The organism is Microbacterium sp. NPDC090007 (genome assembly GCF_044748345.1).
In the GTDB taxonomy this organism is placed as follows: Bacteria; Actinomycetota; Actinomycetes; order Actinomycetales; family Microbacteriaceae; genus Microbacterium.
This window is the reverse complement of sequence record NZ_JBIVFV010000001.1, coordinates 857,707-967,151: the sequence shown is the minus strand read 5'-3', so window position 1 is coordinate 967,151 and position 109,445 is coordinate 857,707. Positions and strand designations below refer to the sequence as shown.

The 109,445-nt window shown below is 71.1% G+C and carries 95 protein-coding genes, 4 tRNA genes and 1 pseudogene (1 of these 100 running past the window's edge); 43 read left to right on the top strand and 57 right to left on the bottom strand.

Translation table 11 applies throughout. The features are described from left to right. Positions 1-399: 399 nt before the first annotated feature. The 3 genes from ACIPVB_RS04500 to ACIPVB_RS04490 all read right to left on the bottom strand — a co-directional run bounded on the left by ACIPVB_RS04500 (position 400) and on the right by ACIPVB_RS04490 (position 4,150). Positions 400-1,359 carry an ABC transporter permease gene (locus tag ACIPVB_RS04500; RefSeq protein ID WP_400367342.1) on the bottom strand — a complete coding sequence of 320 codons (960 nt, stop codon included), beginning with the start codon at positions 1,357-1,359 and terminating at the stop codon, positions 400-402. Further along, positions 1,356-2,360, bottom strand: a complete 1,005-nt coding sequence (locus ACIPVB_RS04495) for an ABC transporter permease (protein WP_400367341.1) — start codon at positions 2,358-2,360, stop codon at positions 1,356-1,358. The genes ACIPVB_RS04500 and ACIPVB_RS04495 overlap by 4 nt, the downstream gene beginning before the upstream one ends. Positions 2,361-2,479: 119 nt before the next feature. Continuing rightward, positions 2,480-4,150: an ABC transporter substrate-binding protein gene (locus ACIPVB_RS04490; RefSeq protein ID WP_400367340.1), complete on the bottom strand. Its 1,671-nt coding sequence runs from the start codon at positions 4,148-4,150 to the stop codon at positions 2,480-2,482. A 366-nt stretch (positions 4,151-4,516) separates the two neighbouring features. Here ACIPVB_RS04490 and ACIPVB_RS04485 point away from each other — a divergent pair, with 366 nt between their 5' ends. The 3 genes from ACIPVB_RS04485 to ACIPVB_RS04475 all read left to right on the top strand — a co-directional run bounded on the left by ACIPVB_RS04485 (position 4,517) and on the right by ACIPVB_RS04475 (position 6,524). Then, positions 4,517-5,383, top strand: a complete 867-nt coding sequence (locus tag ACIPVB_RS04485) for a spermidine synthase (protein WP_400367339.1) — start codon at positions 4,517-4,519, stop codon at positions 5,381-5,383. Positions 5,384-5,477: 94 nt separating this feature from the next. Next, entirely contained in the window at positions 5,478-6,005 is a 528-nt protein-coding gene (locus tag ACIPVB_RS04480; protein ID WP_400367338.1) for a hypothetical protein, read from the top strand. Positions 6,006-6,035: 30 nt separating this feature from the next. Then, positions 6,036-6,524 (top strand): SprT-like domain-containing protein, encoded by a 489-nt coding sequence (locus ACIPVB_RS04475; protein ID WP_400367337.1) that lies wholly within the window; start codon positions 6,036-6,038, stop codon positions 6,522-6,524. An 18-nt stretch (positions 6,525-6,542) separates the two neighbouring features. On the opposite strand, the gene ACIPVB_RS04470 is transcribed toward ACIPVB_RS04475, so the two are convergent. Continuing rightward, the gene (locus ACIPVB_RS04470) at positions 6,543-7,166 is read right to left on the bottom strand and encodes a 2-phosphosulfolactate phosphatase (RefSeq protein ID WP_400367336.1); all 624 of its coding nucleotides are present in this window, start codon (positions 7,164-7,166) and stop codon (positions 6,543-6,545) included. Positions 7,167-7,252: 86 nt separating this feature from the next. On the opposite strand from ACIPVB_RS04470, the gene ACIPVB_RS04465 reads away from it, so the two are divergent. Next, positions 7,253-7,753, top strand: coding sequence for a hypothetical protein (locus ACIPVB_RS04465; RefSeq protein WP_400367335.1), 501 nt, complete (start codon positions 7,253-7,255; stop codon positions 7,751-7,753). A 16-nt stretch (positions 7,754-7,769) separates the two neighbouring features. On the opposite strand, the gene ACIPVB_RS04460 is transcribed toward ACIPVB_RS04465, so the two are convergent. Continuing rightward, a complete protein-coding gene (locus ACIPVB_RS04460; RefSeq protein WP_400367334.1) occupies positions 7,770-8,258 on the bottom strand; it encodes an Lrp/AsnC family transcriptional regulator in 489 nt (162 codons plus the stop codon). 108 nt (positions 8,259-8,366) lie between these two features. On the opposite strand from ACIPVB_RS04460, the gene ACIPVB_RS04455 reads away from it, so the two are divergent. Further along, a complete protein-coding gene (locus ACIPVB_RS04455) occupies positions 8,367-9,764 on the top strand; it encodes a DUF6421 family protein (RefSeq protein ID WP_400367333.1) in 1,398 nt (465 codons plus the stop codon). 144 nt (positions 9,765-9,908) lie between these two features. Beyond that, positions 9,909-10,607 carry an SDR family oxidoreductase gene (locus ACIPVB_RS04450; protein WP_400367332.1) on the top strand — a complete coding sequence of 233 codons (699 nt, stop codon included), beginning with the start codon at positions 9,909-9,911 and terminating at the stop codon, positions 10,605-10,607. Here the strand turns inward: ACIPVB_RS04450 and ACIPVB_RS04445 are convergent. After that, positions 10,602-12,092, bottom strand: a complete 1,491-nt coding sequence (locus ACIPVB_RS04445) for an MFS transporter (protein WP_400367331.1) — start codon at positions 12,090-12,092, stop codon at positions 10,602-10,604. The two genes, ACIPVB_RS04450 and ACIPVB_RS04445, sit on opposite strands and share 6 nt — an antisense overlap. A 73-nt stretch (positions 12,093-12,165) precedes the next feature. Next, on the bottom strand, positions 12,166-15,351 hold the full coding sequence (locus tag ACIPVB_RS04440; protein WP_400367329.1) for a DEAD/DEAH box helicase: 3,186 nt from the start codon (positions 15,349-15,351) through the stop codon (positions 12,166-12,168). A 119-nt stretch (positions 15,352-15,470) separates the two neighbouring features. On the opposite strand from ACIPVB_RS04440, the gene ACIPVB_RS04435 reads away from it, so the two are divergent. Then, the gene (locus ACIPVB_RS04435) at positions 15,471-16,538 is read left to right on the top strand and encodes a threonine aldolase family protein (RefSeq protein WP_400367328.1); all 1,068 of its coding nucleotides are present in this window, start codon (positions 15,471-15,473) and stop codon (positions 16,536-16,538) included. An 84-nt stretch (positions 16,539-16,622) separates the two neighbouring features. On the opposite strand, the gene ACIPVB_RS04430 is transcribed toward ACIPVB_RS04435, so the two are convergent. Both ACIPVB_RS04430 and ACIPVB_RS04425 read right to left on the bottom strand, forming a co-directional pair. Then, the gene (locus ACIPVB_RS04430; RefSeq protein WP_400367326.1) at positions 16,623-18,545 is read right to left on the bottom strand and encodes a M3 family metallopeptidase; all 1,923 of its coding nucleotides are present in this window, start codon (positions 18,543-18,545) and stop codon (positions 16,623-16,625) included. Positions 18,546-18,627: 82 nt separating this feature from the next. Beyond that, on the bottom strand, positions 18,628-19,242 hold the full coding sequence (locus ACIPVB_RS04425; RefSeq protein ID WP_400367324.1) for an NUDIX hydrolase family protein: 615 nt from the start codon (positions 19,240-19,242) through the stop codon (positions 18,628-18,630). A gap of 130 nt (positions 19,243-19,372) precedes the next feature. Here ACIPVB_RS04425 and ACIPVB_RS04420 point away from each other — a divergent pair, with 130 nt between their 5' ends. From ACIPVB_RS04420 to ACIPVB_RS04405, 4 genes are all read left to right on the top strand, one after another. Further along, entirely contained in the window at positions 19,373-20,038 is a 666-nt protein-coding gene (locus ACIPVB_RS04420; RefSeq protein ID WP_400367322.1) for an alpha/beta hydrolase, read from the top strand. Positions 20,039-20,098: 60 nt separating this feature from the next. Next, positions 20,099-24,793 carry an ATP-dependent helicase gene (locus ACIPVB_RS04415; protein WP_400367320.1) on the top strand — a complete coding sequence of 1,565 codons (4,695 nt, stop codon included), beginning with the start codon at positions 20,099-20,101 and terminating at the stop codon, positions 24,791-24,793. Positions 24,794-24,825: 32 nt separating this feature from the next. After that, positions 24,826-25,602 carry a DNA-formamidopyrimidine glycosylase family protein gene (locus ACIPVB_RS04410; protein ID WP_400367319.1) on the top strand — a complete coding sequence of 259 codons (777 nt, stop codon included), beginning with the start codon at positions 24,826-24,828 and terminating at the stop codon, positions 25,600-25,602. Positions 25,603-25,889: 287 nt separating this feature from the next. Next, positions 25,890-26,297, top strand: a complete 408-nt coding sequence (locus ACIPVB_RS04405; protein WP_076673580.1) for a transferase — start codon at positions 25,890-25,892, stop codon at positions 26,295-26,297. A gap of 274 nt (positions 26,298-26,571) precedes the next feature. Here ACIPVB_RS04405 and ACIPVB_RS04400 read toward each other — a convergent pair whose 3' ends face one another. Continuing rightward, complete coding sequence (locus ACIPVB_RS04400) at positions 26,572-26,961, bottom strand: DUF1304 domain-containing protein (RefSeq protein ID WP_400367317.1); 390 nt, start codon at positions 26,959-26,961, stop codon at positions 26,572-26,574. A 187-nt stretch (positions 26,962-27,148) separates the two neighbouring features. Between ACIPVB_RS04400 and ACIPVB_RS04395 the strand changes: the two genes are divergently transcribed. The 4 genes from ACIPVB_RS04395 to ACIPVB_RS04380 all read left to right on the top strand — a co-directional run bounded on the left by ACIPVB_RS04395 (position 27,149) and on the right by ACIPVB_RS04380 (position 30,880). After that, positions 27,149-27,724, top strand: a complete 576-nt coding sequence (locus tag ACIPVB_RS04395; protein WP_400367315.1) for a LysR substrate-binding domain-containing protein — start codon at positions 27,149-27,151, stop codon at positions 27,722-27,724. A gap of 246 nt (positions 27,725-27,970) precedes the next feature. After that, positions 27,971-28,702 carry a GMP synthase gene (locus ACIPVB_RS04390; protein WP_400367313.1) on the top strand — a complete coding sequence of 244 codons (732 nt, stop codon included), beginning with the start codon at positions 27,971-27,973 and terminating at the stop codon, positions 28,700-28,702. A gap of 242 nt (positions 28,703-28,944) precedes the next feature. Further along, on the top strand, positions 28,945-29,760 hold the full coding sequence (locus ACIPVB_RS04385; protein ID WP_400367312.1) for a tryptophan-rich sensory protein: 816 nt from the start codon (positions 28,945-28,947) through the stop codon (positions 29,758-29,760). Positions 29,761-29,830: 70 nt separating this feature from the next. Continuing rightward, positions 29,831-30,880 carry a sodium:calcium antiporter gene (locus ACIPVB_RS04380; protein ID WP_400367310.1) on the top strand — a complete coding sequence of 350 codons (1,050 nt, stop codon included), beginning with the start codon at positions 29,831-29,833 and terminating at the stop codon, positions 30,878-30,880. A 34-nt stretch (positions 30,881-30,914) separates the two neighbouring features. On the opposite strand, the gene ACIPVB_RS04375 is transcribed toward ACIPVB_RS04380, so the two are convergent. Next, positions 30,915-33,071: an alpha-galactosidase gene (locus ACIPVB_RS04375; RefSeq protein ID WP_400367308.1), complete on the bottom strand. Its 2,157-nt coding sequence runs from the start codon at positions 33,069-33,071 to the stop codon at positions 30,915-30,917. Between the two features lie 52 nt (positions 33,072-33,123). Here ACIPVB_RS04375 and ACIPVB_RS04370 point away from each other — a divergent pair, with 52 nt between their 5' ends. Further along, positions 33,124-34,242, top strand: a complete 1,119-nt coding sequence (locus ACIPVB_RS04370; protein WP_400367306.1) for an ROK family protein — start codon at positions 33,124-33,126, stop codon at positions 34,240-34,242. 40 nt (positions 34,243-34,282) lie between these two features. On the opposite strand, the gene treZ is transcribed toward ACIPVB_RS04370, so the two are convergent. From treZ to ACIPVB_RS04335, 7 genes are all read right to left on the bottom strand, one after another. Then, a complete protein-coding gene (gene treZ, locus ACIPVB_RS04365) occupies positions 34,283-36,034 on the bottom strand; it encodes a malto-oligosyltrehalose trehalohydrolase (protein ID WP_400367304.1) in 1,752 nt (583 codons plus the stop codon). A 98-nt stretch (positions 36,035-36,132) separates the two neighbouring features. Continuing rightward, positions 36,133-38,538: a malto-oligosyltrehalose synthase gene (treY, locus tag ACIPVB_RS04360; RefSeq protein ID WP_400367302.1), complete on the bottom strand. Its 2,406-nt coding sequence runs from the start codon at positions 38,536-38,538 to the stop codon at positions 36,133-36,135. A gap of 5 nt (positions 38,539-38,543) precedes the next feature. Then, on the bottom strand, positions 38,544-40,757 hold the full coding sequence (gene glgX / locus ACIPVB_RS04355) for a glycogen debranching protein GlgX (RefSeq protein ID WP_400367300.1): 2,214 nt from the start codon (positions 40,755-40,757) through the stop codon (positions 38,544-38,546). A gap of 112 nt (positions 40,758-40,869) precedes the next feature. Beyond that, the gene (locus tag ACIPVB_RS04350) at positions 40,870-41,355 is read right to left on the bottom strand and encodes a glutaminase (RefSeq protein ID WP_400367299.1); all 486 of its coding nucleotides are present in this window, start codon (positions 41,353-41,355) and stop codon (positions 40,870-40,872) included. After that, the gene (locus ACIPVB_RS04345) at positions 41,352-42,206 is read right to left on the bottom strand and encodes a transposase (protein WP_400367298.1); all 855 of its coding nucleotides are present in this window, start codon (positions 42,204-42,206) and stop codon (positions 41,352-41,354) included. Before ACIPVB_RS04345 ends, ACIPVB_RS04350 begins: the two co-directional genes overlap by 4 nt. A gap of 4 nt (positions 42,207-42,210) precedes the next feature. After that, on the bottom strand, positions 42,211-42,906 hold the full coding sequence (locus ACIPVB_RS04340) for a GTP pyrophosphokinase family protein (RefSeq protein WP_400367296.1): 696 nt from the start codon (positions 42,904-42,906) through the stop codon (positions 42,211-42,213). 41 nt (positions 42,907-42,947) lie between these two features. Beyond that, positions 42,948-43,088 (bottom strand): hypothetical protein, encoded by a 141-nt coding sequence (locus ACIPVB_RS04335; RefSeq protein ID WP_400367294.1) that lies wholly within the window; start codon positions 43,086-43,088, stop codon positions 42,948-42,950. 116 nt (positions 43,089-43,204) lie between these two features. Here ACIPVB_RS04335 and ACIPVB_RS04330 point away from each other — a divergent pair, with 116 nt between their 5' ends. Continuing rightward, complete coding sequence (locus tag ACIPVB_RS04330; protein ID WP_400367292.1) at positions 43,205-43,549, top strand: hypothetical protein; 345 nt, start codon at positions 43,205-43,207, stop codon at positions 43,547-43,549. Between the two features lie 3 nt (positions 43,550-43,552). On the opposite strand, the gene ACIPVB_RS04325 is transcribed toward ACIPVB_RS04330, so the two are convergent. Beyond that, positions 43,553-43,870 (bottom strand): hypothetical protein, encoded by a 318-nt coding sequence (locus ACIPVB_RS04325; protein WP_055959437.1) that lies wholly within the window; start codon positions 43,868-43,870, stop codon positions 43,553-43,555. A 110-nt stretch (positions 43,871-43,980) separates the two neighbouring features. Between ACIPVB_RS04325 and ACIPVB_RS04320 the strand changes: the two genes are divergently transcribed. Beyond that, positions 43,981-44,292 (top strand): hypothetical protein, encoded by a 312-nt coding sequence (locus tag ACIPVB_RS04320; RefSeq protein ID WP_400367290.1) that lies wholly within the window; start codon positions 43,981-43,983, stop codon positions 44,290-44,292. A 1-nt stretch (position 44,293) separates the two neighbouring features. Here the strand turns inward: ACIPVB_RS04320 and ACIPVB_RS04315 are convergent, their stop codons facing one another. Further along, positions 44,294-44,548 (bottom strand): hypothetical protein, encoded by a 255-nt coding sequence (locus tag ACIPVB_RS04315; protein WP_400367288.1) that lies wholly within the window; start codon positions 44,546-44,548, stop codon positions 44,294-44,296. Positions 44,549-44,639: 91 nt separating this feature from the next. Next, complete coding sequence (locus ACIPVB_RS04310) at positions 44,640-45,167, bottom strand: MarR family winged helix-turn-helix transcriptional regulator (RefSeq protein WP_400367286.1); 528 nt, start codon at positions 45,165-45,167, stop codon at positions 44,640-44,642. 138 nt (positions 45,168-45,305) lie between these two features. On the opposite strand from ACIPVB_RS04310, the gene ACIPVB_RS04305 reads away from it, so the two are divergent. Then, positions 45,306-45,794, top strand: a complete 489-nt coding sequence (locus ACIPVB_RS04305) for a MarR family transcriptional regulator (protein ID WP_400367284.1) — start codon at positions 45,306-45,308, stop codon at positions 45,792-45,794. Between the two features lie 59 nt (positions 45,795-45,853). Here ACIPVB_RS04305 and ACIPVB_RS04300 read toward each other — a convergent pair whose 3' ends face one another. Beyond that, positions 45,854-46,093, bottom strand: a complete 240-nt coding sequence (locus ACIPVB_RS04300; RefSeq protein WP_400367282.1) for a DUF3072 domain-containing protein — start codon at positions 46,091-46,093, stop codon at positions 45,854-45,856. Between the two features lie 79 nt (positions 46,094-46,172). On the opposite strand from ACIPVB_RS04300, the gene ACIPVB_RS04295 reads away from it, so the two are divergent. Continuing rightward, positions 46,173-47,138, top strand: coding sequence for an alpha/beta fold hydrolase (locus tag ACIPVB_RS04295; RefSeq protein WP_400367281.1), 966 nt, complete (start codon positions 46,173-46,175; stop codon positions 47,136-47,138). A 97-nt stretch (positions 47,139-47,235) separates the two neighbouring features. After that, on the top strand, positions 47,236-48,339 hold the full coding sequence (locus tag ACIPVB_RS04290; RefSeq protein ID WP_400367279.1) for an FUSC family protein: 1,104 nt from the start codon (positions 47,236-47,238) through the stop codon (positions 48,337-48,339). A 37-nt stretch (positions 48,340-48,376) separates the two neighbouring features. Here the strand turns inward: ACIPVB_RS04290 and ACIPVB_RS04285 are convergent, their stop codons facing one another. The 5 genes from ACIPVB_RS04285 to ACIPVB_RS04265 form a co-directional block, all read right to left on the bottom strand. Continuing rightward, the gene (locus ACIPVB_RS04285) at positions 48,377-49,630 is read right to left on the bottom strand and encodes an ADP-dependent glucokinase/phosphofructokinase (protein ID WP_400367277.1); all 1,254 of its coding nucleotides are present in this window, start codon (positions 49,628-49,630) and stop codon (positions 48,377-48,379) included. A 6-nt stretch (positions 49,631-49,636) separates the two neighbouring features. Beyond that, on the bottom strand, positions 49,637-50,500 hold the full coding sequence (locus ACIPVB_RS04280) for a ketose-bisphosphate aldolase (RefSeq protein WP_400367275.1): 864 nt from the start codon (positions 50,498-50,500) through the stop codon (positions 49,637-49,639). Between the two features lie 33 nt (positions 50,501-50,533). After that, complete coding sequence (locus tag ACIPVB_RS04275) at positions 50,534-51,433, bottom strand: carbohydrate ABC transporter permease (protein WP_400367272.1); 900 nt, start codon at positions 51,431-51,433, stop codon at positions 50,534-50,536. A 1-nt stretch (position 51,434) separates the two neighbouring features. Next, positions 51,435-52,364 carry a carbohydrate ABC transporter permease gene (locus ACIPVB_RS04270; protein WP_400367270.1) on the bottom strand — a complete coding sequence of 310 codons (930 nt, stop codon included), beginning with the start codon at positions 52,362-52,364 and terminating at the stop codon, positions 51,435-51,437. 72 nt (positions 52,365-52,436) lie between these two features. Then, positions 52,437-53,729, bottom strand: a complete 1,293-nt coding sequence (locus ACIPVB_RS04265; RefSeq protein ID WP_400367268.1) for an ABC transporter substrate-binding protein — start codon at positions 53,727-53,729, stop codon at positions 52,437-52,439. Positions 53,730-53,952: 223 nt separating this feature from the next. On the opposite strand from ACIPVB_RS04265, the gene ACIPVB_RS04260 reads away from it, so the two are divergent. After that, on the top strand, positions 53,953-54,759 hold the full coding sequence (locus tag ACIPVB_RS04260) for a DeoR/GlpR family DNA-binding transcription regulator (protein ID WP_400367266.1): 807 nt from the start codon (positions 53,953-53,955) through the stop codon (positions 54,757-54,759). Positions 54,760-54,765: 6 nt separating this feature from the next. Here the strand turns inward: ACIPVB_RS04260 and ACIPVB_RS04255 are convergent, their stop codons facing one another. The 4 genes from ACIPVB_RS04255 to ACIPVB_RS04240 form a co-directional block, all read right to left on the bottom strand. Continuing rightward, positions 54,766-55,875, bottom strand: coding sequence for a PQQ-dependent sugar dehydrogenase (locus ACIPVB_RS04255; protein ID WP_400367264.1), 1,110 nt, complete (start codon positions 55,873-55,875; stop codon positions 54,766-54,768). Between the two features lie 137 nt (positions 55,876-56,012). After that, a complete protein-coding gene (locus ACIPVB_RS04250) occupies positions 56,013-56,828 on the bottom strand; it encodes a DUF1206 domain-containing protein (RefSeq protein WP_400367262.1) in 816 nt (271 codons plus the stop codon). 16 nt (positions 56,829-56,844) lie between these two features. Beyond that, complete coding sequence (locus ACIPVB_RS04245; RefSeq protein ID WP_400367261.1) at positions 56,845-57,525, bottom strand: phosphatase PAP2 family protein; 681 nt, start codon at positions 57,523-57,525, stop codon at positions 56,845-56,847. Between the two features lie 126 nt (positions 57,526-57,651). Further along, positions 57,652-58,251, bottom strand: a complete 600-nt coding sequence (locus ACIPVB_RS04240) for a TetR/AcrR family transcriptional regulator C-terminal domain-containing protein (protein ID WP_400367259.1) — start codon at positions 58,249-58,251, stop codon at positions 57,652-57,654. Between the two features lie 113 nt (positions 58,252-58,364). Here ACIPVB_RS04240 and ACIPVB_RS04235 point away from each other — a divergent pair. The 6 genes and pseudogenes from ACIPVB_RS04235 to panB all read left to right on the top strand — a co-directional run. After that, positions 58,365-60,038 (top strand): annotated as a pseudogene (locus tag ACIPVB_RS04235) (amidase); the annotation flags it as partial. A gap of 365 nt (positions 60,039-60,403) precedes the next feature. After that, a complete protein-coding gene (locus ACIPVB_RS04230) occupies positions 60,404-63,277 on the top strand; it encodes an aminotransferase (RefSeq protein ID WP_400367257.1) in 2,874 nt (957 codons plus the stop codon). A 70-nt stretch (positions 63,278-63,347) separates the two neighbouring features. Continuing rightward, positions 63,348-64,376 (top strand): agmatine/peptidylarginine deiminase, encoded by a 1,029-nt coding sequence (locus tag ACIPVB_RS04225; RefSeq protein WP_400367255.1) that lies wholly within the window; start codon positions 63,348-63,350, stop codon positions 64,374-64,376. Positions 64,377-64,462: 86 nt separating this feature from the next. Then, a complete protein-coding gene (locus ACIPVB_RS04220) occupies positions 64,463-65,311 on the top strand; it encodes a DUF2520 domain-containing protein (protein WP_400367253.1) in 849 nt (282 codons plus the stop codon). Further along, positions 65,308-66,195, top strand: a complete 888-nt coding sequence (panC, locus tag ACIPVB_RS04215; protein ID WP_400367251.1) for a pantoate--beta-alanine ligase — start codon at positions 65,308-65,310, stop codon at positions 66,193-66,195. Before ACIPVB_RS04220 ends, panC begins: the two co-directional genes overlap by 4 nt. Continuing rightward, a complete protein-coding gene (gene panB / locus ACIPVB_RS04210) occupies positions 66,192-67,046 on the top strand; it encodes a 3-methyl-2-oxobutanoate hydroxymethyltransferase (protein ID WP_400367249.1) in 855 nt (284 codons plus the stop codon). The genes panC and panB overlap by 4 nt, the downstream gene beginning before the upstream one ends. Before the next feature lie 247 nt (positions 67,047-67,293). On the opposite strand, the gene ACIPVB_RS04205 is transcribed toward panB, so the two are convergent. The 3 genes from ACIPVB_RS04205 to ACIPVB_RS04195 form a co-directional block, all read right to left on the bottom strand. Further along, a complete protein-coding gene (locus tag ACIPVB_RS04205; RefSeq protein ID WP_400367247.1) occupies positions 67,294-69,813 on the bottom strand; it encodes a polynucleotide kinase-phosphatase in 2,520 nt (839 codons plus the stop codon). Next, positions 69,810-71,174 carry a 3' terminal RNA ribose 2'-O-methyltransferase Hen1 gene (locus ACIPVB_RS04200; protein ID WP_400367245.1) on the bottom strand — a complete coding sequence of 455 codons (1,365 nt, stop codon included), beginning with the start codon at positions 71,172-71,174 and terminating at the stop codon, positions 69,810-69,812. The genes ACIPVB_RS04205 and ACIPVB_RS04200 overlap by 4 nt, the downstream gene beginning before the upstream one ends. Positions 71,175-71,291: 117 nt before the next feature. Next, a tRNA-Ser gene (locus tag ACIPVB_RS04195) sits at positions 71,292-71,381 on the bottom strand. A gap of 331 nt (positions 71,382-71,712) precedes the next feature. Between ACIPVB_RS04195 and ACIPVB_RS04190 the strand changes: the two genes are divergently transcribed. Beyond that, positions 71,713-72,666 (top strand): L-lactate dehydrogenase, encoded by a 954-nt coding sequence (locus ACIPVB_RS04190; protein WP_400367243.1) that lies wholly within the window; start codon positions 71,713-71,715, stop codon positions 72,664-72,666. Between the two features lie 91 nt (positions 72,667-72,757). Next, entirely contained in the window at positions 72,758-74,125 is a 1,368-nt protein-coding gene (radA, locus tag ACIPVB_RS04185; RefSeq protein WP_400367241.1) for a DNA repair protein RadA, read from the top strand. A gap of 669 nt (positions 74,126-74,794) precedes the next feature. On the opposite strand, the gene ACIPVB_RS04180 is transcribed toward radA, so the two are convergent. From ACIPVB_RS04180 to ACIPVB_RS04165, 4 genes are all read right to left on the bottom strand, one after another. Continuing rightward, entirely contained in the window at positions 74,795-75,205 is a 411-nt protein-coding gene (locus ACIPVB_RS04180; RefSeq protein ID WP_400367239.1) for a dehydrogenase, read from the bottom strand. A 134-nt stretch (positions 75,206-75,339) separates the two neighbouring features. Further along, a complete protein-coding gene (locus tag ACIPVB_RS04175; protein ID WP_400367237.1) occupies positions 75,340-75,999 on the bottom strand; it encodes a hypothetical protein in 660 nt (219 codons plus the stop codon). Between the two features lie 116 nt (positions 76,000-76,115). Further along, complete coding sequence (locus tag ACIPVB_RS04170; RefSeq protein WP_400367235.1) at positions 76,116-76,625, bottom strand: amino-acid N-acetyltransferase; 510 nt, start codon at positions 76,623-76,625, stop codon at positions 76,116-76,118. Between the two features lie 70 nt (positions 76,626-76,695). Further along, positions 76,696-79,221 (bottom strand): ATP-dependent Clp protease ATP-binding subunit, encoded by a 2,526-nt coding sequence (locus tag ACIPVB_RS04165; RefSeq protein ID WP_400367233.1) that lies wholly within the window; start codon positions 79,219-79,221, stop codon positions 76,696-76,698. Positions 79,222-79,410: 189 nt separating this feature from the next. Between ACIPVB_RS04165 and ACIPVB_RS04160 the strand changes: the two genes are divergently transcribed. Both ACIPVB_RS04160 and ACIPVB_RS04155 read left to right on the top strand, forming a co-directional pair. Further along, a complete protein-coding gene (locus tag ACIPVB_RS04160) occupies positions 79,411-80,037 on the top strand; it encodes a hypothetical protein (RefSeq protein ID WP_400367231.1) in 627 nt (208 codons plus the stop codon). Then, the gene (locus ACIPVB_RS04155; protein ID WP_400367229.1) at positions 80,034-80,267 is read left to right on the top strand and encodes a helix-turn-helix domain-containing protein; all 234 of its coding nucleotides are present in this window, start codon (positions 80,034-80,036) and stop codon (positions 80,265-80,267) included. The genes ACIPVB_RS04160 and ACIPVB_RS04155 overlap by 4 nt, the downstream gene beginning before the upstream one ends. A 256-nt stretch (positions 80,268-80,523) precedes the next feature. Here ACIPVB_RS04155 and ACIPVB_RS04150 read toward each other — a convergent pair whose 3' ends face one another. The 4 genes from ACIPVB_RS04150 to ACIPVB_RS04135 all read right to left on the bottom strand — a co-directional run bounded on the left by ACIPVB_RS04150 (position 80,524) and on the right by ACIPVB_RS04135 (position 84,068). After that, on the bottom strand, positions 80,524-81,462 hold the full coding sequence (locus ACIPVB_RS04150) for an endonuclease domain-containing protein (RefSeq protein ID WP_400367228.1): 939 nt from the start codon (positions 81,460-81,462) through the stop codon (positions 80,524-80,526). 82 nt (positions 81,463-81,544) lie between these two features. Then, positions 81,545-82,297 (bottom strand): hypothetical protein, encoded by a 753-nt coding sequence (locus ACIPVB_RS04145; protein WP_400367226.1) that lies wholly within the window; start codon positions 82,295-82,297, stop codon positions 81,545-81,547. 44 nt (positions 82,298-82,341) lie between these two features. Next, positions 82,342-83,808: a cardiolipin synthase gene (gene cls, locus ACIPVB_RS04140; RefSeq protein ID WP_400367225.1), complete on the bottom strand. Its 1,467-nt coding sequence runs from the start codon at positions 83,806-83,808 to the stop codon at positions 82,342-82,344. 62 nt (positions 83,809-83,870) lie between these two features. After that, positions 83,871-84,068: a hypothetical protein gene (locus tag ACIPVB_RS04135; RefSeq protein WP_400367223.1), complete on the bottom strand. Its 198-nt coding sequence runs from the start codon at positions 84,066-84,068 to the stop codon at positions 83,871-83,873. A gap of 132 nt (positions 84,069-84,200) precedes the next feature. Here ACIPVB_RS04135 and ACIPVB_RS04130 point away from each other — a divergent pair, with 132 nt between their 5' ends. Further along, positions 84,201-85,349: a DUF4192 family protein gene (locus ACIPVB_RS04130; RefSeq protein WP_400367222.1), complete on the top strand. Its 1,149-nt coding sequence runs from the start codon at positions 84,201-84,203 to the stop codon at positions 85,347-85,349. On the opposite strand, the gene lysS is transcribed toward ACIPVB_RS04130, so the two are convergent. The 12 genes from lysS to hpt all read right to left on the bottom strand — a co-directional run bounded on the left by lysS (position 85,300) and on the right by hpt (position 96,208). Next, the gene (gene lysS, locus ACIPVB_RS04125; RefSeq protein ID WP_400367220.1) at positions 85,300-86,820 is read right to left on the bottom strand and encodes a lysine--tRNA ligase; all 1,521 of its coding nucleotides are present in this window, start codon (positions 86,818-86,820) and stop codon (positions 85,300-85,302) included. The two genes, ACIPVB_RS04130 and lysS, sit on opposite strands and share 50 nt — an antisense overlap. Positions 86,821-86,894: 74 nt before the next feature. Further along, a complete protein-coding gene (locus ACIPVB_RS04120; protein ID WP_400367218.1) occupies positions 86,895-87,749 on the bottom strand; it encodes a 4-phosphopantoate--beta-alanine ligase in 855 nt (284 codons plus the stop codon). After that, the gene (locus ACIPVB_RS04115) at positions 87,746-88,465 is read right to left on the bottom strand and encodes a DUF2520 domain-containing protein (RefSeq protein ID WP_400367217.1); all 720 of its coding nucleotides are present in this window, start codon (positions 88,463-88,465) and stop codon (positions 87,746-87,748) included. The genes ACIPVB_RS04120 and ACIPVB_RS04115 overlap by 4 nt, the downstream gene beginning before the upstream one ends. Continuing rightward, on the bottom strand, positions 88,462-90,186 hold the full coding sequence (locus ACIPVB_RS04110; RefSeq protein WP_400367215.1) for a PH domain-containing protein: 1,725 nt from the start codon (positions 90,184-90,186) through the stop codon (positions 88,462-88,464). Before ACIPVB_RS04110 ends, ACIPVB_RS04115 begins: the two co-directional genes overlap by 4 nt. Positions 90,187-90,212: 26 nt before the next feature. Continuing rightward, on the bottom strand, positions 90,213-90,818 hold the full coding sequence (locus ACIPVB_RS04105; RefSeq protein ID WP_400367213.1) for a PH domain-containing protein: 606 nt from the start codon (positions 90,816-90,818) through the stop codon (positions 90,213-90,215). Then, the gene (locus tag ACIPVB_RS04100) at positions 90,772-91,257 is read right to left on the bottom strand and encodes a DUF3180 domain-containing protein (protein ID WP_400367211.1); all 486 of its coding nucleotides are present in this window, start codon (positions 91,255-91,257) and stop codon (positions 90,772-90,774) included. Before ACIPVB_RS04100 ends, ACIPVB_RS04105 begins: the two co-directional genes overlap by 47 nt. Beyond that, positions 91,254-91,772: a 2-amino-4-hydroxy-6-hydroxymethyldihydropteridine diphosphokinase gene (folK, locus tag ACIPVB_RS04095; protein WP_400367210.1), complete on the bottom strand. Its 519-nt coding sequence runs from the start codon at positions 91,770-91,772 to the stop codon at positions 91,254-91,256. Before folK ends, ACIPVB_RS04100 begins: the two co-directional genes overlap by 4 nt. Then, on the bottom strand, positions 91,769-92,137 hold the full coding sequence (folB, locus tag ACIPVB_RS04090) for a dihydroneopterin aldolase (protein WP_400367207.1): 369 nt from the start codon (positions 92,135-92,137) through the stop codon (positions 91,769-91,771). The genes folK and folB overlap by 4 nt, the downstream gene beginning before the upstream one ends. After that, positions 92,137-92,928 carry a dihydropteroate synthase gene (folP, locus tag ACIPVB_RS04085; protein WP_400367205.1) on the bottom strand — a complete coding sequence of 264 codons (792 nt, stop codon included), beginning with the start codon at positions 92,926-92,928 and terminating at the stop codon, positions 92,137-92,139. The genes folB and folP overlap by 1 nt, the downstream gene beginning before the upstream one ends. Beyond that, positions 92,925-93,512, bottom strand: coding sequence for a GTP cyclohydrolase I (gene folE / locus ACIPVB_RS04080; RefSeq protein ID WP_400367203.1), 588 nt, complete (start codon positions 93,510-93,512; stop codon positions 92,925-92,927). The genes folP and folE overlap by 4 nt, the downstream gene beginning before the upstream one ends. 6 nt (positions 93,513-93,518) lie before the next feature. Continuing rightward, on the bottom strand, positions 93,519-95,522 hold the full coding sequence (gene ftsH / locus ACIPVB_RS04075) for an ATP-dependent zinc metalloprotease FtsH (RefSeq protein WP_400367201.1): 2,004 nt from the start codon (positions 95,520-95,522) through the stop codon (positions 93,519-93,521). Between the two features lie 134 nt (positions 95,523-95,656). Further along, complete coding sequence (gene hpt, locus ACIPVB_RS04070) at positions 95,657-96,208, bottom strand: hypoxanthine phosphoribosyltransferase (RefSeq protein ID WP_400367199.1); 552 nt, start codon at positions 96,206-96,208, stop codon at positions 95,657-95,659. Between the two features lie 863 nt (positions 96,209-97,071). On the opposite strand from hpt, the gene ACIPVB_RS04065 reads away from it, so the two are divergent. After that, entirely contained in the window at positions 97,072-98,370 is a 1,299-nt protein-coding gene (locus ACIPVB_RS04065; protein ID WP_400367198.1) for an MFS transporter, read from the top strand. Positions 98,371-98,377: 7 nt separating this feature from the next. On the opposite strand, the gene tilS is transcribed toward ACIPVB_RS04065, so the two are convergent. Beyond that, entirely contained in the window at positions 98,378-99,376 is a 999-nt protein-coding gene (gene tilS, locus ACIPVB_RS04060; RefSeq protein WP_400367196.1) for a tRNA lysidine(34) synthetase TilS, read from the bottom strand. 196 nt (positions 99,377-99,572) lie between these two features. Between tilS and ACIPVB_RS04055 the strand changes: the two genes are divergently transcribed. Beyond that, the gene (locus ACIPVB_RS04055) at positions 99,573-100,106 is read left to right on the top strand and encodes an inorganic diphosphatase (protein ID WP_400367194.1); all 534 of its coding nucleotides are present in this window, start codon (positions 99,573-99,575) and stop codon (positions 100,104-100,106) included. A gap of 60 nt (positions 100,107-100,166) precedes the next feature. On the opposite strand, the gene ACIPVB_RS04050 is transcribed toward ACIPVB_RS04055, so the two are convergent. Continuing rightward, positions 100,167-101,642, bottom strand: a complete 1,476-nt coding sequence (locus ACIPVB_RS04050; RefSeq protein ID WP_400367192.1) for a peptidoglycan DD-metalloendopeptidase family protein — start codon at positions 101,640-101,642, stop codon at positions 100,167-100,169. Between the two features lie 213 nt (positions 101,643-101,855). Here ACIPVB_RS04050 and ACIPVB_RS04045 point away from each other — a divergent pair. From ACIPVB_RS04045 to ACIPVB_RS04010, 8 genes are all read left to right on the top strand, one after another. Next, positions 101,856-101,928: transfer RNA gene (locus tag ACIPVB_RS04045), tRNA-Glu, on the top strand. 30 nt (positions 101,929-101,958) lie between these two features. Next, positions 101,959-102,032, top strand: a tRNA-Asp gene (locus ACIPVB_RS04040). A 64-nt stretch (positions 102,033-102,096) separates the two neighbouring features. Then, positions 102,097-102,169: transfer RNA gene (locus ACIPVB_RS04035), tRNA-Phe, on the top strand. Positions 102,170-103,186: 1,017 nt separating this feature from the next. Continuing rightward, on the top strand, positions 103,187-103,789 hold the full coding sequence (locus ACIPVB_RS04030; RefSeq protein WP_400367190.1) for a hypothetical protein: 603 nt from the start codon (positions 103,187-103,189) through the stop codon (positions 103,787-103,789). A gap of 292 nt (positions 103,790-104,081) precedes the next feature. Further along, positions 104,082-105,134: a hypothetical protein gene (locus ACIPVB_RS04025; RefSeq protein ID WP_400367189.1), complete on the top strand. Its 1,053-nt coding sequence runs from the start codon at positions 104,082-104,084 to the stop codon at positions 105,132-105,134. Then, positions 105,124-105,741, top strand: coding sequence for an ATP-binding cassette domain-containing protein (locus ACIPVB_RS04020; protein ID WP_400367187.1), 618 nt, complete (start codon positions 105,124-105,126; stop codon positions 105,739-105,741). Before ACIPVB_RS04025 ends, ACIPVB_RS04020 begins: the two co-directional genes overlap by 11 nt. Then, positions 105,738-106,811: a hypothetical protein gene (locus tag ACIPVB_RS04015; RefSeq protein WP_400367185.1), complete on the top strand. Its 1,074-nt coding sequence runs from the start codon at positions 105,738-105,740 to the stop codon at positions 106,809-106,811. Before ACIPVB_RS04020 ends, ACIPVB_RS04015 begins: the two co-directional genes overlap by 4 nt. A gap of 333 nt (positions 106,812-107,144) precedes the next feature. Continuing rightward, on the top strand, positions 107,145-109,205 hold the full coding sequence (locus ACIPVB_RS04010; RefSeq protein ID WP_400367183.1) for an MDR family MFS transporter: 2,061 nt from the start codon (positions 107,145-107,147) through the stop codon (positions 109,203-109,205). Positions 109,206-109,256: 51 nt separating this feature from the next. Here the strand turns inward: ACIPVB_RS04010 and ACIPVB_RS04005 are convergent, their stop codons facing one another. Further along, a protein-coding gene (locus tag ACIPVB_RS04005) for an AMP-binding protein (protein ID WP_400367181.1) crosses the window boundary here: on the bottom strand, positions 109,257-109,445 show its final stretch. 1,395 nt of this gene lie beyond the right edge of the window; only the last 189 of its 1,584 coding nucleotides appear in the window; the start codon falls outside the window, past its right edge; it ends in the stop codon at positions 109,257-109,259.

Below are 109,445 nucleotides of genomic sequence, written 5' to 3'. Positions count from 1 at the left end.
TCTCGTGACGCCGCCTGTTCTCGTGACGCCGCCTGGTCTCGTGACGCCGCCGGGTCGCCGCGGCACCGACGCCACGACCCCGACTCGCGCGCGGGGTCAGACCGGCAGACGCTCGCCGGGGTCAGACCAGAACGCGCGCGGTCATACGTCCGCGGACGGCGCGGGGCCCCGGGGCGCCACCCTCCCCGTCACCAGAACAGAGGATGCCACCGGAACAGGCCGACACGACCGAAAACGGCCTGTTCTCGCGACGCCGCCTGTTCTCGTAACGCCGCCCGTTCTGGCAGCCTCGCCTGTTCTCGTGGCGCCGCCCGTTCTGGCAGCCTCGCCCGTTCTCCTGCATCGCCTGTTCTCGGTACGACGCAGCCCCGGCCCGCGCGCGGGCGGACCGGGGGGGGGCTACCGCGCCCGCGTGCGCGGATCCATCGCCTCGCGCAACGACTCACCCAGCAGCGTGAAGCCGAGCGCGGTCACCGCGATGCAGATGCCGGGCAGGAACGCCAGCCACGGAGCGATCGCCAGCTCGGCCTGCGCGTAGGTGAGCATGCGCCCCCACTCCGCGGTCTGCGGCAGGCCGCCGCCCAGACCCAGGAACGACAGCGCCGCGGCGTCGATGACGGCGGTGGCGAGCGTGAGGGTGCCCTGGACGATCACCGGGCCGACGCTGTTGGGAAGCACGTGCGTCATGGTGATGGTGCGACGACTCAGGCCCAGCGTCTGGGCCGAGAGCACGTAGTCGGCGCCGCGCTGCTGCAGCATCGACGCCCGCAGGAGACGGGCGAACACCGGCACCTGCGAGGCCCCGATGGCGATCATGATCGCCAGCTGGCTCTGTCCGAGGACGGCCGCGATCGAGACGGCGAGAAGCAGGTTGGGCACCGACAGCAGGATGTCGACGAAGCGCATCACGAGCGCGTCGACCCAGCCGCCGAACATCCCCGCCAGCAGACCGAGCGCCATTCCCCCCAGCAGGCCGAGCGCCGTCGAGATCACACCGATCTGCAGCGACGCCTGGGCCCCCCAGATCAGTTTGGACAGCACGTCGCCGCCGAATCGGTCCAGGCCCAGCGGGAACTCCGCCAGCTCGCCCGGGCCCGGGATGTCGGTGGGCGTGATGAACCTCTGGCCCGGGAGCGACTCCGCCGGGTACGGCGCGAGCAGCGGAGCCAGAGCCGCCACGAGCAGGAACGCCAGCACGATGACGGCGCCGATCCACGCGACGGGGCTGCGGCGCAGGCGCTGGAGCACGTCGTGCCAGAACCCGCCGCGTGCCTGGGCCGCGAGGACTTGCGCATCGACCACCGCGTTGTCGTCGACGGGGCCGCCGCTGGGGGCGGGAGGGAGGATGCCGGAGCTCACTGGACTCTCACTCTCGGGTCGATGACGCTGTACGACAGGTCGACGAGCAGGTTGATCAGGGCGTACGCGATCGCGATGAAGATGATGAAGCCCTGCAGGACGGGGAAGTCGCGCGTGAAGATGGCGCGGGCGAGGAATTGCCCGATGCCGGGGAACGCGAACACCGTCTCGGTGAGCACGGCCCCCGAGATGAGGAGTCCCGCCTGCAGACCGACGGTCGTGATGACGGGGAGCATCGCATTGCGCAGGATGAATCGGTTGCGCAGCGTCCCCGTCCCGATGCCCTTGGCCCGGCCCGTTCGCACGTAGTCGGCGTTCTGCACCTCCAGCACCGAGGCGCGGGTGATGCGCACGATGATCGCCAGCGGAATCGTACCCAGGGCGAGCGCGGGCAGGATCAGGTGCAGGATGGCATCCCAGGATGCGTCGAACTCGCCCGTGATGAGGCCGTCGAAGACGTAGAGGTTCGTGTAATGGGTGGCGTCGATGCGCGGGTCCTGGCGACCGTCCGAGGGCAGCCACCCCAGCTGCACGGCGAAGACGTACTTCAGGATGAACGCGAGGAAGAACACCGGGATCGTGATCCCGACGAGGCTCAGGACGACCGCGGTGTGGTCCCACACCTTGCCGTGACGGCGGGCCGCCCAGTAGCCGAGCGGGATGCCGATCCCCACCGCGACGATCAGCGCGCCGATCGACAGCTCGAGGGTCGCGGGGAATCGGCGGACGAACTCTTCCAGGACGGGGCGTCCGGTCTGGATGGACGAGCCGAAGTCACCGGTGAGCAGACGTCCGAGCCACGTGAAGTACTGGACGTACAGGGGCTCGTTGAAGCCGTACAGCTCGTTGATGCGGGCGACGGCCTCGGGGGTCGCCCGCTCGCCGAGGAGGGCGACGGCGGGTCCGCCGGGCAGGGCGCGCACCCAGGCGAATAGAAGGATCGAGAGGCCGAACAGGGTCGGGATGAGCAGGAGCAGGCGCCTGCCGATGGTGCGGAGCACGGGTTCTCACAGGGTGTCGGAAGCGGGGGGACACGGGGATGCCGGGGCCGCGACGATGCGCGGGCCCCGGCACGCGGATGCCGCGGACTCGCACGCCGGTGCGGGTCCGCGGCATCCGATCACTCGGTGAGTTCGATCTGGTTGTAGACCTCGTCCTGCACGGGGCTGGCCGGGTACGACGCCACGCGGGGCGCGAACGCCAGCGTGGGGACGGGGTTGGCCAGGGGGATGCCGGGCAGGAACTGCGCGATCTGCTCGTTGATGTCCTGGTAGGCCGGGTCCTGCTCGTCCTCGGTCGCGAGACCGCGGGCCGACGTCAGGGCCGAGAAGAGCTCCGCGTTGTCGAAGCCCCACTCGTTGGACGGCCCGCCGAAGAACGTGCCGACGAAGTTGTCGGGATCGTTGTAGTCGCCCGTCCAACCGAGCAGGTGGATGCCGTGCTCCGAGCCGCCCTGGATCAGGTCGAGGTACTCGCCCCACTCGTTCGAGACGGGGTTCACGACGATGCCGACCGCCTCGAGCTGCGACTGCAGGTTGGTGAAGATCTGCTCCGGGTTGGGCATGTACGGACGCGAGATGTTGACCGGGTAGTTGAACGTGATGGTCAGCGGGTTCGCCTCGGTGAAGCCGGCCTCGGCGAGGAGCGCCTTGGCGGCATCCTGGTCGAAGTCGTACTCGGTGACGCCCTCGTTGAACCCGATCACGCTGTCGGGCATGAACTGCGAGGCGACGGTGGTGCCTTCGGGCAGCACCTGCGTGACGAGCTGCTGCTTGTCGATCGCCTGGGCGATCGCCTGGCGCACGCGCTCGTCGGCGAGGGCCGGATCGGCCTGGTTCATGCCGAGGTAGAGGATGTTGAACGGGTCGCGGTTGGAGAGCATGTAGCCCGCGCTCTCGAGGGCGCCCAGGTCGGCGGGGGCGACGAGGTCGTAGCCGTCGATCGAGCCGGACTCGAGGGCCTGACGGCGGGCGGTGGTGTCGCCGATCACGCGGAAGATCACTTCCTGCACCTGACCCTGCTCGCCCCAGTATCCGTCGTAGGCGCTGACGGTGGTCTCGGCACCGGGCTCCCACGCGTCGAACTTGAAGGGACCGGTCCCCGTGGGATGCGCCTGCGCGTACTCGCTGAGCGTGGGGGCCTCGGAGGTGCCGCCGACCTCGTCGGCCTGGTACTGCTCGAGGGCGGCGGGGCTCTGGATGGCGAACGCGGGCAGCGACAGCGCCGGGATGAATCCGGCGAAGGGCTGCGTGAGCGTGAGGGTGACCTCGGTGGGGCTCGCCGCCTCGCACCCGCCGTAGATCGAGGTGCCGGTGTCGGCGTAGCCGCGCATGATCTTGCCCCAGTAGTACGACAGGCTCTCGGACTGCGCGATACCGGTGAAGTTGTTCTGGCGATCGAAGTTGAAGCACACGGCATCCGCGTTGAACTCGGTGCCGTCGTGGAAGGTCACGCCCTCTTTGAGCTGGAAGGTGTACGACAGTCCGTCGTCGGACTGCGTCCAGCTCTCGGCGAGCATGGGCGCCGGGTCGGCCGTCCCGGGCTCGACGCCGACGAGGCCCTCGAAGATCTGACGCGAGATGCGGAACGACTCGCCGTCGCTCGCGAACGCCGGGTCGAGGCTGGACGGGTCGCCGGACGCGCCGAACACGAACGTCGAGTCCACGTCGCCGCCGGCGTCGCCGCCGCCGCCGTTGTCGTCGCGCTGGCTCGTGCAGCCGGACAACGTGAGGGCGCCGATGGCGACCGCCGCTGCGCCGACCAGCAGACGACGTCGAAGATTTCCGAGCATGGAGATGCACCTTCCGAGGGTGAAGGGAGGAGGACGACGGCGCTGTCACGTCGTCGTGCCGCGCTCCGCTTGCTGTGTTCCCCCGACCGTACAGGGCGGGCAGCGCCCTGCCCATTGCCCGTTTGTATCGATCGTGTTTCGGCGACCCGGCATCCTGATGGCCCTCAGAAAGCAGCACAGGGCATTCCGCCCGACCGCGAGACCTCTGGTGCAGCACCCTGCCCGCACGGGGCCTGCGCGGGTCGTGGGGAAACCGGCGCCGACCCCGGCCCGGCAGCGACGAGCCGCACCGGAGGGGCTCGGCCGGTCCTGGGCCGGGACGGTCGCGGCACGCCGGCGCGAGCCGGTCGCACTAGCGTGTTGAGCATGGCCCGCATGCGCATCGAACCCGACGACGCCCCCACCGCGCGCCTGTCGGACGGATCGCTCGCGCGGGTGTCGCGCTCGGGCTTCGTCTCGGGCTCCGAACTCGTGGTCGACGGCACACCGCAATCGCACGTCGACCTCGACGACCCCACGCACCTGCACTTCGAATACGTAGCACGCATGGGCGCCGTCATCGATCGCCTGCGGATGCCGGGACAACCACTGACCGCGGTGCACCTGGGCGCCGGAGCGCTCACCCTCCCCCGCTACGTCGAGGCGACGCGTCCCGGTTCGCGCCAGCAGGTCATAGAGCTCGAGCCGGCGCTCTGGGACCTCGTGCGCGAGAACCTCCCCCTGCCGCGCGGTGCGGCGATCCGCGTGCGCATCGGTGACGCGCGCGCGGGTCTCGGGCGTCTGCCGGCCGGTCTCACCGGCGCGGTCGATGTGCTCGTGAGCGACGTGTACTCGGGCGCACAGACCCCCGCGCACCTGACGACGGTGGAGTTCTATCGCGAGGCCGCGAGGCTTCTCGCCCCCGACGGCGTCCTGCTGATCAACGTCTCGGACGGGCCGGGACTCGCGTTCGCCCGACGTCAGGTCGCCACCGTGCGCGCGGTGCTGCCCGAGGTGATCGTCCTCGCCGAGGTGCAGGTGCTCAAGGGTCGACGCTTCGGCAACCTCGTCGTCGCCGCCTCCGCCGCGCCGTTGCCGGTGGAGTGGCTGCCGCGCCTGATGGCGGCGGGGCCCCACCCCGCCAAGGTCGCCCAGGGCGGCGAGATCGACGAGTTCGCCCGCGGTGCGCTCCCCGCCGTGGACGGCGACGCGACCCCCTCGCCCAAGCCCTCGGCATCCCTCTTCGAACGCTGACGCGACCACGATCGGGACTCGACCGCGTGGCGAGTCGACCGTCCGGGGGTGCGCGGCGCACACTGGAAGTCCTGCTGGACCGAGAGGAGCGCCGGTGAGCTACATCCACGGGTACGACCCCGACACGTTGCGCGAGGTCACCGACTCTCGCGAGTGCGCGGAGCGTCTCGAAGAGATCGGGGAGCAGCGCAGCCTGCACGCCCTTCTCGAGCGGGTGTGGCTGCTGAAGGTGCTCGACCGCTTCGACGAGGCCCTGGCCATCTCGGAGCAGTCCGTGCGCGTGGCCCGCATGGCCGGCACACGCCGCGACCTGCTGCGCGCGCGCATCCTGCACGCCACGATCATGCAGTGCCGGGGCGCCTACGCCGCCGCCGAGCAGGAGCTGACCATGTGCGCCGAAGAGGCCGAGGGCCAGGGCTGGGCGAGCATCGCCGCCTTCGCCCTGCAGCACCGCGGCAAGGTGCACTACGACGAAGGCGACTACGAGTCCGCCCGTCGCGATTTCAAACAGGCGTTGTTCCTGCGCCAGAACGCCGGCGCCACCGACAAGCAACTCGAATCGACCCTGCTCGCCATCGACGCCGCGGATCGCCGCCGCACGCGCGAGGTCGTCGCGAGCTGAGTGTCGGAACCGCCGCCTAGGATCCCGGACATGTCCGAACTGCAGCGCGTACGCACGTGGGCCGAGGCGTTGATCGCCCTGCACCTCGACGCGTCGTGGACGTTCGCCTTCGACAACGCCAAGCGACGCGCGGGCCTGTGCGACTACGGGCGCAAACGCATCAGCGTGTCGCGCTACCTCGCGGCGCGGTACGACGACGACACCAATCACCAGACCCTCCTGCACGAGGTCGCGCACGCGCTCGCGGGGGGCGCCGCCGGGCACGGACCGGCGTGGAAGCGCACGGCCCGCGAGCTGGGGTACGTCGGCGGTACCACGCACGCCGGTGAGACGGCGAACGACCTGGCGCCCTGGGTGGGCACGTGCCCCGCGGGCCACGTCGCCTACCGGCACCGCCGCGCGACGAGACCCACCTCGTGCGCACGGTGCGCTCCGTCGTTCGATCCGCGGTTCGCGCTGGCGTGGGTGCGCCGCGACATCAGCCCCGCCGCACGCCTGGCGGCGGCGACGCCGCGCTGAGGGCGCGGTCGGCACGGCTCACGCCGAGACGAAGACGCCGCCCGTCAGTACCGGGACCACGGATGCCGCGTCGCGGGCCGCCGCGGCCAGGACGTCGTCGCGCCCGCCCCGAGCCGCCAGGGCGCGCCCGGAGCCGCTCGCGGTGAGAAGGTGGCGCACCGCACCGCCGAGGGCGCGGAAACCCTCTGCCGCGACGGCCGCGTCGGGAGAGGCGTGGTCGATGCCGAGGTCGCCGAGGGCAGCGATGACCGCTCCGGCGCCGAGAAGGTCCTCCACGGCGAAGCGGACGGCATCCGTCCCGGACTCCTCGGACTCCCCGACGGGCAGGATCGCGATGCTCGTGCGCCGCCCCCGCGCCCGCTGCTGGTCGAGGACGTACGCCGCCACGGCCGCGGCGTTGCGCACGCCCCCGACGATCACGTGCGCCCCCGCCTCTGACGCCTCCCGCGCGATGTCGACCGCGACACCCGGGGCGGGCGTCAGAGCGTCGGCGTTCTCGCACACCGACAGTGCACGCGCCGAGAGGCCCAGCGTCTGCACGACGACGACCACGTCCGCGGGGGCCAGACGCCGCAGACCCGCGCGACCCCACTCGAGACGCACCTGGTAGTCGGACTGCGCGAAGGCGGCGGTGTTCGGCATCCCTCGAGCCTAGGACGAACCGACCGGCGACGCGGTGCGCGTCAAGCCGTGCCCGCGGCCGTCACGGGTAGGGCACGATCGGGGTCATGCGCATCCTGCTGAAGTTCGTGATCGACTGCGACCCGGACGCCGCCTGGCGCGCGCTGCACTCCCCCCGGGCCGTCGCGGAGCTGTACGGTCCCCTGCTGGAGGTCGAGGCGCTGGGGACCATGCCGACCTCGTTCGAATCGGGTGACGACGTGCCCGTGCAGATGAGTGTGGCCGGGCTCGTGCCCGTCGGTCGTCAGTTGATCTCGGTCGCCGACCGCGAGACCACCGACGCCGAGGGACGCGTGCGGGTGTTCCGCGACTGGGGTGTGCCGCTGACCGGACCGCTGTCGACCCTGGATGTCTGGGACCACCAGATGGCCGTGTCGGCCGCGCCCGGAGACCCGACCAGGACGCTGTGGCGGGAGCGCCTGACGATCGGCGGCGCCACGGCGCCCGCCCTGTGGCTCGGCCTGTGGGCGACCTGGCAGTGGCGCGCGGCGCGGATCCGGGCCCTCGCCCCCACCTGGGCGCACGACCCTGAGGAGCAGGCCGACTGAGCCGGCGCCGCGAACCTCAGGCGGGGAACGCCGCGGGTTCGATCGGGCGGGCCTCGAAGAACGTCTGCAGGACGACCGTCGTTCGCGTGTTGACCTGCGCGGCGGCGCGGATGTCGCGGATGAGCGACTCCAGGTCGCGGGGGGTGGGCACGCGGACGAACAGCATGTAGGCCGAGTCGCCGGCGATCGAGTGGCACGCCTCGATCGCGGTGAGGTGCGCGAGCAGCTCGGGGGCGTTGTCGGGCTGCGCCGGGTCCAGCGGCGTGATCTCGACGAAGGCGGCGAGTGGGCGGCCGAGGGCCTCGGCGTCGAGGATCGGACGGTAGCCCTGGACGATCCCGCGCGCCTCGAGACGCCGCAGACGCGACTGGACGGCGGACACCGACAGCCCGACGCGCTCGGACAGATGCGAGAGGGTCGCGCGCGCATCGAGGGAGATCTCGCGCACGATGGCGGCGTCGACGGCGTCGTCGAGGCGCGGCGGGCGAGCGGAGGCCTCGGTCATGCGCTCGACAGTATCAGGCGGCCCGCGCACGGCACTGGCGGCCTCCGTAAGTTTTCCGTTAGCATGGCGGTTAGACAGGAATATTTACAGCCTTGATCGGAGGATGCCATGACCACCGCGACGACCATCCGCGCCGCCCATGATCTGCTCGACGGCCACGGCGTCGACGAGGTGGAACGCACCCCCGCGTGGACGCAGCTGAAGACCGCCGCCACCACCCTCCAGTCCCTCCAGGCGACGGACGGCTCCGTCGAGGACGTCGAGGCCGCCGCCGGCGCGCTCGCCGACATCATCGAGGCCATCGACGCCCTCGCCCCGCTGTTCCCCCACGACGCGGCCTACCTCGCCGCCTCGGTCGCAGACTTCCGTCGGTGGCAGGCCGAGGGTCTCGGGGTGCCCGACTTCCTCGACTCCCTCGTCGCCTTCCAGCCGCAGGAACACCGCGTCGACGGCATCCGTCACCTCGTCGTGTTCCCCATGTACACCCAGAACGGCTCGAGCGAGCGTCACGTCGAAGCCGTGCTCGTCGAGGCCATCTGGCCCGAGTTCATCGCCCGCCTCGAGACCGAGTACAGCAACCGCCTGTTCGTCTCGCTGCGCTTGGTGGACTTCACCTCCGGCTATGACACCAACTCGGCAGTGCTGTTCCCCGAGACGGTGGCGATGCGCGAGATCCCCACCTTCACCTGGGGCGCGATCTTCCAGGACCGCGAGGCCGCCCGCTACCGCCGGGTCACCCGCGCCGCAGCGGACATCACCAAGCTCGAGCTGCCCGCCGCCGCCGCCCGCATGCTGGACGATCAGGCCCTGACCGAGCAGACGTTCGTGATGTGGGACCTCATCCACGACCGCACGCACATGCGCGGCGACCTGCCCTTCGACCCGTTCATGATCAAGCAGCGGATGCCGTTCTTCCTCTACTCGCTCGAGGAACTCCGGTGCGATCTCACCGCCTTCCGCGAGTGCGTGTCGCTGCAGAAGCGCCTGTCGGCGCGCGACGACCTCGACGACGCCGAGCGCGCGATGCTCGAGCACGCCGAACTGGTGCAGTATGCGGTGATCTTCGACCGCATCTTCCGCTTCGCGATCACCGGTTCGCGGGTGCGCAACTACGACGGGCTCGGCGGTCAGCTGCTGTTCGCCTGGCTGCACCAGCACCGCGTGCTGCACTGGACCGACACCTCGCTCGCGTTCGACTGGGACGAGGTGCCCGCCGCCGTCGTGGCGCTGGGGGACGCGATCGACGAGCTGTACTGGCGTTCGATCGACCGACCGAAGACCGCGCACTGGCTGGCCGCGTACGACCTGGTGCGCGCGGTCGTGACCCCGCACCCGGCCTCGGCGTGGGCGCGGGGGCTGCCGGACGACGTTCTCGCCGGCCCGCCCAAGGGGTACACCGACGCGGTGCGGGACGACGAGTTCCCGCTGTCGATGTTCTTCGAGGCGCTGGAGAAGAAGATGCGCCCGGTGATCGCTTCGACGGCGGGCATCCGCGGCACGGACTGAACACGGACCGCGCCGTGCGGGTCCGGGGGACGTCACGGCTCGCGGCGCGTGCGCGAGCGGGTGGCGCAGGTGCGCGGCGGGCCACCCCCGCCGCGGCGCCCGCGGATGTCGCGGCGGGAATCTCGTCAGGAAGGACCTCGATCGATGGATGCCGACGCCGAAACGGATGAACTCGTGAGCGGTCGCCTGGTCGTGCTCGCCGGCGGGACCAGCGCGGCTGGGCGCACGTGCGCCCGGGCGCTGCTCGACGCCGGAGCCCGGGTCGTCGTGGTCGGTTCCGACGGCGAGCGACTCGCGGCCCTCGAGGACGAGATCCCCGGGACGATCGTCGAGCGGTGCGATCTGACCGACGAATCCGCCGTCACCGACCTCCGTGGGCGCGTGCACGCGCGTCTCGGCGCCGTCGACGGCGTCCTGCACCTGGTCGGAGGATGGCGCGGCGGCGGAGGGCTCGCCGGTCAGAGCGACGACGATTTCGTCTTCCTCTCCCGGTCCCTCACCGCGCTGCGTCACGTGAGCCGGGCTTTCGACGACGATCTGCGGGCCTCGCCCGCCGGTCGGCTGGCCATCGTGTCGTCGACCGCGGTCACCCGTCCCCTCGCCGGCGGGGCGAACTACGCCGCGATCAAGGCGGCGAGCGAAGCGTGGACGCGCGCCGTCGCGCAGGGCTACGCCAAAGCGGCGCGCGACGACGGGCGAGACCCGACTGCCGCCGCGGTGATCTTCCGCGTCCGCGGTCTGGACGGACTCGAGGGCGCGCTGGCCTCATCGTTCGTCGGGCTGTGGGACGACGACGCCGATGCCCTCAACGACGTGGTCATCGAGCTGACCACCGGGTCATGACGACCGTTCGCCGGAGGGACGCGCGTCGCTCGTCGCCGGCGCGGAGACGGCGGACTCCGCCGGGTGCGGAGGATCCGTTGCCTCGGGCGACGGGCTGACGACCTGTGCCGTCCGGTACTGCGTCGAGAGGGTGCGGTAGGACCGCGTGGTGAACGCGAGCGCGGCCATCACCACCATCACGAGCCCGGCGACGAGGAACACGAGAGCGATGCCGCGGGACTGCCCCTCGCCCAGCAACCACCCCCACCCCGCACGGCCCGCGTCGCCGTTCATGTAGGGGATCACGACGAACTGCGCGATCGGTGCGATCAGGAAGGACGTCACGGGGGCCGCCGCCGACTCGAACGCCGCGGCGAACCCGAACACGCGCCCCTGGGTCTCGTAGGGGACGACCTTCTGGATGACCGTCTGCTCCGCGGCCTCGACGGGTGGGATGAGCGCCATGTACACCCAGATGCCCAGACCGTAGAGCCACCACCATTCGCGCAGGGTGAACACGGCTCCGAGGAGCCCCATCGCGATGACGATCCACAGCATCGTGCGGATCGGGTTGCGTCCGAGGCCGAAGCGGGCGACGAGGCCGCCACCGATGACGAACCCGGTGGCGCTGATCGCCAACACGACGCCCCACACCTCGGCGTCGTACACGCGACCCCCGATCTCGATGCGGAAGAGCTCGAGACCATAGGGATCCATCAGCGCCATGTAGACGCCCCCGATGAGGTTGTTGAACGTGGAGAAGACGATCAGCGCGAACAGTCCCGGCGCCGCCCGCACGGCGCGGAGGGCCCCCCGGAGGTCGACGAAGGGGGTACCGTCCGTCGCGGCGGTCGGGCGCTCTTCGCGCAGGCGGATCGTCAGCAGGTGCACGAGGGCGACGAGGGTGAGGACGATCGCGATGCCGAGTGTCCAGCCCATGCCGAGCAACCCGACCGACAGTCCGCTGAACACGCTCGTCACGACGAAGGCCAGTCCCTGCACGGTGCCCACGAGCCCGTTCGCGTTGGCGTGGCGCTCGACGGGTACGAGCAGCGTGACCGTGGTCGAGAGCGCGATGTTGCGCAGATTCTCGATCACCGCGCCGCCCAGGATGATGCCCGAGAAGAGCCAGAACCAGGGCGCCCCCAGATCGAGCAGGGCCGCCTCGCCGAACGCGAGCCACAGGGCGCCCGCCGACAGGAAGGCGATCAGGGTGACGAACCCCGACACGACCATGACCCGGTGCTTGCGATGGCGGTCGACGAGCGATCCGAACACCATGGCGAAGACCGCCAGGAGCAGCATGTAGGCCCCGCCGATCAGGCCCGTCGCCAAGACCGACCGTGTTTCGAGGTAGACCCAGAAGGTGAGCGCGAACCACAGGAAGCTCGTGGTGACGTTGGCGGCGGCGGTGTTGACCAGGATCGCGAGGAACGTGCGACGCCCGTCCGTCGGCACCGGGACGCCGTCTGCGGGGGCGATGGCGGTGGGCTGTTCTTCCGACATGAGGGTCACGCTAGACCGGACGTCCGACATCGACCAGACCCTGCCCGATCGCCCCTGCTCGCGGGGCGGTCGCTCAGTCGATGAGGCCGCGGATGTCGGCCGCGGTCAGACGGGGTCCCCCGGTGAAATCGCCCGCGTCCGCGCCGTCGAGGACGCGCGAGAACAGCTCGGCCTTGCTCTCGCGCAGGGCGATGACCTTCTGCTCGATCGTGTCGGCGGCGACGAGGCGGTAGACGATCACGGGACGCGTCTGCCCGATGCGGTGGGCGCGGTCGATGGCCTGGTCCTCGACCGCGGGATTCCACCACGGATCCAGCAGGACGACGTAGTCGGCCTCGACGAGGTTGAGTCCGACCCCGCCCGCCTTGAGCGAGACGAAGAACGCGGGATCGTCGCCGTCGCGGAACCGATCGATCTCGGCCTGCCGGTGCGTGGTGGTGCCGTCGAGGTAGCACGAGTCGATGCCCTCTTCGGCGCAGCGGTCCCTGGCCGCGCGGAGGAATCGTGTGAACTGGCTCAGCACCAGAACCCGGTGCCCTTCCGCAGCCGCCTCGACGAGCAGCTCGGCGAGGGCGTCGAGCTTGGCCGACGGGGCCTCGCCCTCGTCGACGAGGGCGGGATCCAGCGCCAGCTGACGCAGCATCGTGAGGGATCGGAAGATCGCGAACCGGTTGGCATCGGCGTCGTCGAGCAGACCGAGCAGACGCTGTCGTTCGCGGTGGAACCTGCGGTCGTAGAGCCGGCGATGTGCGGGATGCAGCGTCACCTCGAGGAGGGTCTCCTGCTTGGGGGGCAGCTCGGATGCCACGAGCTCCTTGGTGCGACGCAACAGGAACGGCCGGATGCGGCGGCGCAGCAGGTCGAGGCGCGCGGCGTCGCCGTGCTTCTCGATCGGGGTGCGGTACAGCGCGGTGAACGCCTCTCGCGTGCCGAGCAGCCCCGGCGCGACCAACGACATCAGCGACCACAGCTCGAGGAGGTTGTTCTCCATCGGCGTCCCGGTGATGACCAGGCGGAACGGCACCGGCAGCGAACGCGCCGCCCGATAGCCGCGCGAGGACGGGTTCTTGATCTGCTGCGCCTCGTCGAGCACGAGCCCGGACCACTCGACCTCGGCGTACTGCTCGTGCTCGAGACGCAGCAGCGCGTAGCTGGTCACGACGACGTGCGCCCCCTCGACCACCTGGGCGATGCTGTCGGCCCGTCGCGCCTGCGTCGCCGAGACGGTGACGACCCGCAGATCGGGGGCGAAGGCGGCGCACTCCCGCGCCCAGTTGCCCACCACGCTCGTCGGAGCGACGATGAGGAAGGGGGGCAGACCCGGGTCGGACTCGAGGGCCGCCTGCATCATCGCGATGGCCTGGACGGTCTTGCCGAGGCCCATGTCGTCGGCGAGGATGCCGCCGAGTCCGTGCCCGCGCAGGAAGGACAACCAGTCCAGACCGACCCGCTGGTAGTCGCGCAGCGTCGCTCGGAGCCCCCGCGGGGGTGGCACCGGGACGATCGCCGCGTCGTCGGTCAGTCCCCGGACGCGCAGCCACCACTCGGCCTCGTTCGCCGCGAGAACGCCCATCTCGGTCAGCTCGTCCCAGAGGCCCACGTTGTAGCGGTTGATCCGCAGGGCCGAATCGGGCCGGTCCACGAGCGCGCGCGCCTCGGCGATGACCACCCGCAGCCGGTCGAAGTCGGGGGTGTCCAGACGCACGTAGGAACCGTCCGTCAGGAAGAGCACGCGATCACCCGACGCGAGCGCGGTGTACAGAGCCGCGACGTCGACCTCCACCTCGCCCACCGTCACCCGCGCGTGCAGGTCGAACCAGTCGCTGCCGTCGTCCGCTCCCGTCTGCAGGTGCACACTCGGGGCGTCGCTCGACGCCCGGAACGGCACGTCGTCCCCCGTCGCGCGGACGACGACGTGGTCGACGGCGCCCAGCGCCGGGACACCCTCGGCCGACAGGATCGCCGCGTCCGCGGGGGTCAGGCGGCGAGCCGGGGCGGACCCCGACGGCGGGGGCTGCGGCACGTCGATCCCCAGGGTCCGGGCGACCGTCGCCACCGCGGCGAGGACGCCCGCCTCGTGCGCGCCGTCCCGGCGTCCGTACGTCGCCGAGCGATCCCACCGCACAGAGATGGTCGTCGTCGCGTCGGAGTGGTCGACGGTGATCTCGAGCACGGATGCCGGTGGCGGCGGAAGATCCACCGTCCCGCGCGGCGAGACGACGGGAGCGTCCAGCTGGAGTCGGGGGAGGTAGTCGCGCAGGAACGTCTCGCTGCCGCCCTCGTCGACCGTGAGCGCCGCGGTCCGCGCCAGCAGACCGCGGACGGGACCGCCGACGGGCTCGGCGAGCCGCACCAGGGTGATGCGTTCGTCGTCGCCGTCGCGATCGGCCACGAAGGCCACGGCGACGGCGGGGTCGCCCACCACCCATCCGGGCGATGCGGCCACGTCGTCGTCGACGCCCGCGGCGATCCCCCGCACGTGCAGGGCGGACCCCCGGCGGTCGACCGCCACGGCCGCCGACGCGTCCTCGGCCGGGATGCGGACCGGGTGATGGGCGCCGGCCGCCGACACGATCGGCACCCCGGCGGCCCGCACCGTGTCGAGCTGCAGCCAGAGCGCGTGCGCGGGGACCGCCGCGAGCGGCATCCATTCGTCCGAGAGGAAGGCGCCGTGACCGGAGCGACCGATCCGCCCCAGGCTGTCGAGGGCCGCCCGCGCCCGCGGATCGGCGGGCAGGGCGGACACCTGCGACCAGCTCGCGCGACCCTTGATCCACGTACCGCGCGTTCCGCGCATACCCGGGCGGGCGGTGAGCGTGAGAGCGGTGCTGCGCCCGTGTCCCCCACCGCGGCGCACGGCGAGGAAGAGGCACAGATCGACCGGCGGTTCGTCGACGACGTGGGCGGACTGCGCCATCAGCTCGTCGAGCGAACGCTGCCACTCGGGCTTCGGCGGGCGACCGGCTGACACCATGCGGTCGAACAGGACGATCGCCGCTGCGCACGAATGCTCGCACTCGGGCCCGCGACCGCACGAGCACCACCCGGATACACGGGACAGGTCGTCGCGTACGCGCAATTCGAGGTGCTCGTACCCCGCCGCCCCGAACGACTGCGCCGGAACCACCAGCACGCCGTCGAAGGCCTTGACGTCGCCGACCTCGACCGAGCCGTAGACGAGCAGCCGATCGGCGCGCGCCATGGCTCCCGCCGAGAAGATCTCGTCGGCGATGCTGATCGCTTCGGGGTCGAGGTGCATCCCCTCATTCTCGCCGCGCCCACCGACACCCGGCGGCCGGACGCCCCCGTCCGGGGAGGCGGACCGCTCTCGCGCGGGTGGGGAGGAGCCGTGCCCCCGCCGGTCGTTACGCTGGACGGGTGACCTCCCTCCATGACTCCTCGGTGCGCGGTTTCGCCTCCGACAACTACTCCGGCATCCACCCCGACGTCCTCGCCGCGATCGCCGCCGCCAACGAAGGCCACCAGGTCGCGTACGGCGAAGACGTCTACACCGCCCGGCTGCAGGAGCTCTTCGTCTCGCTGCTCGGCGAGGGCGTCGAGGCCTACCCGGTCTTCAACGGCACCGGCGCCAACGTCGTCGGGCTGCAGTCGATGCTCCCCCGCTGGGGCGCCGTGATCTCGGCATCCACCGCGCACATCAACGTCGACGAGGGCGGAGCCCCCGAACGCGTAGGCGGCATCAAGCTGTTGACCGTGCCCACCGACGACGGCAAGCTCACACCCGAGCTTGTCGACCGCGAGGCGTGGGGGTGGGGCGACGAGCACCGCGCGCAACCGCTGGTGGTCTCGATCACCCAATCCACCGAGCTGGGCACGCTCTACACGGTGGACGAGATCCGCGAGCTCTCCGCGCACGCCCACGGTCACGGCATGCGCCTGCACATGGACGGTGCACGCATCGCGAACGCCGCCGCCGCCCTCGACGTGCCGCTGCGCACGTTCACGCGCGACGCCGGCGTCGACGTGCTCAGCTTCGGCGGGACCAAGAACGGCGCGATGATCGGCGAGGCCATCGTCGTGCTGGATCCCGAGGCCTCGACCGGTCTGACCTACCTGCGCAAGCTCGATATGCAGCTGTCGAGCAAGATGCGCTTCGTCTCGGCCCAGCTGGTCGCCCTGCTCGAGGACGACCTGTGGCTGAAGAACGCCCGTCACTCCAACGCCATGGCGCAGCGCCTGCGCGCGGGCGTCGAGGCGGGGCTCGCCGCGGGGACCATCCGGGGGGTGGAGTTCACGCAGCCCACGCAGGCCAATGGGGTCTTCGCGACCCTTCCCGCGGGCGTCGCCGACCGTCTGCGTCGGAGCTTCCGGTTCTACGACTGGGACGAGATGCGCCGTGAGGTGCGCTGGATGTGCTCGTTCGACACCACGTCGTCCGACATCGACGCCTTCGTCGCCGCGATCGCCCGCGAGACGACCGTCTGAACGCCGCACCCATCGTCGCGAGGCGGTGCGGCGCGCGGTGAGGGCCGCGGTATCCCGAGGACGGATGCCGCGGCCCTCGCCGCGTCACTCGCCCGCGAGCCAGCCGCGGTAGGCGTCGAACGTGCTCTCGCGACCGAGGAACGCCCGCACCAGGTCGCGCGCGTCACGCGTGCCGCCCGGCTCGAGGATCTCGCGGCGGTAGCGGGTCGCCGTGTCGCCGTCGAACAGATCGTCGCCGAAGGCCGAGAGCAGGTCGCGCGCGATGACGAGACTCCACTGATACGTGTAGTAGCAGGCGCCGTACCCCGTCAGGTGGCCGAACCCGGCGTACGAGTGCGACCCGTCGAGCGGGGTGACCGGGCTCGCCGCGCGGTAGTAGCCGTCCACGGCCGTGGGCAGATCGGCCGGGCGGTCCACGTGCAGGCGGTACGAGGTGGTCGCGTGCCCGAGCTGACGCGTGACCTCGAGTCCGCGGCCGAAGGCGTCGGCGGTGCGCATGCGCGCGACCAGGTCGGCCGGGATGGGTTCTCCGGCGTCGTTGCGGGCGAAGGATGCCAGGGCCCCGGCATCCCATGCCCACTCCTCGAGCAGCTGGCTGGGGGCCTCGACGAAGTCCCACTCGGTGGCCACCCCCGTCCAGCGGGCCCACTTCTGGTGCCCGCCGAGGATGTCGTGGACGAGGTGCCCGAACTCGTGGAAGAACGTCACGACCTCGTCATGCTCGAGCAGGCCGCGCGAGAAGTTGCACAGCAGCACGGACTCGGGGAGAGCGCGACCCTCGATGCCGGGGGCCAGCCCGAAGCACGCCGCGTGGTTGTACTTGCCGTCGCGCGGGTGCAGATCGAGATGGATGCGGCCGAGGCGCTCGCCGTCGCGGACGACGTCGTAGGTGCGCACGTCGTCGTGCCAGGACGGCGCCTCGACGGGGAGGTACGACACGTCGAGCAGACGCCCGGTGGTGGCGAGCACACCGTCCAGGACGCGATCGAAGCGGAAGTACGAGCGCACCAGCTGCGCGTCGACGTCGTACTCTTCGCGCTTGAGGGCGCCCAGGACGTACCAGAAGTCGGCGATGGTCACGGCCTCGGCGCCCGGGTCGTCGCGCTGCAGGCGGGCGAGAACGCGGTCGTACTCGGCCGCCGCCGCCGGGGCCGCCGCCGCCGCGACCTCGTCGAGGAACGAGGCGACCGCGGCGCTGGATCCGATCATTCGGGTCTCGGTCTCGTAGTCGGCCCAATCGCCGTATCCGAGCAGCGCGGCGCGCTCGGCGCGGACGGCGAGGAGCTCGGCGAGGACGGACTCGTTGTCGGGCCACGCCAGGTCGTTGTACGCGCCGACGAGGGCGTGCCGGACGGCGCGGTCACGCGCATACTCGCGCACCGGCATGAGGTCGGTGTACTCGGTGGTCAGGGTGACGAGGCCGTCGGAGTCGGCGGGATGCTCGTCGAGGAAGTCGGCGGGCAGACCCTCGAGCGACGACGCCGGGACGCGGATCTCGCGCCGGCCCTCGCGGATGTTGCGCGAGAACGTCAGAGACAGGGCGGTGTCGCGGTCGGCGAGCTCGCGCACGCGCTCGCGGTCGGCCTCGGAGAGGTCGACGCCGCCGCGGCGGAAGTCGCGGCGCACCTGGGCGAGGAAGCGCTGTTCGTCGGGGTCCAGCCCGCTGTCGTCGGCGTCGGAGAAGACGGCCCACAGCGTCGTGTCGAGGAGACGGCGGGACTGCACGGCGTCGACGAGCTGGGCCTGCTTCTCGGCCACGTCGCGCACGCCGGCGTCGGGGTGGGATTCGCTGAGCAGGTGCGAGGGGGCCGCGGCCTCGGCGAGCGCGACATCGGCCGCATTCCACAGCGCGAGCCGCTCGCGGAGCGACAGCTCCGTCTCGGCGATGAGGCGAAGGTCGATCGCGGCGACGCGGTCGAGCAGCCGGCGGGGCCGTTCATCGGCGAACGCCCGCCACCCGTCGAGGTCGCGGGGCAGGGTCAGGGGTTCCAGGGGGAAATCCGGCATCCTCCGACCCTAGGCAGGGCCACCGACACGGGCAACGCCCCCACCCGGGGGCCGCGCCCGCGGAGCGGGTGGGGAGGATGCGTCAGCGCAGAGCCCCGACCGAGGCCAGCGCGAGACGGATGAGCGTGCCGCGGCCGCCCTCCATCTCGTCGGAGAGGGCATCGGATGCCGCCTCTTCGGGCGACAGCCACGTGACCTCCAAGGCGTCCTGGCGCGGCTCGCACGTGCCGGTGACCGGCACGACGTAGGCGAGCGACACCGCGTGCTGACGGTCGTCGTGGAACGCGCTGACCCCCGGGAGCGGGAAGTACTCGGCCACCGTGAACGGCGTCGGCTGCGGGGGCAGGAGCGGGAACGCCATCGGCCCGAGATCGTTCTCGAGGTGGCGGAAGAGCGCGTCGCGCACGGTCTCGCCGTAGCGCACGCGCCCCGAGACGAGGGTGCGCGTCATCTCTCCGAGGGGTGTCGCCCGCAGCAGGATGCCGACCTGGGTGACCGCGCCCATGCCGTCCGTCCGCACCGGCAGCGCCTCGACGTAGAGCATGGGGAGCCGGCGCCGCGCCTCGGCCAGCTCGACTTCGCTCAGCCAGCCCGGGTTCGCGTTGGGGCCGGGCTGCGCGCCCGGGAACGAGGCCGAGAGCGACTCGCGCTCGTCGCCGTTGTCGCCGGGATCGGGGTCGGGTGTGCGCACGGGCATGTTCCCTGTATATCAACGTCTGCCCCGGATGCCGCGCGCCGGGCGCGCCTCGATGCGCGCGGCGGGGACGCGCGCGCGACGCGACAGGCCCGCCGGCGCCGATGCCGGCGGCCTTTGCGACAATGGCGGGATGAGCACGCAGCCGTCCCTCGACCCGTCCGTCGTGCGTTGGTCGGTGCCGCCGGGCGAGCGCGGGGACCGCCCGGTTCTCCTGCTGCTGCACGGCTACGGTTCCGACGAGCACGACCTGTTCGGCCTGGCGCCGTACCTGCCCGAGCGCTTCGCGATCGCGAGCCTGCGCGCCCCTCTGGCCCCGCCGTGGCCGATGCCCGGAGCCTCGTGGTACCCCATCGAGGGCCTCGACGGGCGCGACCCCGACGCCGTCACGGCCGCCGCCCGCGCGGTGCTGTCCTGGGTTCAGGATGCCGTGGGCCCCGCGCCGGTGGGACTGCTGGGCTTCTCGCAGGGCGGCGCGGTCGCGCTGCAGACCTTGCGGGTCGCCCCCGAGGCCGTGGCGTTCACCGTGGTCCTGGCCGGCTACGCCGCCGGCGGGGAGCTGCCCGGAGACGCCGTGCTGGCCGCCGAGCGCCCACCCGTGTTCTGGGGCCGCGGCGCCGCGGACGACGTCATCCCCACCGCCCTCGTCGACATGACGGCGCAGTGGCTGCCCGCCCACAGCGAGCTGAGTGGGCGCGTGTACCCCGGGCTGACCCACTCGATCTCGCAGGACGAGCTCGACGACGTGCGCGCGTTCCTCGACGCGCGCCTCGAGGACCTCGACGCGCCGACGGGCTGATCGCGCGGGGTGGACGTCAACCCGAGCCCCGATGTCGGAGGTCCGGGAGAGGATGTCGGCATGGCCGACGTGTTGGAGAAGTTCGGTCCTGCGACGCAGGACTGGTTCCGCGGCGCGTTCTCCGCGCCCACCAACGCGCAGAAGGGTGCGTGGGAGTCCGTCTCGTCGGGCCGGAACGCCCTCGTCGTCGCGCCCACCGGTTCGGGTAAGACGCTCTCGGCGTTCCTGTTCGCCATCGACCGCGTGTTCCGCGAGAAGGGCCCCGAGGTCGCGGATGCCGCGCCCCGGCCGCGAGGCCGGCGGGCCGCCCCTGCTCAGCCCGCCACGCCGAACACGCGCATCCTCTACATCTCGCCGCTGAAGGCCCTCGGCGTCGACGTCGAGCGCAACCTGCGCTCCCCGCTCGTGGGGATCGGGCAGTCGGCCCGGCGACTGGGCATCGACGTCCCGAACGTCACGGTGGGGGTCCGTTCGGGAGACACGAGCTCGAGCGATCGTCGCAAGCTCGTCACCGCTCCGCCCGACATCCTCATCACGACGCCCGAGTCGCTGTACCTCATGCTCACCAGTCAGGCGGCCGAGACCCTGCGCGGCGTCCACACGGTGATCATCGACGAGGTGCATGCCGTGGCCGCCACCAAGCGCGGCGCCCACCTGGCGGTCAGTCTCGAGCGCCTCGATGCGCTGCTCGATCATCCCGCCCAGCGCATCGGCTTGTCGGCCACCGTGCGCCCCATCGACGAGGTGGCGCGATTCCTGGGCGGATCCCAGCCCGTCGACATCGTCGCACCCCGGGCCACGAAGGCCTTCGATCTGTCGGTCGTCGTCCCGGTGGACGACATGCTCAACCCACCCCCGCCGCCCGGCTCGCCCGCGCCCGACGAGGCCGTCGACGGCGAGTGGTTCTCGGAGCGCCCCGAGAACACCGAGATGGCCGGTTCCGTGTGGCCGCACGTCGAAGAGGCGATCGTCGACCGGATCCTGCAGCGTCGCTCCACGATCGTGTTCGCCAACTCGAGGCGATTGGCGGAGCGTCTCACCGGGCGCCTGAACGAGATCTACGCCGAGCGGCAGGGCATCGACGTCCCCGAGCCGACCGTCCCGGCCGCGCAGATGGCGCAGGCCGGGTCCTCGTCAGGGGTGGCCGCGATCCTGGCGAAGGCGCACCACGGGTCGGTGTCGAAAGAGCAGCGGGCCCAGGTCGAGGACGAACTCAAGTCCGGTCTGCTGCGGTGCGTGGTGGCCACGAGCAGCCTCGAGCTCGGTATCGACATGGGTGCGGTCGACCTCGTCATCCAGGTCGAGTCCCCGCCCAGCGCGGCCTCGGGCCTGCAACGCGTCGGGCGCGCCGGGCACCAGGTCGGCGAGGTCAGCCGCGCGGCGCTGTTCCCCAAGCACCGCAGCGACGTGCTGCACACCGCGGTCGTCACCGAACGCATGCTCGCCGGCCGCATCGAGGCGATCTCCGTGCCGCAGAACCCGCTCGACATCCTCGCGCAGCAGACGGTGGCGGCGTCGGCCCTCGGCGCGATCGACGTCGAGGAGTGGTTCGAGACCGTCAAGCGCAGCGCGCCGTTCCGCTCCCTGCCGCGGTCGGCGTACGAGGCGACCCTCGACCTGCTGGCGGGACGCTACCCGTCCGACGAGTTCGCCGAACTGCGTCCGCGCCTGGTGTGGGATCGCGACGCGGGCACGCTGACCGGTCGTCCCGGCGCGCAGCGCGTCGCGGTCACCAGCGGCGGGACGATCCCCGACCGCGGGCTGTTCGGCGTCTTCGTGGCGGGCGAGTCGCAGAACGCGCGCGTCGGCGAGCTCGACGAAGAGATGGTCTACGAGTCGCGCGTCAACGACGTGTTCACGCTCGGCACGACCAGTTGGCGCATCGTCGAGATCACCCACGACCGGGTCAACGTCGTCCCGGCGTTCGGGCAACCGGGGAAGCTGCCCTTCTGGCACGGCGACGGCATCGGCCGCCCCGCCGAACTCGGCGAAGCCCTCGGCAAGTTCTCGCGCGATCTGGCCGGCGCCGACCGGTCGAAGGCCGAGGAGCGGCTGCGCGAGTCGGGGCTCGACGACAACGCCATCACGAACCTGCTCGCCTATCTCGCCGAGCAGCGCGAGGCCACCGGCACCCTGCCGACCGACAAGACGCTGACGGTCGAGCGCAGCCGCGACGAGGTCGGGGACTGGCGCATCATCCTGCACTCGCCGTACGGCATGCAGGTGCACTCCCCCTGGGCGCTCGCCGTCAACGCGCGCATCCGCGAGCGGCTCGGGGTCGAGGGCGCCGCCGTCGCCAGTGACGACGGCATCATCGCCCGCGTGCCCGACGCCGCCGCCGAGCCGCCCGGCGCCGACCTGTTCGTGTTCGAGCCCGACGAGCTCGAGCAGATCGTCACCGACGAGGTCGGTGGATCCGCCCTGTTCGCCTCCCGCTTCCGCGAGTGCGCGGCCCGTGCGCTGCTGCTGCCGCGTCTCAACCCCAACCGACGGTCGCCGCTCTGGCAGCAGCGCCAGCGCTCCGCCCAACTGCTCGAGGTCGCGAAGCGGCATCCGGCGTTCCCGATCATCCTCGAGACGCTCCGCGAGGTGCTGCAGGACGTCTACGACCTGCCCGCGCTGCTGCGCGTGACCCGCCAGATCGGCGAGCGCCGCATCCGCCTCGTCGAGATCACGACCTCGCAACCCTCGCCCTACGCCCGCGACCTGCTCTTCGGCTACGTCGGCGCCTTCATGTACGAGGGAGATTCCCCCCTCGCCGAGAGGCGCGCGGCGGCGCTGTCGGTCGATCCCGCGCTGCTGAGCGAGCTGCTGGGCAAGGTCGAGATGCGGGAGCTGCTCGACCCCGATGTCATCGCGCAGTTCGAGCGCGAGGCCCAGCGCCTCGACCCGGATCGGCGTGCCCGCGGCGTCGAGGGCGTGGCCGACCTGCTGCGCATCCTGGGGCCGCTGGACGCCGCCGAGGTGGCCGCGCGACTCGACACCGAGGGCGACGCCGTCGCCGAGGCCGAGCGGCATCTCGCGACCCTCGTCGACGAACGGCGGGCGATCCGCGTCACCATCGCCGGAGTCGCGCGCACCGCGGGCATCGAAGACGCCGGGCGGCTGCGCGACGCTCTGGGCGCGGCGCTGCCGGTGGGGATCCCGAACGCCTTCCTCGAGCCGCTCGCCGACCCCCTCGGCGACCTCGTCGCCCGCTACGCGCGCACGCACGCCCCGTTCACGACGGATGCCGTGGCCCAACGCCTGGGCGTGGGGATCGCCGTGGCGCGGCTCACCCTGCAACGACTCGAGTCCCAGGGGCGGTTGGCGAGCGGCTTCTTCCTGCCCGCCGCCTCGACGGACGCGGGGACCGGCGGGTCCGGGCCCGGCGAGGACACCGAGTGGTGCGACGTCGAGGTGCTGCGGCGGCTGCGGATGCGCTCGCTTGCCGCCATCCGCGGCAGCGTCGAGCCCGTCCCTCCGGCCGCGTACGCGCGGTTCCTGCCGGTCTGGCAGCACCTCGGCCGGCCCCTCGAGGGCATCGACGGGGTGCTGGCCGTGATCGAGCAGCTGGCGGGCGTGCCGATCCCCGCGAGCGCCTGGGAATCCCTGGTGCTCCCTTCGCGCGTGGCGGACTACTCCCCCGCGCTGCTCGACGAACTCACCGCGACGGGGGAGGTCGTCTGGTCGGGCCACGGCACGCTTCCCGGCCGCGACGGATGGATCGCGCTGCACCCCGCGGAGGCCGCGCCCTTCACCCTGCAAGACCCGCAGGACGCCGACGATCCCGCGCCGGACTCGCTCGAGGCGCGGATCCTCACCGCTCTCGAGGGTGGGGGCGCGTACTTCGCCGCCCAGCTGAAACAGCTCGCCGGCGCTGAGAACGAGCAGTCGGTCAACGACGCCCTGTGGGCGCTCACCTGGGCCGGGCGGGTGACCAACGACACCTTCGCCCCGGTGCGCACGCTCCTCGGCGGCGGCGGGCAGTCGCACCGGGTGGCCCGACGAGCGCCGCGGGCGCGCATGTACCGCGGGGCGGCGATGCCGCGCGCCACGTCGGCTCCGCGGCCCCCCTCGCTGGGCGGACGATGGTCGCTGCTCCCGGAGCGCGAGTCCGACCCCGCGGCGCGGGCCACCGCGAGCGCGAGCCTGCTTCTCGACCGCTATGGCGTGGTCACGCGCGGGGCCGTGCAGTCCGAGGGCGTCCCCGGAGGTTTCGCGCAGGTCTACCGCATCCTCGCCGGCTTCGAAGAGGCGGGGCATTGTCGACGCGGTTATGTGATCGAGAAGTTGGGCGCGGCGCAGTTCGCCGCATCGGCCACGGTCGACCGCCTGCGCGAGTTCGCCGCCGTCGCCGACCCGCCGCCGCTTCGGACCGTGACCCTCGCCGCGACCGATCCGGCCAATCCCTACGGCGCCGCCCTCGGCTGGCCCGCGATCGAGGGCGTCTCCCACCGTCCGGGACGCAAGGCCGGCGGCGTGGTCGTCCTCGTGGACGGCGAGCTGACCCTCTATCTCGAGCGCGGCGGACGGAGCGCCCTCGCCTTCACCGACGAGGACGTCGTCCTTCAGGCCGCGGCGCGCCATCTGACCGAGACGGCCCGCAAACGGCATTTGGACACGCTCACGGTCGAGCAGGTCAACGGGGAGTTCGTGTACGGCACGGCCGTGGGGCGCGCGCTCCGGGAGGCGGGGTTCGTCGAGTCCCCGAAAGGGCTGACCCTGCGAAAGCTCACCGCGGGCGACACGCTGCGCGAGGCCGCCCGTGCGTGACGCGACCGCCCCCGAACCGACGCGGGTGAGAGATGCCTGAGGGCGACACCGTCTACCGCGCGGCCGCCAAGCTGCACGCCGCCCTGGCCGGCAGAGTGGTCACCCGTTTCGACATCCGCGTGCCCGGGAGCGCCACCGCCGATCTGCGCGGAGAGACGGTGCACGAGGTGGCGGCGCGCGGCAAGCACCTGCTGCACCGGATCGGCGGATACACGCTGCACTCGCACCTCAAGATGGAAGGCCGGTGGGACGTCTACCGCCCGGGCGAGCGGTGGCGCCGCGCGGCGTTCAAGGCCCGTGCGATCGTCGGGGTCGCCGGGGCCGAGGCGGTCGGCTTCGACCTCGCGATGGTCGAGGTCCTGCGCCGCGTCGACGAGCACACGGTCATCGGCCATCTCGGGCCGGACCCGCTCGCCGACGACTGGGACGAGGCCGAGGCGGTGCGCCGGGTCGCGGCGGACACGCGGGCGGCGCACGTGGCGCTGCTGGACCAGCGCAACGTCGCCGGTTTCGGCAACGTCTACGCGAACGAGCTGCTCTTCGTCCGCGGTATCGCCCCCACGCGTCCCGCCACCGAGATCGACGCGCAGGCGACCATCGCGCTGGGCGAGCGGATGATCCGCGCGAACCTCCCGCGTCCCGAGCGGACGTTCACCGGCGACAACCGCCCGGGTCGCCGGTTCTGGGTCTACCGTCGCGAGGGCGCGCCCTGTCGCCGGTGCGGCACCCCCATCCGCGCCACCAGCCTGGGCGCCTCGGCCACGAGCGAGCGCAACGTGTTCTGGTGCCCGACCTGTCAGCCCGCCTGACATCGCGGCGCGCTCACCGACCGGCATCCCCCTTCTTCCGCCACGTCCGGTGCCGGAGAGGTGCGAAGAAGCGAGGCCCCGCAGCGCGTCTGTCAACCCGCCCGTTCCTCCCGGTCTCGCGTGCGAGAACAGGGGGACAACGCAACCGACGGGGTACGCCGCCGATGTCTCGACGTCGAAAAAACCGATCTCGGTAGGGGCGACGAACAAGCAGGTGAGGGAATGGACGGCATTCCCGACCGGTTGTCATACATGTCGGCCAGCCCGAGGGCCGATCGGAGGGGATCGTGGGAAAGAACTACATCGACATCGAGAACGACCACGGCGAGACGCTGCGTTACCGCAAGCACGTCAATGGTCGCGGACTCGTCGCGCACGGCGCGAAGGTCCACCCGTCGGCACTCGTCGAGAACGGCGCGTACGTCGAACCCGGCGTGCAGATCGCGGCCGGTGTCCGAGTCGGACGCGGCGCGTGGATCGAATCCGACGCGGTCATCGGTCCAGAGGCCCGCATCGAGCCGCACGCGCACATCTGCGCGGGCGCCGTCATCGGCGCGGGCGCCCACATCGGCGTCCGCACCCAGGTCGGCCACAACGCGCGCATCGCCGTGGGCTCGCTCATCGGCGACGACGAGATCATCAACGACGGCGAAGCCGTCGCGACGGATCGGCGAGGGCTGCGTCTGGCCGCCTGAGCGCCGCATCCCGGCACACCCGACCCGCACGAATCTTCGGAGCGTGCGGGTTTTCGTTCCTGGGAGCGCCGCCGCAGAGGATCCGCGCGACCCGACCGCCGCGAGTCGGCCCCGCGTCCCAGGATCCGTCTCGCGGACCCGACCCGCGCAGGCGGTGCCGACCAGCCCAACCGCAACCGCCCCGCCGACACCCCGCCCACCCGATGACGCCGGCCGCGTGCGCCGGCCGCGTGCGCAGGCCGCGTGCGCAGGCCGCGTGCGCAGGCCGCGCGGTTCAGGCGAGGATCGCCAGCACCAGACCGATCAGCGGGAAGGTCCCCTGGATGGTGGCGGGACGCAGGTTCCGCCGCCCCGAGGTGACGAGCACCAGGGCGGCGGCGAGCATCGAGCCGAGCGAGAAGATCAGCAGCGTCCGGCCCGCGACATCGCCGATGCCGTTGACGATCCACAGCCCGATGCCCACGGCGGCACCGACCGCGAGGAACAGGTTGTAGAAGCCCTGGTTGTAGGCCAGGGGCTTGGTGATCTCGGCCGCCTGCAGGTCGGCGACGCCGAACACGCGCCGGGTCGCGGGCGCGGTCCATCTCATGCTCTCGAGCACGAAGATGTAGACGTGGAGCAGCGCCGCGAGGCTCGCGAACACGAGTGCGAGGATGCCGGTCATGCGACCACGTTAGCCGCGCGGCTAGCCTGGGGGTATGGCGAGCGGCAGTGGGTCACGCGGACGCGGCGGAACCCCCCGTCGGGCGGTAGGGTCGAGGCCCGCGGCGGCGAAGCGCGGTTCGACGCCCGCGGCGAAGAAGAAGCCGCCGCCCGCCCCGAGGCCGCCGCGCGAGGAGCCGCGCACGTTCGTGCTCGGGGCCGTCCCCGGAGCGACGCCCGGCAAGTGGATCGGCCTGTGGCGCGAACGGATGCCGCAGGTCGCCCTCGACCTGCGCGAGATCGCCGCGGCGACGCAGCGGGACGCGCTCGAGACGGTCGATGCCGCGCTGGTGCGCCTGCCGATCGCGGCATCCGATGATCTGCACATCATCCCCCTGTACGACGAACAGCCGGTCGTGGTGATGTCGACCGACGCGGATCTCACCGTGGCCGACGAACTGGATCTCGCCGATCTGGCGCGACAGGTCGTCATCACGCCGCTCGACGACGTGCTGGGTCTGACGGTTCCGGATGCCGTGACCCCGACCTTCGGCGCACCCGTCGACACGGGCGAGGCGATCGCCACCGTGGCCGCGGGTGTGGGGATCGTGGTCGTGCCGATGTCGCTGGCTCGTGCGCACCAGCGCCGTGACGTGGAGTACCGGGTACTGCGCGACGGACCGGTCTCGACGGTCGCGCTGGCGTGGCGACGAGAGCACACGACGCCCGACGTCGAGAGCTTCGTGGGGATCGTGCGCGGTCGCACCGCGCGCTCCTCCCGCTGATCGGCGGCGACGGCTGAGGCGTCGGCGGCATCCGCTCGCCCCGAGGACGGTCCGACGTCGCCCGCTGCGACCCGACGGGTCGCGCCGCGCTCGGAGGATTGCCCGTCTTAAGCCGGCCGCCCGCGTTGCCCGCGCTCCGGGTCCGACCTCGAGGGGCCCCGGGATGCCGCCCGACTCTCCCGCCCGGACGTTGCGGCGCGTTTCACCCTCGGCATCCGCGAAGTTCACCCCGCATAGAATCCCTGGGTGACCGCGTCCCTGCTCTACGTCTGCGCCCGCCCGCAGCGCGATGCGGCTGTGGCGGAGTGGGAGTCCTTCCGTGACGGCCTCGGGGTGCGTTCCGACGAGCTCGTGCACCACGATCTCGTGCGCGAGCCGCTGCCCGCCGATCTGGACCGCTTCGCCGCGGTCGTCGTGGGCGGCAGCCCGTTCAACGTCACCGATCCCGACAAGACCGACGAGCAGCGTCGGCTCGAGTGCGACCTCGAGCGCCTCGCCGCGGCGGCGATGGAGGGACGCACGACCGCGATGTTCACCTGTTACGGCATCGGGGTGGTGACGCGACTGCTGGGCGGCGAGGTGACCCTGCGGCATCCGGAGGCAACGGGTCCGGCCGCCATCTCGTTGACCCGCGACGGTCGCGCGGACGAGCTGTTCGGCCTGCTGGCCCCGCGCTTCGAGGCGCTCACCGCGCACAAGGAAGCGGCCGCGCGCGTGCCCCCGGGCGCGACGCTGCTCGCCGAGAACGATCTCTGCCCCGTGCAGGCCTACCGCGCGGGAGTCGGGCTGTGGGCCACCCAGTTCCACCCCGAGCCCACCGCCGACGCCTTCGTGGCGCGCATGCGGGTGTACCGCGACGCCGGGTACTTCGACGCCGACGCGTTCGACGAGGTGTCCGCCCACGTGCGCACCGCCTCGGTCGAGCAGCCCACGCGCCTGTTGCGCGCGTTCGCCGCGCGCGCCGTCGCCGCCGCCTGAGCCGGCCTGAGCCGCCCGGTCCCGCTCGCCCGGCCGGCCGACCGGCCGAACGACCTCGCCGCCGGGCCGCAGCCCCGTCCCGCGGATCCCGGCCCGACACGCCGCCCGGCGCCGCCCCCACCCCCGCGTGTCGACACCGGCATCCGCACGACGGCAGCGAACCCGCGTCACGGCCGAACGGCCCCGCCGCACCGCTGTCAACCCGCTGACACGATTTACCTAGCTTTTCTAGTGTTCTACCCATGAACGCAACAGCTCAGTGGCGCGGCTCGGATCTTGCGCGCCAGATCGTCGTCCTCTCCGCGGTGTCGTTCATGCTCATCGCGGCCGTCATCGGCGCCGGCGCCTTCGGCAACACCGCGGTGGAGGACCAGCAGGGCGGAGCGCTCAGCACGAGCGGCTCGTACCTCGCCCCCGCCGGTCCCGCCTTCTCGATCTGGTCGGTCATCTACCTCGGCCTCATCGTCTACGCGATCTGGCAGGCTCTGCCCGGCCAGCGCACGAACGCCCGCCAGCGGGCGCTCGGCTGGCTGATCGCCCTCACGATGACCCTCAACGGGCTGTGGCTCGTCGCCGCGCGTTTCGGCACCCTCGTGCTCACGGTCGTCGTGATCGTGCTCCTTCTCGCCGCCCTCGCCTGGACGTTCCGCGTCGCCGTCGTGACCCGCGAGCCACGTGGCGGCATCGTCGACGCCGTGCTCATCGACGGCGTGACGGGACTGCACCTCGGCTGGGTGACGCTGGCCACCGTCGCCAACACCGCCGCCTGGCTCACCACCGTCGTCCCCGCCGAATGGGAGAACGCCGCGGATGCCATCGGCATCGCCGTCCTGATCGTGGTCGCCCTCATCGGCGTCGGCATCGCGTGGCGCAGCGGCTGGCGCGTGGCGCCCGCGCTCGCCCTCGCGTGGGGCCTCAGCTGGCTCGCCGTGGAGCGCTTCACCGGCGAACCGCAGAGCGAACCGATCGGGGTGACCGCCCTCATCGTGGCCGTCGTCGTCCTCGTCCCCCCGGTGGCGGTGCGGGTGCTGCGCCTCGTGCGCCCCACCGTCGACTGACGGCCTAGCCCCCCGGCATCCGTCTCGCAAGAGGGTCGGATGCCGGGGGGCGCCGGACTTGAATCGTCCGGTGCAATCGCTGCCCTTCGCCCTTCTCGTCGTCATCTTCGTCGCCGCTGCCGCGGTGGTGTGGGTGGCCGGCATCCAGCTGTCCAAGGCCACCGACGTCCTGGACGCGCGCCTGCACCTCGGAAGCGCTCTGGGCGGTCTCATCGTGCTAGCCGTGGCGACGAACCTCCCTGAGATCGCGATCACCGTGTCGGCCGCCGTCTCGGGCAACCTCGAGGTGGCCGTCGGCAACATCCTCGGCGGCATCGCCCTGCAGACCGTGGTGCTCGTCATCCTCGACGCCTTCGGCACACGCGGGCGCGGTGTCGCACCGCTCACCTATCGGGCGGCATCGCTCTCCCTCGTCCTCGAGGGCGTGGCCGTGGTCGCGGTGCTGGCCGTGGTGATCGCAGGGAACCAGCTGCCGGATGGACTCGAGCTGCTGCGCCTGACCCCCGACGTCGTGCTGATCGCCGCTCTGTGGATCGTCGGTCTGGTCCTGGTGCAGCGCGCCGGGAAGCACCTCCCCTGGCACGAGGACGGCCGGGCGCCCGATGCGACGCCGAAGCGCTCGAAGACGCGGGGCGGAGAGAAGACGATGAGTACGAAGAAGGCCGCGATCGTCTTCTCGATCGCCGCCCTCGCCACGCTCGTGGCCGGTGTCGTCCTCGAACGGGCCGGGGAGGCGGCCTCGTCGCAGATCGGCCTCTCGGGAGTGCTCTTCGGAGCGACCGTGCTCGCCCTGGCGACCTCGCTCCCGGAGATCTCCACGGGACTCCAGGCGATCCGTCAAGGCGACGACGACCTGGCGATCAGCGACATCTTCGGCGGCAACGCCTTCTTGCCCGTGCTCTTCCTGCTCGCGACCGTGATCTCGGGGTCCGCGGTCCTCCCGCGTGCGAACGGAGCCGACATCTACCTGACCGCCCTGGCGGCCCTGCTGACCCTGGTCTACGTGGTCGGGCTGATCTTCCGACCGCGGCGGCGCATCCTCGGGATGGGCGTGGATTCCTTCGTCGTCCTCGTGCTGTACGCGGTGGGCATCGCCGGCCTGTTCGCGGTCGCCGGCTGAGACGGCGACGGCTCCGGTCCGTGGACGGAGGTCGTCACCCGGCCGACGCCGTCAGCTCCACCACGACGGCCTGCTGGGGGTTCTGGACGGGCGGACGGATGCCGGCCTCGGCCAGCTGGCGACCGGTCAGCGCCGTGTCGTGATGCGCCCAGGCGAGGGACGATTGCGCGGGCTCCTGGACGAGGCCGCCCGGGGTGACCAGGCGCAGGCGGTACAGCCGGTCGGGATCCAGGCCGGCCAGGCGCACGCGCCCGGTCGGTGAGGCGATGAGGGTCTGGGTCTGCGCGATCGTGAAGAACGCGTGATCACGGTCCGCAGAGACCACGCCGCGCACGTCGAGGCCGGGATCGGCGACGTCGACGTTGACCAGGCGCCCCGCGGCGACCAGGGGACGCACCCGTCTGGCCAGGGCGACCCACTCCCCCACGGTCGCCCGTTCGGCGTCGGTCAGTGCGGTCAGGTCCCATTCGATGCCGAAGTGCCCGAACAGGGCCGCCGCGCCGCTGAACGCCAGCGACACGGTCCGCCCCGTCGAGTGCACGTGGGGCGTGGTCAGGTGCATGCCCATCATCTCGGGAGGCACGACGAGCGCCGTGTAGCGCTGGGTCTCCAGACGCTCGACCGGATCGAGGCAGTCACTCGTCCAGATGCGGTCGGTGCGGTCCAGGATGCCGAGGTCCACGCGCGCCCCGCCCGAGGCGCAGCTCTCGATCTCGAGCCCCGGGAAGGCGGTCTTGAGCTCATCGATCAACCGGTAGACGGCGAGCGTGTGGGCGTGCACCGCCGAGCCGCCGCCGGGTCCGGTCGCGGCATCCACGAGATCGCGGTTGTGGTCCCACTTCACGTACGCGATCGGATACGACCGCAGCACGTGGCTCAATCGTTCGAAGATGTACGCGTAGGCGTCGGGATGCGCGAGGTTGAGGACCTGCTGCTGACGCGCCGACGGCGGCAACTCGTCGCGACCGCGCAGGATCCACTCGGGGTGCGCGCGGGCGACGTCGCTGTCGGGGTTGACCATCTCGGGCTCGAACCACAGGCCGAACTCCATCCCGAGGGCGACGACCCGGTCGGCGAGCGGACTCAGACCGTCGGGCCAGACGTCCTCGTCGACGTACCAGTCCCCCAGCCCGGCGGTGTCGTCGCGGCGGTGGCGGAACCATCCGTCATCGAGTACGAACCGCTCCACGCCGATCTCGGCGGCGACGTCGGCGAGATCGAGCAGGGTGGGCAGGCGATGATCGAAGTACACCGCCTCCCAGGTGTTGAGCGTGATGGGCCGGGGCCTCCGGGGGTGGTGCGGGCGCGCGCGCCAGGCGTCGTGGAAGCGCGTCGCGAGCTGGTCGAGACCGTCGCCCCACGATCCGTAGACCGTCGGCGAGGACGCCTCGTGGCCGGGCGCGAGCGAGATCTCGCCCCACGTCGCCAGCTCCCCGCCCGACAGCAGCGCCTCACCCAGCGGCAGGCGTTCGGCGAACATGCGCTGGTTGCCGCTCCAGGCGACATGGATGCCGTGCACCCGACCGGCCTCGAAACCGAAGCCGGGCCGCCCGGCGGCCAGCAGCAGCGTCGCGTCGGCGCCGGGGCGTCCGCGACGACTCTCGCGCAGGTGGGTGCCGAAGGTGAAGGCATGCCGCTGCGACGAGCGTTCGCGCAGGTGTCGACCGGTGGTGTCGAGGATCTCGGTCGCGTCCCACGGCAGCGGGAACGTGGGCTGGAGCGTCTGCACGACGAGGTCGTCGGTGCCGTCGTTGACGACGGTGAGGGTCTGGGCGAAGAGGCCGGCGGCATCCACCCTCAGCTCGGCCCGCAGGCGCAGCGCGCGCTGCGGGTCGATCAGGTGCAGTGTCAGGCCGTCGTCGGAGGAGTCGACGGATGCCAGGGCGAACACCGTCCCCTGCACGACACCGTCGCGACCCCCTTCGAATCCGGGTGCGCCGGGCCAGCCTGCGGCTGCGGTGGGGACGATGCTCAGGCGCGGCGTCCGATCGATGCCGCCCGAAACGCGCTGGGGGCGTGCGGCCACGATCATGGACGACAGCGCGGCGGCGTCGAGGTCGCCGAGGTCGGCGCCCCAGTGGATGATCGCGGGCGACGGCTCGGCGGTGAGGTCGACGACGACGCTCGTGCCGCCGTTGCGCAGGTGGACGGCGTCGCCGGCGGGGGTGACGGTCGCGGGGGCGTTCGACATGGAATTATTTTTATCACGGAACATTTCAGCGCCCGCCCCACGGAGGAACGTCATGCTGAGCGAGAGCGAAGCCGCCGTCGCGCGCGAGATCCTCATGCACGGTCCCCTCTCTCGGCGCGCCCTCGCCGCCCGGCTGCACCTCTCTCCCGCCAGCCTCACCCGCCTGACACGCCCCCTGCTCGCCGCGGGCCTCGTCGTGGAGCGCGCCGACGACGCCCCGGGCACGGTCGGGCGCCCCTCCCGACCGCTCGACGTCTCTCCCACCGCCGGGGTGTTCATCGGCGTCAAGCTGACCGGCGACCGCATGTACCTCGTCGCGACCGACATCCGCGCGCAGATCCTGACCTGTCTCGACCGCCCCCTCCACGACACGTCTGCTCCGGCCGTCGTCGCCGCGATCGCCGACGCCGTCGCCGGACTCGGCTTCGACGAGGTGCGCGCCGTCGGCGTGACCCTGGGAGGACACGTCGACCGGGGCGTCGCGGTCGACGCGCCCTTCCTCGGCTGGCGCGACGAACCCGTCTCCGCCGCGATCGAGGCGCGCCTCGGCATCCCCGTCACGCTCGAGAACGACGTCGTCGCCCTCACCGACGCCGAGCGATGGTTCGGACGGGGACGCGGCATCCCGGGATTCGTCGTCCTCACCATCGGCGCGGGCGTGGGCATGGGCCTGGTCGTCGAGGGACGCACCGTGCGCACGCCCGATGCGGGAGCCGGAACCGTCGGGCACCTCCCCCTGCGGATCGACGGGCCCACGTGTCCCCGCGGACACCGGGGATGCGCCGACGCGCTGCTCACCTCCGGTGCGCTCGTGACACGCGTCAGCCGGTCGCTGGGACGCGCGGTCGACCTCGACGAGGTGTTCGCGCGGGCCGCCGCCTCAGACCCGGTCGCCCGCGCGGTCGTGGACGACGCCGCAGACGCCCTCGGCACGCTGTGCGCGCTGGCGGCGAACCTGTCCCTGCACGCCGACATCGTGCTCGCCGGCGAAGCCGCCGCGGTCTACGACCTCGCGCCCGACCGCGTCGGCGCCACGCTCGCGCGCGGACGCGCCGAAGGACTCGCCCCCGTCACCGTGCACCTCGACGACGGCGGGTTCGCCGGCTGGGCTCGCGGCGCCGCCGCGGTGGCGATCCAGGCGGGCATGGACCGCATCCGACGGACGCACTGACGGCCCCGCCCCCGCGGGGACGGGGCCGTCAGCGGGTGCCTCAGAGAACGGGACCGATGATCGCGCTCGCCCCGGCCGGGACGGTGACGGTCGCGCCATCGAGGACCACGCCCTCGGCGGTGGCCAGCAGCACGCGGGAGCCCGAGACGACGGATGCCGTGGTCTCGGCATCCGAGAGGTTCACGGTCACGACCAGATCGCGGCGGCGCAGCTCGTACACGCGACCACCCGTGGCCTCGCGCGTGACGGCCGAGAGCCCCTCGCGCGACGGGTCGGTGAGCTCGGGTCGCTCGCGACGCAGCTTCGCCAGCTCGCGGTACAGACCGAGCAGCTGAGCGTGGTCGCCCTCGCCCACCTCGTCCCAATCGAGCGTGGAGTTCTCGAACGTCGAGGGATCCTGCGGGTCGGGCACGGAGTCCTCGTCCCACCCCATCTTCGCGAATTCGGCGATGCGCCCCTCGGCGGTGGCCGTGCCGAGCTCGGGCTCCGGGTGCGAGGTGAAGAACTGCCAGGGCGTGCTCGCTCCCCACTCCTCGCCCATGAAGAGCATCGGAGTGCCGGGGGCGGTCAGCGTCAGCACGGCCGCGGCGGCGAGGCGGTCGTAACCGAGCGTCTGCGACAGGCGATCCCCGGCGGCGCGGTTGCCGATCTGGTCGTGGTCCTGCGCGAAGGTGACCAGGCGCCAGTTCGGCACGTCCGCGGGTACGGGTTTGCCGTGCTTCTCCTCGCGGAACGACGAGTAGGTGCCGTCGTGGAAGAAGCCGCCCTCGTTGACCTTGCGGAACGCGCCGGGATCGGCGAAGTCCTCGTAGTAGCCCGTCGTCTCGCCGGTCAACGCGACGTGCACGGTGTGGTGCCAGTCGTCCGACCACTGCGCGGTCAGGCCGTATCCGCCGGCCTCACGGGGCAGGATGAGCTTCGGGTCGTTCATGTCGCTCTCGGCGATGGTCGTCAGCGGGATGCCGCGGTGGGCCGACAGGGCGTCGGTGCGCTCGGCGATCTGCTGCAGCACGTGCGGCTCGCGGTGGTCGAGCAGCGCGTGCACGGCATCCAGGCGCAGACCGTCGACGTGGTAATCGCCCATCCACATCAGGGCGTTCTCGACGATGTAGGCCCGCACGGCGTCCTCGTCGAGGTTGACCGAGTCGCCCCAGGTGTTGCGGCTGCCCTCGCGTAGGTACGCGCCGAACTCGGGCAGGTAGTTGCCCGAGGGACCGAGGTGGTTGTAGACGACGTCCTGGATGACGGCCAACCCCGCCGCGTGGGCGGCGTCGACGAAGCGCTGGTACGCCTCGGGTCCGCCGTAGGCCTCGTGGACGGTGTACCAGAGCACCCCGTCGTAGCCCCAGTTCCAGGTGCCGTTGAAGCCGTTCACCGGCAGCAGTTCGACGTGGGTCACCCCGAGGTCGACCAGGTGGTCGAGCCGGCCGATCGCGGCATCCAGGGTCCCCTCGGGGGTGAAGGTGCCCAGGTGCAGCTCGTAGATCAGACCGCCGGCGAGCTGCTTGCCCGTCCAGGCGGCGTCGTTCCACGCGTAGACCGAGGGATCGAACCACGCCGACGCCTCGTGCACGCCGCCGGGCTGACGACGCGAGCGCGGGTCGGGACGCAGATCGTCGCCGTCGCCCAGCACGAAGCCGTACCGCTCGCCGTCGGTCAGGTCGACCGGCGCCGTCCACCAGCCGTCGGCCGCCGACTCCATCTCGATGTCCTCGATCACGGTGTCGCCGCTGTCGTCCAACCGTCGCAGCCGCACCCGCTCTGCTTTCGGTGCCCAAACGTCGATGCTCATGCCGGTGTCCTTCTCTCCGCGTGAGGTGCCAGGAATTGTCGCTTCGCGAGTGCGTGAGGCGACGATTCCCGGCGCCTCACGCGCTCGCGAAGAGATGGTCAGAAGATCAGCAGGGCGACCGGGAGGAACGCCAGCAGATCGGCCAGGGGGGTCGGGCCGCCGGCGAAGGATCGACCGGTCAGCACGTCGACGACGGGCGTGTCGGGCAGCAGCACGACCGTGTCGCGCCAGCCGCCCGCGGCCTCCAGCCCGTGGGGCAGGCGGGTCGCCACGGCGAACACGCCGCCGCGGTCGAACGCCACGACGTGAGCGGAGGCCACTCCCGCCGCTTCCAGCGGACGGTAGATCTCGAGCGGGTGCTCGCGGCGCACCCGCAGGGCGCGCGAGGTCACGAGCAGCTTGGCCGCGCCCGTGGCATCCACCGCGGGAGGACGTGCCCCCGGCGCGTCGATCTGCGCGAGCAGGCGGGCCCGCTCGGCGAAGTCGACCGCGCGGCGGTTGTCGGGGTCGACGAGCGACTGCTCCCACAGCTCCGAGCCCTGGTAGACGTCGGGGACGCCGGGGCCCATGATCTGCAGCAGCTTGGCCGACAGGCCGTTCGACCACCCCGCCGGCGAGATCTCGTCGACGAAGGCGCGCACGCGTTCGGCGGCGGGTCCGGTGGCCGCGTCGACGACCGCGTGCATGCGCTCCTCGAAGGCCTCGTCCTGCTCCCACCAGCCCGTGGCCTCGGACGCCTCTCGCGCCGCCTTCTCGGCGTACGCGTGCAGACGCTCCCGGTAGACCTTCAGGCCCTCGGGCGTCGAGGCCGACGCGGGCCACGCGCCGACGATCGCCTGCCAGAGCAGGTTGTCGAAGGGCCCGTGTCCGGTCGACGCGATGTCGCGGAACTCCGCGAGCACCTCGGCCCAGCGTTCGGGGATCTCCGCGAGCACCGCGATGCGGGCGCGCGTGTCCTCGCCGCGCTTGGTGTCGTGCGTCGACAGCGTGGTCATGGCGGTCGGCCACGAGGCGTGCCGCAGCGCCTGCGCGGTGTGGAAGCCCGCGACGTCGAGCGAGAACTCGCCCGGATCGCCGCCCACCTCGGTGAGCGAGCCCAGTCGCGTGTAGCGGTAGAACGCGGTGTCCTCGACGCCCTTCGCCATCACGGGACCGGTCGTCTGCTGGAACCTCCAGGCGACCTCGAGGCTCGTGTCGGCGAGCACCGGGACGAGCTTCTCGATGACGTCGCCCAGTTCGGGGCGGCGCACCTCGGCCTCGCCCGCGGCGGCGTCGAGGTGCGCGCGGCCGGCCGGTAGATAGGAGCGGTAGACGGGGAAGCAGGCGAGGATCTCGGCGAGCGCGTCCTGCAGGACGTCGGCCTCGAACTCCTCGCGAAGCGATGCGGGAAGCCCCCGCACGATGCGGCGGATCTCGGACACCTGGATCGAGTCGGCGATCTTGCGCTTGGTGTCGTGGATCATGTCGTGCCAGCCGGTCAGCGGCGCGAGGTCGCTGTCGACGCGCAGGCGCGCATCGAGGCCGTCCAGCGCCGCCTCTCCGGCGGGATCGGTCAGCACGCGGTCGATCTCGGCGAGGGCGTCGTAGCCGGTGGTGCCGGCGGTCTTCCACCACGAGGGCAGGGCTTCGCCGTGCTCGAGGATTTTCTCGCCGAGCACGTAGCCGACCTCGCCCTCGCCGGCGTCCTCGAGGGCGACGGCGAGCCGGTCGAGGTAGCCGCCCGGGTCGACGAGGCCGTCCGGGTGATCCACGCGCAGTCCGTCCGCGAGCCCCTCGCGCACCCAGCGGAGGATCTCGGCGTGCGTGGCGTCGAACACCTCGGGCAGCTCGACGCGCACGCCCGCGAGGGTCGTCACCGCGAAGAACCGCCGGTAGTTGAGGTCAGCCGCCTCGTCCTGCCAGAACCGCAGCTCGAAGTTCTGCGCGTCCAGCAGCTGCTCGATCGCGGACCGCGAGCCCGAGGCCGCGGCATCCGTCCCCGTCCCCGGCGCGACCGGGAAGGCGTGCTCGTAGTAGCGGATCAGACCGTCAGGCGCATCGCCCGCGGGCGTCGGGTCGTACGAGATCTCGCCGATCTCGTCGGCCAGGTCGGCGCCCAGGATCGGCACGCGCACCTTGCCGTCGCCGAAGTCCCAGTCGATGTCGAACGAGTCCGCGTGGGTCGACGCGCGACCCTGACGCAGGACGTCCCACCACCACGCGTTGCTGCGCGGCTCCGAGACGCCCATGTGATTGGGGACGATGTCGATCAGGATGCCGAGCTCGTCGGCGCGCGCGGCGCGCACGAACCGGTCGAGCCCCTCGGCGCCTCCCCGCGCGGGATCGACCCGGGTGACGTCGACGACGTCGTACCCGTGGTCGGACCCGGGCGTGGCCTCCAGCAGCGGCGAGAGGTACGCCCACGACACCCCGAGGTCACGGAGATATCGCGTGACCTCGGCGGCGTCGTCGAGGGTGAAGCTGTCGCGGATCTGCAGGCGGTATGTCGAGAGCGGATGCCGCATGTCGTTCAGAGCTCCGGCTTGGGCGCCTGGCCGGGCACGTCGTCGGAGCCGATGGTCTGGATCTGCGCCGTGAGCGAGGCGGCGACCGAGTGGTCGACCTCGGGCTCGGGCAGGTGGTGCTCGCGCAGCACCATCAGCGACTTCGGCTCGAGCGGCAGGGTCTCGCCCGGGTTGAGCGGCTCCGTGTTGGCGCGTTCGCCCGCGGTGTCGACGTAGGCGTCCCACTTCGGCGCGTACTCGAAGTCGGGAAGACGGAAGTCGACCTTGTCGTCGCCGGCGTTGAACAGCACGAGGAAGTGGTCGTCGCTGATGGACTCACCGCGGCGGTCGCGCTCGCGGATGCCCTGGCCGTTGAGGAAGACCCCCACCGCCAGGCCGAAGCCGTTGTCCCAGTCCTCGGGCTGCATGAGCGAGCCGTCCGGACGCGTCCACACCACGTCGGGGATCGGCGCCCCCTCCTCCATCTTCACGGGGCGGCCGTCGAAGAACCGGCTGCGGCGGAAGGTGGGGTGCTGCTTGCGCAGACGGGCGAGGGCGGCGGTGAACTCGATGAGCGGGGTGTCCACGCTCGACCAGTCCACCCAGGTGATCTCGTTGTCCTGGGCGTAGCCGTTGTTGTTGCCGCCCTGGGTGCGCCCGAGCTCGTCGCCGTGCAGCAGCATCGGCACGCCCTGGCTGAGCAGCAGCGTCGCGATGAAGTTGCGCTGCTGCTGCGCCCGGCGCTTGAGCACCTCGGGGTCGTCGGTGGGACCTTCGACGCCCATGTTGCTGGAGCGGTTGTGCGATTCGCCGTCGTTGTTGTCTTCGCCGTTGGCGTCGTTGTGCTTGTCGTTGTAGGACACGAGGTCGCGCAACGTGAAGCCGTCGTGGGCGGTGACGAAGTTGATGGATGCCACGGGGAAGCGCCCCGAGTGCTCGTACAGGTCGGCCGAGCCGGTCAACCGCGACGCGAACTCCGCGAGCGCCTGCGGCTCGCCGCGCCAGAAGTCGCGGACGGTGTCGCGGTACTTGCCGTTCCACTCGGTCCACTGGGGCGGGAAGTTGCCGACCTGGTACCCTCCGGGGCCCACGTCCCACGGCTCGGCGATGAGCTTGACCTGCGAGACGATCGGGTCCTGCTGCACGAGTTCGAAGAACGCCGCGAGACGGTCGACCTCGTAGAACTCGCGCGCGAGGGTCGAGGCGAGGTCGAAGCGGAAGCCGTCGACGTGCATCTCGAGCACCCAGTAGCGCAGCGAATCCATGATCAGCTGCAGCGTGTGGGGGTTGCCCACGTTCATGCTGTTGCCGGTGCCGGTGTAATCGGTGTAGTAGCGCTTGTCGTCGTCCTCGAGGCGGTAGTACGCCTCATTGTCGATGCCGCGCATCGACAGGGTGGGGCCCATGTGATTGCCCTCGGCGGTGTGGTTGTAGACCACGTCGAGGATGACCTCGATGCCGGCGGCGTGCAGCGCCTTGACCATGGCCTTGAACTCCTGCACCTGCTGGCCGTGATCCCCGGTCGAGGAGTAGGTGTTCTGGGGGGCGAGGAAGGCGATGGTGTTGTAGCCCCAGTAGTTCGACAGGCCCTTCTCTTCGAGGGTCGAGTCGTTGACGAACTGGTGCACCGGCATGAGCTCGATGGCGGTGATGCCGAGCTTCTTGAGGTGCTCGATGACGGCGGGGTGGGCGATGCCGGCGTAGGTGCCGCGCAGCTCCTCGGGGACGTCGGGGTGCAGCTGGGTGAGGCCGCGCACGTGCGCCTCGTAGATGAAGCTCTCGGCGTAGGGGATCTTCGGCTGGCGATCGCCCGACCAGTCGAAGAACGGGTTGATGACCACGCCCTTCATCATGTGCGGGGCGGAGTCCTCGTCGTTGAACGAGTCGGGGTCGCCGAACTCGTAGCTGAAGACCGGCTGACCCCAGTCGATCTGACCCTCGACCGCTTTGGCATAGGGGTCGAGCAGGAGCTTGGCGGGGTTGAAGCGCTTGCCGTTGGCGGGGTCGTACTCGCCGTGCACGCGGTAGCCGTAGCGCTGACCGGGCTGCACGTTGGGAAGGTACGCGTGCCAGACGAAGGCGTCGACGTCGATCAGCTCGACGCACGTCTCCGTGCCGTCCTCGTCGAACAGGCAGAGTTCGACCTTCTGCGCTCCTTCACTGAACAGGGCGAAATTCGTCCCGTTACCGTCGTAAGTGGCCCCGAGGGGATAACTGGATCCTGGCCATACCTGCTGCACGTGCTCACGATAGACCTGCGTGGTTTCCCTCGAATGACGCGGTGTCGACTGTTGACACCCGACCGGTCGCCGACTATGCATCCGCGGCGCAGCAGCCGACCTATCGCGCTCCTCAGGCGCGTTCGGGGGGATGCCGCAGCAGCTCGATGCGCTCGTCGAGGTAGCGCCCGAGCGGCATGTACCCCCCGGCGGCGCTCCAGCGCACGAGCACGTCGCCGCCGCGCACGGCCAACGGCACGGACCGGGCGGACAGGCCGTCCGGATCCAGGACCGTCCACCCGATGTGCACCGTCTCACCCTCGGGCACACCCCCACGGGCGGCGGCGGCCGCGAGCTCGGCACGTCGGCGTTGCGACTCCGCGGCGAAGCCGCGGCGCACCTCGGCGCGGGAGCGCACGATGTCGCCGGTCGCGAGGACGTCGTCATCGGTCAGCAGGAGCACCCCGAGGTGCCAGGCGAGCCCACGGGTCGCGATGCGTGCGGGGCGCGGGATGCCGAGCAGCCGACGTCCCTCCTGCAGATCGCCGAAGCGCTCGCGCGGCGCGTCGGAGAGACGCGCCCTCGCCTCGCGCAACAGCTCGGTGAGGCGCCGGCTCATCGTTCCCCCTCGTCTCGGGCGACCGCGGCGCGCTCCCGCGCACGCTCGGCCGCGCGCAGGGTGTCGGCCGCGGCGGTGCGCTCCCGCTCGCGGGTCTGCACGACCTCGTCGGCATCGGCGAGGTCGCGTTCGGCCCTGGCCAGCTCGGCCTGTAACCCGGCGACGCGCTCGCCCGCGCGATCGGCCCGTTCTCGCGCCGTCGCGAGCCGCTTGTCGCTCGAGGCGAGCTCGCGTTCGGCGTCGGCCCGGGCACGGTCGGCCTCGCGCAGGGCGCGCTCGGCGGCCTTGCGGGCCCGCCGGGCGGCGAGATCGTCGCGGCCCGGCGAGATCGAGGCGGGCAGCGTCTCGGGCAGCGAGCCCGCCACCGCGCGACGCAGGGTCTCGGCATCGAGGTCGGCGAGGTCGACGGCCGCGATCAGTCGACCGGTGAGGATCGCCGCCGCCGCCCCTTCGTCCACGACGGCGGCATTGATGGTCTTCTGCACCGCCTCGGCCATCGACGCGCTGAGCACGGTGCCGGCGTCGGCGGCGAGCTCGGCGGCGCGGTGGGCGAGCGCCGAGACCAGCTGTCGGCGCTGGCGTCCCAGGCGCGACAGCTCGGCGGCATCCAGATCCTCTTGCGCCTCTCGAAGGGCCCGTGACAGCTCGACCGCCTCGCCCAGTCGACCGTCACGCACGAGCAGGTTCACCGCCCAGGCCGCCACGGTGGGCTTGCGCAGGCCGGCGATACGACGGGCGAGGGGCGCGGCGGCGGCGGCGGCACGCTCCGCGCGGGCAGCGGTGAAGCGCGTCGGCGGCGACGAGAGCAGGTCGGCGGCGACGTCGTCCAGTCGGGCGTCGTCGTCGCTCATCGTCCTATTCTGGTGCGCCGGGGGCGAGGGGGACCACCCCGGGCCGAGCGCCGCGGATCTCGCGGTGGAGTCTTTCCATCCGGCTGTCCAGCTCGGCGGCGGTGACGGCGGCGTCCTTGAGCTCGGCGAGCAGCTCGTCGGGGACGAGGCGGTCGTACTTGTAGTAGATCTTGTGCTCCAGGCTCGCCCAGAAGTCCATCGCGATGGTGCGGAACTGCACCTCGACCGGGACGTCGACCCGTCCGGTCGACAGGTACACCGGCACCTCGACGATCACGTGCAGACTCTTGTACCCGTTCGCCTTGGGCCGCGCGATGTAGTCCTTCACGTCGCGGACGGTGATGTCGTCCTGCCGGGTGAGCAGCTTCGACAGCCGGTAGGCGTCGTCGACGAACGAGCAGGTGACCCGGATGCCGGCGATGTCGGTGATCGCCGCGCGGATCGACTCGAAGTCCGTGTCGATGCCCTTGCGGCGCACCTTGTCGACCAGGCTGTCGGGCGATTTCACCCGACTCGAGACGTGCTCGATCGGGTTGTAGTCGTGCATCTCCTGGAATTCCTCGCGGAGGATGGAGATCTTGGTCTCGACCTCGGCCAGCCCGAAGCGGTACTCCATCAAGAAGCGCTGGAACTCGTCGCGCATCGCACGCAGCGCCGCACCGGAGACGGTGATCTGCTGATCGTCCAGCGGGTCGGCCATGCCCCCACGCTAGCGAGGGTGACTACGAGGTCGCTGAAAACTCAGGTCCGCGGCGGCTCGGACGCGCGAGGGACGAGTTCGCCGTCGACGACGTCGATGCCGATCAGTCCCTGGAAGACGTCCGGGAGGTCGTCGGGGTCGTCCGCTGGTTCGGGATGCCGCGGAGTCGGGGGATGCGTCACGGTGCCCTCCTTCCGTGCTCATCCTCACTGTGACACGCCCGGGGTCGCACAGACCCCGTCTTGACACCCGCCACCCCGCCGCCTATCCGACGCCCGCGCTGGCGTATCGTGGCCGCATGGGGACCATTCACTACGGGGGAAGCGGCACCACGGTCCACATCGAGGACCGCGCTCTGGCCCATCTGAAAGTCGTGATCTCGACCAAGCTGCGTCGCGGCGAGAGCTTCACGCTGTCGTGGCGTCACCGCGACGACGAGGAACGCGGTCGCAGCACGCTCTGGCTGCACCCCGCCATCCCGCTGCGGTTCGTCTTCGATGCAACCGAACCCACCACGCTCAGTCGGGAGTGGATCGAACGTCTCGCCGACAGCGCGAACTCATCGGGCGGCATCATGCTCGTACCCGAGGACATCACCCCGACCGAGCAGGGCGACCCGGTGGACCGCCGCGAGAAGGGTTGAGCCTCAGCCCTCTTCGACGTGCGCGTCCTCGCTGGGCTCGGGCGTGATCGCCAGGCCGTTGGGGCCGGAGGCCGCGAGCATGAGGTCCTCGACCCAGACGCGGTTGATGCGCGGCTGGCGGCTGCCGTAGAAGTGGAACTGGATCGGCACCGACGGGTGCATCCAGAAGCTCCGACGCCCGCTGCCGTCGCCGACCTCGACGTCGAACATGAACGACTCCGAGCGGCGCAGCTTGTTCATCACGACGATGCGCAGGTGCGCGAGCGTGCGGTCGTCGATGTCGACGGCGTTGGCGACGGTGTCGTAGATGAATCGGCCCATACCTGCGAGCCTATCCGAGGAACGCACCCTCATCCGCTTTCCGGGATGCCACGTCGTCGAGACCGAAGCAACCCCGGGGCTCACGCAGACGGCACGACTAACGTCGCGGTGTGGGAACCCTTTACTACGGCGACGTCGCGACTCCGATCGAGATCGAGGATCGCGCGCTCGCGCACGTCAAGGTCGTCGTCGCGACCAAGCTGCGCCGCGGAGAGAGCTTCACTCTCTCGTGGACGCACGGTCCCGGTCAGGAGGTGGGGCGGACCACCGTGTGGCTGCACCCGTCCATCCCCCTGCGGTTCGTCTTCGACGAGCCCGAGCCGGCCGTGCTCAGTCGCGCGTGGATCGAGGCGCTCGCCGCCTCGGCGAACTCCTCCGGCGGCCTGCTCCTGGTTCCGGAACCCGGCGCGCCCGGGACGTGACTCAGGCGGAGAATTGGCCGAGGATCTCGCGCGCGCCCTCTTCGACCGCCGTCGGGACGACCAGCGGCCGACCGGCCGAGAACGCCTCCCACTCGCGCAGCACGATGGCTTCGACGTGCACGGGGTCCTCGCGGGGGTAGGCGGCGCACAGACGCAGGACGACGTCCTCGAACAACGCCACCTCGACGCCGTCGACCACGTCGACGACCCCGGGGGCGCGGTCGGACGACGGCTGGTGCGCAATGGTGTCGTCCATAACCACATGCTTTCACGGCCATCGGCGAGGGCCTAATGATCTCGAGGAAAGAAGGCCGCCTACCTTCTCGGTCGCCTGACTACCTGACGACTCAGTGGGCGGCGGCAGCGTCGACGGGGTGCGGATCGACCTGGTCGACGGCATCCTGAAGGCGCCCGAGGCACGCGATGACGGCCGAACTCTCTTCGGGGGTCATGTCGACGACCGCCGCCATCATGCGCGCGTGCATGGATCCGAGCGTTTCGCGCACCTCCTGGTCGCTCGCCGCGGTGGCGACGATGAAGATGCTGCGCCGGTCGGTGGGGTGCGGCACGCGCGTGACATGGCCCGACTTCTCGAGACGGTCCACGATCGCCGTCGTCGACGCGGTCGAGACCCCCAGGTAGCGGGTGAGCTCGCTCGGCGAGACCTGTCGCTGCTGACCGGCGGCCTTGAGCAGATAGCGGAGCACCAGCAGCTCGTTCTCACCCATCGACATCGATTCGCGCGTGCGACGACGCATCGCGACTTCGGCGGCACGGTAGACGCGGAAGGCCTGGAGAACATCGACGGCGCGACGACGACGGTCTTCGTCACTCGCGCCATACCAGTAACGCGACGAATCCGAACCGTTTTCCACCAGGGCATCCTACGTCAGGACCGCCCGTCTAGCCCCCTGCCGACCGCCATGGCAGACAGGTACCATGGTGAGTAGAACGGTTACCTACTTGATTGGTACCGAAGACACTAGCGCACCGAGAAAACCGGGGGAGGCGACATGAGACACTCAGCGACAGCGGACGACGTGGTGAAAGCGCTCAACGACCTCACCGATTCGGGCGTCGCGTCCGAGCGCGCGGCTCTGAGTTCACTGGGCATCGGTCCGAACGACGCCAAGGTCCTGCGATTCCTGCTGCAGCGCGAACCGGACGACGAGCCCGTGACCCCGCGCCTGCTGGCGTCCATGCTCGGCATCTCGTCCGCGGCGACCACCGCGCTCATCGACCGTCTCGCCGAAGCGGGATGGGTCGAACGCGAGCCGTACCCGGGCGACCGCCGGTCGATCGTCGTGCGCGAGAAGATCGACCTCGATTCCCCCGCCCGCCGCATCCTGTCGGTCCGCCGCGCGTCGGCGGTCGCCGCCGCGGCACGACTGGGCCCGGCCGAGCGGCGGATCGTGGCCGATTTCCTGGACGACATCGCCCGCGGCGAGCGCGCCGACATCGACGGCATGTCCGCCGAGGAGCACTCCGCCCGGACCGCCTGAGCGCGCTCCCGACAGAAGGAGCCCCCGCGATCGCCGATCGCGGGGGCTCCTTCACGTGGTCACTCGCTCGAGCGGCCGGTCTCGGACTGCAGCCGCTCGATCTGCTCCGAGGCCTCGGCCTTGGTGAGGTCGGCGGGGATCTCCTCGCCCGCCTGGCGCGCGAGCGTGTCGAGGTAGCTGCGCTGGGGCGCCGTCATGGGCTCATCGCCCGTCACCCAGTCGGACGGGTCCTTCTCGGCGGGGTTGTCCCCTTCGCGGGTGGCGCCCAGGGTCTCTTCTTCACGGGAGGAATCACTCATCTCGGAAGGTTAGGCGCGATCAGCGTCGCGATACCCCGGGATTGACAGGGCGCCCAGGCGGGTGCGGGATGCTTGTCCGATGACCGACGACTCCGCGCCCATCGACGTCCAGGTCGAGACCCATCGCCGCGACGGGGTGCGCACACGGGTGACTCGGACGTCGACAGGGGTGAAATCCGATCGCGCGTTCGTCCTCGTCGCCGGCGTCGGCGTCGCCGCGACCTACTTCGAGTTCCTCGCGCCGCTGCTCGCCGAACACGGCGAGGTCTACAGCCTCGATCTCCCCGGATTCGGCGGGGTCCCGGCATCCGGGGAACAGCCCACCGCGTCCTTCTTCGCCGACCAGGTCGAGGGGGTCCTCGATGCCTACGGGCTCGACGACCCGGTGTTGCTCGGGCACTCGATGGGGACGCAGGTCGTGACCGAGGTGCTCTCGCGCCGTCCGCAGCTGTCGCACGCCGTACTCGTGAGCCCCGTCGTCGACGAGTCCGAGGCGAACGCCCTCGTGCAGGCGGTGCGCTTCGTGCAGTCGACCGCGCGCGAGTCCATCCACATCGCGCTCCTGGCGTTCTCGGCCTACCTCCTGTGCGGCATGCTCTATTTCCTCGAGGTGCTGCCCCACATGCTGCGCTACCGCATCTCGGACCGCATCGGTCTGGGCCGCGCCCGCCTGCTGCTGCTCCGCGGTGAGTTCGACCGCCCCTCGCCCCGCCGTCTGCACTCGCGTCTCGTCGCCCGCGCGCACGAGGCGCGTCGGTGGGAGATCGAGGGAGCGGCGCACTGCGTCGTCAACAGCCACGCGGTGGGCGTCGCGCGACTGGTCGTGCGCCACATCGACGACGATCTGCCGGTGAAGGGGCGGATGCCGGCGGCCGAGGCCGCGGTCCCTCCGGCCGCGCACGCGGACCTGAGCATGGTGCTGGGGGCGATGGCGAGCCGCTTCGCGGAGTGGATCAGCGCGGCCCGCAGGGACGAGGGCGGGGTCGAGCGCGCCAAGGCGCGTCACGCGAAGGTGCTGTGGCGGGCCTATCGGCCGAAGGGCTGAGAGATACCACCGGCCCCGACGATGGCAACCCCCTCCGTCGGGCCGACGTGCCGCGGCACCATGGGAGGGTGCCGACTCGCCCCCGCACTCAGCCCTCGTGAACGTGCCCGCCGCCCTCGACCCCCGACGATGGTGGGCCGACGCGGTGGCGCCCGAGCGTCTGCTCCTCGCCGCCAAGACCGCGGCCGCCGCGGCGCTGGCGTGGTACCTCGCCCCGTTCGTCCCGCTCGCCCAGAGCGAGTACTCGTACTACGCCCCGCTGGGCGTGCTGGTGAGCATGTACCCCACGGTCGCGCGCTCCGCATCGAGCGGTCTGCAGGCGATCGTCGGCCTCGCCCTGGGGATCGGCCTGGGTCTGGGCAGCCTCGCGGTCGTGGGCACGGGTCTGCCTCGGATCGTCGCGGTGGCAGCGGTGATCCTGATCGGCGTGCTGCTGGCGGGCGTTCGCGCCCTCGGGGTCGGACGCGACTGGGTCGCGATCGCGGGCCTGTTCGTTCTGCTCCTGGGCGGAGCGGACCCCGACGGCTACTCCCTCTCGTACCTCATCACCATGGCCTTCGGCGTCATCGTCGGCGTCGTCGTCAACCTCGTCGTCGTGCCCCCGCTGCGGGTGGCGCGCGCCGACGACCGCCTCACCGCTCTGCGTGACGACCTCGGCGCGGCCCTGCACCGCATCGCGGACGCGCTGGCCGGACGGACCTTCGCGCCGGACGTCGCCGACGCGGCGACGGCATCGCTGACCGCGACCCTGGCCGAGGTGCGCGAGGAGGTCGACCTGGCCGACGAGAGCCGCCGCTACAACCCGCGCGGCCGGCGTCTGCACGCTCCGCGCGATCTGAACCGCCGACGCCTGGACGCTCTCACGGGTATCGCCGATGCCACGCGCGAACTGTCGGCGGCGCTCGGCCGGCTCACCGCCGGCCCTGGCGTCGACACCCGTGTGCCGCCATCGACGCGTCGCTCGCTCGCCGAGGCCGTTCAGGCCGTCGCCCGGCTGGTGACGGCCCCGCCCTGGCCCGACGCGACCGTCGCGCCCCTGCGCGACGCCGAGGCGGCACTGACGGGATACACCGATCGCCTGCGCGACCTCGCCCCCGAGGACGAACCGCTCGACGCGTGGGACGCGGCGGTGAGCCTGCGACGGGTCATCGCGGCGTGCGGACCGTTCTCGGATCCGGATGCCGACACGGCGGCGCGGTGACCCCCGGCCCGGCGCCCGAGCGGCCGGTCGACGGCGGTCAACGGCCCGCGCACGCGGCGTCGAGAGCCCTCTCCAGCGACGCGGCGGTCGCGAGACGCGCTGCCGAGGGTACGGCGGCCAGGAACCCGCCGACGAACGTGTCGCCGAGACCGATCGTGGTGGGGTGTGCGGTGTCGACGACATGGGCCGCGACCCCCGCGGACGGCAGCACCCGCTCGACCGCGGAGACGACCGCCCTGCCGCCCTCGTGCCGCGGCAGCCGCGCCGTCTCGTCCAGATCGCCGGCCGTGCACGCGTCGCCGAGCCGGTACCGGGTCGCGGCCGTGCGTACCGCGCTCTCGAGCGCCACCCGATGCCGCGCGGCGGCGGGGCCCACCGCGATCGCCCAGTATTTCGTGTGCACGACCAGTGCGCGGGCCGGAATGATGCGGTGCACCTCGGCGAGCGCGGCCACCACGTCGTCGGGGGCGAGCAGATCGACCGGACGATCGAGGTACTCCTGCAGCTCGTCCTCGTTCATGCCGTACACGTCGATGCGGTCGAGCAGTCGTCGACGCACCCGCACCGACAGCTCTCGCCGGTAGAACCCGGCGTCCTCGTAGTAGACCAGGGCCTCGGTGGGCAGGCGGCGCATGGCGTGGGCGAGGTCGACCAGGCGCCGTTCGAGCAGCTCGGCGTCCTGCATCGTGTTGAACCCCGACACCAGGAACGCCGAGGCCTGCGCGAGCGCCTCGCCGAGGTCGGCGGCGATCGCCATCTCGCGGTTCGGCGCGTCATTCGCGAAGATGATCCGGTTCGACGCGGGCGCCGTGACCTGGCCGTCGGCCAGCCGCACGGTCGCCCCCTCGGGGTACTGCACGATCAGGTGGGGATCCAGGGTGTCGCGGGTGGCCGACGACACCACCCGCATCGACGCCGGCAGCAGGCGTCGGACGTTGTCGTCGATGCTCACGAGGTGCTGGACGGTCGGCACGCCGATGCGGTCGAGGGCGATGCCCGCGCGCACCCCCGTTCCGCCGAGGGTGATCCTCGTGTCGAAATGCCGCGAGAAGGCCTCGACGATCTCACTGGAGAGGACGAAGCGCTCGCCTCCCCCGCCGGCGGCGAGGAAGGCGAGCACCGTCACGACGAGGGCGCGTTCGTCGATGATCGGCGTCGTGGTGGTCAGCTCGTCGAAGCGGATGCCGTGTCCCCGAGCGAGAGCGGTGAGCACCTCGGCATCCCATCGGATCTCGTAGTCGACGGTCCCGCCGAGCCCGAGGACGAGGTCGTGCGCCATGACGCCGGTCACTTCCCCTCAGTACAGGTCGGCCTTGCCGGCGGCGCCGAACAGGTCGATCTTCTCGGCGGCGGTGACCTTCATCGCCGCGATGCACTCGGGCTGGATCGCGTTGGGTTCGCGCAGGCGCCGGTCGGTGCCGAGCACCTCGCGCATGCGGTCGTGGTAGGCCACCTTGATGTCGCTGGAGATGTTGATCTTGTTGATGCCGAGGGACACGGCGCGGGCGAGTTCGGCATCCGGGTTGCTGGACCCGCCGTGGAGGACGAGCGGGATGCCGACGGCGGCCTTGATCTGCTCGAGCAGGTCGTGGCGCAGCTCCGGGTTCTTGTCCGAGGGGTAGAGCCCGTGCGAGGTGCCGATGGCGATGGCCAGGCTGTCCACGCCCGTCTGCTCGACGAAGCGCACCGCGTCGTCGACGTTGGTGTAGATGATCTCGGCCGCGCCCGACTCGCCGTAGCTGTCGTTCGCACCGATCGTGCCGAGCTCGCCCTCGACCTGCACGCCCACCGCGTGCGCGGCCTCGACGACCTTGCGGGTGAGGGCGACGTTCTGCTCGAACGGCTCCAGCGACGCGTCGATCATCACCGAGGTGAAGCCCGCCTGAATGGCCGTGACGATCTGGTCGTAGGTCCCCCCGTGGTCCCAGTGGATGGCGACGGGGACGCTCGAGCGGTGTGCGCGGGCGTGCATCGCGGGGAGCAGGTCGGTGGTGATGTGCGAGACCTCGTCGGGGTGGACGGCGATGATGACCGGAGCGTTCTTCTCCTCGCTGATGTCCATGATCCCGGTGAACATCGCCCAGTCGCTGATGTTGAAGGCCGGGATGGCGAAGCTGTGGGCGTTCGCCACGTCGAGGATGGACTTGCCGGTGTAGAGCACGGATTTCTCCTTGGTAGGGGTGGATAGGCAGGATCAGCTCTTCACCGAGCCGGCCGTGAGGCCGCTGATGAAGAAGCGTTGGAAGAAGAGGAAGAGAACCAGTACCGGGATCGAGCCGAGGATGCTCATCGCCATGATCTGGTTCCACTCGTAGGAGTGCTGCCCCATGAGCAACTGGATGCCGATCGGCACCGTGCGCATGTCGATCGTGCGCGTGAGGGTCAGGGCGAAGAGGAACTCGTTCCACGCGATCATGAACGTGTAGATGCCCACCGACACGATCCCCGGGATCGAGATCGGCACGAGGACGCGCCAGAGCGCGGTGAAGGAACCGGCGCCGTCGACGCGGACGGCTTCGTCGAGCTCCTTCGGCAGGGTGTTGAAGTACCCGGTCATCATGATGATCGCGTAGGGCAGCGTGAACACCATGTAGGTGAAGATCAGGCCCGGGTAGGTGTTGTACAGGCCCAGTCCGACCATGAGCCCGAAGTAGGGGATGAGCAGGGTGATCGGCGGCACCGCCTGGACGCTGACGATGATGACGTTGACGATGCGCTTGCCGCGGAACTCGAAGCGACTGAAGGCGTAGGCCGCCTGGATCGCGACGAGGAGCGTCAGGATCGTCACCGCCCCGGCCACGACGTAGCTGTTGATGAAGAAGCGCACCGTCTCGGGGTTGGTGAAGATCGCCGCGTACGCGTCGAACGAGAAGGTGTCGGTGACAAGGCGCGGCGGCAGCTCGAAGATCTGGGTGTTCGACTTGAACGAGCTCGACAGCATCCACAGCACGGGGCCCGCCGCGAACACGGCTCCGAGCAGAAGACCGATGAGCACGCCGGCCGAGGCGATCCGTCGACGCGCGACGGTGCGGGGTGCGCGCTGCCGCGCGGGAACGGGCGTGACGCGCGGGCGCGCGGGGGTGGTCAGGGCCATGTCAGTCCCTCGCCTTCTGGTGGCGGACGTAGAGCACCGCGACGATCATCGACATCGCCAGCACCAGCACCGCCGAGGTGGAGGCCATGGAGAAGTCGTACTGCGCGAATGCGAGCTTGTAGGTGAAGGTGCTGAGCATCTCGGTGACGTCGATGGGACCGCCGCCCGTGGTGAGCCAGATCAGGGCGAACTGCTGCGACGTCCAGATCAGGTCGAGCAGCACGAGGCTGACGATGATCGGGCGCAGCTGGGGGACCGTGACGTTCCAGAACCGCTGGACGGGACTGGCCCCATCGACGGTCGCGGCCTCGTACAGATCGCTGGGGATGCCTTGCAGCCCCGCGAGCAGGCTCACCATGAAGAACGGGTAGCCGGCCCAGATGTTGATGAAGGTGACGGTTCCCAACGCCAGCGACGGCGAGGCGAGCCACTCGATGTCGGTGTCGAGCAGGAAGTTGATGATCCCGTTGGGGGCCAGGAGCATGCGCCACAGCACCGCGATGACGGCGACGGTGAACAGCCAGGGCAGGACGTACAGGCCGCGAAAGATGGCGCGGGGCACGGCGCCGATCAGACGGCTGTTGAGCAGGAGGGCGAAAGCCAGCCCCAGGACGAGGTGAGCAGCGACGCTGGTCAGGGTGAAGAAGAGGGTGTTGCCGGTGGCTTTCCAGAAGCCCGGGTCGGTGAGGATCGCGACGTAGTTGTCGACGCCCACCAGTTCGGGGCTCCTGTTCAGGATGACGTTGTCCTGGAAGGAGTAGCCGATGACCATCACGATCGGGACGATCATCAGGACGAACAGCAGGATCAGGGTGGGCGACAGGAAGACGTACGCCTCGCCCGCCTTGCGGAGCTGCCGGGTGCGGCGCGAAGCCGGTCGCCCGGTGACGATCACCTCGGTGTCGGGGGGAGTCAGGGTGCGCATGGTCATGGTGTGCGGCTTTCGATGAGCGGGATGCCGCACCACCCGCTGAGCGGTGCGGCATCCCGGGTCAGCGTCGGATCAGAACTCCGACGTCCATTCGTCCTGCGACTTCTGCAGCGCGTCGCTCAGCGACTGCTGCCCGTCGAGCGCGGACTGGAACTGTTCGCCGAACTGGCGCATGAGCTCCTCGGCGACGGGAAGGCCGGTGAACTCGTTCGCCGGGTACCCCTCCGTGTAGATGTCGAACGCCGTCTGGAACAGCTCGTCGTCCTCGACGAAGGTCGGCACGCTCTCGGTGTTGCCGGGGAACGCCTTCGCCATCGTCGACAGCTCGCTGTTGACGTCCTTACCCATCAGGAACTGCACGAGCTTGAAGGCGGCGTCCTTGTGCTCGGAGTTCTCGGCCACGCCGATGCCCCATGAGGCGTACGGGATGCCGCGCTCGCCCGAGAAGCCCTCTTCGGCGGGGATCGCGGAGATCGAGAACTGCAGGTCGGGGTTGGACTCGCGGATCAGGTTGATGTGGGCGAGCGAGTCGATCATCATGCCGACCCGGCCGTTCGTGAACTCCTCGACCTTGTCCTGCTCCTTCATGGTGAAGGATCCGGGAGCGATGACCCCGTCATCCCACAGCTGCTGGATGAAGTCGGTCGCCGACTCCACGTCCGAGTTGGTCAGGTCGGGCTGGCCGTCCTGGAGCATCGAACCGCCCGAGGCCCAGACCCACGACATGACGTCGTTCTGCACGCCGTTGGGGGCTTCGAGCGAGAGCGGGAGCACCCAGCCCGAGACGTCACCGCCGAGCGCCGAGATCTTCTTGGCCGCGTCGGCGAACTCGGCGCGCGTCGAGGGCGGGGCGGTGACCCCGGCCTGCGCGAGCAGTCCGTCGTTGGTGAACATCGGGTAGACGAAGTTGACCACGGGGATCATGTACGTGCTTCCGTCGACCTTGATCTGGCTGGCGAGCTGGCTCTCGTCGTAGCCGGAGTCGCTCATGAGCTGCGACAGGTCGGCGATGACGCCCTGCTGGGCGAAGTCGCTCACCCAGGCGCCGTCGAGGCCGACCACGTCGGGCATGGTGCCCGAGGCGGCCCCGGCGAAGAGCTGCTCCTTCGTCGAGGCGTAGGGGCCGCTGACCAGGTCGACCGTGATGCCGGGATTCTCCTGCTCGAACTGGTCCATCAACCCCCGGAACTCGCCGTCGCCGAGCTCCGGCTCCCACCACTGCGCGAACTCGATCGTGACGTCTCCACCCTCGGCGGGAGTGGCGCCGCTCGACGAGCACCCCGCCATGGCCAGGAGGGTCGTGGCCGCTGCTGCGGCACCGACGAGCTTGATGGCGTTCCGACGCCGGCGCCCGCTGTTGTCCATCGTTTCTCCTCGTTGAGATTTGCTGCATTTCGCGCTGTTCTGCGCGTTCTTGCATCTTTCAGCACGAGTATGCGCCGTCTTGCGGCAGCGGTCAAGATGGCGATGCACATTCGTGACAATCGCGGCAGACAACGGCGGCCTTTCGGGGATTCAACTGCCGTTACCTGCTGTTTTCCCACCCGTTCTGCTGATTTCCCTGCGACGCTGTGCTAGATATGACGGCATGGACGCACCCACAGCCATGACGAAGCGGCGCTTGCCGGCAGGCCGCAAGGCCGAGCTGGCCGCCTACGTCGCCGACACCGGACAGGTCACCGTCGTCGACCTCGCCTCGCATTTCGGCGTGTCGATCGACACGGTGCGCCGCGATCTCGACCAGCTCGATCGCGAGGGCATCGTCGTGCGCACGCACGGCGGGGCCGTCAGCGCCATGTCCGTCCCCGGCCGCGACCGCGGGCTCGACGTGCGCCTGCAGATGCAGACCGCAGAGAAAGAGAGGATCGCCGCGCTCGCCGTCGACCTCGTCGAGGACGGGTCGGTCCTCATGCTCAACGCCGGCACGACGACGCTCGCCGTCGCCCGTGCGCTGCGCAACCACCGCGACCTGACCATCGCGACCAACAATCTGCGGATCCCGGCCGAGATCTCGCCGTCGGTCTTCCGCGACCTCTTCATCTTCGGCGGGGCCGTGCGCACCATCACGCAGGCCACGACCGGACCGGTGACCCTCGCCACGAACTCCCACGCCCCCGACGTCGATATCCGTGCGGACTACGCCCTCATCGCCGTCGGCGCGGTGGACGGCTCGGGCTTCTCCACGAGCAACCTCGGCGACGCCACGATGATGACCGAAATGATCCAGAAGGCCGATCGCATCGCGATCCTCGCCGACTCCACGAAGCTCGACCGTCGCCTGTTCGCGCAGATCGCCCCACTCGAGAAGGCGGACTACCTCATCACCGACGCTCCGCCGTCGGCGCAGCTCGCCGCGGCCCTCGCCGAGGCGGGGGTCACCGTGCTGACCCCCTGACCACCCTCAGTCGCGCTCGAGTGGGACCCGCAGGATCGCGTCGGTGTCGCCGCCGCTGCGGTCGGTGTCGCTCGTGACGACCCAGAGGCTCCCGTCCGGCGCGGCGACGACGTCGCGCAGCCGGCCGAATTCGCCGACGAAGAAGTCCGCGGCCGAGGACGGATCGCCCGTGGGCACGACGCGAACGCGCTGTCCGCGCAGGTTCGCGATCACCACCGCGCCGTCCACCACCGCCAGTCCACTGGGGCTCGCCTCGGCGGGGGCCCACTGCTGGACGGGATCGACGTACCCCTCCCGCCCGCCGATGCCCTCGACCTCGGGCCAGCCGTAGTTCGCCCCGGGCGCGATGACGTTCAGTTCGTCCCATGTGTTCTGGCCGAACTCCGACGCGTACATCGTGCCCGCGGCATCCCACCCGATCCCCTGCGGATTGCGGTGGCCGAGGCTCCACACGGGCGAGCCGGCGAATGGATTGTCGGAGGGGACCGCACCGTCGGGCGCCACCCGCAGGATCTTGCCGCCGAGGGAATCCGGGTCCTGCGCCGCATCCGGCTCGGACGCGTCGCCCGCCGTGATGTACAGCATGTCGTCGGGTCCGAAGGCGATGCGCCCGCCGTTGTGGATGTTCGCCGAGGGGATGCCGTCGATCACCGTCTGCGCCGACCCCAGGCGCAGCGCCCCCGGTGCCCCCTCGAGCGGCAGCCGCAGCACGCGGTTGTCGTCCGCGGTGGTGGCGTACGCGTAGAGGTATCCGTCGCGGGCCGCGATGCCGAGCAATCCGCCCTCGCCGCCCGGCGTCGCGCTCGGGATCTCGCCGACCACGCGCGTGCCGCCGTCGAGCACCTCGAGGATCTCGCCGGTGTCACGCTGGCTCACCAGGGCCGTACCGTCGGCGAACGCCACCGACCACGGCGTGGTCAGGCCCTCGACCACCGGGGTCGGTTCACCGAGCGAGGGCGTGGCTTCGGCGGCCGTACCGCTCGAGGGCGCACGGGAAACCGCAGGAGCCGCCTCCGTCTGCCTCTCCGGCGCGCATCCGGCCAGCGCGGTCAACGCGACGACGGCGAGGCCCGCGAGCCCCGCTCGATGACGCCGGGAACAAGAGCTGTCGGTCATGGGGTCTCCTCGTCCGTGCGGTACCTCCGGCTTATCCGACCCACCTGGACGGCGGATGGGGGTTGCCCCCGCACTCACCGGGTCGCCGCACCGCTGCTCGTCGCCGGGGCCCGGCAGCGCTTCCGGTGACCGCGGCGTCACATCCGGGCGTAACGGGCGCGGGCGAAGCAGAACAGCCCGTAGACGACGAGGCCCGCTCCCACCAACCACAGCACGAACTGCCCGAACGGCAGGTCCGCGAGCGCGCGCAGACCCGCGTCCAGGCCGCCCGCCGCGTTCGGGTCGTGGGTGAAGGCGGCGACGAGGAACAGGATGCCGGCCACCCCCACGGCGATGCCCTTGGCGACGTATCCCACCACCCCGAAGGTGCGGATACCCCGCCCGGTGGTACCGCCGGGACTCGAGATGTTCTTCATGAACGCCTTGGTGATGCCGCGGACGACGAACGCGACGCCGATCGCGGTGACGACGAGGCCGATGATCACGAGGATCACCAACCCGCCGGGCGACGCCATCAACTGTGCGCTGAGCGTCCGGGTCTGCTCGCCCGAGTCGGAGCGCCCGCCCGTCAGCACCGTCAGGGCCGTGACGCCGATCGCTGCATAGGCCACCGCCGTTCCCACGTACTTGGCGCGGTGCGCCCAGCGCTTCTTGCCGTCCGGATCGCGTTCGGCCACGGCATCCGCGACCTGCCACACCGCGAGGGCGGCGAGACCGATCACGATGACCCACAGCAGCAGCATGCCCGCGGGCGCCTCGGCCACTCGCTGCACCGCCCCGCTCTGGTCGGCGTTGTCGCCCCCGGATCCGGTCGCGATCGAGATGGCGATCGCCCCGATCAGCAGGTGCAGCAGTCCGAGGACGACGTATCCGATCCGCGCCGCGACGCGGAAGGCGGCGGAATCCTGGGCCTTGTCGGCGGCGGAGGAGGCAGAGGCGGCTGCAGAACTCATCCGGCGAGGCTAACGCTCAGCCGGCCCGTTCGACCCCCCGTTGCGCACGACGAGCGCGCCACACCTCGATCAGCGCCCAGACGATGGTTGCCACGGCAACCCCCTCGAACAAGCCCGCCGTCACGTCCGACAGCCAGTGCGCGTGCAGGTAGGTGCGACTCCACATCATCAGCACGACCCACACCGCCCCGGCGCCCCAGATCCACCGGCGCCGCAGGATCAGCGCCAGGGTCACGGCGATCGTCGTCGCCACCGCGGTGTGCCCCGAGGGGAACGACGTCGCCTGGATCTCGGCGAGCGAGTCGAGGGGACGGGCACGGGCGATGACCGCGGCGAGCGGAGCACCGATCAGGACGACGATCGCGATGGATGCCGCGACGTTCAGCGCGTCCCAGGGGCGCTTGGCCCACAGGAACACCACGGTGGTCGCCACGCCGATCAGGATCATGCCGATCGTGCCGCCCACGATCGCCGGGACCCAGGCGACGATGACCGCGACCGGATTCGCCGCCGCAGCCATCGCGTCGTCCCACCACCGGTCCAGCGCCAGAGGCGCGCCCCCGTCGAGGTCGACCGTCAGGCGCAGCGCGACGAACAGGACGGTCGCCACCACCCCGACCACGAGAGCCACGGGCCGGCGGTGGTCGACCCGTGGGCGATCGGGCAGGAGCGCGGGCTCGTCGGTGGTGGCATCCATCCTTGGATCGTGCCAGCCGCGACGCGACGAGGGGAAGCCGTTGCCTTCGACGCCCCGGCCGTTCCCGCGCGTCCGTCCGACGCCGACGGCGTTATCCACCCGCGCACGGAGGAACTCGACCGCGGCTCAGCGCGGCCGCGCCGAGGCGATCAGCATGTCGAGGCCGAGCTCGAACGCCCGGGTGGCCACGGGGTCCTCCGCGTCCTCTTCGGCCAGGGTCTGGAACGCCGCCGAGAAGCGCGGAAAGTCCTGCTCCTGCCCGGTCGGGTCGAACACGACCGCGGGGCCCGACATGTCCAGGACGCTGCCGAGGATGAACGACTCGAAGGCCGTGAGCAACGGGATGACGTCGCGCAGCGTCCATCCCGCGGCCTCGGCGGCCGCGGCGAAGTCCTCGTACTGGGCGAGCAGGACGGGTGCCGACGCCCGCTCGGTCATCAGCAGTGGGACCACGCGCGCGTGCCGGGCGAACGCCCGGCGGTACGACCGCGCCCAGGCACGCAACGCGTCTTCCCAGGGGAGTTCGCGCAGCGGCTTCGAGTCGATGTGGGCCGAGACCAGCGCCCGCACGTCCTCGACCATCGCCGCGCGGTTGGGGACGTGGTTGTACAGCGAGGCCGGGTTGACGCCCAGCCGGGCGGCGACGCGGCGGATGCTGGCCCCGTCCGTCCCGTGTCGGTCGACGAGCGCGAGGGCGGTGCGCGCGATCAGGTCGCGGTTGAGCAACGGCGTGTGCGGTCTGGCGATGTCGGCCTCCCCGGGGCGGTGCGAGTGCGTGTCGTCACGGTCTCTCGAGACAACTCTCGCACACTTAAAACAAACGGTGTATGTTTACCGCCATGACCACTGAGGCTCTCACCGTCGTCGAAGCCGACATCGACCGCCTGCGCGCCGCCCTCGACGCGGGCGAGATCACCAGCGTCGAGCTCGTCGCCCGCTACCTCAACCGCATCGCGGCCTACGACCGCTCCGGCATCCGCCTCAACAGCGTCCCGGTCCTCAACCCCCACGCCTTCGACGAGGCGCGCGCGAGCGACCGGCGCCGCGCGCAGGGCGCCGCCCGCGGACCGCTCGACGGCATCCCCTTCACCGCGAAGGACAGCTATCGCGTCACCGGCCTGCCCGTGGCATCCGGATCCCCAGCCTTCAGAGACCTCATCGCCGGAGACGACGCCTTCGCCATCGCGCGCCTGCGCGAGGCCGGCGCGGTGTTCCTCGGCCTGACGAACATGCCGCCCATGGCCGCGGGCGGAATGCAGCGCGGTGTGTACGGACGAGCCGAGTCCCCCTACAACGGCGAGTACCTGGCATCCGCCTTCGGTTCGGGGTCGTCCAACGGCTCGGGCACGGCCACCGCCGCCAGCTTCTGCGCCTTCGGCCTGGGCGAAGAGACCTGGTCGTCGGGGCGCGCCCCCGCCTCGCACAACGCCCTCGTGGCCTACACCCCCTCGCGCGGGGTGATCTCGGTGCGCGGCAACTGGCCGCTCGTGCCCACGATGGACGTCGTCGTTCCGCACACCCGCACCATCGCCGACATGGCCCACGTCCTGGATGCCGTGGTCGCCGACGACCCGCAGACCGCGGGCGACCTGTGGCGCACGCAGCCCTTCGTCGCGCTCCCGCTCCCGTCCGAGGTGCGCCCCGAGTCGTACGCCGGCCTCGAGTCCCTGCCGCTCGCGGGGCTGCGGCTCGCCGTCCCCCGCGTCTACATCAACGGCGACCCCGACAATGCCTCGCCCATCGTCACGCGCGACAGCGTGATGGCGCTGTGGAACGCGCTGCGCGCCGACCTCGAGGCCGCCGGTGCCGAGGTCATCGAGACGGATTTCCCCGCGGTCGACCGCTACGAGAAGCTCCACGACGGCGACGAGGACTTCCTCGATCGCGGCTTCGTCACCCGGCAGTTCCTCGACGACGAGGTCGGCGACCTCGCGGTCTGGGCCATGGACACCTTCTTGCGCACCAACGGCGACCCCGCGCTGCCGCGCCTCGCCGACGCGCAGGCCGACCGCATCTTCCCCCACCCGCCCGGGGCACTCGCCGACCGGTACGGCATCTGGCACTACGACATCGCCTACGACATCGGCGACTACGTCGCCCGCGCCCGCGAGTGGGACCCCGACTGGCGCGACGTGGCGAGCCTTGAAGAGGGGCTGCGCGGCCTCGAGCACACGCGCCGTGTCGACGTCGAGGAGTGGATGAGCGCCGAGGGCATCGACGCGGTCATCTTCCCCACCCAGTCCGACGTGGGCCCCGCCGACGCCGACGTGAACCCCGCCTCCGCCGACATCGCGTGGCGCAACGGCGTGTGGGTGTCCAACGGCAACCTCGTGCCGCGTCATCTCGGCATCCCCACCGTCACCGTCCCGATGGGCACCATGGCCGACACCGGGATGCCGGTGGGCCTGACCCTCGCCGGGCCCGCCTACAGCGACACCCGGCTCGTGCAGCTCGCCCGGGCCGTCACCGCCCTCGGCGCGCGCCGGACGACTCCCCCGCGCACGCCCGCCCTGCCCGACGAGGCCCTCTTCGCCGCACCGCACGGCGCGGCCGACGGCGAACTGTCGGTCGTCATCGACGAGGTCGTCCGCGACGGCGACCGACTCACCGTCGCCGCGACCGTGAGCGGCGGCACCGCCAGCGAGTACGCCGTGTACGTCGACGGCGAGCGCGCGGCCGCCGAACTCGCGGGTGACCGCCTGACGGCCACCGTTCCGCTCTCCTCCGACGCGGACGCCGAGGCCGTGAGCCCCTGGATCGCCCCCTTCGCGCCGCTCGTCGTCCTGGCCGTCCGCGACGCCCGTGGAGCCGTCGCCGGCGCCGTCGGCACGGCATCCGACTCGCCCCTGTGACCCCCGAATCACCCGAGGACACCGCCGTGACCGAGACATCCCCGATCCAGGTCTTCGACTACTTCCGCCAGGTCGACCTGCCCACCCCGACGCTCTCCGACGAAGAGGTGCGATCGCTGTTCGCCGAGTCCTTCGGCGTCGACATCGACGTGCAGGCACTCGGAAGCCAGCAGGACCAGAACTTCCGGGTGTTCGCGCGCGGGTCGAACGAGCCGCTGGGGGTTCTCAAGCTCAGCAACCCCGTCTTCAGCGAGGCCGAGATCGACATGCAGGATGCCGCGGCCGCCCTGGTCGCCGAGCGGAGCCCGCACGTGCGCATCCCCCGCATCGTCGAGGGTCCCCGCGGCGCCATGTCGACGTGGTGGGAGTCCAGCCAAGGACGCATCCACGCCCGCGTGATCGAGAACATCGCCGGACGCACGCTCATGGGCTCCGGGTACCTCGCCCCGGCCGCTGTCGAGGCGATGGGGTCGCTCTCAGGCGCCGTCAGCCTGTCGCTCGCGGACTTCGTCCACCCCGCGAGCGGTCGCGTGCTGCAGTGGGACCTGCGCCACGCGGCGCGCGTGGTCGACACCCTGCTCCCCCTCGAGCCGGATGCCGAGGTGCGCGGCGTCGTGCAGCGCGCCGCCGACGCGGCCCGCTCGGCCCTCGCCCCCGTGCAGGACGCCCTGCCGATCCAGGTGGGGCACTTCGACGTCACCGACGACAACGTGCTGCGCGCACCCGGCGCGCGGGTTCCCGACGCGGTCATCGACTTCGGCGACGTGTGCGCCTCGTGGCGCGTGGGCGAGATCGCCGTCACCGTGTCGTCGGTCCTGCACCACGACGGCGCGACGCCCGAAAGCGCCTTCCCCGCGATCCGGGCCTTCGACCGTCTGCGCGACCTCACCGACGACGAGATCACGGCGCTATGGCCGCTCGTCATCCTGCGCGGCGCCGTCCTGGTGCTGAGCGGACGAGCCCAGGTGCGCCTCGACGACTCCAACGACTACGCCTCCGTCGCTCTCGACCGCGAATTCCGCATCCTGGTGCAGGCGGCATCCGTGCCGATCCCCGTCCTGACCGCGGCCACCCGCGCCGCCCTCGGACGCGCGCTCCCGGCCGAGCCGGCGTGGGCCGCGGCGCCGGTGCTGGCGGTCGGGCGCCACGTGCAGCTCGACGCGTCGACCGAGTCGCCCCTGAACGACGCCGGAGCGTGGATGGACGCGGGGGTCCTGGACCGCGCCGCCCTCGCGGCCCTCGACGCCGGCGCCGAGATCGTGACCGTTCCCGCCTGGCGCGCGCGCCTGACGGGAACGACCGATCCGCTGCCCTCGACCGATGAGACGGTGCCGACCGACCTGCTGGTGTGGCTCGCCGAGCCCGCGCCTCTCGCGGACGTCGCGCGCATCGACGACGCCCTGCGGACCGTGACGGTGGATGCCGGGACCCTGACGATCGCGGGGATCCCCGCCGACGCGGCATCCGAAGCCCTTCCGGCCCGCACCCGCCTGTCGCTGCGGCGCACCGTCGGGGCTCACGTGCCCCCGCTGCGCACCTCGCGCGCCCTCGCCGACGCGTGGCGCCGCGTGGCGGGCGACCCCGGCGCTGCGCTCGGCCTGCCCGCCGCCCACGCCGACGCCGACGACTCGCTCGCCCGCCGCCACGCCGTGCTCGCCGAGGTGCAGGAGCACTACTACGCAGCTCCCCCGCGCATCGAACGCGGCTGGCGCGAGCACCTGATCGACGTCGAGGGCCGCGTCTACCTCGACATGGTCAACAACGTCGCCTCGGTCGGTCATGCCCACCCCCGCGTCGTCGAGGCGGGATCCCGGCAGATGCATCTGCTGAACACGAACTCGCGCTTCCACTACCGCGCCGTTGCGGACTACGCCGACCGGATCGCCGCGACCCTGCCCGAGGAGTTGGACACGGTGTTCTTCGTCAACTCCGGGTCCGAGGCCACCGATCTGGCCATCCGTCTGGCGATGGCGGCGACAGGTCGCCCCGACATCGTCGCGATGCGCGAGGCGTACCACGGCTGGACCTACGCCAGCGATGCGGTGTCGACCTCGATCGCCGACAACCCCAACGCCCTCGCCACGCGCCCGGACTGGGTGCACACCGTCGACGCCGCCAACTCGTACCGCGGCACGCACCGGGGGGCGGATGCCGTCGACTACGCCCCCGAGGCCGTCGCCGTCATCGAAGAGCTCGCCGCCTCCGGTCGCCCGCCCGCGGGCATGATCGCCGAGACCTACTTCGGCAACGCCGGCGGGGTGGCCCTGCCCGACGGGTACCTGCGCGAGGTGTACGCCGCGATCCGTCGGCACGGCGGTCTCGCGATCGCCGATGAGGTGCAGGTCGGCTACGGCCGACTCGGCGAGTGGTTCTGGGGCTTCCAGCAGCAGGATGCCGTGCCCGACATCGTCGCCGTCGCCAAGTCCATCGGCGGCGGACACCCCCTCGGCGCCGTCATCACGCGCCGCGAGGTCGCCGACCGCTACCGCACCGGCGGGTACTTCTTCTCGTCGACGGGCGGATCCCCCGTCTCGGCCGTGATCGGGATGGCCGTGCTCGACGTGATCCAGGACGAGGGCCTGCAGGAGAACGCCCGCGTCGTGGGCGGACACCTCAAGCGACGCCTCGAGGAGCTCGGCGAGAAGCACCCCCTCATCGGCACCGTCCACGGATCGGGACTGTATCTCGGCGTCGAATTCGTCCTCGATCGGCAGACCCTCGAGCCCGCCACCGTCGAGACCGCCGCGATCTGCGACCGCCTGCGCGAGCTGGGCGTGATCATGCAGCCCACCGGCGACCACCAGAACGTGCTCAAGATCAAGCCGCCGCTGGTGGTCACGCGCGCCTCGGTCGACGTCTTCGTCGACGCGCTGGACCGCGTGCTGACCACGGGTTTCTGACCCCGTCTCGCCTCCGCCCGGCATCCATCCCGCCCCGACATCGCACCCGAACCGACCCGAGGAGTCCGCCATGTGGCGCATGCCCGCCGAAACCGCCCCGCACGAGCGCACGTGGATGGCGTTCCCCCGCGAGGGTGTCACCCTCGGCGAGGGCGATGACACCCGCGCCGAGGGCTACCGCGCCTGGACCGACGTCGCCCACGCCGTCGCGCAGTTCGAACCCGTCACCATGGTCGTCGACCCGAGCGAGATCGCCCGCGCCCGGCGCATGCTCTCGTCCGAGATCGAGATCGTCGAGGCCCCGCTCGACGAGTTCTGGATGCGCGACGTCGGGCCGACCTTCGTCGTGGATCCGGACCGCCCGGGGGTCCTCGGCGCCGTCGACTGGATCTTCAACGGATGGGGCGCCCCCGACTGGGCCGAGTGGCAGAAGTCCGCGCAGCTCGCCCGGGTGGTCGCCGCGCACGTCGACGCCGAACGCGTCGACTCGCTGCTCGTCGCCGAGGGTGGCGGCCTGCACGTCGACGGTGCGGGTACCGTGCTGCTCACCGAGACCGTGCAGCTCGACCCGCGCCGCAACCCGCACGCCGATCGCGCTCGCGTCGAAGCCGAGATGCTCCGCACGATCGGGGCGACGGATGCCGTGTGGCTCTCGCGCGGCCTCACCCGCGACTACGACGAGTTCGGCACCAATGGGCACGTCGACATCGTCGCGACCTTCGCCACCCCCGACCACGTGCTGGTGCATGACCAGCTGGACCGGTCCCACCCCGACTTCGAGGTCTCGCGCCTGGTGCGCCAGGAACTCTCGGACGCCTTCGCGGCGCGCGGTCGCGCCGTGACGATCACGGGCGTCCCCGCGCCCACGACCCTGCGCGACGCGCACGGCTGGGTCGACTGGAGTTACATCAACCACCTCGTCACCAACGACGGCGTCGTCCTGTGCGGCTTCGGCGAGAAGACGGCGGACGGGCGGGCGCGCGAGATCATCGGCCAGGCCTATCCCGGCCGGCGCGTGGTGTCGGTCGACGCCCGACCGCTGTTCGACCGGGGCGGCGGCATCCACTGCATCACGCAGCAGCAGCCGGCGGTGCGCTGAGGAGACCTCGGCCGCGCTTGCTCGCACGCACGAGCGGGTACGGTTGAGATCGGCGAAGCCGCCCGTACGGGCGCCGCCCCACGCTCATGAACCCGCTTGCCTCCCCCCTTCCGCCGGCCCCGCTCGGACCCGTCCTCGTCGTCGGTGACGGACGCATGGGCCGCGCGCTCGTCGCCGCGCTCGCAGCGGCCGGCGTCGCCGTGCACGGTCCCGCCGGTCGGGGCGCGACCGGGATCGAGGCCCCCGTGGTGCTGCTGGCCGTGCCCGACGCCGAGATCGCCACGGCGGCGGGCGCGCTGACGCCCGGGCGCACGGTCGGTCACCTCTCCGGAGCCCTCGACCTGTCGGTGCTTCATCCGCACCAGGCCTTCGGCCTGCATCCCCTCATGACGGTGACCGGTGCCGGCTCCTCGTTCGCGGGAGTCACGGCCGCGGTCGCCGCGACGACGCCCGCCGCCCTCGCCGTCGCGTCGGGCCTCGCCGGCGTCCTCGGGATGACGACGGTCCGCGTGCGCGACGAAGACCGGCCCGCCTACCACGCAGCCGCCTCGGTCGCGGCGAACTTCCTGGTGACGCTCGAGGGCATCGCCGAGCAGCTGGCGGCGACCGCCGGTGTCGAGCGCTCCGCCCTCGTGCCCCTCGTGCGCGCCGCCGTCGACAACTGGGCCGCGCACGGTGCCGCTGCGGCCCTCACCGGTCCGGTCGCGCGCGGCGACGACGCGACCGTCGCCCGTCAGCGTCGGGCCGTCCGCGAACGCCTGCCCGAGCGGCTGCCGCTCTTCGACGCGCTCGTCGACGCGACCCGCGACCTCGCCCGCCTCACGCGGACCGAGGCCCCCGCAGCGGGCGCGGACCCCACCGATCCGGCGCGCACCTCGACCACCGGCAGCGCCCCGGCGGGTGCCCCGCGAGGCTTCACGGGGGTGTCGTCGTGAGCGCCCGCATCGTCCGCACGGTCGCCGACCTGCGCGCCGCCCTCGCCCCCCACCGCGGCGACGCCGTCGGGTTCGTCCCCACCATGGGGGCCCTGCACGAGGGCCACCTGTCGCTGGCGCGCACCGCGCGCGCCGAGAACGCGGTCGTGGTGCTGTCGATCTTCGTCAACCCGACGCAGTTCGGCGAGGCCGCCGACCTCGCCGCCTACCCGCGCACCGAAGAGACCGACGTCGCCCTCGCCGCCGCGGCCGGGGTCGATCTGATCTTCGCGCCCTCGGTCGCCGAGGTGTACCCGACCGGGTTCGCCACGACCGTCTCGGTGGACGGGACGATCACCGGCACGCTCGAGGGCGCACGGCGCGGCCGGTCGCACTTCGACGGCGTGGCCACGGTCGTCGCCAAGCTGCTGATCGCCGTGCAGCCCGATCACGCCTACTTCGGCGCGAAGGACGCCCAGCAGGTGGTCGTCGTCCGCCGCATGGTTGCCGACCTCGGCCTCGCCGTCGAGATCCGCGCCTTGCCGACATCGCGCGACCCCGACGGCCTCGCCCGCTCCAGCCGCAACACCCGACTCACCGCGGTCGAGCGCGGGCTCGCGTCGGTGATCCCGCGGGCGCTCCGCCGGGCTCAGGATGCCTTCGCCGACGGCATCCGCGATGCCCGTCTGCTCGAGACCGACGTGCGCGGCGCCCTCACCGCCGCCGGCCTGGACCCCGAGTACGTCGAGGTCGTCGACGCCGACGACCTCGCTCCGATCGCCCGGGTGGAACGGCCCGCCGTGCTCGTCGTGGCCGTGCGGGTCGGGTCGGTCCGCCTGATCGACAACGTGATCCTGACGCCCGGCGTCGACGACCGCATCCGCATCGAAGGAAACACCCCGTGACCACCACCCCCGTGACCCTGCGCCGCGTGCGCGCCCTCGCCCACGAGGGGACGCCGATCGTCATGGTGACGGCCTACGACTTCGTCTCGGGTCGCGTCGCCGAACGCGCCGGCGTCGACATCGTGCTGGTCGGCGACTCCGGCGCCCAGGTCGTGCTGGGGCACCCCGACACCACCTCGGTGACCGTCGACGAGATGCTCCTGCTGTCCCGGGCGGTGCGCCGCGCGGTGCACACGCCCCTGCTGCTGTGCGACCTGCCGTTCGGGTCGACCGAGGTCAGCGACGAGCAGGCCGTCACCACCGCTGTCCGCTTCGTGCACGAAGCCGGAGCGGATGCCGTGAAGATCGAGGGGGCGAACCCCGCGCGCCTGTCGCGGCTGCGCGCGATCGTCGAGGCCGGCATTCCCGTGGTCGGTCACGTCGGCCTCACCCCCCAGACCGCCACGGCGTTGGGCGGACTGCGCGCCCAGGGCCGCACCACCGAGGACGCCGTCCGGGTGGCCCGAGACGCCCTCGCCGTCCAGGCCACCGGAGCCTTCGCCCTCGTCATCGAGGCGGTGCCCGCCGAGGTCGTCGCCGAGATCCGGCGCGCGCTGCGCATCCCGGTCATCGGCATCGGTGCGGGAGGGGCCGACGGGCAGGTGCTGGTCATGCACGACCTGCTCGGCATCACCGAGGGACACTCCCCCGTCTTCGTCAAGACGTACGCGGCCGTCGGCGATGCGATGGTCGAGGGTGTGCGCACCTACGCGCGCGAGGTGCGCGAGGGGGTCTTCCCGGGGGCCGAGCACGTGTACCGGGCCGCGCCCGAGGCGGCCGCCGCGGTGCGCACGTTCGTCGACGGGCGCTGACGCGGCAAGCGGGCCGGCGACCAGTCGGGCCCCTACGGCGCGTACAACTTCCTCCGCCGCAGGCCGCTGACCCCGAGAGAGAGGACGAAGGGCGCCCGAACGGTTGCGAGCCGGTGGATCGACTTCTCGTCTTCGAGACACAGATCGCCCATCGCCTGAGCCGTCGGATCACCGTGGACGAAAGCGATCACAAGAGCGTCGCAACCAGCGTACCCACGCGGCGCACCGATCACGTCGCGGCCCCGCCTCACAACCGCGGGTCGAGCGGCTCCGACTCCAGCGCGAGCACCCCGAACACGGCCTCGTGCACGCGCCACAGTGGTTCGCCCGTCGTCACGCGGCGCAGGGCCTCGAGGCCGAGGGCGTACTCCCGCGCGGCGAGCGAGCGCTTGCGCCCCACGTCGCGATCACGCAGCCGCGCCAGATTCTCGGGCACGGTGTAGTCCGGCCCGTAGACGATGCGCAGGTACTCGCGACCGCGCACCTTGATCCCCGGTTGCACCAGGCCCTTCTTCGTGCGGGTGAGGCCCGCGAAGGGCTTCACGACCATTCCCTCACCGCCCTCGGCGGTCAGCCGCTCCCACCAGGCCGCCGCCTCGGCGACGGCGTCGGCGTCAGCGAGGTCGACGCGCAGACGTCGGGTGCGGATGACGAGATCGGGCGCGGCATCCGCGAGCCGATCCGCCACCGAGAGGTGCCACCCGTGGTCGCGCGTCTCGAACGTCGCCTCTCCCGCGGCGAGCACCTGGAACGGCGCGAAGCGCACGGCATCCGCGGTGTCGACGTACCGTCGGTACGCGTCGCGGAAGCGCTCGACATCGTCGCCCCGGACGCGCATGCGGTCCGCGAGCCCTTGGACGTCGATCCCGGATGCCAGGGCTCGCTCCAGCACCGCCGACGCCGCCGCGGTGGCCGCGGCCCCCGCCGCCCCCACCGACGCGAAGAGGTCGCGGATGAGATCCCCGGCCTTTGCCGACCACGGCACGATCTCACCGTCGAGCAGGACCCAGTCCGCGTCGAGCTCGGCCCAGACCCCGGCGCGCTCGAGGGCGTCGTCGAGCGCGGCGAGCATCGCCTGTTCGACGTCGGAGGCGAAGAACGCGCGGCCGGTCCGAGTGTGGATGACTCCGCGCCACCCGTCGGGCGCCCCGAAGCGGGCCGGGTCGCGCGCGAGCAGCACGACGGCGCGCGAGCCCATGTGCTTCTCTTCGCAGATGACGTCGGTGACGCCGTGGTCGCGGAACGAGGCGAACGCTTCGTCGGGGTGCTCGAGGAACCCTTCGCGCGCCGACGTCGAGGGCGGCGACATCGTCGGTGGCAGGTAGGTGAGCCAGCGCGGGTCCGTCGCCCAACGGCTCATCGTCTCGAGACCGCCGGCCATCTGCTGCTCGGTGATGCTCACGCGGCCGATGGTGCCGGTCTCGACGACCACCTTGCCCCGCACATCGGCGAGCTGCAGCACACCCGCCGCGCGCTCGGGCGCTTCGGCGACCAGCGGTCGAACCGGTTCATACCAGACCTGCTCCGCGGGGACCGAGACGACCTCGCGCTCCGGGTACCGCATGGCGCTCAGTGCGCCCCCGAACACGCATCCGGTGTCCAGGCACGCGGTGTTGTTGATCCACTCGACGCGCGGGACGGGCGTGTGGCCGTAGAGCACGACCGCCGAACCGCGATAGTCCTCGGCCCAGGGGTAGCGCACGGGGAGGCCGAACTCGTCGGTCTCGCCGGTCGTCTCGCCGTACAGCGCGAAGGCGCGGACGCGGCCCGAGGCCCGCCCCTGGTACTGCTCCTTCAGTCCCGCGTGGGCGACGACCAAGCGCCCGTCGTCGAGCACGAGGTGCGACACCAGGTCGTAGCAGAACGTCGCGACCCGTTCGCGGAACTCCTCCGTCTCGTCGGCGAGCTGAGCGAGGGTCTCGGCGAGGCCGTGCGTGGGCGTCACCCGCGCCCCGCCCAGCGCCTTGACCAGCTTCGCCTCGTGGTTGCCCGGTACCGCGAGGGCGGATCCGGATGCCACCATCCCCATCGCGAGGCGCAGGACGCCGACGACGTCGGGTCCCCGGTCGACGAGGTCGCCGAGGAAGATCACGCGGCGCCCCTCGGGGTGGCGCGCGTCGACCGCGCGACCCCGCTCGTCGCGCTCGATGTCGTAGCCGAGCGCGCCGAGGAGGGTCTGCAGCTCGCTCGAGCAGCCGTGCACGTCGCCGATCGCGTCGAACGGACCGTGCTCGTCCCTGCGGTCGGTCAAAAGGCGTGTGCGTTCGATCCGCGCTGCCGCCACCTCGTCCGGAGAGCGCAGGACGTGCACCTTGCGGAAGCCCTCCTTGGCGAGATGGCGCAGGCTCCGCCGCAGCTGGTCGGATTGCCGCTTCACGACCCCCGGCGGGATGAGCCGGTCGGTGCGCTCCGCGTTGCGCGCGAGATTGATCGACTCCGGCAGGTCGAACACGATCGCCACGGGCAGCACGTCGTGCGCCTTGGCCAGCTCGACCAGTCGGCGGCGGGCCTCGGGCTGCACGCTCGTCGCATCGACGACGGTCAGAAGCCCCGCGTCGAGGCGCTTGCCCGCGACGTACTGCAGCGCGTCGAAGGCCGCCGGGGTCGCGGACTGGTCGGTCTCGTCACCGGCGACGAGACCACGGAAGACGTCGCTGGACAGGGTCTCGTACGCACCGAAGTGCGCGGCGGCGAAGGTCGACTTGCCCGAGCCGGACGCCCCGACGAGCACCACGAGCGAGAGGGCGGGGATGTCGAGCACGTTCATGCGCCTGCCTCCCGGCGCAGGAGCGCCATCTGCGTGGGGGGACCGAGGACCGCGTCCTCGGCGCCGACCGGACGGAACTCCACCGTGTACCCGTGCCGTGACGCGACCGCCTCGGCCCACGCGCGGAACTCCGCGCGCGTCCACTCGAAGCGGTGGTCGTCGTGGCGCATGGCCCCGGATTCCAGGGTCGGGTACAGGACGTTGTACTCGGAGTTGGGGGTCGTGACGATCACGGCGGCGGGCCGCGCGCCCGCGAACACGGCGTCCTCGAGGGCCGGCAGGCGCGACGGGTCGACATGCTCGATCACCTCCATGAGGACCATCGCGTCGGCCTCGCGCAGACGCTCGTCGCGGTATACCACCGATCCGTGGAGCAGTTGGATGCGTTCGCGTTCGGCATCCGAAACCTGATCCAGGTGGAGCGAGCGCGCCGCCTGCTCCAGCGAACGGGCCGACACGTCCACGCCGACGATGCGCGAGAACGACCGATCCTTCGCCAGACGGGTCAGCAGGGCGCCCGGACCGCACCCCATGTCGATGACGCTGCGGGCGCGCACATCCGCGAGGGCCGTCAAGACGGCATCCGCTCGCAGCCCACTCAGGGGCTTGTTCGCCGCTTGCGCCGCGGCCTCGACGGCCTGTGTCACGAGCGACCGGTGGTGCAGCAGGTAGCGCCGCGTGATGAGGTCGCGCTCGGGGTGGTCCGCGAGCCATCCCTCGCCCGCGCGTTCGAGCTTTGCGACCTCGTCGTCACCCACCCAGTAGTGCTTCGCGTCGTCGAGGACCGGCAGCAGCACGTACAGCTGACGCAACGCCTCGGTCAACCGCACGCGGCCCGTCAGCGTCACCGCAGAGAAGCGCGAGTCGCCCCACTCCGGGAAGGCGGGGTCGAGCGGGATGCGCTCCTGCGCGACCGTCCACCCGCACGGGCCGAACAACCGCTCCACCATGTCGTCGTCGCCCCGCACCGACACCACGGGGATCTCGATCCGCAACGGCAAGGACGACGCCGCGAGCTCCGGATACGAATCGCTGCGTCCGGTCATCGCCGTGCGGAACACGGCACCGATCGCCACGGCGAGCATGCTCGACGCGACGTACGGCCGGTCGTTCACGTAATGACCGAGGGCTCCCGCGTCTCCGCGGAACCGCTTGTTGCGCACCAGGCCCACGGGGTCGACCTCGAGCAGCATCGCGAACGTGCACCGCTCGCGCGTCGCCTCGGGGGCGAACACGTGCACGTCGCCGACGGGCGCCGAGAACACCTGCGCGCGGGCGGGGTGCTTGTGCAGCAGGTAGCCGAGCACGGTGGCATCCACCTCGGAGCCGGTTTCGGGCTCGAGAGTGACGGTGATCAGCATCGGCGGATCCTTCGCAGGGGCATCCGCCCACTGTAGGGGCGCGAGGGGGCCGGTTCGGAAAGTATCGCCCCGAACGCAGATCAGCCCCGCTCGAAAGCGGGGCTGATCCGGTGAAACTGGCGGTGACGGTGGGATTTGAACCCACGGTAGGGGTGAACCTACACAACATTTCGAGTGTTGCACCTTCGGCCGCTCGGACACGTCACCGCGGACAAGCTTACGACACTCTGCGGGATGCCGCGAATCGGCGCTCACGGCGGGCTCCTCAACCTGGGCGAGGCGTGCCGCGCTCCGGAGAAAAGCCGTCGCGGGCCTGGCGCCGGCCCGCGCGGCGCGGTTCTCCGGGTCGACGTCCGGAGCCCGGCACGTCCCCCGGACGCGCACAGCCGTCCCCCGAACCCGCGCAGCCGTCACCCGGCCCCGCGGAGCCGGCCCCCGGCACGTCCCCCGGCCCCCGGAGCCGGCCCGCCGGCATCCATTCCTCCACCGTCGAGCCACCGCGCTGGATGCCGCACGCGGCCGCTGCCAGGATCGAGCCATGAGCGTGATCGAGAACTCCAAGCTGACGGTCGTGGGCGCGGGGAGCGTGGGCGCCAGCGTCGCCTACGCCGCTCTCATCCGCGGATCGGCCCGGCACGTCGCGCTCTACGACATCGCCGCCGAGAAGGTCGAGGCCGAAGTGCTCGACCTCGCGCACGGGACCCAGTTCACGGGTTCGAGCGACATCACCGGCGGCAGCGACGTCGCGGTGGCCGAGGGCTCGCACGTCGTCGTCATCACCGCGGGGGCGAAGCAGAATCCCGGACAGACGCGCACCGAGCTCGCCGCCACGAACGCCCGGATCATCGGCGAGATGATGCCGAAGCTGCTCGAAGTCGCCCCCAACGCGGTCTACGTCATCGTCACCAACCCGTGCGACGTGCTCACCGTCCTCGCGCACGAGAGGACCGGGCTGCCGGCATCCCGGATCTTCGCCTCCGGCACCGTGCTGGACACCTCACGGCTGCGCTGGAAGATCGCGCAACGCGCGGGCGTGGCCACCTCGAGCGTGCACGCCTGGATCGTCGGCGAGCACGGCGACACCGAGTTCCCCCTGTGGTCGACGGCCACGATCGGGTCGGTTCCGATCACCGAGTTCGTCCTCCCCGACGGTTCCCGCTTCGACGAGAAGGAATTGGATGCCATCGCCGTCGACGTCCGCGACGCGGCGTACGAGGTGATCAAGGGCAAGGGCGCCACCAACTACGCGATCGGGCTGTCCAGCGCCCGCATCGTCGAGGCGATTCTGCGCGACGAGCACGCGATCCTGCCGGTGAGCACGGTGCTCGAGGATTTCCACGGCATCAGCGGCACGGCCCTGTCGGTTCCGTCGATCGTGTCGGCGCGCGGAGCCGTTCCGCTGGCGGGCACGCCGTTCTCGGACGCCGAGCTCACCCTGCTGCGTCGCTCGGCGGACGCTCTGGCGACGGTGACCCGGTCGCTGCTCGACTGAGCCGCCCCCGCGCGGCGCGCGCGGAACGGAGGGACGATGGATGCCGGCACCCCGGCGCCGCGATGTCGGAGGCCCCGCGTAGCCTGAACCCATGGCATCCCGTCGTCCCGCAACCGCCCCCGCGCCCTATCGGTGCACCGAGTGCGGATGGACCACGGTCAAGTGGGTGGGCCGCTGCGGCGAATGCCAATCATGGGGCACCGTGGTCGAGGCAGCCGAGCAGACGGGCATCGTCCGCTCGATCGTGCCGGTCGCCCCGGGGGCGGCGCGGGCGGCCCGCCGAATCACCGAGATCGACACGCAGGACGCCCCGCGGCGCACGAGCGGCGTCGGCGAGTTCGACCGCGTGCTCGGCGGGGGCATCGTTCCGGGTGCGGCGATCCTGCTGAGCGGTGAGCCCGGCGTGGGCAAGTCGACGCTCCTGCTCGAGGTCGCGGCGCAGAGCGCCCGGGCCGGACGACGGGTGCTCTACGCCAGCGGTGAAGAATCCGCGGCGCAGGTCCGACTGCGCGCCGAACGCACGGGGGCGCTGCACGACGAGCTGTTCCTCGCCGCCGAGACCGACCTGGCCACGATCCTCGGGCACATCGACGAGGTCGAGCCCGGATTGCTCATCGTCGATTCGGTGCAGACGGTGTCGTCGGCCCACAGCGACGGAGCGGCCGGACAGCCCGCGCAGGTACGCGAAGTGGCATCCGCGCTGATCCGCGTCGCGAAAGAACGCGGTCTGCCGGTCATCCTCGTCGGCCACGTCACCAAGGACGGCTCGATCGCCGGCCCGCGCATCCTCGAGCACCTCGTCGACGTCGTCTGCCACTTCGAGGGCGACCGGCAGACGTCGCTGCGCTTCGTCCGTGCCCTCAAGAACCGCTTCGGCCCCACCGACGAGGTGGGCTGCTTCGACATGACCGGCACCGGCATCGCCGAAGTCGCCGATCCGAGCGCGCTCTTCCTCGGCCACGGCGAACCCGAGCCCGGCACCTGCGTCACGATCGCGATGGAGGGTCGGCGAGCCCTGCCCGTCGAGATCCAAGCGCTCGCCGTGCGCCAGACCGCGCCCAACCCGCGGCGCATCGTCAACGGCGTCGACTCCTCGCGGGTGGCGATGGTGCTCGCGGTGCTCGAGAGCCGCATGGGACTCACCCTCTCCGATCGCGACGTGTACGTCTCGACCGTGGGCGGCGTGCGCCTGGTCGAGCCCGCCGCCGATCTGGCGATCGCGATCGCCGTCGCCAACGCCGTCAAGAACCGCAAGGTATCCAAGCGGCTCGCGGCGATCGGCGAACTGACCCTGACCGGCGAGATCCGCAACGTCACGCAAGCCGCCCAGCGCGCCTCCGAGGCCCAGCGGCTCGGGTACCACACGGTGCTCGATGCGTCCTCGCGCAAGCTCGCCCAGGCGCTGAACGAACTGCAGGTGCGCGCAATGCCGCGGGACGACAGCGAGCCGGGGTTCTGAGAGGCGAACCGCTCGCCTTCCGACGACAGGACGGCGCAGCGACCCCGCGTGGGGGACATCCTCAGACGCGCCGACCGGGTGGATGACGGCGTTCCTCGCCGAGCAGGCCCGGAGCGCGAACCACACCGGGATCAGCGGCGACCATCCGGGGTACGCCCTCGGACCCCGAGGAGGGGCGGTCGCTCCGGCCGGTCAGTGACCGGGAGGGGCCGAACGGCGACGGCGGTGCGGGGAGGTCATCCCCAGCACGGCGGGGATGACAAGTCCGGCGGCGCACACGGCACCGGCGATCAGGTACTCCATGCCGTCGAGTCTGACACGAGTGCTTCACCCGCGCGACCCAGGTTCAGCACCGCCGGCGCAGCGCTCCCGCCGCCCCGCCCGGCCGTACACATCGGCGGGACCCCGGCCGCCCCCGCCACCCTCGCCGCCCCGCCCGGCCGCGCACATCGGCGGTGCCCCCGCAGCTCCCGCCGCCTCGCCCGGCCGTGCACAACGGCAGGTCTTCCCCGGAACACGCCGCAGCCGACCACTCCCCCACCGGCGTGTCACCACTCCGGCCCGCCGTTGTGCACACGCGAGGATGCGGGCACCCGCCACCCCCCACGTCAGCGACGCCGCCCGCCGACCCGCGGACGCCATCTCACGCGGCCGCCCCCGCGCGACGGCTCAGGCGTCGAGCGCGGCGATCAGGTCGGCCGGCGCCGCCTGGATGGGATGCGGGCCGGCGATGTCGATGAACACCGTGGTGATGGCATCCTGGTGCGCTCCGAGGAAAGACCGCAGCCACTGCGGGGACTGCAGCGCCACGTGCGCGGGGAGGGTCTCGGGCTTGTGCGCCGCATCGCTGAACAGCAGCAGGGCGATCTGGCCGGTGTTCGGGTCGCGGTAGGTCCACACTTCGCCGACGCTCAACGGGTCGTCGGGGTCGCCCGGCGCCATGAGCGGCACGACCGTCGGCCCGTGCCGCAGCGCGAAGGCGATCGCGGCCATGTCCTGGGTCTGCAGGGCGTCGGTCAGCGCAGTGTTCTTGAAGTCCACGTCGTGCTTCTTTCCCTTGCGCTTCTTGCTCCCGGCCATCTTCCGAGCCTAATGCGACGCGTCATCGTCCGTCCGGGTCGCAGGATGCCGCTCGAAACGAGAACTTCCCGCCCCGTTTGCGAATCCCGCCCCGTTTGCGAATCCCGCCCCGGACCGACGGCGGCTGCCGGGAGTCAGCGCAGGACGAACGATGCCGTACCGGCGGACGGGATGCCGCCGATCGACACGCTCAGGTGGTAGGTCGCACCCCCGCCGGGGGCATACGGGCGCTCGGCGGCGCAGGAGCCGACCGATGAGCGTGTGCGGTCCCACGTCAGCGGCGCGGAGCTCGCGACCGTCTGCCCCGGCTCCAGGGTGACCTCCAGGTCGCTCGGCTCGGTCTGGCAGTCGGTCGAGCGCCACCAGACGTCCGAGCCGCTGGTGACGGTGAACGACTGCGCGCTCGTCCCGACGTTCATCGTGCACGCGGTCGCCGACGAGTTGGTCAGCCGGATCGACAGCTGGGGATTCTCGCCCTGCGCGTACTCGGCCTTGTCCGACACCGCCTCGACGGTGATCTCGCCGGGACCGCACTCGACGGGTCCCGCGGGCGCGGTGGGCGTCGCGCTCGGCGCCGGAGTCGATGAGGCGGGGGTCGTCGGAGCGGGGGCGACGGCGGTCGCGCTGACCACCGGCGCGGGGGTCTGTTGCGCGGACGGGGCGGAGCGCCACGGCGGAGCCGCGACGAGCCACACGACGAGGCCGATCACGACGAGGGCGAGAAGCCCGGCCGCGAGACGGCGTCGACGGTAGACCGCCGGGGACTGCCTCCGCCTACGGGGGGCATCGGTCATGGTTCCAGGGTAGGCGCCCGGGCCCCGACCGTTTCCCACGACGCGCGCGCGTCACAGCGCGCTCACGGGTGCATCGCCCGCTCCCGCCGCCGTCCGGCGGCATCCGGGGCCGCTCGTCAGAGGTGCTTGAGCATACGGGTGTTGCCGAGGGTGTTCGGCTTGACGTGCGCGAGATCGAGGAACTCCGCCACGCCCTCGTCGGGGCTGCGGACGAGTTGGGAGTAGACGTCGGGGTCGACGACCTGCTCGCCGATCGGGGCGAATCCCCGGCGCGTGAAGAAGTCGACCTCGAAGGTGAGGCAGAACAGCCGCGTCACACCCAGTTCGCGCGCCCGATCCTCGAGCACCTCGACGATCGCGCGCCCCACCCCGTGGTGCAGCCACTCTTCGTGCACGATCAGGGTGCGGATCTCGGCCAGGTCGTCCCACATGACGTGCAGCGCACCACAACCGACGACGACGCCGTCGACTTCGGCGACGACGAACTGCTGCACCGAGCCGTAGAGGACCACCAGGTCCTTGCCGAGCAGGATGCGCTTCTGCACGAACGGCTCGAGCAGCTCGTGGATGCGGCGGACGTCGGCCGTCCCGGCGGGGCGGACGACGAACGGCGCGGCGGAGGTCATCGGACCAGCGTACGCCGCAACGAAGAAGGACCCGGATGCCGTGGCATCCGGGTCCTTCGTTCGCTAGCGATCAGCTGCCGGCGAGGGTGTCGGGAGTGGCGGCGATCTCGCCGGCCGTGCCGACGCCGATCGCGACCTTGTCCCCGCGCGGGCTCGTCTCGAACGAGAACTGGCCGTTCTCGACGCCGACCTTGACGTGGTCGCCCGCCTCGAGCTCACCGTGCAGGATCTTCTCGCTGAGACGATCCTCGACCTCGCGCTGCATGGCGCGGCGCAGGGGACGAGCGCCGAGCGTGGGGTCGAACCCGATCTCGATGAGCTTGTCCTTCGCGTCATCCGACAACTCGACGGTCATGTCGCGGTCGAGCAGGCGATCGGCCAACCGCTTCACGAACAGGCCGACGATCTGTCGCAGCTCGTCCTTATTCAGCTGCGGGAAGACGATGACGTCGTCGACGCGGTTGAGGAACTCGGGCTTGAAGTGACGCTTGAGCTCCTCGTCGACCTTGCCCTTCATCCGCTCGTACGACGTCTGCGCGCTGCCCTCGACCTGGAAGCCCACGGGACCACCGGCGATCGCCGACGAGCCGAGGTTGGTCGTCATGATGATCACGGTGTTCTTGAAGTCGATGACGCGGCCCTGACCGTCGGTCAGACGCCCCTCTTCAAGGATCTGCAGCAGCGAGTTGAAGATGTCCGGGTGGGCCTTCTCGATCTCGTCGAACAGGACGACCGAGAACGGCTTGCGACGCACCTTCTCGGTGAGCTGGCCGCCCTCTTCGAATCCGACGAATCCGGGAGGGGCACCGAACAGACGCGAAACCGTGTGCTTCTCGCCGAACTCCGACATGTCGAGCGAGATCAACGCGCCCTCGTCGTCGAAGAGGAACTCGGCGAGCGCCTTGGCCAACTCGGTCTTTCCGACGCCGGTGGGGCCGGCGAAGATGAACGAACCGCTCGGACGCTTGGGGTCCTTGAGGCCGGCCCGCTGACGACGGATCGTGCGCGAGAGGGCCGCGATCGCCTCTTCCTGGCCGATGACCCGCTGGTGCAGGGCCTTCTCCATGAACATGAGGCGGCTGGACTCTTCTTCGGTGAGCTTGAACACCGGGATGCCGGTCGCCTGGGCGAGCACCTCGGCGATCAGACCCTCGTCGACCACCGCGTGCGAGGCGACGTCGCCCGAGCGCCACTGCTTCTCGAGACGCAGACGCTCGGCGAGGAGGGACTTCTCCTCGTCGCGCAGCGCCGCCGCCTTCTCGAAGTCCTGCTCCTCGGAGGCCTGTTCCTTCTGCTCGCGGACCTTCGCGATCTTCTCGTCGAACTCGCGCAGCTCGGGCGGCGACGACAGGATCGACAGGCGCAGGCGCGCGCCCGCCTCGTCGATCAGGTCGATGGCCTTGTCGGGTAGGAAGCGGTCGCTGATGTAGCGGTCGGCCAGGTTGGCCGCAGCGACGATCGCGCCGTCCGTGATCTGCACCTTGTGGTGGGCCTCGTAGCGGTCGCGCAGGCCCTTCAGGATGTTGATCGCGTGGGGCAGGCTCGGCTCCGCCACCTGGATCGGCTGGAAGCGGCGCTCGAGAGCGGCATCCTTCTCGAAGTGCTTGCGGTACTCGTCCAGCGTGGTGGCACCGATGGTCTGGAGCTCGCCGCGCGCGAGGAGCGGCTTGAGGATGGATGCCGCGTCGATCGCGCCCTCGGCGGCACCGGCACCCACGAGGGTGTGGATCTCGTCGATGAAGACGATGATGTCGCCACGCGTGCGGATCTCTTTGGTGACCTTCTTCAGGCGCTCCTCGAAGTCGCCGCGGTAGCGCGAACCGGCGATGAGCGAACCCAGGTCGAGTGAGTAGACCTGCTTGTCCTTGAGCGTCTCGGGCACATCGCCCTTGACGATGGCCTGCGCGAGACCCTCGACCACGGCGGTCTTGCCGACGCCGGGCTCGCCGATGAGGACGGGGTTGTTCTTGGAGCGGCGCGACAGGATCTGCATCACGCGCTCGATCTCTTTCTCGCGCCCGATGACGGGGTCGAGCTTGTTGTCGCGCGCGGCCTGCGTGAGGTTGCGACCGAACTGGTCGAGCACGGCCGATCCGCCCTGGGCTGCGCCCTGGGTCTGCTCGCCGGCTCCGGATGCCACGCCCGCGGGCTCCTTGCCCTGGTAACCCGAGAGCAGCTGGATGACCTGCTGGCGCACCTTGTTGAGATCGGCGCCCAGCTTGACGAGCACCTGGGCGGCGACGCCCTCGCCCTCGCGGATGAGCCCGAGCAGGATGTGCTCGGTACCGATGTAGTTGTGGCCGAGCTGCAGGGCCTCGCGCAGCGACAGCTCCAGCACCTTCTTCGCCCGCGGCGTGAAGGGGATGTGGCCGGTCGGCTGCTGCTGCCCCTGCCCGATGATGTCCTGCACCTGCTCACGGACGGCGTCGAGCGAGATGCCGAGGGACTCGAGCGCCTTGGCGGCGACACCTTCGCCCTCGTGGATCAGCCCGAGCAGGATGTGCTCGGTGCCGATGTAGTTGTGGTTGAGCATCTTCGCCTCTTCTTGGGCGAGGACGACCACACGACGGGCACGGTCGGTGAATCTCTCGAACATCTCAGTCCCTCCAGAAATGGGCTGACAGGCACGCCTCCGCGCGCCGTACATCGAGAGTAACCAGCGGCCACGAGCCAGGGACGCGTGTTCGCCGTGGGCATACCGCGAGGACTCCCGGCCTTGCGGAACACAACGAATGTCGTTACCTTATCGAAAACCGATAACAACGATCATCGATAAGGAGCGATCATGGCCTCCCCCGCACCCGCCTCACGCCTTCTCTCGCGCGGCGACACCGTCGGAATGTTCTTCTTCCTCGTCCTCGGCGTCGGACTGGCCGTGTGGGCCGTCGTGCAGAGCGTCCTCACCATCGTCGCGGCCCTCCCCAATCGCGACGTGCGCGTCGCCGCCCCGTTCCTCGACACCGTCGCCCAGGCTCCGATCGGCCCCGACGGCGCACCGGTGGACGTCGAGCTCGGCAGCGGCGTCGTGATCGCCCCGGAACTGCCCATCGCGTCGCTCTGGGCGCTCGTCATCGCCCAGGTGCTCTTCGCCGCCGTCGTGGTGACCGTGGTGGCTCTGCTGCTGGTGCTGGTCGTCGGCATCCTGCGCGGACGAATCTTCAGCCGCCGCAACACCGGCCTGGTCTCCGCGGCGGGGGGCGTCACGCTGGTCGGCGTCGCGGGCGTGCCGTTCTTCCAGAACATGGTCGCCAACGGCGCGCTCGCGTGGATCTCGGAGCGCTCCTACGAACGCGGCCTCGTGCAGACCGTCGACCTCCCGGTCCTCTTCGGCGTCGCGTTCCTCGCCGCGCTCGCGGGCACCGTGTTCTCGGTGGGCGACCGTCTGCAGCGCGACACCGAGGGCCTGGTATGACCCCGGCGGTCACCGAGGACGGGCCCACCGGCATCCACTGCCGACTCGACGAGCTGCTCGCGGCACGGGGGATGACGCTCACGCGATTGAGCGAAGTGGTCGGCGTCTCGGTCGTGAACCTCTCGGTGCTCAAGAACGATCGCGCCCGCGCGATCCGCTATTCCACGCTCGCCGCCATCTGCCGGGCGCTGGAATGCGAGGTCGGCGAGCTGCTCGTCGTCGAGCGCTGACCCTCTCCCCTCTCCTGCACCGCCGCCCCGCTCCCCCGCGACAATCCGCCACCACACCCCACCCACGCGACGAAAACCCGCGGGGGAACAGCGTGCCGCGCCGGGCCCTGCCGCCGCCCGCTCCCCCGCAACAATCCGCCACCACACCCCACCCACGCGACGAAAACCCGCGGGGGAACAGCAAACGGCGGGCGGGGAGCGGCCGCGAAGCGGCGGAGGCGCGAAGCGGCGGAGGCGCGAAGCGGCCGCGCGGGCCTCACCCGCGACGCGACGACAGCGCGGCCCGCACGCGCGCGATCACGGTGTGCGGGTGACGGAACAGATCGTCCGCGGTGACGCGCAGAACGAACCAGCCGAGGTGGGCGAGCTCTTCGTAACGACGGATGTCCCGCACCCACTGCTCCCGGTCGAGGAGGTGGTGCTCTCCCTCGTACTCGACGGCGACACGCTCCGCGACGTAGGCGGCGTCCAACCTCGCCACGAGTCGACGACCGCGCCACACCTCGTGCTGCAGCTCCGGCTCCGGCAGGTTCGCGTCGACGAGACTCAGCCGGAGCCAGCTCTCGGGTCGGGACTGCGCTCCATCGCGGATGCGCGGCAGCGCCTCGCGCAGCGCGGGGCGCCCCACCCGTCGGGCCGCCGCGATGATCCGTTCGAGCTGCGCGAGGGATCCGAGCGCACGGGGGTCGTGCGGGTGTCGAGGGCCGCGGACCACGGCATCGCCCACGGCGACCAGGTCGTACGGATGCCGCAGCACCCCGCCGAGCTGCGCCCACGTGGACGCGGGTGACGAAAGACGGAATCCGAAGTCGGGATGCCGCTGGACGATCACGCCCTCACCGAGGACCTCGTGGCCACGGACACCGCGGGCCGAAGGATGACGTCGAGGCGTCGCGACCGCGACGTCGATCACCCCGTCGCGGAGAGCCCATCCGGGCAGGGGAAGCCCCCAGGCCACGGCGGCGCTCACATGGCTGAAGAACGCGTGATCCGGCATGCGCGTCGCGTATGCGCGCAGGCGTTGCACGTGCGCTTCCGCGTCGGTGTCGGCGAGGGCATCGGCGAGGACGCGCACGCCGGAGAACGGCGCGAGCAGGTCGTTCGCGCGGAGCCGCCGTTCCGTCACCCCCGCCTCTCGAGCGTCTCTGACGCCGAAGACCGAACCCAGCTGGGCGGGAAGAGGCGAGGAATGCACCCGTCCACACTGCTCCGGTGGCAGTGCCCACCGCGCACCCCGACGACCGCTCGGTGGAGGGCGACCGCGCGGGGAGGAGGGGTCAGCGCGTGCCGAGCACCGGCACCGGGTCCGCGACCTGCACACCGCCGCCGGAGAGCACGAGCGACACCTCTCCCTGACCCGCCTCGCGGCCGATATCGGCGAGGGTCACCCGCGGGGCGAAGTCCATCGTGCAGATCTGATCGGCCGGGGGCGTGGCGAACTGCACCGCGACGTCCTCCCCCTGCGAGCTGACGGCCTCCACCTTCGGCACGCAGCTCGAGCTGCCGTACGTCACGATGGCGACCATCGACCGGTCGACCCATCCCGCGCTGGCGGCGAACTCGGCCGGCACGGCGGGCGCGCTCGCCAGCGCGTCCAGGCGCGTCTCGCCGTCGACCGCCCCCGAGACGGCGACCGCGAGCGGCTGTGTCACGTCGACCCCCGCGGGCAGCGGCACCAGCGTCGCGCGCGGGGCCATGTCGCGCGTGCACGCCTCGCGCTGCGCCTGCGTCAGGGTCACGGTCAGCACGCCGTCGGTGACGACCGGGGTCCCCTCGACCACGGGCGCGCACGACGAGCTGCCGTACGTCACGACGGCGATCGCGCGCCCCGCGTCGACCCAGGCGGCCGCGACGTCGGCCGCCGGGGCCGAGGTGCCGGCATCCGGCGTCGACGATCCGTCCGCCGGGGATGACGCCCCCGAGGCGCAGCCCGTCAGCGCTCCGGCGGCGAGCAGGCCCGCTCCGAGCAGGCCGATGAGCATGAGGCGGTGACGGGACATGTGGACCTCCGGGGCGGGTTCGGCATCCATGATGCCGAAGAATCCTGGATGCCGACGGCGAACGCCGCGCACGGTCACTGCAGCGCGGACGTGAGGCGCGCGAGGTTGTCGAGGATCGTGGAGCGCAGCGGCTGTCGGCGCCACTCCTCGATCGTGAGCTGACGGCTGAGCGCACGATAGGTCTGTTCGACGTCCCGCATGTCGCGCACGAACTCCTCGCCGCGCACGAGCATCGACACCTCGAGGTTGAGACCGAACGAGCGCATGTCCATGTTGCTGGAACCGATGACGGCGACCTCGTCGTCGATGGTCACGCTCTTGCTGTGGAGGATGAACGGCTTGCGGTACATCCAGATGACGACCCCCGCCCGCAGCAGCGCCTCGTAGTAGCTGCGTTGGGCGTGGTACACCATCGCCTGGTCGCCCTCTTCGGAGACGAAGAGTTCGACGTGCACGCCGCGCTGGCAGGCGGTGGTGATGGCCAGCAGGAGCGCCTCGTCGGGGACGAAGTACGGGCTGACGATGATGATGCGCTCCTGCGCCGCGAAGAGCAGGCCCAGGAACAGCTTCAGGTTGTTCTGGAAATCGAAGCCGGGACCCGAGGGCACGATCTGGCAGTCCAGGTCGCCCGGTCCCGAGGTGACCGAGAACAGGTCGATCTCGTCGGTCAAGGTCTCATCGGTCTCGCTGTACCAATCCGAGAGGAAGACCGCGTTGATGCTGGCCACGACCGGGCCCTCGACGCGCACCATGAGGTCGACCCAGTGCAGGCCCCGGCGGATGTTGCGACGCAGGTTGTACGACGAGTCGGTGACGTTCTGCGAGCCCATGTAGGCGACGTCGCCGTCGATGACGAGGAGCTTGCGGTGATTGCGGAGATCGGGCCGCTGGTACCGTCCCCGCAGCGGTTGGACGGGGAGCATGAGGTGCCAGTGCGCCCCCATCGCGTTGAGACGGCGCAGAGTCTGCTTGTAGCGGGGTTTGCCGCGGTTGGCCCAGTGGTCGAGCAGAACGCGGACGACCACGCCGCGACCGGCGGCCTCTTCGAGGGCGCGGAAGAAGTTGTCGGTCGCGTCGTCGGCCTGCAGGATGTAGAACTCGACGTGCACGTAGCGCGTGGCCCGGCGGATGGCCTCGGCCATGGCATCCAGGCTTTGCTGATAGTCCGAGATGAGGGTCGCGGCGTTGTCGCCCGCGATCGGCATGGCGCCCAGGTTGCGATTGAGCTGTACGAGGGCGCGGAACCACTGCGGGGCGTTCGGGCGCAGGGTGCCGAAATCGAGCGAGGCGCTGGTGTCGTGGATGTACCGGTTGATGTCGGTCTGCTTGCGACGGCGCTTGCGCGGAAGCCGCGGGTTCCCGATCAGCAGGAACAGCAGGACGCCCACGAACGGGATGAAGTAGATCGCCAGCAACCAGGCCATGGCGGCGGTGGGGCGGCGGTTGCGCGGCACGATGATGATCGCGGCGATGCGCACCACCAGGTCGACCACGAAGAGCGTGATGACGAGCCAGCTCGCGTCGAACGTGGCGGTGAACACGGATCCTCCTGGGCGGGTTGTGCACCCAGCGTAGCGACGACCTCCGACGGAGGCCGAGATCGTCAGTTCGCGGAACCGTCGCCGGCGGGAGCCGCGGGCGGCAGGCCGCGGCGGGCCCGTTCCTTCGCCTCGATGCGGGCGTAGGCCTTGCGCTCGGTGCGGTCCATGCGGATGACGTTGCGGAGGATGAAGAAGAACACGACCGACACCACGATGGTCGGCAGAATCGCCCACAGCACCGCGGTCCAGGTCTCGTCCATGCCCCCAGGATACCGGTGGCGCCTGGGCGGAAGCCCTCCGCCGCTCCTCCCCCGGCGCCCGAGCGGTGAAGTCATCCACCATCGAGCTATCCGGCCCGGCGGACGAACGCACGATCCGGGCACTCTCGACCCATGACCACCACCGTCGTCCGCGCCACCTCGTCGTCCGCGTTCCTGTCCGTCATCCCCCACCTGCTCGAGTGCACCCCCCGGCAGAGCCTCGTGGTCGTCCCGTTCGAGGGCACCCACTCGCTCGGGGCGATGCGCGTCGATCTCCCACCCGAGGGCGACCCCGTCGAAGAGGGGCTCGCCTCGACCGTGATCGGCATGGCGTGCAAGGTCCGCCGCACCGACGCCGTCGCCGTCGTCGTCTACGCCGACGCATCGCTGGCCGCTGGTGCTCCGCACCTCGGCTTCGTGGATGCCGTGCGCTCCCGCGCGCAGATCTGCGGGCTACGGCTCGTCGACGCGCTCGTCGTCGGGCAGGACGGGTGGGCGACGTACGCCGACCCGGCGGTTGTGCACCCGCTCGCCGAGATCGCCGCGCACCCGCAGCCTCTCGCCGACGGCGCACCGGTGCATCCCGACCAGCTCTCGGCCGCGACCCTCCCCGACGTCGACACCGGCGCCGCGAGCGACTTCGGCCGCATCCTCGACGACGTCGAGACCCGACTGCGCGGGGCCCGCGCGCCACGGCGCCTGTCACCGGCGCGCCGCGCCCGGATCGAAGCGACCCTCGACGGGATCGGCGACCCTCCCGCGCTGTTCGAGAAGCTCGCGTCCGTCCGGGGCGACGCCTTCGAGCTCGCCGACCTGACCGCGCTCGGCTACTGCCTCGAACGTCCGTTCCTGCGCGACGTGGCGCTGGTGCAATGGGCCACCGACCTGCCGACGGGCGACGCCGTCCTGCGCGCCCAGACGGCCTATCGCGCCGGGACGCCCGTTCCCACGGACCTCGCACGGCCGTTGTGCGGCGAGGGCGCGCATCCCGACCCGTTCCGCCTCACGGCCGGGCTCGACGCCTGTCGTCAGGTGGCGTCACTGACACCCCTCGAGCGCCGAGCGGGGGCGCTCTCGGCGTGCGCGTGGCTCGCCTGGGCGAAGGGCCGCGCGACCCACGCCGCCGACTACGCCGGAAGAGCCCTCGACATCGACGCGACCCACGGGCTCAGCGAGATCGTGATGACGCTGGTGTCCGCGGGCACGCTGCCCGAGTGGGTGTTCGAACGGCCTACTTCACCAGCGGGAAGAGGATCGTCTCGCGGATCCCGAGGCCGGTGATGGCCATCAGCAGACGGTCGATGCCCATTCCCATTCCTCCGGTGGGCGGCATGCCGTGTTCGAGGGCCCGCAGGAACTCCTCGTCGATCGGCATCGCCTCGTCGTCGCCGCGAGCGGCGAGCTTCGCCTGCTCGACGAACCGCTGGCGCTGGATGACGGGGTCGACCAGCTCGGAGTACCCGGTGGCCAGCTCGAAGCCGCGGACGTACAGGTCCCACTTCTCCACCACACCGGGGATCGAGCGGTGTTCCCGCACGAGCGGGCTGGTGTCGACCGGGAAATCCATCACGAAAGTCGGACGCGTCAGCCCGCCCTTGACGAAGTGCTCCCACAGCTCCTCGACCCACTTGCCGTGCGTCTCGTGCGGGGGTGCGTCGACGCCCCGCTCGGCCCCGAAGGCGCGGAGCTCGTCGACCGGGGTCTGCGGGGTGATCTCGCGACCGCACGCCGACGACAGCGAGTCGTACATCGAGATGCGGTCCCACTCGCCACCGAGGTCGTACTCGGTGCCGTCGGCCCACGTCACCGTGGTCGACCCGGCGACGGCGACGGCCGCATCCTGGATCAGGGTCTGCGTCAGATCGGCGATGCCGTTGTAGTCGCTGTAGGCCTGATAGGCCTCGAGCATGGCGAACTCGGGGCTGTGCGTGGAGTCGGCGCCCTCGTTGCGGAAGTTGCGGTTGATCTCGTAGACGCGATCGATGCCGCCCACGACCGCGCGCTTGAGGAACAGCTCGGGCGCGATGCGCAGGTACAGCTCGGTGTCGAACGCGTTCGAGTGCGTCGTGAACGGGCGGGCGCTCGCGCCGCCGTGCTGCACCTGCAGCATCGGCGTCTCGACCTCGACGAAGTCGCGCGCGGTGAAGGTGCGACGCAGGCTCGCGTTGACCTTGGCGCGGGCGAGGACCGTCTCGCGGGCCCGATCGCGCACGATCAGGTCGAGGAAGCGGCTGCGCACCCGGCTCTCCTCGCTCAGCTCGGAGTGCAGGTTCGGCAGGGGCAGCACGGCCTTGGCCGCGATCGTCCACCCGGTCACCATGATCGAGAGCTCGCCGCGACGGCTCGAGATGACCTCGCCCGAGACGAAGACGTGGTCGCCCAGGTCGACGAGCTCCTTCCACGCCTGCAGGGACTCGTCGCCCACGTTGGCGAGCGACACCATCGCCTGGATGCGGCTGCCGTCGCCGGACTGCAGCGACGCGAAGCACAGCTTGCCGGTGTTGCGGCTGAACACCACGCGTCCGGCGACCCCCGCCGTCTCGCCGGTCTCGGCCCCCGCGTCGAGATCGCCGAAGCGTGCACGCAGAGCGGGGATGGTCGTGGTGATCGGCACCGAGACCGGGTACGCCCCGCCCGCGGCGTCGACGCGCTCGGCCAGCAGGCGCTCGCGCTTGGCCAGTCGCACCGCCTTCTGCTCGAAGACCTCGTCTTCGGTGGGTTCGGCGGCGTCGTTCGCGGGCGCGTCGGTCATCGTCAAGCTCCTCGGGGTCTCACCCATCCTATTCGCCGCGTGCGAACGCTCCGCGGCGGGTGCACCCCGCCGGCTCAGCGCAACGAGATCTCGGCGTTGTCGATGAACCGGTGCCCGCCGACGGTGGCGGCGATGAGCGCGAAAGCCCGCCCGCGGTGCCCGTCGTCGACGGGGAGGAACGTCGCCGGGTCGACCACGCTGAGGTACTCGAGCGAGATGCGCTGCTCCCCCATGAGCGACGACTGGGCGGCCGCGATGCAGGCGTCGACCCCCAGATCGGCGTTGGATGCCGCCGCGTCGAGCGCACGCGGCAGCTGGGCCGCGGCGCGACGATCGGCGTCGTCGAGCAGGGCGACCCGGCTCGAGACCGGCAGGCCGTCCGCTGTGCGCACCGTCGGGACCGAGACCACCTGCAGGGCGAAGTCGAGGTCGCGCACCATGCGCTGCACGAGGAAGATCCGCTGCCGGTCGCGCTCGCCGTAGACGACGACATCGGGATCGATCAGGTGGAAGAGCTTCGCCTCGACCGTGAGCACCCCGTCGAAGTAGAACGGGCGTACCCGCCCCTCGTAGCGCAGGCCGACGTCGCCGGCCGACACGCGCGTGGTCGCGGTACCCGCGGGCAGGAACTCCGCCGCGGTGGGGGCGAAGACGACATCGACGCCGAGGTCGCCGAGGACACGCGCGTCGGCCTCAGGCGAGCGAGGGTATGCCGCCGTCTGCTCGGCCGTACGGAAACGCAGCGGGTTGACGAACGTGGACACCACCACGACATCGGCGTGATCGCGCGCCTCACGGATGAGATCGACGTGGCCGTCGTGCAGGGCGCCGAGCGTCGACACGAGTGCGACGCGGGGGCTGTCGGGCGCGCGCCGCGTGCCACGGATCTCGCCGAGTCGGGTGCGCAGCTCGTCGAGGGTGCGGATCATCCGTCGATCGTAGCGTCGCCGTCGCGCACGCTCCGGCCTGCCCCCGCGGCCAGCGCCTGGTCGACGCTGGAGCGGACGAGCGCCGACAGGTACCCGCCGGGGTTGTCGACGCCCACGCGGGTCAGCAGCTCCGAGGACTGTCGCACGATCGAACGCGAGAACTCCGTCGCCGTCGCGATCGCCTCGGCGTACGTCCCCCGGTCCTCTTCGGCGACCACCACGGGCTCGCACCCGAGTTCGACGGCGAGGGCCTGCGCGATCGGCAGCACGGGGGCGGGCGCGGTCACGGCGGCGTACGCCTGGGCGAGCTGGCGTAGATCGACCGATGACGCCCCGGTGAACGAGATGGCCGGATGGATCGCGAGCGGGATCGCCCCGCGCAGGGTCGCCGGATCCAGCACGCGGGCGCCGTACGCCGCGTCGGTGTGCAGGACCAGCTGCCCCGGTTGCCAGGCGCCGAGTTCGGCGAGCCCCGCCACCAGCCCGGGGATCTCGTCGTGGGGGACGGCGACGACGACGAGCTCGCTGCGGCGCACCACCTCGTCCGCGGCCACGATCGGGACTCCCGGAAGCATGGCCTCGACGCGGTCGTCGTCGGCGCCCGAGGTGATCGCGGTGAGCGCGTGCCCGGCTCCTCCGAGGGCGGCACCGATGACCGGACCCACACGTCCCGCCCCGATGATGCCGACGCCGAGACGCCCGTCGCGGCCGCTCATCCGGCCCACCGATGGCTGCGGTCGCCCGCCGCGGCGACGACCGCGGTGTGGGCCGTCCCCTCGAACAGCGCGACGGCCTCATCGCGGTCGAGAACACCGATCGAGGTCTGGACGCTCCCGGCGATGACGTGACCGACGATGGTCGCGGTTCCGCAGGCCCGGGCGAGAGGTCCCTGGTGCAGCCCGACGGACTGAAGGCGCGCGAGCGGGAGGATGCTGAGCGAGCGCCACACCCAGCCCCGGCGCAACAGCAGGGCCTCGGGTGTCACGAGCGCGCCGTTGCGTTTCCACGACAGCGGTCGCAGCCACCGCGCCCGCGTCGGCGTCGTCGTGTAGGGGTCGGCGTCCACCGGACCCAGGATGCCGTCCCGGAACACGAGTGTCCATTCTTCGGCGGAGAGACCGGGAGCGAGGATCCGCAGCACACGTTCTACATCGTCGCGCGTGCCGATGGGGAGGACGGCGGCGAACTGATCGGTGCTGGTGTCGGTCGACGACCGCCCGGACAACCGGTTGACCGAGACGGTCCACCATCCGAAGGGCCGCCACAGCAGCGGCTGGCGCACCTCGATCGCGTGCACCCGGCCCGGGGGCACCACCTCGGACACCGTCGTGAAGAGCCCGAAGGTGACGCGCACGCCGTCCGGCGTCGGCGCGATCGAATACCGGAGGCCGCGCGCGACGGACCGCACGTAATACGCCCCGAACGCGAGGAACATGGGGATGACCGTGAACAGCAGCCACAGCGTGGACACCGAGGCCGCCACGACGATCCCGACGACCAGAGCGATCAGCACGAGTGTCGAGCCGCTCAGCACCCGAGAGGCCACGAGGCGGCCGACCGGGATGCGCACGATGGTCTCGGGCTCGGCGTCGCCGAGATCCTCACCGTCGACCAGTTGCTGCAGGCCCGTGCCCACGGCATCCGCGGCCTGCCGGACGAGCGAGCCGCGCTCACCGTCACGAGCGCGCGCCTCGGCCAGACGGCGACCCGATGCGAGTCGCAGGATGTCGCCGCGGATAGCCTCGGCATCCGCGGCGGAGAGGTACTCGAGACGGACGTTGGCGTCGAGCCCCGCGCCGACGACCTCGAGCTTGGCCAGTCCCAGCAGGCGCGCGATCATCGGGCGGGTCAGGTTGACGCCCTGCACCCGGTCGAGGGGGGCGCGACGGTGCGTGCGGAAGAGCACGCCGGAGCGCACCTCGACGTCGTCGTCGCCGATGCGCAGCGTATGGAAGCGCCACGACAGGCGGAACAGCATCAGCAGGACCACGAGAACCGCGAGCGTCACACCGCCCGCGATCAGGATCAGGTTGTTGGCGAACAGGAAGTCGACGGGGTCGGGCGGCAACTCCCCGGGCGGCAGATCGGAAAATACCGGGAAGAACAGCTCGATCAAGCGCTCGCGCAGGTTCGCCACGATCAGACCGATGACGACCACCAGTGTCAGCCCCCCGCGCAGCAGGGGCGTCAGCGGGTGCAGGCGATGCCACTCGCCGTCGCTGTACGGCGAGCGCACCACCGCGCGCACGGGCGTGGACCCCGCGGGCGCGGCGTCGTGGTGCGCGAGCGTGTCGGACCCCGCCGAGCCCGCCGCGTCGGAAGCCGTCGGCGGCGCGACATCAGCGCGGGCCGTCCGTTCCCGGCCCGACGGCGCTCCGGCGTCCGGACCGGCGCCCGCGTCGCGGGCCGCCGCAGCGGCACCGGACGTGTCCGGCACGCCGGGCGGGGTCTCCTCCCGACCGCTCACAGGCCTGTCCGGCGGGTCTCTGCCACGGCGACCAGGGTGTCGCGCAGATGCTCGGCCGCCTCTTGCGTGAGACCCGGAATGGTCACGCCCGACGCCGCCGCGGCGGTCACCAGCTTGAGCTGCGCGATTCCGAACCCGCGATCGAGCGGACCGTGCGTGATGTCGACCAGCTGCATCCGTCCGTACGGCACCGCGACCACGCGCTGCCACAGGATGCCGCGGCGGAAGACCAGGTCGTCCCGACGAAGCTGGTAGCCGAACGACCGCGCCTGACGCGGGGTGATCAGCAAACCGAACGCCGTCACGAGGGCGATCACGCCCGCCGGGATCCACTGCCAGAAGAACCCCGTCAGCAGGTGAGCGACAGCCGCCGCCGCGAGCACGAGCAGCAGAACCACGCCCTGGGTGATCAGCTGGACCCGCACGTACGCCCGCGACAGCTGGTACCACCGGCCGTCGCCGAGCGGCAGCCGACCCGGGGAGCGGGGCTCGCGCACCCGGTCGTACGTGCGCGCCCCGAGCACGCCCTCGTCGGACGAGGGACCGTCGGCCGGCTCAGGCCCCGACGGGTCCGGCGGGGGTGTTCCCGGGAGTGTCGTCATCGTCGTCCTTCCGGATGGTGCACAACTGCTCGGCCACGAGTCCTGCCACGACCAGGACGGCGCCGCCCACGAGCGTCGCGATGATCGATCCCATCGAGCCTATCGACGGCGTCACCGGTCGCGTCAGCAGATATCCGAGCAGACCGATCGCGAACCCGGCCGACACCGCCCCGAGCAGAGACGAGGCCTTCGCCAGCATCGCGATGCGCAGGGCCCGGAACGGGTCGATGCGCTGCGGACTGCGTCCGCGCGCGGCGCGGAACACCGGGATGGCGAGCGCCACCACGACCGCCCCCAGGAGCACCAGGATCGTGGGCAGGCTCGCCGCGGGCGAGAAGGTCGTCCCACCCATCGCGGTGAGCATCGTGTCGACGACGAACCCCACCACCGCGCCGATGACGAGCGCGATGATCAGGATGCCGGCCCCCGTCCGCTTCATCGCCGCAACCCCTCGAGCAGGTCGACGATGCGTCCCCGGCCGGGGAGCTCGGCATCCGGATCCACGTCCGCCCACGGGGCGAGCACGAACTCGCGCTCGTGCGCGCGCGGGTGCGGCACGACGAGGTCGTCGCGCTGGATGACCTCGTCACCGTAGGCGATGAGGTCGAGGTCGAGCGTGCGGTCGCCCCAGCGCTCGCGGCGCACCCGGCCGTGCCGGGCCTCGATGCGGTGCAACGACGCGAGCAGCTGCGTCGGGGCCAGGCGGGTCTCGAGCACGGCGACCGCGTTGAGGTAGCGCGGGGCGTCCTCGTCCTCTCCGTCCAGGGTGACGGCGACCGTCTCGATCGGCTCCGACACGCGCACATCGGAGGTCAGCGCGAGGCGGCGCAGCTCGACGACCGCGGCCTCGAGGGTCGACGCGCGCTCGCCCAGGTTGGCCCCGAGGGCGACCACGGCGCGCACGGGCGACGACCGCGGCGCCTCGCCGATGCCGTGGGCCAGGCGCACGCTCATGCCCGGCCTCGCGTGATCTGCACCGACACGTCGCCGAACGGGACGGGGATCGGGGCCTGCGGCTTGTGGACGGTGATGGTGACGGCGTCGACCCGCCCGTCGCGCATCACGTCGTCGGCGAGACGCTGCGCGAGGGTCTCGAGCAGGTCGACGGGATCGCCCGCGACGATCGCCACCAGGCGTTCGGCGAGTTCGCCGTAGTGCACGGTGTCGACGACGTCATCGGTCTCGGCGGCCCGGCGAAGCGACAGCGTCAGGGTCGCGTCGACGACGAACTCCTGTCCCTCGCGCTTCTCGTCGGGGTACACCCCGTGATAGCCGAAGGCGCGCACCCCCGTCAGCGTGATGTGGTCGGCGGCATCCATCAGGACTCCCAGGCGCGGGCGACGGCGAGGGCGTCGCGGGTGGTCGGTACGTCGTGCACGCGCACGGCCCACGCGCCGGCACCGGCGGCCAGGGCGCTGGTGACGGCGGTGGCCAGGTCGCGGCGCACGAGGTCGGCATCGTCGCCGATGGTCTCGGCGAGGAACCTCTTGCGGCTCGTGCCGACGAGCACGCGGTGTCCGCGCGCGCCGAAGACGGGGAGCGCCCGCAGGGTCTGCCAGTTCTGCACGCCGCGCTTGCCGAAACCGATGCCGGGGTCGACGACGATGCGCGACGGGTTGATACCCGCCGCGACGGCGGCGCCGACGCGCTCGTGGAGCTCGTCCGCCACCTCGCGCGCGACGTCGGTGTAGTCGGCCCGCGCGTACATCTCGGACGACGGGCCGCGCCAGTGCCCCAGGGCGATGTCGACGTGCAGGTCGGCGACGGCGGCGAGCATCTCGGGGTCGGCGAGACCGCCGGAGACATCGTTGACCAGGCGCGCCCCCGCGTCGACCGCCGCCGCAGCCGTCGCGGCGTTCATCGTGTCGATGCTGACGAGCGCCCCCTCGGATGCCAGGGCCTCGATCACCGGGAGCACGCGCTGCTGCTCGACGCGCGGCGCGACCCGCCGGGCACCCGGACGCGTGGATTCGCCGCCCACGTCGAGCAGGTCGGCACCCTGCTCCCGCAGCGATCGGGCGTGCGCGATGGCCGTGTCGGGGTCGAGGTAGCGGCCGCCGTCGCTGAAGGAGTCGGGGGTGACGTTGACGATCCCCATGATCAGCGTCACGCGCGCGTCCCGATCAGCGCGACGAGCTCCGCGCGGGCGACCGGCTCGGTGTACATGCCGCGCGCGGCGATCGTCACGGTCGAGGCGTCGGGCTGGCGTCCGCCGCGCATCGTGACGCATTCGTGGGTGGCATCCAGCACGACGAGAACCCCCCGGGCGTCGAGCGCGGATGCGATCGCGTCGGCGACCTGCTCGCCCAGCCGCTCCTGCACCTGCGGTCGCGCCGCGAGGATGTCGATGACGCGCGGGAGGGCACCCAGACCCACGACCCGCTCACCCGGCAGGTAGGCGACGTGCGCACGGCCGCGGAACGGCAGCAGGTGGTGCTCGCACGTCGAGCGGAAGGCGATGTCGCGCAGCATCACCGCACCGGAGGGCAGCGTGTCGGGCGCCGGTCCCCGCGACACCGAGATGGTGTGCGCGAGGGGGGCACCGGCATCCTGGTTCACTCCCGAGAAGAACTCGGCCCAGCTGTCGGCGACGCGGGCCGGCGTCTGACGCAGGCCGGGGCGATCGGGATCCTCCCCGATCGCCTCCAGCAACTCGCGGACCAGCGCGGCGACGCGTTCTCGATCGACGGCCACGGCGCCTCAGGCGGTGGCCGGGCGCGTCTGTCCGCTCGGACGGGGCTGCACCTGGGTCGCCGTCTGCGCCTCCGCCTCGGCGGACGCCGCGATCCCGGCCGGCGCCTGGCGGCGGGGCACATCGACGGGCGGCTGGGTCGAGACGGGACGATCGCCCGACGACAGCCACTGCGGCCGCGGGGTCAGGCGCTTGACGTCCGTGAAGATCTCGGCGAGCTCGAGGTGGTCGAGCGTCTCTTTCTCGAGCAGGGCCAGAGCCAGCCGGTCGAGGACCTCGCGGTTGTCGTTGATGACCTGGTAGGCCTCGTTGTGCGCCTGCTCGATGAGCGCGCGCACCTGGGCGTCGACGCGTTCGGCGATGCGCTCCGAGAAGTCGCGGCCATGACCCATGTCGCGACCCATGAACACCTCGCCCGACGACGAGCCCAGCTTGACCGGGCCGACCTCGTTGGTCATGCCGTACTCGGTGACCATCTTGCGGGCGATGCTCGTCGCCTTCTCGATGTCGTTCGACGCTCCGGTGGTGGGGTCGTGGAAGACGATCTCTTCCGCGACGCGGCCGCCCATGGCGTAGGTCAGCTGGTCCTGCAGCTCGTTGCGGGTGACGGAGTACTTGTCGTCCAGGGGCAGCACCATCGTGTAGCCGAGCGCCTTGCCACGCGGGAGGATCGTGACCTTGGTGACGGGGTCGGTGTGATTCATCGCCGCGGCCGCGAGCGCGTGCCCGCCCTCGTGGTAGGCCGTGATGAGCTTCTCTTTGTCCTTCATCACGCGCGTACGCCGCTGGGGGCCGGCGATGACGCGGTCGATCGCCTCGTCGAGGGCGCGGTTGTCGATCAGCTGCGCGTTGGAGCGGGCCGTGAGCAGGGCCGCCTCGTTCAGCACGTTGGCCAGGTCGGCGCCGGTGAACCCGGGCGTCTTGCGCGCGACGACCTCGAGATCGACCGAGTCCGACAGCGGCTTGCCGCGACCGTGCACCTCGAGGATGCGCTGGCGCCCCTTGAGGTCGGGCGCGTCGACGCCGATCTGCCGGTCGAAACGGCCGGGGCGCAGTAGGGCGGGGTCGAGGATGTCGGGGCGGTTGGTGGCCGCGATGACGATGACGTTGACCTTGGGGTCGAAGCCGTCCATCTCGACGAGCATCTGGTTCAGCGTCTGCTCGCGCTCGTCGTGACCGCCGCCCATGCCGGCGCCGCGGTGGCGTCCGACGGCGTCGATCTCGTCGATGAAGATGATGGCCGGCGAGCTCTCTTTCGCCTGGTTGAACAGGTCGCGCACGCGGCTGGCACCGACGCCGACGAACATCTCGACGAAGTCCGAACCCGAGATCGAGTAGAACGGCACGCCGGCCTCACCCGCGACGGCCCGGGCGAGCAGGGTCTTGCCGGTTCCGGGAGGGCCGTACAGCAGCACGCCCTTGGGGATGCGGGCGCCGACCTCTTCGAACTTCTTGGGGTCCTTCAGGAACTCCTTGATCTCGTCGAGCTCCTCGATCGCCTCGTCGGATCCCGCGACGTCCTGGAAGGTCACGGTGGGCGTCTCTTTGGTCACGAGCTTGGCGCGCGACTTGCCGAACTGCATGACCTTGCTGCCGCCGCCCTGGGCGCTGGACAGCAGCCACCAGAACAGCAGACCGAGGAGGATCAGCGGGAGCAGCAGACCGATCAGGCCGTCGAACCAGCTGGGCTTGGGCACGACGTCGTTGAAGCCGTCCGCGGGGGCGGCGGCGTCGATCGCGCTCGCCACCTCGTCGGCGCGGGCCTGCCCGAAGTAGAACTGCACGTCGTTCGCGCCCTCGAAGGGCGCCGACAGCGTGAGGTCGACCCGCTGGTCGGGGTCGTTGGTGACGACCTCGGTGACGGTTCCACCCTTGAGCAGCTCCAGCCCCTCTTTGGTCGACACCTGGCGGGGACCGCTCAGGTTGGACAGGAGGGAGAAACCGACGACCAGAAGCAGACCGACCAGCAGAACGTAGACGATCGGATTTCGCGTGATCTTCTTGAAATTCATGGTGGGCGAGCCCAGCCCTTTCGTGATCCTCCGCAGAATGCGGTCGCATCAGGCTAACGCGGCACGACTATGCCGGGCCTGTGCGTTCGTCGAGGGCGTACGGGGAACGGATGCCGCGCCCCCGGCGGCACGCCTCAGGAGTAGACGTGGGGCGCGAGCACGGCCACGTCGCGCAGGTTGCGGTAGCGCTCGGCGTAGTCGAGTCCGTAGCCGATCACGAAGTCGTTGGGGATGTCGAAACCGACGTACCGGCAGTCGACCTCGACCTTCATGGCGTCGGGCTTGCGCAGCAGCGCGAGCACCTCGACCGAGGCGGCCCCGCGCGAGGCGAAGTTCTCGAGCAGCCAGCTGAGGGTCAGTCCCGAGTCGATGATGTCCTCGACGATCAGCACGTGCTTGCCGGTGATGTCGGTGTCGAGGTCCTTGCGGATCTGCACCACACCGCTCGAGCGGGTGGACGCGCCGTACGACGACACGGCCATCCAGTCCATCGAGACGTGGACGGGCAGGTGCCGGGCGAAGTCGGCCATGACCATGACCGCCCCCTTGAGCACACCGACGAGCACGACCTCGCGGCCCTCGTAGTCGGCGGCGACCTGCGTCGCCAGTTCGGCGAGCTTGCCGTGGATCTGCTCCTCGGTGAGGAGGACTTCGCTGATGTCGTCGGAGATGTCGGCCGCGCGCATTGGAGAAGTCTACGTCGCCGGATTCCGGATGCCGCGCCCCGGCCCGGCGGATCGGTTCGCAGGACGGGATCGGCGGCGTAGAAGGCCGTGACGCTCTCGGTGAGCCGGTGAGCCGGCAGGTTGCGTCCGACCTGCTCGCGGAACGCGGCATCCACCGGTTCGACCGAGACGAAGAAGTCGTCCGCGATCCGGGCGCTCACCGCCGTCGATTCGCACGAGAGAACGGGCGTCGGCTCGACCGGAGTGATCGCGGCCAGGCAGACGTTCGTCGTTCCGGCCTGGTAGCCGAGATACAGGATCGTGTTGTCGACGTTCGCGATGAAGCGGATGGATGCCGGCTCGAGCCCGGCGTCGGGATCCTGCCCCTCGGGCACCGAGAAGATCCGGTCCTCGGCGGTCTGCTCCCACTCCGATTCCGGGATGCCGGGTTCCGCCGTGAGCGACAGGATCGAGCCGCAGGCTGCGGCCCCCAGAGCGAACGCGGCGAGCGCCCCGACGAGCGGAAGGCCGAGGAGCCGGCGGTGCGGCCGAGCCGACGGCGACGGGTCGTCGGGCATCTGCGCGGAACGCTCCCCGTCCGCTGGTTCCGCGAATGGCTCGGGCGATGCCGACTCGTCGTCGTTCGTCGCGCCCGTTACGTTCTTCTGCTCGAGTTCCGACAGGCGACGAACCACCTCGGGAGGGACCGGCGCAGCCGCGGGACCGAACACCCGCTCGCGCAACAGCGCCAACTCCCCGAACTCCTGCGAAGACAGCACGGGCCCACCCTGCCGTGGATCGGCGCCGACCGGAACCGTCGCGCCCGCCGAGCGCCTCCGCGAGCGGGTAGCGTCGGCCTCCGTAGCTCAGCCGGAAGGGAACACATGTCCTCCACCCCGTCGTCCGCGCCGCGCACGCGCGGCACCGGCGCCGTCATCGTGGCGCAACTGCTGCTGCGGACCGCGTCGGCGGCAGGGGCTCTCGCGCTGGGTTCGTACTTCGTCGACCTCTCCCGGCAGGGGGCGTCGGTGGGGCCGCTGCTGCTCGGCATCCTGTCGGGTGTGAGCTTCCTCGCCGAGCTGGTGCTCGCACCGGTCGCGGGGTCGGCGAGCGATCGACGCGGGCGCCGTGTCTTCCTCGTCGCGGCGCCGCTGCTCGCCGCGGTCGGCATCCTGCTGACGCCCGGAGCGTCGCTCATCGCGACGGCACCGTCGATCGCTCTCGTCGTCGTCATCGTCGGCACGTCGCGTCTGCTCGACGGTGCGGGAGCGGCGATCTCGGCGCCCACGACACTCGGGCTCCTCGCCGACGCGAGCGACGGCGACCCCCGACGCCGCGGGCGGGTGACGAGCCTCTACGAGCTGTCATCGTCGGGCGGTATCGCCCTGGGCGCTGTCGCGGGACCGCTGCTCTACGGCGCGCTGGGACTGTGGACGTTCGCCGCCCTCGCCGCGGTCTATGTCGTGGCCGCGCTGCTGGTGCTGGCGCTCCTGCGGCCGACGACGGTCTCCCGGACCCCTCCCTCCCGCGCGTCGCTCGGCGATCGCCTCCGCGTAATCGTGCAGCCGCGGTTGCTGGCGTTCCTTCCGGCGTGGATCGCGGTGAACGCGATCCTGGGCACGTGGGTGACGTCGCAGATCACCTTCGTCCTGGCCGGCGATGTGCGGGCGGACGGGCAGCTCTTCCCCGGGGCGTTCCGCGGCGACGAGGCGGGGCTGTCGCTCGTGCTCGGGGTCTACGTGCTGTTCTTCAGCCTGTGCATCGTCGCGTGGGCGTTCTTCATCGGACGCCTCCCCACCATCCCGGTGCTCTTCGTCACCGTGTCGGGCGCGCTGATCGCCTCGGTCGGCCTGATGCTGGCCAATCGCGGCGCCCCCTGGTTCGTCGCCGTTCCGCTGGTCATGGTGGGGGTGTTCCTCGAGGCCGGCTTCACCCCGGCCGCCCTGACGCACCTGAGCGACATCTCCGCGGAGTTCCGCGACGACCGCGGGCTGATCATGGGCGCGTACTCCGTCGTGGTCGGCGCCGGCTACCTGCTGGGCAACGTGCTCGGCGGGGTGTTCGCCGAGTGGCTCCTCTTCGACGGACTGGCGCTGCTCACGATCGGGTTGGCGATCGTCGCGCTGGTGTCGATCACCGCGATGGCGCTGGTCGAGTCCCGCCACCGCCGCGTCACCGCATAACCTCGCCTCACCCGCGCTCGCGCGCCACGATCTCGATGCGGTTGCCCACCCGTCGCGCCACGCAGGACGGCAGGTCGATCGGACCCTGCCCGCGCCAGTCGACGACGAGGCGGGCGACCTCAAGCGTCTGCGCGCGGGTCAACGACACGCCGAACTCGCTCTCCACCACGTACCGCACGATCCGGTTGCGCAGCGCCGCGGGGTTGGCCGCGAGGGCGGCGACCGAGATCGAGATCCCCGCCTCGGCGTGCTCGACGATGTCCTCGATGGTCTCGTCGATCATGTCCTGGAAGGCCAAGGCGTCCTCGCGCAGCTGCTCCGCCGTGCGCGCGAGCGCCTCGGCGACTCCCGGTCCCAGCTCGGACTCGAGCACCGGCAGCACCCGCTCCCGCACACGCACCCGTGTGAACGCGGGGTCGGCGTTGTGGGGGTCGGACCATGGCTCGAGCCCCTCGGCGGCGCACGCCGCGACGGTCGTCGACCGGCGCACTCCCAGCAGGGGTCTCAGCCACGCCGGGCCGGTGGCATCCCGTCGCTCGGCCGGCATCCCGCCCAGGCTCGCCGCCCCGGACCCCCGCGCGAGACCCAGCATCACGGTCTCCGCCTGGTCGTCCAGGGTGTGTCCGAGCAGCACAGTGTCCGCGCCCCGCTCCGCCGCAGCTCGGGCGAGGCCCGCGTACCGGGCCGTACGGGCGTCGGCCTCGGGTCCGTCCCCCGACCCGACCTCGACCGCGACCACGTGCGCGTCGATACCGAGCCCGCGCGCCGCCTCGGCCGCTCGCTGCGCCACGGCATCCGACCCCTCCTGCAACCCGTGATCGACGACGACGGCGACGACCCGGATGCCGAGCCGCCCCGCCTCGAACGCCGTCGCCGCCGCGAGGGCGAGCGAGTCGGCCCCGCCCGACAGCGCCACGATCACGGCAGCCTCGCGACCCTCGAGGGCCGCGCGCACGGCGCGGCGCACCTCGGCGACGGCGGGGTCGAGTCCGGGGCGGCGATCCATGCCTCCACGCTAGCCGCGACCTGCGCGAGCCACGGCGCCGGCGATACGGTCGCCGCCCTGGGAGAGATGACCGCGGGAGCACCGGGTGCGGCGCGAGGCACGGATCGTGCCGCGCGCGCCGGTCCGGGCCGCATCGGCACGGGCCGCTCCCGGCTAGGCTGGGCCGCGGAAATCCACAGATCTAAGGAGCACGAGTATGGGCGCTTTCGACGCCGTCATCGAGATCCCCCGCGGCAGCCGCGTCAAGTACGAGGTCGACCACGGCACCGGCCGCGTCTACCTCGACCGCATCCTCTACACGGTGTTCGGCTACCCGGCCAACTACGGCTTCTTCGAGAACACCCTCGGCGAGGACGGCGACCCGCTCGACGTGCTCGTGCTGCTCGACCGCGACCTGCACCCCGGCATCCTCGCCAAGGTGCGCCCGGTCGGCGTGCTCAAGATGAGCGACGAGGCCGGCGGCGACGACAAGGTCGTCGCGGTGCTCGCGAAGGACCCCCGCTGGGACCACATCCAGGACGTCGGCGACATCGACGAGTGGACCAAGAAGGAGATCTCGCACTTCTTCGAGCACTACAAGGACCTCGAGCCCAACAAGTGGGTCAAGGTCGACGAGTGGGCGGATGCCGCCGAGGCCGAGCGTCTGGTGGCCGAGGCCTTCACGCGCTTCGAGGAGCACGACGAGCAGACCCGCACGCAGGGTGAGGGCGAAGCGCCCAACACGCTCTGACCTGACGCGCAGACGGAGAAACCCCCGGTCCGTGGACCGGGGGTTTTCTCGTGCTCTCGATCAGACCGAGACGCCGCGGGCGCGCAGCCACGGAGCGGGGTCGGTCGTGCCGCCGCCGGGAGGGTAGACCTCGAAGTGCAGGTGGCATCCGAAGGAGTTGCCCGTCTGGCCGGTCGCGGCGATCTGCTGGCCCGCCGAGACGCGCTGGCCGTACGAGACGTAGATGCCGCCGCTGACGATGTGCCCGTAGCCGGTGCCCGATCCGTCGTCGTGCTGGATGCGGATGTAGTTGCCGAACCCGCCGTTGACGCCGGCGTAGGTCACGCGACCGGCTGCCGCGGCGTAGATCGGCGACCAGCAGCTCGCGCCGAAGTCGAGTCCGAGGTGCCAGGTGCTCGCGCAGTAGCTGGCGTTGCACTGGCCGGAGCGAGGACCGTAGCCCGACGAGGTGTACGCCGAGGACGGACGCGCCCAGCCGCCGCCGCTCACGCTTCCGCCGCCACCGCCGCCGCCGCCGGAGTTGCCGCCGCCGCCGCCACCGCCACCGGAGTTGCCGCCGCCACCGCCGCCACCACCGCTGTTGGCGGCCGCCGCGGCCTGACGGTCGCGGGCCTCCTGCTCACGTCGCGCGCGCTCGGCGGCGTCGCGGGCGGCGGCTTCTTCGCGGGCCTTGCGCTCGCGCTCCTCGCGCGCCTTGCGCTCGGCCTCGACGCCGGCCTGGTACTCGGCGACGGTCTTCGCCGTGGTGTCCTGCAGAGCAGCGAGCTGCGCTTCGAGCACGGTCTGGTTGGCCTGCTGGGCTGCGAGGGCCTCTTGCGCGGCCTGGGCGGCCTGCTGGGCAGCCTGCATCTTCTCTTCGGCGATGACGCGCAGGCGCTCGCGCTCGGCGGTCGCGTCGTCGGCCTGGCTGCTGAGGTTCTTGGCGCTGTCGCGGGCCGAGACGGCGGCGGCGTACACCGAACGGTTGCGCTCGAGCAGCTTGTCCATCGTGCCGAGCTTGGCGAGCAGATCGTCGGCGCTCGCGGCCGAGCCGGCGAAGAAGAGGTTCAGCGAGGTGTCGTCACCCCCCGAACGGTAGAGCTGGGCGGCGACCTTGCCGGCCTTGTTGGCGGCGTCGGTGGCCTTGGCCGCCTCGGCGTCGGCCTGCTGGCGCAGCAGCTGCGCGCGGTAGTCAGCGTCCTGGTAGGCCTGCTGGGCGGCGAAGTACTCGTCGGAGCGCGCCTGCACCTCGGCCTGCGTGCGGGCGACCTCGGACTGCAGCCCCGCGATCAGCCCCTGGATGCGCGAGATCTCGCCGGCCTTGGCCGCCTCGTTCGCCTTGGCGGCTTCGACGTCGGCCCACGAGGGGTAGTCGGCCGCGGCGGCCGGGGAGAAGACTCCGGATGCCGCTCCCCCGAACGCACCGAGAGCCACGGCGCCCAGCGCGCCGAGCTTCAGCGCGTGGCGTCGGTCGAAGGTGGGCCACAGGCGCCGCTGCTCACTCGCAGTGGGCGCGCAGCCGCAGTCGTCTGTCTGTTCGGGGCGCTCGAGCGTCACGGGACTACCTCATCTCACCGGTCGCAACTCGGCCAACAGTAGCAACACGAGTCACACGGACAACAGGGCGAGTCCGGCTGTTAACTACTGATTCTGGCCCGCGACACGCGCGGACAGCAGGACGCCACGCCCCCGATTGGCAATCTCGAAAGATGTGAAGTAGGCTCGGTCGTCGGCAAGCGAGGATGAAATCGCAAGGTTTCAGGCTCATCCGGCCCCATCGTTTAGCGGCCTAGGACGCCGCCCTTTCACGGCGGTAGCACGGGTTCGAATCCCGTTGGGGTCACTTTCCGGTGAGATACAATTGAAAATGCATGGCCCTGTAGCGCAGTTGGTTAGCGTGCCGCCCTGTCACGGCGGAGGTCGCGGGTTCAAGTCCCGTCAGGGTCGCTCCACAGCGACGGGCCTTCTTTCGAGGAGGCCCTTCGTGTAGGAAGCGGCAGACATGCCGCTCGGCTCTGTAGCTCAGTTGGTAGAGCGCACGACTGAAAATCGTGAGGTCACGGGATCGACGCCCGTCGGAGCCACACGGATGACCGTTACAGTCATCCCAGAAACCCTCGCCTAGCTTCTACATGGCGGGGGTTTTGCTTTGCCCTGATGGGACTCAGTTTCCCAGCGCCGCTATGGCGAGCCCGACCCCCGGTCGTCGAGCGAGCGAAGCGAGTCGAAACAGCTATAGCGGATGCCACGTCGTAGCACCATCGGAAGCTTGGGCCGGTCTGGGGCCAGCCGCCGCGACAATCTTGCCAAGCGGACCATTGGTCAGCGGACGGCAGATTCGCCCGGGTACGCGATCTCGATGGCGATCTTGCTTGCCTTTCCGATGACGCCCGGGGACTTGTCGAGCGTCGCAGCGGTTGCAGGGATCTCCTGCTGAGCCTCCACAAGCGCCCGCGGCCCATCCGATACTGGCCCCCGGCGTCGACCCTCCGCTGCGCCATGTCTCGCACACCTGTAGGCCAGCAACCCTAGATCAGGGTGAGCTTGAGCACGAAATGGGTGAAGAACGCTCGCCACGCGTCACCGATCGCTAACCTGCCTCCTAGGCATGCATACATGCCGTACTCGATGAAGGGGCAGGGAAATGACAGCAACGGCAACGCTCGCAAGAGCGCGCTCTACGGTGAGTCGGAAGGCTCTCGCGGGTGTAATCGCATTCGTCGCGGTCTTCGGCATTGCGATCGGCGCCGCTGCCCCCGCGAACGCCGGGATCGGCATGTGGTACGTCAGCTCGAGCTGGTTCCAGTCGTTCGCGGCACTGACGTCGACTGGCGGAGACGGATACTTTCAGGCAAGGGCCGTCTTGGGAAGTCGGACGAATTGGGGCCAGGTGTCCCAATACAACACGAAGATCCAGGCGGACGGGTTCAGCCCGAACCACAGCGGTTGCCTTCTGCGAAACAACCGCGTCTGGGCCTGCGGATAAGGCCGTGAGGCGCCACCCTAGGTTTCTTGAGTCTCATCGGGCGGCATGGCGGACTCGGGTTCTCGCGGGCTGGAGCGCCGCGGGGTGGAGGGCACCGCTAGCAGTACCGCTCATAGTGACGGTCGCAGTCGTCGCCGGTTGCAGCTCGCAGAGCGAACACTCCAATGGAGATGACAAGCTCGCGACTTCACTGGCCAGTCTCGCTCACCAACAACTTGCTGAGGGCGGCATGTCGGACTGGGACCGGAAAGTGCTCGAGAAGGCGGTGAACACGGGCGCGATTTCACAAGCAGACTACGACGAGGGCGTGGACAACTTCGACGCGTGTATGGCTAGCGCAGGTTTGCACTGGGTTCGGACCACGCTTCTGAACGGGGTAGTCGACTTTCAGCCTCCCCCCGGGGATTCATCGTCAAACGACCCCGAAGGAACGGCAACCGCTCAGTGGAACTGCTACCAATCCACGTATCTCCATACGCAAGAGCTGTTTCGACTGCAGCAAGCCAATCCAGACCTCCTCGCCAACTTCTCCCTGGCGGCCGTGAATTGCCTGCGAAAGGCAGGGATGGTCGGAGACGACTTCACTGCGGACGACTTCGACAAAGCCTTCGGACCGAGAGACACGCCCGCGACGGATTGGCCTTTCGATGTGATGGATCTCCGCGCGCAGACCTGCTTGTCCTCACTCGGCTACACGATCGTGATCGATGCTCAGTGATACATCACTCTCGTCAGGGCGGGGATGCCAGCAACTTCCGAGCCTGCATCATCCCCGGCGGGCAACGGCGTGGGCCCGCTCCCGACTTATCAACGGTTCAACCGAGTTTCGGCCATCCCGCTGCTAACACTCCGCAAAGGACGATGCAGCTCTGCGCGCTCGCTAATCACTTCTCGCTCGAAGAGTATGAGCTTGTCCTGGGACCGCTTGACTTCCCGGTCGATTATCCGTTCGGCGTCACGGACCCGCGGTCGCGGGCGTGCGTGGTCCAAGGGCGACTCAGCCTCGGTCAATGCGGGGCATCAACGTGAAACGCGCCCTCGCCGTCGTCATCTCCCTCGCCCTCGGATGCGGGGTGGTGGTCGGCGCTGTCGTCGCGTACGACATGCTGCCCGGACCATCCGGCGCGCTCGCCGAGATCCCGAGCGAGACGAGCTACCCCGTGACCATGACGGATTTCCGCGATCAGCGCGCGCTCACCCTCTCCCCCGCTTTCGCCGCGGGCACCGCTCTGCGTGCCGCCGCGAACGGGACCGTGACGGCCACCGCCTGCATCCCGGGTCAGTCGCTCACCCCGGGCGAAGCAGCGTTCTGGGTCGACGATCAGCCCGTCATCGCCCTCGCCGCCGACACACCTTTCTTCCGTGACCTATCGTGGGGCGATACCGGGCGCGACGTCGATGCCCTCCGTACGTCCCTCGCCACGCTGGGCTTCGACGTCGGCTCCACCGGAGCTTTCAGTCGCGACGTCAGCCGAGCCCTCTCGACTCTCCAGCATCGTGAGAAGATGGCCCACACCGACGGTGACTTCGTCCTCGCGGATGTCCTCTGGATGCCGAGCCCGGCTCCCGTCGTAGCCTCGTGCGACCTTCAGCGGGGACAAGTCTTCACGTCGGGGAGCACGGTGGCGACGACCGCCGCCACACTCACCTCCTTGACGGTGTCCGGGCAGGCGGCGGGCGCCCTCGTCCCCGGCGAGCGAACCGTCCAGGTGCTCGAAGTCGACGCGAGCATTCCCGAGAGTGGGGTCCTCACCGATGTCGACACGCTCGCTCGAATCGCTTCCTCGCCGGAAGGTCGCCAACAGCTGACCGGCACCAAGACCGGCGACGCGGCCATGGTGTCCGGGACGAGCGCCTTGGCAACGCCGCTGCGCGTCGCCCCAATCCCGGTGTCGAGTGTCGTCGGCGGTCCCGGCGGGCACGCGTGCGTCGTCGACGATCACGCGGACTACCCCGTCACGGTCGTCAGCGCGAGCCTCGGGATGTCGCTCGTCACGTTTGACGCGGCGACCCCCACGAGCGTCCTTCTGCAGCCGCATCGCGAGAGCTGCGATGCCGGTTGACGACGTGCACCTCACGCTCACCGACGTCGGTCACCGGTGGGGCACCGGCCCCGCGTTGTTCCAGGACATCAGCCTGGAGCTTCATCGCGGCGACGTGGTCGCCCTGACCGGGCCGTCCGGCTCCGGGAAGTCCACGCTGCTGTCGATCGTCGCGGGATGGCACCCGCCGACGACGGGCATGGTGGAACGACGCGGCGTCCGGCGCATCCACTGGGTGTTCCAGAATCTGCACGGCCAACCCCGGCGGTCCACACGCGACCACGTCGCCTACCCGTTCCTTGCGCGTGGCATCCGCCGACGTGAGGCCGATCGTCGCGCCGACGAGACTCTCGGCAGCTTCGGGCTCACCGAGAAGGCGGGGCAGGCCTTCTCCGAACTCTCCGGCGGCGAAGCCCAGCGCCTGATGCTCGCTCGCGCCGTCGCCACCGCACCCGACCTGCTCCTTGTCGACGAGCCGACCGCCCAGCTCGACCGCGCCTCCGCGCGGACGGTCAACTCCGTCCTGGCGGGCCTCGCCGAGGCTGGGGCCATCGTCCTCGTCGCCTCTCACGACGCCGACACCATTCGCGCCTGCGACCGGGCCGTCGACCTTCGCGTGGCGGTGTGATGCGGATCGCGGATGCCGTCGGCGAAGCACTGCGGAACATCCGTACGGGCGCCGCGGGGGCCGGCATCCTGGCCGTGCTCCTCGTCGTGGCGTCGACGGCGCTCCTGCTGACCGACGTCGCGACGATCGGGGCGTTGCAGGACCGCGCGCGAAGCGTCCGCGACCATGCGGGGGACGTGCGCGTACTCGTGGCGAAGGATGCCGTCGCCCCTCGCGCATGCGCGGCTCTCGAGCGCCTCGACGGTGTCGACGACGCGGGCGCGATCTGGCAGGCGGACCCCATTCAGCTCGTCGCACTCCCGCGCGTCAACGTGCCGGTGTTCGAGGTCAGCTCGGGGGTCGCGCGAATGCTCCGCCTGCCGTCGACGACGCCCGGCGGCGTCTACCTGTCCGACGACCTCGCCGGGCGATGGTCGGCTCGGAGGGGAAGCGTGCTCGCCACGACGAACGGACCGGTGACGGTGAACGGGACCTTCCGCTACCCGGACGACGGGCGCGATCCCCGCTTCACGAACGCCCTCGTCGTGATCGGCGACAGCCCCGCAAGATCGTCCGAGTGCTGGTTCAGCGTGTGGCCCGCGACGACGGCCACCGATGCCCTCGCCTACGCAGCCGCGGTAGCCAGCGGAAGGACGGACGCGGCACCGCAGATCGCGCCCCTCAACCCGACCGTGGATCAGCTCTTCGACTTCGCGCAGGACTATCGCTCTCGACTCACTACCCTCGCCGCGCCGACCGTAACCGTTCTTTTCGCGGTGGTCGCCTTGGCAGGCGGTCATCGGCGCCGCCTGGAGTTCGCGAGCAACCTCCACGCGGGCGCCCGTCGCCGCGACCTCGTGCGGATCGCGGCGATTGAAGCCTTCCTGTGGGCGACTTTGGCCGCGGCGACCACCTTCACCCTCACACGACTGGCGACGAGGGTCCTCCTCGAAGAAGAGGTGCCAGGGCTCCTGCCCTCACTTGCCGTCACGCTGGCTCTGGCCATCGGCGCAGCGCTTTGCGGCGCCACGGTCCCCGCTCTGCTCACGCGCGAGAGTCGGCTGTTCGCCCTGTTCAAGTCGCGACTCTGAAGGCGGAGGCCTCCAGCCCCTGCGCCGAGAACAGGCGACGCGACGGAAACAGGCCATTCGCAGCCTTCGCGCCCTGTTCTCCTAACATCCCCTGTTTTCATGCAGCGAAGCGCGCTCTCGCGGTTCGACCCGGCCGACCCGGCCGCGTATGCCGAGGGCCGACGGCGCCGTCGCCCGGCCGAATCACCATGGCAGACGCACTCACCTCAGCGTTTCCCCAGCGCGACCACCGTCCCCTTCGGGACGCGCTACAATTTGTTGACTTTTAGCAAACACCTGGCGCCCGACCGAGCCATCCCGAGCCGCCCGCCAGGCCTTCTCGAAGAGGCCACGATGTCAGACATCACCCGCAGCCGGCGCGCGCACACCGGCACCACCGACACAGTCATGACGCACCGCATGATCATGTTCGTGATCTTCGGCCTCATGGCCGGCATGTTCCTGTCCGCCCTCGACCAGACGATCGTCGGCACCTCGATCCGCACGATCGGCGACGACCTGCAGGGCCTGAGCCTGCAGGCGTGGGTCACCACCGCGTATCTGATCGTGTCGACGATCTCGACGCCCATCTACGGCAAGCTCTCCGACATCTTCGGCCGTCGCCCGCTGTTCCTCATCGCGATCGTGATCTTCATCGTCGGCTCGGTGCTCGCCAGCTTCTCGACGTCGATGGCCGAGCTCGCCGCCTTCCGCGCGATCCAGGGCCTGGGCGCGGGGGGCCTGATGTCGATGCCCCTGGCGATCATGGGCGACATCCTCGCCCCGCGCGAGCGCGCCAAGTACCAGGGCTACTTCCTCGCGGTCTTCGGCATCTCCAGCGTCATCGGCCCGCTCGTGGGCGGCATCTTCGCCGGCGCGAGCGAGATCCTCTTCATCACGGGCTGGCGCTGGGTCTTCCTCATCAACGTGCCGATCGGCGTCGCGGCGCTGGCCATCGTGTGGCGGTTCCTCCACATCCCGCAGCAGCCGCGCCGGTCGGTGCGCATCGACTGGTGGGGCGCCACCACCGTCATCGTCGCCCTCGTCCCCCTGCTGCTCGTCGCCGAACAGGGACGCGAGTGGGGCTGGGGCTCGCCGATCGCCCTCGCCTGCTACGTCGTGGGGGCCCTCGGCATCCTGGCCTTCATCATCGCCGAGACCAAGATGAAGGACGACGCGCTCATCCCGCTGAAGCTCTTCCGCTCCCCCACCTTCTCGATGGCGACGATCATCGGCGTGCTCGTGGGCTTCGGCATGTTCGGTGCGATGCTCACGCTGCCGCTGTACCTGCAGCTCGTGCTGGGCTCCTCGCCCACCGAGAGCGGCTTCGAGATGCTGCCGATGATCCTCGGCCTGATGATCGCCTCGATCGCGAGCGGTCAGATCATCGCCCGCACCGGCCGGTACCGCATGTTCCCGATCCTGGGCACCGCGCTGATGTCGGTGGGCTTCTTCCTGCTGACCTTTCTGCAGTACGACAGCCCCTACTGGCACGTCGCCATCGCGATGCTCGTGATCGGCCTGGGCCTCGGCCAGCTCATGCAGACGCTCACGATCGCGAGCCAGAACTCCGTCGGCGTCCGCGACATGGGCGTCGCCACGAGCGGGTCGACGTTCTTCCGTCAGATCGGCGGAACGCTCGGCACGGCCGTGCTGCTGTCGCTGCTGTTCACCCTGATGCCCTCGAACATCGTCGGATCGTTCTCGGACCGCGGGACCCTCACCGACGCCCTCGACGCGGCCTTCGATCCGACCGTGGCCTCGGCCCCCGCGAACCAGAAGATCATGAGCGCGATCTACACCCCGATCGTGACGCAGACCGAGGACGCGGTGACCGCGCAGGTTCAGCAGGGTCTGCAGCAGGCGCGGGATGCCGCGACCCAGGCCGTGGTGCAGCAGGTGGCCGCCGGGCAGCTCCCGGCCGCGGCGCAGGCGCAGGCGACCGAGGCGGCGGTCGCGCAGGCGACGTCGGCGGCGGCGGCGCAGATCCAGCAGCAGGTCCCCGTCGCGCGCGTCGGCAGCGACGGATCGGTGAGCCTGGACTTCTCCGATGCCGCAGACCGCGCGGCCTTCGTCGACCAGGCCGCCACCACGCTGACCGACCGCTTCACCTCGGACGACCAGGGCACGGCGATCGGGGGGTCGACGCTCGACGACACCTCGTTCCTGGTCGGCGCCGACGCGCGGCTGACCAAGCCGTTCCTCGTCGGCTTCAACTCCTCGGCCACGACGGTCTACTGGACGGCGATGGGCGCGGTGCTGCTCGCCTTCGTGCTGGCGCTGTTCTTCCGCACGCCTCCGCTGCGCGCCAAGTCGGCGCTGCAAGAGGCCGCCGACGAGCGTCGCGACGCGAAGGACGACGAGACCGCCGCCGACGAGGCCGCCGCACAGACCGGCGCCCTGCTCACCCCTTGAGCGTTGCCGAAAGGCGGGGCCGCTTGCGGGACGCCCCGCCCTTCGGCGTTCTCAGACGCGCTCGCGCGCCCGCAGATCCTTGCGCAGGATCTTGCCGGACGCCGACTTGGGCACGACGTCGATGAACTCCACCCGGCGCACCTTCTTGTGCGGGGCGACCTGTCCGGCGACCCACGTCAGGACGTCCTCGGCGGTGAGCCCCGCGTCGGGCGCGGCCACGACGAAAGCCTTGGGGATCTC

Excerpts from the sequence above, each read along its gene's own strand:
- ACIPVB_RS04145 (WP_400367226.1), bottom strand. The coding sequence starts at position 82,297 with ATGGATGCCGAACCCGCCCCGGAGGTCCACATGTCCCGTCACCGCCTC.
- folB (WP_400367207.1), bottom strand. The coding sequence starts at position 92,137 with ATGGATGCCGCCGACCACATCACGCTGACGGGGGTGCGCGCCTTCGGC.
- ACIPVB_RS04340 (WP_400367296.1), bottom strand. The coding sequence starts at position 42,906 with ATGGCCGACCCGCTGGACGATCAGCAGATCACCGTCTCCGGTGCGGCG.
- ACIPVB_RS04055 (WP_400367194.1), top strand. The coding sequence starts at position 99,573 with ATGGGCGCTTTCGACGCCGTCATCGAGATCCCCCGCGGCAGCCGCGTC.
- ACIPVB_RS04170 (WP_400367235.1), bottom strand. The coding sequence starts at position 76,625 with ATGACCTCCGCCGCGCCGTTCGTCGTCCGCCCCGCCGGGACGGCCGAC.
- ACIPVB_RS04175 (WP_400367237.1), bottom strand. The coding sequence starts at position 75,999 with ATGACCGATGCCCCCCGTAGGCGGAGGCAGTCCCCGGCGGTCTACCGT.
- ACIPVB_RS04300 (WP_400367282.1), bottom strand. The coding sequence starts at position 46,093 with ATGAGTGATTCCTCCCGTGAAGAAGAGACCCTGGGCGCCACCCGCGAA.
- ACIPVB_RS04385 (WP_400367312.1), top strand. The coding sequence starts at position 28,945 with ATGAACGCAACAGCTCAGTGGCGCGGCTCGGATCTTGCGCGCCAGATC.
- ACIPVB_RS04400 (WP_400367317.1), bottom strand. The coding sequence starts at position 26,961 with ATGACCGGCATCCTCGCACTCGTGTTCGCGAGCCTCGCGGCGCTGCTC.
- ACIPVB_RS04225 (WP_400367255.1), top strand. The coding sequence starts at position 63,348 with ATGTGGCGCATGCCCGCCGAAACCGCCCCGCACGAGCGCACGTGGATG.
- ACIPVB_RS04250 (WP_400367262.1), bottom strand. The coding sequence starts at position 56,828 with ATGAGTTCTGCAGCCGCCTCTGCCTCCTCCGCCGCCGACAAGGCCCAG.
- ACIPVB_RS04200 (WP_400367245.1), bottom strand. The coding sequence starts at position 71,174 with ATGCTGATCACCGTCACTCTCGAGCCCGAAACCGGCTCCGAGGTGGAT.
- ACIPVB_RS04430 (WP_400367326.1), bottom strand. The coding sequence starts at position 18,545 with ATGCCGGATTTCCCCCTGGAACCCCTGACCCTGCCCCGCGACCTCGAC.
- ACIPVB_RS04460 (WP_400367334.1), bottom strand. The coding sequence starts at position 8,258 with ATGACCGAGGCCTCCGCTCGCCCGCCGCGCCTCGACGACGCCGTCGAC.
- ACIPVB_RS04375 (WP_400367308.1), bottom strand. The coding sequence starts at position 33,071 with ATGTCGAACGCCCCCGCGACCGTCACCCCCGCCGGCGACGCCGTCCAC.
- ACIPVB_RS04255 (WP_400367264.1), bottom strand. The coding sequence starts at position 55,875 with ATGACCGACAGCTCTTGTTCCCGGCGTCATCGAGCGGGGCTCGCGGGC.
- tilS (WP_400367196.1), bottom strand. The coding sequence starts at position 99,376 with ATGGATCGCCGCCCCGGACTCGACCCCGCCGTCGCCGAGGTGCGCCGC.
- ACIPVB_RS04130 (WP_400367222.1), top strand. The coding sequence starts at position 84,201 with ATGACCACCACCGTCGTCCGCGCCACCTCGTCGTCCGCGTTCCTGTCC.
- ACIPVB_RS04420 (WP_400367322.1), top strand. The coding sequence starts at position 19,373 with ATGAGCACGCAGCCGTCCCTCGACCCGTCCGTCGTGCGTTGGTCGGTG.
- ACIPVB_RS04425 (WP_400367324.1), bottom strand. The coding sequence starts at position 19,242 with ATGCCCGTGCGCACACCCGACCCCGATCCCGGCGACAACGGCGACGAG.
- ACIPVB_RS04115 (WP_400367217.1), bottom strand. The coding sequence starts at position 88,465 with ATGAGCGGCCGCGACGGGCGTCTCGGCGTCGGCATCATCGGGGCGGGA.
- ACIPVB_RS04135 (WP_400367223.1), bottom strand. The coding sequence starts at position 84,068 with ATGGACGAGACCTGGACCGCGGTGCTGTGGGCGATTCTGCCGACCATC.
- ACIPVB_RS04465 (WP_400367335.1), top strand. The coding sequence starts at position 7,253 with ATGCGCATCCTGCTGAAGTTCGTGATCGACTGCGACCCGGACGCCGCC.
- ACIPVB_RS04490 (WP_400367340.1), bottom strand. The coding sequence starts at position 4,150 with ATGCTCGGAAATCTTCGACGTCGTCTGCTGGTCGGCGCAGCGGCGGTC.
- ACIPVB_RS04065 (WP_400367198.1), top strand. The coding sequence starts at position 97,072 with ATGTCCTCCACCCCGTCGTCCGCGCCGCGCACGCGCGGCACCGGCGCC.
- radA (WP_400367241.1), top strand. The coding sequence starts at position 72,758 with ATGGCATCCCGTCGTCCCGCAACCGCCCCCGCGCCCTATCGGTGCACC.
- ACIPVB_RS04475 (WP_400367337.1), top strand. The coding sequence starts at position 6,036 with ATGTCCGAACTGCAGCGCGTACGCACGTGGGCCGAGGCGTTGATCGCC.
- ACIPVB_RS04350 (WP_400367299.1), bottom strand. The coding sequence starts at position 41,355 with ATGAGCCGGCGCCTCACCGAGCTGTTGCGCGAGGCGAGGGCGCGTCTC.
- ACIPVB_RS04120 (WP_400367218.1), bottom strand. The coding sequence starts at position 87,749 with ATGATCCGCACCCTCGACGAGCTGCGCACCCGACTCGGCGAGATCCGT.
- ftsH (WP_400367201.1), bottom strand. The coding sequence starts at position 95,522 with ATGAATTTCAAGAAGATCACGCGAAATCCGATCGTCTACGTTCTGCTG.
- hpt (WP_400367199.1), bottom strand. The coding sequence starts at position 96,208 with ATGCGCGCGGCCGACATCTCCGACGACATCAGCGAAGTCCTCCTCACC.
- ACIPVB_RS04265 (WP_400367268.1), bottom strand. The coding sequence starts at position 53,729 with ATGGACAACAGCGGGCGCCGGCGTCGGAACGCCATCAAGCTCGTCGGT.
- ACIPVB_RS04330 (WP_400367292.1), top strand. The coding sequence starts at position 43,205 with ATGGGGACCATTCACTACGGGGGAAGCGGCACCACGGTCCACATCGAG.
- ACIPVB_RS04010 (WP_400367183.1), top strand. The coding sequence starts at position 107,145 with ATGTCAGACATCACCCGCAGCCGGCGCGCGCACACCGGCACCACCGAC.
- treY (WP_400367302.1), bottom strand. The coding sequence starts at position 38,538 with ATGCGGCATCCGCTCTCGACATACCGCCTGCAGATCCGCGACAGCTTC.
- ACIPVB_RS04455 (WP_400367333.1), top strand. The coding sequence starts at position 8,367 with ATGACCACCGCGACGACCATCCGCGCCGCCCATGATCTGCTCGACGGC.
- ACIPVB_RS04315 (WP_400367288.1), bottom strand. The coding sequence starts at position 44,548 with ATGGACGACACCATTGCGCACCAGCCGTCGTCCGACCGCGCCCCCGGG.
- ACIPVB_RS04270 (WP_400367270.1), bottom strand. The coding sequence starts at position 52,364 with ATGACCATGCGCACCCTGACTCCCCCCGACACCGAGGTGATCGTCACC.
- ACIPVB_RS04295 (WP_400367281.1), top strand. The coding sequence starts at position 46,173 with ATGACCGACGACTCCGCGCCCATCGACGTCCAGGTCGAGACCCATCGC.
- ACIPVB_RS04370 (WP_400367306.1), top strand. The coding sequence starts at position 33,124 with ATGCTGAGCGAGAGCGAAGCCGCCGTCGCGCGCGAGATCCTCATGCAC.
- ACIPVB_RS04245 (WP_400367261.1), bottom strand. The coding sequence starts at position 57,525 with ATGGATGCCACCACCGACGAGCCCGCGCTCCTGCCCGATCGCCCACGG.
- ACIPVB_RS04160 (WP_400367231.1), top strand. The coding sequence starts at position 79,411 with ATGGCCTCCCCCGCACCCGCCTCACGCCTTCTCTCGCGCGGCGACACC.
- ACIPVB_RS04025 (WP_400367189.1), top strand. The coding sequence starts at position 104,082 with ATGCGGGGCATCAACGTGAAACGCGCCCTCGCCGTCGTCATCTCCCTC.
- ACIPVB_RS04165 (WP_400367233.1), bottom strand. The coding sequence starts at position 79,221 with ATGTTCGAGAGATTCACCGACCGTGCCCGTCGTGTGGTCGTCCTCGCC.
- ACIPVB_RS04180 (WP_400367239.1), bottom strand. The coding sequence starts at position 75,205 with ATGGCCGGGAGCAAGAAGCGCAAGGGAAAGAAGCACGACGTGGACTTC.
- ACIPVB_RS04470 (WP_400367336.1), bottom strand. The coding sequence starts at position 7,166 with ATGCCGAACACCGCCGCCTTCGCGCAGTCCGACTACCAGGTGCGTCTC.
- ACIPVB_RS04345 (WP_400367298.1), bottom strand. The coding sequence starts at position 42,206 with ATGAGCGACGACGACGCCCGACTGGACGACGTCGCCGCCGACCTGCTC.
- ACIPVB_RS04440 (WP_400367329.1), bottom strand. The coding sequence starts at position 15,351 with ATGCACCTCGACCCCGAAGCGATCAGCATCGCCGACGAGATCTTCTCG.
- ACIPVB_RS04410 (WP_400367319.1), top strand. The coding sequence starts at position 24,826 with ATGCCTGAGGGCGACACCGTCTACCGCGCGGCCGCCAAGCTGCACGCC.
- treZ (WP_400367304.1), bottom strand. The coding sequence starts at position 36,034 with ATGAGCATCGACGTTTGGGCACCGAAAGCAGAGCGGGTGCGGCTGCGA.
- ACIPVB_RS04415 (WP_400367320.1), top strand. The coding sequence starts at position 20,099 with ATGGCCGACGTGTTGGAGAAGTTCGGTCCTGCGACGCAGGACTGGTTC.
- folK (WP_400367210.1), bottom strand. The coding sequence starts at position 91,772 with ATGAGCGTGCGCCTGGCCCACGGCATCGGCGAGGCGCCGCGGTCGTCG.
- ACIPVB_RS04275 (WP_400367272.1), bottom strand. The coding sequence starts at position 51,433 with ATGGCCCTGACCACCCCCGCGCGCCCGCGCGTCACGCCCGTTCCCGCG.
- ACIPVB_RS04205 (WP_400367247.1), bottom strand. The coding sequence starts at position 69,813 with ATGAACGTGCTCGACATCCCCGCCCTCTCGCTCGTGGTGCTCGTCGGG.
- ACIPVB_RS04260 (WP_400367266.1), top strand. The coding sequence starts at position 53,953 with ATGGACGCACCCACAGCCATGACGAAGCGGCGCTTGCCGGCAGGCCGC.
- ACIPVB_RS04485 (WP_400367339.1), top strand. The coding sequence starts at position 4,517 with ATGGCCCGCATGCGCATCGAACCCGACGACGCCCCCACCGCGCGCCTG.
- ACIPVB_RS04305 (WP_400367284.1), top strand. The coding sequence starts at position 45,306 with ATGAGACACTCAGCGACAGCGGACGACGTGGTGAAAGCGCTCAACGAC.
- ACIPVB_RS04450 (WP_400367332.1), top strand. The coding sequence starts at position 9,909 with ATGGATGCCGACGCCGAAACGGATGAACTCGTGAGCGGTCGCCTGGTC.
- ACIPVB_RS04220 (WP_400367253.1), top strand. The coding sequence starts at position 64,463 with ATGAACCCGCTTGCCTCCCCCCTTCCGCCGGCCCCGCTCGGACCCGTC.
- ACIPVB_RS04020 (WP_400367187.1), top strand. The coding sequence starts at position 105,124 with ATGCCGGTTGACGACGTGCACCTCACGCTCACCGACGTCGGTCACCGG.
- ACIPVB_RS04100 (WP_400367211.1), bottom strand. The coding sequence starts at position 91,257 with ATGAAGCGGACGGGGGCCGGCATCCTGATCATCGCGCTCGTCATCGGC.
- ACIPVB_RS04445 (WP_400367331.1), bottom strand. The coding sequence starts at position 12,092 with ATGTCGGAAGAACAGCCCACCGCCATCGCCCCCGCAGACGGCGTCCCG.
- lysS (WP_400367220.1), bottom strand. The coding sequence starts at position 86,820 with ATGACCGACGCGCCCGCGAACGACGCCGCCGAACCCACCGAAGACGAG.
- ACIPVB_RS04105 (WP_400367213.1), bottom strand. The coding sequence starts at position 90,818 with ATGACGACACTCCCGGGAACACCCCCGCCGGACCCGTCGGGGCCTGAG.
- ACIPVB_RS04190 (WP_400367243.1), top strand. The coding sequence starts at position 71,713 with ATGAGCGTGATCGAGAACTCCAAGCTGACGGTCGTGGGCGCGGGGAGC.
- ACIPVB_RS04155 (WP_400367229.1), top strand. The coding sequence starts at position 80,034 with ATGACCCCGGCGGTCACCGAGGACGGGCCCACCGGCATCCACTGCCGA.
- ACIPVB_RS04325 (WP_055959437.1), bottom strand. The coding sequence starts at position 43,870 with ATGGGCCGATTCATCTACGACACCGTCGCCAACGCCGTCGACATCGAC.